The following is a 115,343-nucleotide window of genomic DNA, read 5'->3' on the forward strand; positions in this document are numbered from 1 at the left end:
GATTCTTCACATTCCGTTGAACTATATAATTTTATATCATAACCGATTTTTGATTTTATTACAGTATGGTATTGAGAAGCAATTACTTCATATATATTTTCTTTCCTATACTTTTGACTACATATATAATCCATTATTATTTTTATATCTTCGCTTTTATCAAAAACAAAATACTGACGTTTATTATACGACTCAACCTCAATACATTTTATCTCGCTATAATCTATTTTCAGTTTATAATATTTAGGAAACAGTATATTTACACCTACAGGTATTACAATTATCAGTATTACTGCTAATACTATTAATATTGTCTTCCTTTTATTCTTGCTTATCTTCATACTAACTATTCCCTTCCATCCCAGCAATAAGTACATAACTTACTCTTGTCTATTCCTACTGACTCTATCATATCATCTAATCTATGATATCTAAGAGATGTGAATTTAAGTTCTTTTCTTATCTCTTCTATCATATTCTGATATCTTTCAGTTTCAGGATTAGTATACTCGTTAAGTACATTTTCAGCATTATCACCCTCTAAATTCTTAATAACTCGTCTTGTTATTAAGTCCATTTCTGAAGATGAACGTGAGAAATTAATGAATTTACAGCCATATACAAGTGGTGGGCAGGCAGGTCTTATATGTACCTCTTTAGCTCCGCTTGAATATAGGAATTCAGTAGTTTCTCTAAGCTGTGTTCCTCTTACGATAGAGTCATCTATAAGTAATAATCTCTTATCTTTAATTAAATCATGAACAGGTATAAGTTTCATTTTTGCAATCAGATTACGCTTACTCTGGATAGTAGGCATAAATGAACGTGGCCATGTAGGTGTATATTTAATAAATGGTCTTGAAAATGGAATTCCTGACTCGTTAGCATATCCTACCGCATGAGCTGTTCCTGAATCCGGTACACCTGCAACAATATCAGGCTCTACCTTATTCTTGTCATTCATATCACGTCTTGCAAGCATTGCTCCACAGTTATAACGCATTTTCTCAACACTTACGCCCTCATAGCTTGACGATGGATAGCCATAATATATCCATAAGAATGTGCAAATCTTCATATCTGTACCCGGTGCGCATACCGTTCGTACTTCTTCCGGTGTCATAATTACTATTTCGCCCGGACCTAATTCCTTATAATCCGTATATCCAAGATTCAGATAGGCAAATGATTCAAATGTAGCACAATATCCGTCCTCTTTCTTACCGATAACCGCCGGAGTTCTTCCTAATCTGTCTCTCGCTACAAATATGCCCTTAGGAGTCATAACTAACATAGTCATTGAACCATCTATTATCTCCTGTGCATACCTTATACCATCAATCATATTATCTTTCTGGTTAATAATAGCCGCCACGAGTTCAGTAGCATTAATATCTCCACCACTCATTTCTAAGAAATGCGAATTACCATTACTGAAAATCTTTTTAACAATTTCATCTGTATTATTAATTTTACCAACTGTTGTTATAGCATAGGTTCCATGATGCGAACGAACAATTAATGGCTGTGGTTCATAATCTGATATACAGCCAATTCCTAAATTACCTTTCATTTCATTTATCTCTTTATCGAATTTAGTTCTGAAAGGAGAATTCTCTATATTATGGATTGAACGATCAAATCCATTCTTGCCATATACAGCCATTCCACCTCTTCTTGTTCCAAGATGTGAATGATAATCAGTTCCAAAAAATAAATCAAATACGCAATCATTTTTCGATGCAACTCCAAAAAATCCGCCCATTACTTTTCCTCATTTCTGCGTTGTCTTTTATCACTAAAGGTTTCCGATAGCAACGCTTACCGGAAACCTGATTACTATAGAGTATATTATTATAAGAATAAATTATAAAAATATATTGTTACGCAAATAAATTATAAAATATATTATATATTCTTATATTTATAATTACACGTTGATTGTAGCTGTCATTCCAAGTATTTCCTTATTCTCTTCAAGAATTGGATTAATAACTTCACTTAAGAACTCATCAACCTGCTCTTTTGAACGTCCAACATACTTTGTTGGGTCCATTGATTTCTTCAAATCTTCAAGACTCATTCCGAATTTATCATCTGCTGCAATAAGCTCTAATAAATTGTTATCAAGTCCCTCTTCTTTAACATTCTTTCCTGCAATCATAGAAAGCTTACGAATCTCTTCGTGTAATTCCTGTCTGTCGCCACCTGCTTTAACTGCATCCATCATAATATTCTCAGTAGCCATAAATGGTAATTCAGCCATAAGTCTCTTCTCAATAACCTTAGGATATACAACTAAACCATCTACTACATTGAGATATAAGTCAAGTATTCCGTCGATTGCAAGAAATGCTTCAGGAACACTTATTCTCTTATTAGCAGAGTCATCAAGTGTTCTTTCAAACCACTGCGTTGCTGATGTAATTGCAGGATTAAGTGCATCTACCATTACATAATTAGCAAGTGATGCAATTCTCTCACTTCTCATAGGGTTTCTCTTATAAGCCATTGCAGATGAACCAATCTGATTCTTTTCAAATGGTTCTTCAACCTCTTTAAGATGCTGTAATAATCTTATATCATTTGAGAATTTATGAGCACTTGCTGCAATTCCTGCTAATACATTTAATACTCTTGTATCAACTTTTCTTGTATATGTCTGTCCTGAAACAGGCTGACATTTCTCAAATCCCATCTTCTTAGCTATCATAGGATCAATTTTTCTGATTTTATCCTGGTCACCCTCGAATAATTCAAGGAAACTTGCCTGTGTACCTGTTGTTCCCTTTGAACCTAATAACTTCATACTTCCGATAATATAATCAAGGTCTTCTAAGTCAACAACTAATTCATTCATCCATAATGTCGCACGTTTTCCAACTGTAGTTGGCTGTGCAGGCTGAAAATGTGTAAATGCAAGTGTTGGCTGTGCTTTATATGAATCAGCAAATTTAGCTAATTCAGCAATAACATTTATTAATTTCTTTCTGACCAATTTAAGTGCTTCAGTCATTACGATAATATCAGTATTGTCACCAACATAACATGAAGTTGCACCAAGATGGATAATTCCCTTAGCTTTTGGACACTGTACACCATATGCATAAACATGTGACATAACATCATGTCTTACTAATCTTTCTCTTTCCTTAGCAACATCATAATTAATGTCCTCTGCATATTCTTTTAACTCTGCAATCTGCTCATCAGTGATATTAAGTCCTAATTCTTTCTCTGTCTCTGCTAATGCAATCCATAATTTTCTCCATGTTCTGAATTTCATATCAGGTGAGAAAATATACTGCATTTCCTTACTTGCATATCGCTCTGACAATGGGCTTTGATACTTATCGTACATATTAGTTCTCCTTTTTCTTATACATATTAGTTAATCTATCTAAGGTATCTTTTCCTTAGTATTATATCAGCTAATGCCAATATTTTAAACACTTTTATGCTTCATATTCACCACGAATATCTTCCTTAGGTGGTTCTATAGGATACTTTCCATTAAAACATCCTGTACAAATAGGAAGTCCTTCCACCATCTGTGATAATCTGTCTATTTCTAGATAACCTAACGAATCCGCACCGATAATCTGTCTGATTTCTTCAATCGTTCTGTTATGCGCAATTAACTGTTCTTTACTTGGAATATCCGTTCCAAAATAACACTCATTTAAAAATGGTGGTGAACTTATTCTTACATGCACCTCTGTAGCACCTGCTTCCTTAAGCATTCCTACTATACGGTCACTCGTAGTACCTCTTACAATAGAGTCATCTATCATAATTACTCTTTTACCCTTAACTGCTTCTTTCAAAACGTTAAGTTTAACTCTTACACTTGATTCCCTGCTGCTCTGCTTAGGCTTTATAAATGTACGTCCGACATATCCGTTCTTAACAAATGCAGTACCATAAGGAATTCCTGATTCTAAAGAATATCCTAATGCTGCCGCATTTCCTGATTCCGGCACACCTACTACTAAATCAGCCTCTACAGGATGATCCATGGCAAGATATCTTCCTGCCATAATTCTTGAATGATATACTGAAATTCCATCAATTATACTGTCCGGTCTTGCGAAATAAATATATTCAAATATACATCTTGCTTCTTTCTCTTTAGGCAGACATAATGATGTATCAGATATTATCTTACCATCAGTAATAGTTACTATCTCACCAGGTAAGACATCTCTTACATGCTCTGCACCGATAGTATCAAGTGCACATGTCTCTGAAGCTAAAATATATGTATTATCTCTTTTACCAATGCATAATGGCTTAAAACCATATGGGTCTCTTGCACCTATTAATTTTCTCGGACTCATTACAATTAATGAATAAGCACCTTTTATCTTCTTAATAGTCTCTTTGACAGCTTCCTCAACCGAACCACATTTAATTCTGGCTCTTGCGATAAGATATGCTATAACTTCTGAATCTATTGTAGTCTGGAAAATAGCTCCGGTATACTCTAGTTCCTTGCGAAGTTCTAACGCATTAATAAGATTTCCATTATGTGCAAGTCCAAGAATACCTTTCACATAATTAAGTACCAATGGCTGTGCATTCTCTCTCGTACTGCTTCCTGCTGTAGAATATCTTGTATGTCCGACACCGATATTACCTTTTAATTTTTCAAGATTATCCGGCTGGAACACTTCATTTACAAGGCCCATATCCTTATAGACACTTACCTTGCCCTTTGGTCCCTCTGTATCACTTACAGCTATTCCGCAGCTTTCCTGACCTCTGTGCTGTAATGCAAATAAACCATAATAAATCGATGATGCCACATCATTGCCATCGAAATCATACATTCCGAATACACCACATTCCTCATGTAATGTATCGTCTGCATCCGGTGACATACAACAGTTACTAATTTCATGTATATTCTTCATACGGTCTGTACTCCTTTAAGTTTATTCTGTGAGCTTTTCTGAAATAAAATATATCTTATAGCCAAATATCGCATTAAATATGACATTATTCTATTGTCTTTTACAAAATAAATATATCTTAAAACCTTATGCTCTTAACTTATAAACCTAAATGCCTAATCATATTTCACTCTTACTAAACAAGGTAAATTATAATACAATACATACTTAAAATCAAATCAATTTTCCACATTGAATATTATTTGTATAACTTTGCAAAATTCTTGAATAATCAGATAATTACTTGTATAATATATCCAAGATATATTTGCAGCTGCGTCTGCAAAATGGAGCCAGTGTGAAAGAATTGTGCTGATGCACCAATTCTTTCGCCCCAAACTAATTGTTTCCGGGCGAAAACAATTAGTTTTATGGCAGATTAGAAATCGCATACGCGAATTTCTAATCGCCTCCTCGCGAACAAGTCGCTCAGAATGGAGAATAGTATGCCTGAAAAAGAAAAACGTCGTTATAAAAGAATGAATGTTGATTTAAAACTTAATATCTCAAAGTTATTTCATCAAGATAATGGAGTGATTGCCAATATTGATGCTCCAATTGAAGTTACTGATATCTCAAAAGGGGGTATCGGTTTCACATCTTCTGCAACACTTCCTACCGGATATTACTTCAATGCCAAAATCAAATTAGGTGGTGATGACTCTATATTATATACGGTTGTAAGAATCGTAAGAAGCCGCCTATGTGATAATGGACTTAAGAATTATGGTGCTGAATTTATAGGTCTTGCTCCTATACTTAATTATATCTTTGATGATTATGAAGCAACTTTGGATAATTCTAACAATTAATTAGACATCTTGTTTTACTCTGTATTTACTATTTATTATTAAAATCAAAAGTCAGAAAACTTTCCTTTTATTCAGGAAATTTTCTGATTTTTGATTCTATAACCATATTATTTACCATAAGCGGATTTACAATAATTCCTTTAAAATTTTATTTATCATTCCCGGATTAGCTTTTCCCTTAGTAGCTTTCATAGCCTGACCTACTAAGAATCCAATCGCCTTGTCCTTACCATTATGATAATCCTCAACAGACTGTGGATTATTAGCCACTATTTCTTCAAGCATTTTTCTTAATCCTTCTTCATCATTGTCCATTTTTAAACCATGTTCTTCGATGTATACGTCAGGATCAATATCTTCAGTAAATACCTTCTCAAATACTTCTTTTGCTACTGAACTGTTAATTGTTCCGGCATCTATAAGTTTAATAAGTTTTGCAAGATTTACTGGTGAAAATGAAATTTCTTCAGCATCCATCTCATGCTCTTTAAGAAGTCTCATTGTCTCGCCCATAAGATAATTACTTACTTTCTTGGCATTCGCACCCTCACTTACTGTTTCTTCGAAAATATCTGCCAATTTCTTAGTTGCTGTAATAATTCCGGCATCATATTCAGGAATACCATATTCCTTAATATATCTTGCCATCTTCTCTTCCCTGAATTCTGGCTGACTGTCTTTAATACGTTTAAGCCATTCATCACTAATTACAATAGGTACAAGGTCTGGTTCAGGGAAATATCTGTAATCCTTAGCATCCTCCTTAGAACGCATTGGATAGGAATACTCTTTGTTATCGTCCCATCTTCTAGTCTCCTGTATTACTTTTTCACCTGATTCGATTAAATCAATCTGTCTTGCTCTCTCATTTTCAATTGCCCTTGAAATTGCCTTAAATGAGTTGAGGTTCTTCATCTCTGTTCGTGTGCCAAATTCTTTGGCTCCCATTTCCCTTACGGAAATGTTTACATCGGCACGCATTGAACCCTCGTTAAGTTTACAGTCAGATGCTCCAAGATACTGGATTATCATTCTAAGCTTCTCAAGATAAGAAATAACTTCATCTGAGGAACGCATATCAGGTTCTGATACTATTTCAATAAGCGGAACTCCTGACCTGTTATAGTCAACTAATGAGCAGTCCTCCCAATCATCATGTATTAACTTACCTGCATCTTCCTCCATATGAATCTCATGAATACCTACTTTTTTTCTTCCATTTTCACCATCTATTTCCACATAACCATTTCGGCAGATAGGAAGATATAACTGTGAAATCTGGTAGTTCTGTGGATTATCAGGATAGAAATAATTCTTTCTGTCAAATTTACAATATCTTGTGATGTCACAGTTAGTAGCAACGCCTACTGACATCGCATATTCCACTACCTGTTTATTAAGTACCGGAAGACTTCCCGGCATACCTGTACAAACCGGACATGTATGTGCATTAGGTTCGGCACCAAATGCAGTTGAACAGCCACAGAATATCTTCGTCTTTGTAGCTAACTCAACATGTACTTCAAGTCCAATAACTGTTTCATATACTTTACTCATATTAATCTCCATTTCTTCTTGCCTGTTCATAAGTATAAGCTGTTCTTATAAGGTTCTTCTCCTTAAAACAGTCACCTATTAACTGTAATCCGATTGGCAATCCCTTTGAATCTTTTCCACATGGAATGCTTATTCCCGGAAGTCCTGCAAGATTGACTGATATTGTATATATATCACCTAAATACATTTTAAGTGGATCTGAAAGGCTTTCTCCTAATTTAGGTGCTGTAGTCGGTGCAACTGGTCCTAATATAACATCATATTTAGCAAATGCATCATCAAATGCTTTCTTAATAAGAGCCTTAACTCTTAATGCCTTAAGATAATATGCATCATAGTAACCTGAACTTAACACGAATGAACCGAGCATAATTCTTCTCTTGACTTCTGTTCCAAAGCCCTCTGAACGGGTTTTCTTATACATATTATGCAAATCTGTAAATTCTTCTGTTCTGTATCCGTATTTAATTCCATCGAATCTCTCAAGGTTCGAGCTGGCTTCTGCTGCTGCAATTGTATAGTAAGCAGGTACTGCATATTCTACCAGACTTAAATCAAATTCTTCTACGATTGCACCTTTTCTCTTAAGAACCTCTGCTGCCTCTAATACAGCTTTCTTAACTTCATCATCTAAACCATCGCCGAAATAATCTCTTGGAATACCGATTCTCATACCTTTTACATCATTAACTAATGCTGATGTAAAATCTGTATCATCCCGTTGTATAGATGTTGAATCTTTAGTGTCATGTCCTGATATAACCTCAAGTATTGTTGCACAGTCTGTTACATCTTTACATAAAGGTCCAATCTGGTCTAGAGATGAACCATATGCAATCAGGCCATAGCGTGATACCGTCGAATAAGTAGGCTTCATTCCTACTACACCACAATATCCAGCCGGCTGTCTTATTGAACCACCTGTATCTGAACCTAATGCATAGAAGCACTCTTTCGCAGCTACTGCGGCCGCTGAACCACCTGATGAACCTCCCGGTACATATTCAGGATTACATGGATTCTTAGTAACTCCATATGCTGATGTCTCTGTCGTTGAACCCATTGCGAATTCATCCATATTTGTTTTACCGATTATTACAGCTCCGGCTTTCTCTAATTTTTCCACCGCCTCTGCCGAAAATGTTGGAACAAAATTATTAAGAATCTTTGATGCACATGTTGTAAGCATATCCTTTGTACACATATTATCCTTTATGGCTACAGGTACTCCGGCAAGCGGACCGTCTAATTCACCTGAATCAATCTTAGCCTGTACATCTTCTGCCTGTTTTAATACTTTTTCTTTATCAATGGTAATATAGCAATGATAAATATCTTCTTTCTTATCAATTTGTTCTAATACAGCTTTAGCGGCTTCTAAAACAGTTACTTCTTTATTCTTAATTTTCTCTGCAAGCTCTGTTGCAGTATAATCTAAAATACTCATCTCTACACTAAGCCTCACTTCCGATTAATTTACTCAAATGTTTTTGGTACATTAAACATTCCATCTTTTTCTTCAGGAGCATTCTTAAGTATATTATCTCTGTCATCTCCATTCGTAACCACATCTTCACGAAATACGTTATTAACTGGAAATACATGGCTCATAGGTTCTACACCCTCTGTATCTAACTCATTTAATTTATCAATATAATTAAGCATATTAGCCATATCTTTCTTGGCCTGCTCTTTTTCCTCTCCACTAAGTTCTAACTTAGCAAGAATACCAACATAATCAATCGTTTCATCTGAAATTACGTTTGCCATATTAACCTCCATTTCACAGACGTTTACGTCGAAGGAATCGCGAGCAAAATTTCAGATTTTGCTCTGCGATAATATTACTTTGCGACACCTGCTGCACAAAGTAGCCTCCACTTCTAATCTCTTACTTTAATATGAACTTCTCTTAACTGCTGTTCTGTTACCTCATTTGGTGCGCCACACATCAGATCCTGTGCAGTTCCACTCATTGGGAATGGAATAATCTCTCTAATATTCTCTTCATTTCTAAGAAGCATAATCATTCGGTCAACACCAGGTGCCATTCCTGCATGTGGTGGTGCTCCGAACTGGAATGCATTATATAAAGCTCCGAATTTGCTCTTTAGAACTTCTTCATTATATCCTGCTATTTCAAATGCCTTAACCATTATCTGCATATCATGATTTCTAACTGCACCAGATGACAATTCCACTCCATTACATACAATATCATACTGATATGCTAAAATGTCAAGTGGGTCTTTAGTATTTAATGCCTCAAGTCCTCCCTGTGGCATTGAAAATGGGTTATGTGTAAAACCGATTTTCTTCTCTTCTTCATCATATTCAAACATAGGAAAATCATTTATATAGCAGAAACGATATGAATTTTTCTCTATTAAATCAAGTTTTTCGCCTAATTCTGTTCTAATCTGTCCTGCATACAGATTAGCTCTTGCTTCTCTGTCTGCTATAAAGAAAATTGTGTCTCCTGCTTCTAATCCGGCATAATCTAATAATTCTTTTTTCATCTCATCAGGAATGAATTTATCAATAGGACCTTTATAAGATAAATCTTCTTCTACTTCAAGATATCCAAGTCCGCCCATTCCTATTGATGTTGCAAATTTGAGTAATTTTTCATGAAAACCTTTAGACATATCTGCGTGAACCTTAATTGCTCTTACTGTCTTTTTATGAAATGGCTTGAATGTACATCTCTGGAAGAATTCTGATACATCTATTATTCTTAATGGGTTACGAAGATCCGGTTTATCAGTACCAAATTCTAACATAGCCTGTTTATAGCTGATTATAGGATATGGTGCTTTAGTAACCGCGTAGCCTTCTGGTGCAAATTTCTCAAATGTAGCTGTTAAAACTTCTTCACCTACTTTGAATACATCTTCCTGAGTAGCAAAACTCATCTCGAAATCTAGCTGGTAGAATTCTCCCGGCGAACGGTCTGCTCTTGCATCTTCATCTCTAAAACATGGTGCAATCTGGAAATATTTATCAAAACCTGACACCATCAAAAGTTGTTTATACTGCTGTGGTGCTTGTGGTAATGCATAAAATTTACCTTTATATTTTCTGGATGGAACAATATAATCTCTTGCACCCTCTGGAGATGAAGCACATAAAATAGGTGTCTGTATCTCTAAAAAGCCCATTTCTGTCATCTTATCTCTTAAGAATCTTATAACATTCGAACGGAAAATCATATTGTCTTTGACTTTCTGATTTCTCAAATCAAGATATCTGTATTTTAATCTTAAATCCTCCCTTGTCTCTTTAGAAGTCTGTATCTCAAATGGAAGCTGTGCATATACTTTACCAAGTATATCAATTGAATGTGCCTCTACCTCAATTGTACCTGATGGAATCTTTGGGTTGTATGTCTCTTCATCTCTTTTTTCCACAAGTCCCTCAATAGATACACAATCTTCTTTCACAATACCATGTAATAAATCTGTATTTCTAAGTACTACCTGTACCACACCATACATATCCCTCAAATCTATAAACGATACTCCACCATGATCTCGGATATTCTCTACCCAGCCTGCAATTCTTATCTCTTTACCAATGTCTTCTTCTTTCACATTGTTCAATGTCACATCTCTGTAAATGCCTTTTTCTTTCATACTGACCACTTTCCTTTCTTTCACTTAATTCACCAAATTTTCTTATACATATAATTCCGGGTTAAATATAGAAATATTTTTAATATTTTGTAAATCTTTATATATCCTGACATCTTCTAATCATTTATCAGAACATAGAAAAACCCCGGAATATAATTAAATATTCCGGGGACGAATTATCACAATCCGCGGTACCACCCACGTTCAAGAAAGTTATCTTTCTTACTCTCATAACACTTAACGCGTGTAAACGTATCTACCTACTGCATTGTTCAGTAAATCTACTCCAGAGTGTTCCAGTTCAACGTTCCATTGAATAATGCTCTCAGTCGATGGCATCATATTCCTGTCAAGTCCCATTTGTTCCAGTCTCTTTCACAGTATTTATATATTTATTATAGAGCATTCACATTGTTTTATATGAAAAATACAGAGAATTTTTCGATATAAAATAATAAAGAATGTCGCTTGCGACATTCTCCGCCTGTGGCGGGTTGCGATAGCAACATTTTCTGCTCCGCCGCAGTGCGATCCTCGCGTAGCGTTTTTTGCTTACCAGGACAATTTCAACGAAATTTCCTGGTAAGCAAAAAGGGCATTCTGAATAAATCAGAACGCCTTTGCTCTTTCTCAAATATAAAACAAAAAGTATTGATTGTCAAGCACTATTTTTATCACTTTTAATTATACATAAAACTTATTTATAAAGTTGCCAGAATCCATAAATGCGAAAGTTCCATATATAGCACTAACTTTCATCATTTTTAATATCGGCTGAATCTTCTCATAGCATCTTTTTCCCACATTTCGCTGCTGCTCTCGAAATCATCTTCATCATCATCTAATGCAAGCTCATCTAATCCACTAAACAAATCATCTATATCATTTTTCTTAGACTTAGTTTTATTCTTATCGGATGTATTGCCTGTCTTATTCTTAGTACCTGTTTCTTTCATAACATTATCTGAAATGTTATGTTTAACTTCGCTTACATCATAGTCAGCAATTTCATTAGGGATATTGCTTTTTGTATCAGGCTTTGGCATCTCTAATACAATTCGCTTAACAACTCTGTTTTTTTCTTTCTTACCTGCTGTCATCTTAATGTCAGTAATCTTTTCTTCTGTATCAAATGATTCTCCACTTTCATAGAGTTCATTTTCTAATTTATCAATCTCCACATCAAGCATTGTGATTGTATCATTCATTCTCTTAAGCTCTGCTGCCACCGGGTTTTTAATCTTGAGTTTATCCGCAAGTGGTTTAGAATACTTAGTGTCTGAATTGACAAACAAGTCAAATCCCTTAACCAGAAACAGAACAAAGCTTCCTATAAATACTATCATTACAAAAGGACTTAGAAATCTTCCCATTCCTGCTATAGTTACATGTTTCGTATTATGCATCATTGATACGAGAACTACATAATGAAACAGAAATGATATAGCTGCAACCATTCCACTCTTTTTAACTATCTCGATCTGTTTCTCATAATCTGTTGCTAACACTTTTCTCTCGTGCTTTTTGTCTTCACTTTCTTTTTGTAAGGTCTTCAATCTCTTCTTAATATCACTACTATTCATAACTAAACCTCCATTTAGTATACATACCAGATTATTATTTTAGCACATATATCTAAAATTATCCATATTTTATGAAAACTATTACAAATTTTATAGTTATTTCTTAGATTCTGTCTTGAATTTCTCGCTGATTTTCTCTGCTATTTCATAAAGTAGTCTGAATACAGATTCAGATGCAAATGAAAATACTACGAATAAAAGTATACATATCTTAGACATTCCATTTAATGCAAATATATCACCAAGAAAGATGCTGCATAATAACAATCCTGCAATATTACCGGCTATTACTGCTATTCTATATCTGTTTAGTGGAACACTTATCTTACTTAGAATCATAAATCCAACAATTGCTAATAACATTGTTGCTGCTGTTGCAATATCAGCAGATGGAAGCTTGAATACTTTACCACAGACAACAAGTGCTGCTACAGCAAAGAAGTCTGTAAGTCCTGCCGGCAATGCTTTTATAAACACATTCCTTAAGAATTTACCCTCTATACGCTTCTTATTAGCCTCCATTGCAAGCAAGAATGCAGGAATACCAATATTAAACATACTTATAAGTGAAATCTGCGATGGCTCTAATGGATAAGTAATCATAAATACTGCTGAGAATATTGACATCAGAAATGAGAATATATTCTTAACAAGGAACAAGCTTGCCGAACGTTGCACATTGTTTACGACTCTTCTTCCCTCTAATACTACTGATGGCATCTTAGAGAAATCTGACTCTAATAATACAACCTGTGCTGACTGTGCCGTTGCTTCACTTCCCGATGCCATTGCAATACTACAATCTGCATCTTTCATTGCTAAGATATCATTTACACCATCACCAGTCATTGCAACCGTATGACCTTTATTCTGCAATGCATGTACAAGCTGCTGTTTCTGTTTTGGTGTTACACGACCAAATACATTATATTCATTAACCGCATTTACAAAGTCCATATCGTCCTTTAACTCTCTTGCATCGATATATTTCTCTGCACCATCAATTCCTGCTTCTTTGGCAATCTCTGATACTGTTCCCGGATTATCTCCTGAGATAACCTTTATCTGTACATTTTGCTGTTTGAAATATTCAAATGTTTCCTTAGCCTGTTCTCTTATCTTATTAGATAGAAATACAAGTGCATATGGAACTACTTCTTCTGTTAATGCTTTACCATCAATTTCTCCATAGTATTTGCCAAATACTAATGTTCTTAATCCTTTTTTAGAATATCTCTCTATAAGTTCTCTATAAGTTTCATATTCATCACGAAGTACCATTTCAGGTGCACCAAGAACAAACACTTCATCAGCATATGTAACACTTGAATACTTGAATTCTGATGAAAATGATGTGTAGCTTAATGCTTTACGATTAGTTGTATTCTTAAAATATTCTTTCATTGCTGCCATTGTAATGTTATCAGCAGTCATATTTTCTACGAAATCTGATATTATCTCGATAGTTGTCTCTTCCCTGCCAAACATCTCGTTTATAGCTTCGATGCCATGGACTTCCATCTTATTTTCCGTAATTGTACCTGTTTTATCCACGCATAAAACATCTACTCTTGCTAAAGTCTCAATACTCTTCATATTGTGAAGTAATACTTTCTCCTTAGCAAGTCTTACTGTACTCATGGCAAGCGCAATTGTAGTAAGTAAATATAAACCCTCAGGAATCATACCAATGACTGCTGCCACCATTGATACTATACTTTCTGAAAAGCTTTCACCATTCACAAAATATGCCTGGTAATATAGCACTATACCTATTGGAATAATCGCAATACCAACCCACATAATCAATTTATTAATTGATTTAATCATTTCTGACTGTTCGTTCTTCTTGCCTTTTTTAGCTTCTAAAGTAAGCTTTGAAATATATGATTCTTCTCCGACTTTTTCAAGTTCAGCATAACATTCACCAGATATAACAAAGCTTCCTGACATTAATTTGTCGCCTTTATTCTTCTCTATCTCGTCTGATTCACCTGTAAGCAATGACTCATTTGCCTGCACACAACCCTCAATAACTACTGCATCAGCAGGAATCTGGTCTCCTGCCCGAAATATTACTAAATCGCCCTGTACTAACTCTTCTGAAGCTACCTTTACTTCTTTACCGTCTCTTATCGCTGTCGTATGCGAAGCATTTAACAGATTCATCTTTTCTAATACATTTCTTGCCCTGATCTCCTGAATAATACCGATGAGCGTATTACCCACTACAACCGGAAGAAATGTAAGACTTCTAAATGAGCCTGCCACACATACTAACACAGATAAAATCATAAATATAACATTAAAATATGTAAAAAGGTTATCCATTATAATCTGCTTATTTGTTTTCGCGCCCGAATCTACAGCACGATTTACAAGGCCCTGTTCAATCTTTTCTTCTACCTGCTCTCTAGTCAATCCATTCATAACTTGTTTTTGCCTTTCATATATTTATTTTCATATACTTATTACATTGTTTTGTAAAATATATAATTCTTTTGCATTTGTTTCAAATATTAACATTCATTATAGCTAATGTCAACGTACTGCCCCTTTTACCAAAATATGAAAAAAGAGCCGATTTACTGTAAAATCAGCTCTTTTTTAGGAGTTTATCGCAAATACTAAATTATTGTAAATTTTTCATTAAATAAATTTTATATTTACATTTTTTTAATTCTGTCTAATGCTTCTAATGTATTCTCATAACTTCCAAATGCTGTAAGTCTGAAGTAACCCTCACCACTTGGTCCGAAACCTGAACCCGGTGTACCTACAACATTAGCTTTCTCTAATAACATATCAAAGAATTCCCATGAAGTCATATTGCCCGGTGTCTTTAACCATATATATGGTGCATTAACACCACCTGAAACTGAATATCCTGCCTCTGCAAGTCCCTTGCGTATAATCTTTGCATTATTCATATAGTAAGCAACCTGTTCGCCTGTCTGTTTCTTTCCCTCAGGACTATACACAGCCTCTCCTGCCCTCTGGATAATATATGGTGCTCCGTTGAATTTTGTTCCATGTCGTCTTGCCCAGAGACTATGTAATGTAACTCCATTACTCTTAAGTTCCTTAGGAATAACTGTAAATCCAAGTCTTGTTCCTGTGAAACCTGCATTCTTAGAAAAGCTTCTAAGTTCGATTGCACATGCTTTAGCACCATCACATTCGTAAATTGTATGTGGAACATTTTCCTCGGAAATATATGCTTCATATGCAGCATCATAGATAATAACTGCACCAATCTTTAATGCGTAATCAACCCATTCCTGAAGTTTATCCTTAGTGATTGTTGCACCTGTAGGATTATTAGGAAAACAAAGGTAGATAATGTCAGGTTCTTCACTTGGTAATTCAGGAGCAAAACCTGTCTCTGCTGTGCAAGGCATATAGATTACATTACTCCATTTCTGTTCTGCTTCAATGTAATCACCTGTTCTTCCTGCCATCGCATTTGTATCTACATATACAGGATATACAGGATCACAAACTGCTATTTTATTATCAACTGAAAATATATCTCCAATATTTCCTGAATCACTCTTTGCGCCATCACTTACAAATATTTCATCTACAGCGATGTCCACGCCTCTTGCCTTATAGTCATTATCGGCTATAGCCTGTCTTAAGAATTCATATCCAAGGTCAGGTGCATATCCTTTAAAAGTTTCTGCCTTACCCATCTCATCTACTGCACTATGTAATGCATCAATTACCGCAGGAGCAAGTGGAAGTGTAACATCACCGATACCAAGACTTATAACTTTCTTATCTGGATGTGCTGCTTTGAACTCTCTTGATTTTCTGCCTACTGTTGAAAATAAATAGCTTCCCGGTAATTTCAAATAGTTATCATTAATTTTAAACATTTTAATCCTCCATTCCAATTCTTTATGTTAATGCATAATCTGCAATACCATTTGTGCTGTTTCTACCATATTTGTACCACTATCCATACTATTCTTCTGTATGTACCTGTGTGCTTCTTCCTCAGTCATATTTCTATTCATCATTAATACTTTCTTGGCTTCTTCTATAATGGCTTTCTGCGCCACATTTCTCTCTTTAGGCTTTTGCTTTCCTTTTTTCTTAATTCGCTCTAATGCCTGTGCCATCATTTCTAAAGTATTAAGTAAATCATATGATTTAAGAGGCATTTCCACACTTACGACACCGTCAGGAATTCCCTCTTCTAATTTGGCTCTTGAAGCAACTAATAGCATTTGGAAAGTAGATCCTAATTCCTGATATAATTCTGTATAAACCATATCATTAAATTTGTAACCGCATACTATAATCCCATAGTCTATATTATCCATAAAAGACATCGCTTGCGAACCAGAAGTACATACAATCGAAACCTTATAACCATTTCTGACTAACAGATTTCTTATGCCCTGACCATCAGTGAGTTTCGGAAAAACCACCAATATATCTATCATGCTTTCACCTCCAGTTTCAGTTTGGTATTCGCTTTAGAAATATTGCACTTTAGAACTTATGCAGATATTCTTCGATTTCCCATTCTGTAACCTGGGTTCTGTACGCCTGCCACTCTTTCTTCTTCGCATTTATATAATTTGTGGAAATATGTTTGCCTAACACATTCTGTACAAATTCATCATTTTCAAATTTCTCAATGGCATCACAAAGGTTTTCAGGAAGATGCTCTATTCCGTCCTCTTCTTTCTCAGCTAATGACATCTCAAATATATTCTTATCAACACTTGCAGGTGGTGTTAAATTATTCTTAATTCCATCAAGTCCTGCTGCTAAACATACAGCTAATACCATATATGGGTTAGCTGTTGGATCAGGACATCTGAGTTCTATTCTTGTTCCCTCACCTCTTGGTGCAGGAATTCTTATCAAAGGACTTCTGTTAGTAGTTGACCATGCAATATAAACTGGTGCTTCATATCCTGGAACAAGTCTCTTGTATGAATTAACAAGTGGATTAGTAATAACTGTCATTCCCTTTATATGCTTCATAATTCCTGCCATAAAGCTATATGCCTCTTTACTTAATCCCTTCTCATCATTTGAATCATTAAATATATTCTTACCATCTTTATTAAGTGACATATTTATATGCATTCCTGAACCATTTATTCCTGACTTAGGCTTTGGCATAAATGTTGCATGTAAACCATGTCTTTTAGCGATTGACTTAATTGTAAGCTTAAATGTCATAATATTATCAGCGGTAACTAATGCGTTATCGTATTTGAAATCTATCTCATGTTGTGCAGGTGCAACTTCATGATGAGATGATTCTACTTCAAATCCCATTGATTCAAGGTTAAGAACCATATCACGTCTTGCATTCTCCCCTAAATCAATTGGTCCTAAATCAAAATATCCTGCCTTCTCATGTGACAATGTTGTAGGATTACCATTGTCATCTGTATGGAATAAGAAGAATTCACATTCAGGTCCTGCCTCAAATGTATAACCCATATTTTCTGCTTCTTTTAAGACTTTCTTAAGAACATATCTTGGGTCCCCTTCAAATGGTGTTCCATCAGGTCTGTATATATCACAAATGAATCTTGCCACCTTGCCCTGCTGAGGTCTCCATGGAAATATTGTAAATGTATCAAGATCAGGATATAAGTACATATCTGATTCCTCAATTCTTGAAAATCCCTCGATAGATGAACCATCAAACATACATTGATTATTCAATGCTTTTTCTAACTGGCTCACTGTAATGGCAACATTCTTCATTGTTCCAAACATATCTGTGAACTGAAGTCGGATAAATTCCACATCTTCCTCTTCAATCATATTCATTATTTCCTGTTTAGTATACTTCATCGCACTTTCCTCCATTTACACATATTATACATAAAATTAAAATATTTTCGCTATGTACTTCATATTCATCAGGATTGTGTATATTCTTCGCACAAAACAACTACAAACAATCCGTTTAAACCTAATTCCGGTATTTAATATCTTAATATTCTAATGTATTAATATACCTGGATTCTATTATATTTATTTATAGAAAAGGCGCTCTCCTCCCTTGAAGAGAACGCCATTGTTCATTAACAGAATATCAATATTCTTCTAATTTGTCAAGGCTGTATGTTTCAGAATTTTTACTATTGAATACATATTATCATTTATCTGATTAAAAATTATACTTCATTAAATATGTAACAAATCATAGCTTATATATTTTCATTTACTTTAGAAATATTCTTTGCTATAATGATTATGATGTTTTATAAAAATATTATAAATATATGGAGGTCTTTAAAATGAAACAAAACAAAAGTACATTGATTTCATTAATTCTTGGAATCATATCAGTGTTATTTGCATTTCTCACAATTATTATGTATATAGTTGTTAAGCGTGAAGCATGGGATTATGTTATAGAACTATTCTCATTAATCGCATTGGGCGGTCTGCTTGCATTAATAATTCTTAATATGTTAAATATTAAATTTAACCATCTATTATTCTTTATTCCTCTTGGGGTAGTTGCCATTGCATACTTATTATCAGGAATTAGATCTTTAATAAATATCGGAGATGCTTATGAAACTTTAAGATATTCATATTTCACAAGTTTCATTAACTCAATTTTATCTATCGGATTATTAATTTCAATGGTATACGGCTTATATAAAATGGGTAATAAAAAAGTATTTTTCATTATCCCTATTTCTTACATAATAATAAGCAATGTATTCAGTTTCTTATATTCCTTTAACCAGGTTATATTCTCATTCTTCACAGTTACTAAAACCAAATATGCTCTTGTATCATTCTTCGATTTAATTTCGGTTATTTCATTCTATGTAATTTATATAATTTTCTTTGTAAAGAATAATTCAGAGAATAAATAACTTAAGCATACACTTAGGCGAGATGTCCGTCTATGACACACACTTTCATAATTACTTTATCTAGTGCAAGTAAATGTCATAGACGGACATCTCGTTTTAAGTGTATGGCATTGAATGAACTCAAATAATCAAAAGAGCCGAAAAAGATATCTACAGATTAGCAATTCTTGCAAAAGTTTCTATATTTATATATGCAAATTTACTTAATACAGACGGATATTTCTATCTACTTATATTATCGTATTGTGACTTTTATATCCCTCTCCTATAATCTCGTTTGCAGAAGTAATTATCATAAATGCATCACTATCTGTCTCATCTACAATCTCCTTTGCTTTCGGTAATTGCGGTTTTCTTATTGCACACATTATCACACGTTTCTCCTTGTTCTTATACGCACCATATCCTTTCAGATATGTTACACCTACCTCTAATTCACCTAATAGCCTTTCCACCAGTTCATTTTCACTTTTCTCAGACTTAGAGATAATATATAAAAGCTTTGCTTCATCTTTACCATATAGTACAAAGTCTAAAACTGTTGAAGTTATAATTACTGTAAGTGCCGAATAAAGTCCTGCGTTAACATTTCCAAATATCAGCACATACGCAATTACAACGATTCCATCTACTGTCAGAAATATCCTTCCTGTCTTAATATGTGGGTGCCTTATTTTCACTAATCTGACTACAATATCTGCGCCACCTGTCGTAGCACCCTCTTTAAATATTATTCCAATGCTTAGTGCTACAAGTCCGCCGCCTGCAAGTGCCGCCATTAAAAGATCGTCTGTCATTCCACCATATAACGAAAAAATATTCATAAATATTGAAGATACAACTATCACATATATTGTCGTAAGCAGAAATCTTATTCCGAATTTCCAGATACTTATAAGTAATAATGGAATATTTATCATAAATACCAATGTACCTATTTCTACACCTGTAAGTCTGTTTAGAATTATGGCCGTTCCCGAAACTCCTCCCGGAACAAGGTTATTAGCATCAAGAAACAAACTTACTCCTACTGCATACATTATAGCTGCTACCGTAATCTTAATATATTTTATCATACTCACCACATTTCAAAGAAATTAGATAATACATATTGTGTACGTCATTAATATTTTTATACAGCATATAATTATAAAAAGCTGCGGAATGGAGATTAGTGTGGAAAAACGTAATATTTATTTAAGTTTAATACTTCTTCTAACTTTATTATCTGCAATATTTATATATCAGATTTCCATAAGCAACACTATACAGACGAATATTTCAAAGATTAAAAGTAATTCAAGTAACAAGCATGCAAATAGTTCCCTTTCAGATAGTTCTTCATCTGATACTTCACAAACGAATAACACAGATAAAGTTAAAAAAATCGCCATTACTTTTGATGACGGACCGCACCCAGAATATACCCTTAAATTACTTGATGGATTAAAGGAAAGAAATGTTAAAGCAACATTTTTCGTAATTGGAGAAAATGTTTTGAATAATCCCAATATGATTAAAAGAATGGCTGAGGACGGTCATCTGATTGGAAATCATACATACTCACATGTACAATTGACCTGTATCTCAGAAGAAAAAGCCATTACAGAAATAAATAAGACATCTGAACTCATAACTACCTATGCAGGTGTCTCTCCTAAATATATCAGACCACCTTATGGTATGTATTCAGATGCCTTAAAACGTGAAACTAATCTCACTCCCGTATTATGGACAGTTGACCCAAGGGACTGGAGTGTTCTTAATACTGATTCTGTTGTTAAACATGTATTAAAACGTGCCAAAAGTGGTGACATTATTCTATTACATGATATATTTGATACCTCTGTTGAAGCCGCATTTCAAATCATCGATGCACTTAAAGCAGAGGGATATGAATTCGTTACTGTCGATGAATTCATTAAAGTTAATTAATCTATTGCTGTTTACTGATTCTGCTAACCATAGCAGTTAATAATTTAACTGAATTCTCAATTGCCATTGCTTCAAATGTCGGATAATCCATATGTGCACTGTCATCTGCTTTATCCGATATTGCTCTTATAATAAGAAATGGAATGTTGTTAAGATATGCAGCCTGTGCAATTGCAGCACCCTCCATCTCTGTACAATATCCGTCAAAATTATCGACAAGCCAATCTTTCTTCTCTTTACCTGATATGAACTGGTCTCCGCTTAATACTCTTCCTGTGAATACATTTATTCCATCAAGAACTTCCTTACATGATTCCTCTGCTATCTTAATGAGGTCTTTATCTGCCTTAAATGTTGAACAATCCATTCTTGGAATTACGCCGATAGGATCACCAAATGCCGATGTATCCATATCGTGTTGCAATGCATCTTCTGATAATACTATATCTCCAATGTTAATCTCTGCATTTAAAGAGCCTGCAATTCCTGTATTAATTATTGCTGAAACCTTATAAATGTCTGCTAAAATCTGCGCACATATTCCAGCATTAACTTTACCGATTCCTGAACGTACAACTACAACATCTAAATCTTGTAATTTACCCTCATAGAAGTCCATTGAAGCAATTCTTTTAATCGTAACGTCTGATAGTTTCTCCTTAATCTTACTAACTTCCTCATCCATTGCTCCGATAATTCCGATAACTTTATATTTACTCATAAATTCCTCCATATTGTTTATTCAGGATATACTAAATGTTTCTCATCAATATTTCTAAGTGTATTATCTAAGAATCTCTTAGCTACATATTTAGCCATAGGTAAATTCATATCGAGATAATTTCCACAATCTCTTGCTGATGCACCCGGTACATCTCCCTCAAATCCACTCATAAACTCATACATTTCTGTTACAAGGTCTACGATATCCTTTGATTCTAAATTACCTGCAAGAATAAGATAAAAACCTGTTCTGCAGCCCATTGGTCCAAAATAAATTACTTTATCACTATATTTCTCGTGATTTCTTAAAAATGTAGCGCCTAAATGCTCTAATGTATGAACTTCTGCTGTATTCATAACCGGCTCATAATTAGGTCTTGTCATTCTTATGTCAAATGTTGTAGCAACTTCACTTCCTATGTAATCTCTTCTTGATACATATATTCCCGGTTCTAATTTTAAATGATTAATGGTAAAACTTGCTATTTTCTTCATAATTTCTCCATTCTTCGCATATATTTAATTTTTAATGACTCTATCATCATATTATATAGTATACCTTGAAATCAGCTGTTTAACAAGATGCTCTATAAATTTAACAGATTGGTAATATAATTTTGACAAGTTATATTTATATTTATTGACTAATATTAATATAATAGGTTATACTTATTTATTAGAAAATATTTCCTTTGGAAATTAGAAATGGAGATTCAAAATGCAGATTAATAATTTACCTAAAGACCCTGTTATGCTTTTAAGTTATGTTAACACACAGCTAAGAGATAATTATTCAGACCTTACAGAGTTTTGCGTTGCAAACAACATAGACATTAATGACGTTGTCGGAAGATTAAGAGCCATTAATTATTCTTATGACCCAGCAACTAACCAGTTTAAGTAGTTATTTAAAACAAGGCTATATCTTAGGAGATACTAAGATGTAGCCTTGTTTTTATTCTATATATTTTCAAGTCAGCTTTCTATTCAACCCAGTATACTCTGCCATCTTTTCTTGCAGCAGCCTCAGGTATCTCACCATCAATATAACCAACGGCACAATGTCCAATTCCTGTCCATTCTCCCTCGATTCCAAGTTCTTTTAATAATTCCTTGTATTCAGGAAGTTCAAATTCTTCTTTTGCTCTGTGAATCCAGATACTTCCAAGATTAAGCGAATGAGCCGCAAGCATCATATTTCCCATTACAAGACTTCCATCATAAATGCCTGTTGGCCAGTTCTTATCTGCTAAAACAATCAATATAACAGGTGCACCATAAAATGGGTCAAAATCTTCCTGCCAGCCGCCAATTTTAGAATTTACTGCTGATATTTTATCTCTTAATTCTTTATTAGTTACTGCAATAGTAATAGTTGACTGTTTTCCTTTACCATTTGCGGCATACAAACCAGCTTCAATAATCTGGTTTATATCTTCCTTAGATGGCATATCAGGTTTAAATTTACGGATACTACGACGTTCTTCCATTGCTTTAATTACTTCGTTCATATATTTTAATCCTCCATTTTGTATTTATTTCTAATCAACACTATAATACCACTATTTTACTTTTTTCACACTAATTTCATATATAAAAGTAGATAAGGATTACACTCCTCATCTAACTTTTTTCTGAATGATAACATTTTACGTTTTCTTTGTAAATATATTTACGTTGATTATATCACCTTATCCAAATTTTCTTAAAATTTATTATTCTATTTTTATTTTTTAAACTATCACTTTAAATTTTACTTGACAAAGTTTAAATCTTTGCATATAATTTCACTATCAAGTTAAATTTTTAAAGTAACACTTTAAATTTTATAAATCAGGAGGATTATTATATGAATAACACAAACATCAAAGAACTTGACAACAGCTTGTCAATAGAACGAATATTTACAATAGTAATATTTATAGCTGTATTAGTTACTGCTTTCATATGCCTTTTCGAGTTCTTTCTATACAAAGATATTACTGATTTAAAACATGGTTTATATTCGATATTTGCAGCAATTATTTCAGGTCTCTTAACTTTAATTTTTCAAGATATCCACAAGAAACAGACACCATTTACCAAGTCGGTAATTATTAAACTTCAATGTATGGCCGTTATCACTATGCTTGCAGGTGTTATGCCAAGTGTTATTTCTAAATGTGTTTCAATGATGCTCGAACATACTAACTCGATAACTTTTAATTTATCTTTAGGAAGTGAAACAACATTTATTTTACTAATCGGTACAATTATTGGAATTGTCTCTGAAATTTTTAAATATGGTGCAAAACTTCAGGAAGATATCGATAGTATTGCATAACAGGAGGTAGAAAATGGCAATAATTGTTCGATTAGACAGAATGATGGCAGATAGAAAAATGTCTTTAAACGAATTAGCTGACAAAATAAATATGACTAATGTCAATCTTTCGAATCTTAAAACAGGTAAAATGAAAGGTATTCGCTTTGAAACTATGAATTCCATTTGTAAAGCACTTGATTGTCAACCTGGTGACCTTTTTGAATACATTGATGAAGAATAAGTAAAAAATAAGAGTGCATTTCTGCACTCTTATTTTTTATAAGTTATAGGACAAAACGTGTTGATACGAAGAGTCGATGAGAAATTCGCGTAGGCGATTTCTCATCTGCCATAAAAACTATTTGCTTTCGCTTAGAAACAAATAGCTAGTATTTTACTGCCTATAGTATTTAAGGAAATCTTCAAGGTTTTCCATTGCATCTTTTAATATTTCGATTCTTGGAAGATATACAACTCTGAAATGGTCTGGCTCTTTCCAGTTAAAGCCGCCGCCATGAATAATAAGAATCTTCTTTTCTTTTAATAAATCTAAAGCAAACTTCTCATCATTTACAATGTTAAACTTCTTAGCATCTATTTTAGGGAAAATATAGAATGCTGCTTTTGGTTTTACTGCGCTGATACCAGGTATATCATTCAATGCCTTGTAAATATATTCTCTCTGTTCATAGATTCGTCCACCAGGCACAATGTATTCTTTAACGCTCTGATGTCCCCATAAAGCTGTCTGTACAACAGACTGGGCAGGAACATTTGAACAAAGTCTCATATTAGAAAGCATATTTATTCCCTCTATATAATCCTTTGCAATTGCCTTATTTCCACTAAGAACCATCCAGCCGATTCTAAAGCCTGCAATCATATGAGATTTTGAAAGTCCGCTAAATGTAACGCAGAATAAATCTGGTGCAAGACTTGCAATTGATACGTGTTCTTCATCGTCCATTACTAAACGGTCATATATTTCATCAGAGAAAATAATAAGCTGATTCTGTCTTGCAACTTCTACGATCTCTTCAAGAACTTCCTTAGAATAAAGTGCTCCTGTCGGATTGTTTGGATTAATTATTACAATAGCCTTTGTGTTAGAATTAACTTTGCTCTTAATATCATTAATATCAGGATACCATTCTGACTGTTCATCGCAGATATAATGTACAGCCTTTCCTCCTGCTAAAGTTACACAGGCAGTCCAAAGTGGATAATCCGGTGATGGAACTAACACTTCATCACCTTCATTTAAAAGTGCTGACATACTAAGATTAATTAACTCACTAACACCATTTCCCGTATAAATGTCATCAATAGATACATTAGGAATATTCTTAATCTGAGAATACTGCATAATGGCCTTTCTTGCTGAAAATAAACCTTTAGACATTGAATATCCCTCACACTCGGTTAATTGTGATGACATATCATATATAATTTCGTCCGGAGTTCTGAAATCAAATGGAGCCGGATTACCGATATTTAACTTCAACACTCTGGTTCCCATTGCCTCCATCTTATTAGCCTCTTCTACAACCGGGCCTCTTACATCATATAAAACATTATCTAATTTTGATGATTTATTAAAAGTTCTCATATTAACATCTCCTGATTCATTTTTCTTAATATTATTATTGGTTTTATCTGTTCCATTTTTGTTCTTCATTGGCTTTGTCGTATTATCTGTTCCATATAGCCAATCTATATCTACATCAAGTGCATTTGCAATAAATTCACCTATATTTTTCCTTGGAACTGCATCGCCACTTACATATTGACTAACCTGACTCTTTCCAAGTTTAATACCCGCCGCTTCCGCTCGTTTAAGCAGGTCTACCTGTTTATAGCCCTTATTATCCATAGCACTTTTCATTCTCTGTGAAAAAATTGAACTATCCATATACACTAATCTCCATTTCTGAGCACCTTGTTGCGAAGAGGCAGTCAGAAATTCGCAGATGCGATTTCTGACTTGCCATAAAGGCTATTTGCTTTCGCTCTAAAGCAAATAGCTGTGAGAAAAATAATCGCATCGGCATTATTTTTTTCACTATCTCCATTTCTGTTAAACTGTTATTTGTTCATTTGCTATATAATATCATAATATTCATAAAAGTTCAATTTTAATTTTGCGTTTTTGCAAATAAAATGAACTTTTTTCTGTATTTAAGTTCATTTTTATGCATGAGTTCATTTTGAATTGATTTGTTTTTTATTTTCTATTCAAACTCTATAATATAAAAAGAACAGATGGTAACGATTACAGTTACTTCTCCATCTGCTCTTTTAAATTCATTTATAAAATTATATATTATTCTCTATGATTTATTTAGGCATCTTCAATGCTCTTAATGCATTTAGAATTGCAATAACTGCGACTCCGACATCCGCAAATACTGCTGCCCACATATTAGCTATACCAAGTGCTGCAAGGACTAAAACTAATATTTTAATACCAATCGCAAACACGATATTTTCTGTAACAAGCCGCATTGTCTTTCTTGCGATTTTGACTGCTTTAACGATTCCAAGCGGATTATCATCCATAAGAACTACATCTGCTGCTTCAATTGCGGCATCTGAACCTAAAGCACCCATTGCTATTCCGACATCAGCTCTTGCAAGTACAGGTGCATCATTTATTCCATCTCCGACATATGCTAATACACCCTGACCTTTGTTTTCTTCTAACAATGATTCTAACTTATCAACTTTATCACCTGGAAGTAATTCTGCACATACCTTCTTAATTCCAAGTTCTTTTCCGACAAGTACACCGATTGCATTACGGTCACCTGTTAACATTACAGTTTTATCTATTCCTAATTTACCAAGCTTAGCAATGGCCTCTTTGGAATTTTCTTTTATCTCATCGGAAATGATTATATTACCAATATATTTTCCATCAACCGCAACATATACTACTGTACCGATTCCTTCATATTCTGTATAAGTAATGTTATTTTTCTTCATTAATTTACCATTACCTACACAAATATTTTTGCCATTTACATTAATCTCTGTACCATGACCTGCGACTTCAGTAACTTTTGCTTCTTTTGTCTTATCTGTAAGACTCTTTTCATCTGTACCGAATTTATTATAATAATCTCTCTTTATAGATAATGCTATTGGGTGATTTGAATAGCTCTCACCAAATGCAGCATATTCTAATAATTCATTATCATTCACACCATTAGCAGCATTTATCTCAGTTACATTAAATGAACCCTTAGTAAGTGTTCCTGTCTTATCAAATACAACAGAATTACATTTAGAAAGTGCTTCAATATAGTTACTTCCTTTAATTAACACACCATTTGCCGATGCTCCACCAAGTCCACCAAAGAAACTAAGTGGAACTGATATTACTAATGCACATGGACATGAAATAACTAAAAATGTAAGTGCTCTGTATATCCAGCTTGAAAATGCCTGATTCAAAATTAATGGCGGAAAAATTGCAATTATTAATGCACAGGCACATACAATTGGTGTATACCATTTAGCAAATTTAGTAATGAAATTCTCTGTTTCTGCCTTTTTATCACTTGCATTTTCAACAAGATCAAGTATCTTAGATACTGTAGATTCTGAGAATTCCTTAGTAACTTTAATCTCAATAAGTCCGTTCTTATTAATTGAACCACTAATTACTTCATCATTCACATCAACATCTCTTAAAATGCTTTCGCCTGTAAGGGTTGATACATCAAGGCTTGCGCTTCCGTTTACAACTATACCGTCAAGTGCTACTTTTTCACCTGGTTTAACGATAATTATGTCATCAATTTTTACGTCATATGGATCTTTTTTTGCAAGATTTCCGTCATTTTCCTTAACCACGGCATAATCTGGTCGTATATCCATAAGTTCTGCAATTGATTTTCTTGATTTATTAACTGCATAAGACTGGAATAATTCACCTACCTGATAGAATAACATAACAGCAACAGCTTCAGGATATTCAGATACTAAAAATGCTCCTACAGTTGCTACCGTCATAAGAAAATTCTCATCAAATACCTGACCATGCAATATATTTTCTGCTGCTTCCTTTACAACATCGCCACCAACTATAAAATATGCTATTAAATATATAATAAGCTGAATGTTGTCTATCATAACATCACTTACCGAAAATATGCTGTTAAGAGGTAAAAATCTTGCCAAAAGAAATACTATAAGTCCGGCGATAATTCTATATAATCTCTTCTTTAATTTCTTCATAGGCTGCCTCCTATATATTTTACTTTCTGACTATCTTACGATACTTACGTCTTTCTCTACAGACTGCATTACTTTCTCAACTTTGTCTAAAACTTCCATAAATATGTCATCATTGGCTTCCAATGTGATTTTCTGTGCCATAAAATTAATTGCTACAGAATCTACACCCTCAACCTTAGCTGCTGCTCTCTCCATTTTTGCTGCACAGTTTGCACAATCTAATTCGTCTACTTTATAAGCTCTTTTCATAATAATACCAACCTTTCTTTCTAGATAATATGCTATCGGGTTCAAAAGTCCCCGAATTTGATGTCTACGAATTGTTCCGTTCTACGGCATATAAATATTTATTCAGTTATATGCTCAAATCCCTGACTTAATATGTTCTGAATGTGGTCGTCTGACAGTGAATACACAATTGCTTTACCCTCACGTCTGAATTTAACTAATTTCATCTGCTTTAACATTCTAAGCTGATGAGAAACTGCTGACTGACTCGCTCCAAGCACTTCTGCCAAATCACATACACATAATTCCGATTGAAGCAATGCGTATAGTATTTTAATTCTTGTCGAATCTGCAAATACCTTATAGAAATCTGCTAAATCATACAACATTTCTTCGTCCGGCATAATGCTTGATACACGTTTTACAACATTGTCATGATGATGTTCAACTTCACAGCTTTCTTCGATATTATCAATCTCTTCTCTTTCTGACATTCAAACCCTCCTTTCACACCTGACAATTCATTTTGAAAAAGTTAAATTAAATCTATTGTTATATTTATCATATTTACATATGAATATCTGTTCATATGTTATGTTATTACTAATCTTTGAATTTGTCAACACTATTTTATATTTTTAAATAAAATTTTAAATAAAATCATTTCAAATAAAACTATTTCAAATAAAATGTGAATTAATTTACTATTCTATATTTACTATACACAAAAGAATAAAGAATGTCGCTTGCTACATTCTCCGTCTGTGGCGGGCTGCTATAGCAACATTTTCTGCTCCGACGCAGTGCGATCCTCACGGAGCGTTTTTGCTTACCAGGACAATTTCAACGAAATTTCCTGGTAAGTAAAAAAGACGAAACCACTTTAGTGATAACGTCTTTCTATTGTTTCTTTACGATTTATGATACATATGATATAAGAATGTAATTTGCACATTTCTCAAATTATATTTTGATTTTAATAAATTATACCTATTTCACGAATTCTGTTAATGTTTCGATAAGCTTATCCATTTCCTCATCAGTACCGATTGTGATTCGTAAATAGTTATCTATTCTTGGTGAATTGAAATATCTTACGAATATGTCTTTACTCTTTAAGTATTCAAATATATCTTTAGCATTGTATTTCTTATGTGTTGCAAAAATGTAGTTAGCTTTTGAATCTGTGAATTCAAAGCCCAATTCTGCTAATCTCTTCTTAGTATTTTCTCTTGTTCTTATAATCTTTTCAATTGTTTCTTCGAAATATTTCTTATCTTTTACAGCTTCTATTCCGACCTTTAATGAATTCTGATTCATTGTATATGAATTGATTGAGAATTTGACATCATTCATTGCCTTAATTAATTCAGGATTACCTATTGCAAAACCTATTCTCATACCTGCCATTGAGCGTGACTTTGAAAATGTCTGGACTACTAAAAGATTCTCATATTTATCAAGCAGACTAAGTGCTGATTCTCCACCGAAATCAATATAAGCCTCATCAACAATGACTATTACGTCCTGATTATGCTTTACAATATCTTCTATAAAATCTACTGACTCACATATTGCAGTTGGTGCATTCGGATTAGCAAATATAACACCACCATTTTCCTTATAATAATCCTCTTTAATAATGTGGAATGTATCATCAACAGGAACTTTCTCATATGGAATATTGTATACATCTGCCCACACACTATAAAATGAATATGTAATATCCGGAAAAAGTATCTTCTTATCGGAATTGAAAAATGTCATAAATGCAACTGATAATACATCATCTGAACCGACACCTACAAAGATATTATCTGTATTTACTCCGTAATATGATGCTAATTCCGTACGAAGTGACATACATTCAGGATCAGGATATAATCTAAGACAATCTGTGTCTAACTTCTCTGATGCTTCCTTAACACCTTCTGCCGGTGGATATGGATTCTCATTTGTATTTAATTTTATTACTTTTCGTTGTGGCTGTTCACCCGGAACATATGGCACAACTTTTCTAATATTGTTCTTCCAAGCCTGCATTTCTTCCTCGTTTCTGCAAATAAATCTGCCATTTATATTTTCATAACGCTAACTATTTTATAACAAGCCAAACTCTTTTGCAAGTTTCTTGAAACCATCTAGCGAATTTACAATTGTCTCATATGATACACAATAAGCAATTCTTACATACCCTGGACACGCAAATGCACTACCGGGAACTAATAAAATATTATATTTCTTAGCTGCGTCAACAAATGTCTTTTCATCTCCGGGTGTCTTAACGAATAAATAAAATGCTCCCTGTGGCTTTATACACTCAAAGCCATATTCTTTAAGACTTCCATATAATAATTCACGATTTTTATTATATGGTGCAATATTTACTTCTGTATCCACACATCTTGCAACTGCTCTCTGCATAAGTGATGGTGCATTGACAAAGCCAAGAATTCTTGTAGCTACACTTGCTGCTGCCTTGATATTTTCACTGTCTGATAATTCATCAGGCAATACAAGATATCCGATTCTCTCTCCTGGTAATGATAAAGATTTACTATATGAATATCCAACTATCGTATTATCATAATATTTAGTAAGATATACAACTTCTGCATCATCATATACAAGTTCACGATATGGCTCATCCGAAATAAGATAGATATCTGTACCTAATTCTTTCTGTTTTCTCTTTAAAATATCTGTAAGTTTAATAATTGTCTCTTCTGAATAAACAACACCTGTTGGATTATTAGGATTATTTACGATTACTGCCTTTGTCTTTTCGTTAATAAGACTTTCGAATTCTGTAAGATTTAACTGGAAATGTTCTGTATCCGGTGAAACCACAACAAGTTTACCATCATAATTAGTTACATAAGATTTGTATTCGCCGAAAAATGGAGCAAATACTATTACTTCATCATCTTTATTCAAAAGTGTTTTACAGATTACATTTAATCCGCCTGCTGCACCAACTGTCATTAATATATTGGTCTCATTGAATTTTGTTCCAAATCTCTTATTAATGCTTCCTGCAATTGCTTCTCTTACATCTTCGTAACCTGAATTGCTCATATATCCATGCACCATTGTCGATTCTTCTTCGTCAAGTATATCCTTTATCGCCTGATTTACTTCTGAAGGTGCAGGAACATTTGGATTACCAAGGCTGAAATCATATACATTTTCAGCACCATATTTATCTGCTAACTTCTTTCCCTCTTCAAACATTGCTCTGATTACCGAACTACCCTGCACATATTCTTTCATTCTTTCTGATATCATAATAATCTCCATTCCGCAGGCGTATCACATCTCTGAAAATGCTGATAAAATTCCTAAGGTTTAAGATTTATCCTACGATAACAAGAAAACGCCGTAAGAAATATTTCCCATGAAGGAACTAACTGTGATGTCTGCTGCACACTATCTTCTATATTTAAATTTTTCTGTATTCTGTTATACCATTCTGTAATTACTCTGTAAAGTCAATTAATCTTTTCCAAATATAATCGAATTAATTTTTCTGCACATAATCGAATTAATTTTTTCCGCACATAATTGAAATTCTTTCTCTTACCAATTCCTCTGCCAATTCATACATTGTCCAGTTGACATTATGAATGGTAACTACAGCCTTTAAGCCAATCGGTGAAATTCCTATTTTCTTATATTCTGCAAGAAATTCATCTAATTTATTATCTTTTAGTCCTGAAAATACAATTAATTCAGGAAGTGAGTAACCCATCGGAACATTCTGATTTGCAGTATTCAACATCTGGTTGTCTGGTGATGCATTTATTTTACTATTTCCTGTAAGTGTACCAACTGTAATCTTTGCATCAGAATCTTTTAATTTTCTTGTCTTAAGACCTAATTTTCTACACAGATTAACTACCTGTTTTTCTTTTGACGTCTCATTTATTTTATACATTATCAAATCAGTCATTTATAATATTTCCCTTTCTGACATTCTCATCAATAAAGTTCTCTTTTGCATAATTCCAGATAACCTCTGAACCCTTAGCCGTATTCTTATTTCTATTAAGTATCTGGCTCAAATGAACTCCATGCTCAACCCACGATTTACCATCGCTGGCATCATTGAGTACGACTGGCTGAATGTTATCCATAGTCCTTGCAAATTTAGCCTCTTTCGTCTCCTGTGCCTCAAATTCTTCCCAGAGATTTCTAAATTTCACTGCCTGGTCTTTTGGAAGCATTCCGAATAATCTCTCTGCCGCCTTTACTTCACGCTCTCTCTGGCTCTTTTTACCATTTTCATCATATGCATATGTATCACCTGCATCTATCTCTACAACATCATGAATTAATATCATCGAAATAGTCCTTAACACATCAATCTCTTCATTGGCATACTCGCTTAAGATTAACGCCATTATAGCCATATGCCATGCATGCTCAGCATCATTTTCTTTTCTCTCACCATTAGCTAAATATGTCTGCCTGCCTATTAATTTTTCTTTATCTAATTCCCTTGCAAATGCAAACTGCTTGTCTAGTCTTTCTTTATCTGATTTATTTGTATCCAACTCTATTACCTGTCCTTTCTGTATTTATATATATTATTTTTCTCTATCTATTTCCGTTAATTCATCAAGTTTTGAAATATCTATCTTATCACAGGTATAGACTCTTTCGCCTATTCTTATCATTGTATCACTAATAACTGTAACAGATGTAATTGCCTTACCATTATTATCAAATGCATCTATTCTATATATCCAACCTTTTCTGTCATCTGATTTCTTATCTCTTCTTGCCTTACCATCTAATAATTCTGTCATTTCTTTGACTGTATCACTATCCGTTATTTTCACATTGTCATTTTTATACTGTACCTCAAAAGACTTAATTTCTTTAATATCTTTCAGAACTGTGATATCTGATTCAGATTTATTATTCTTAATTACTAAGCCAGTAACTCCAACTACTATGAGTGCGAATACTATAATAATTGCTGCCATAATTTTTCTCATATTATATACGTTCCTTTCCCAATACATTTTTAAATATAAACCTACTAAATTATTAATATATTCTACCACAATTCTAATTAAAAAGCACCCTAAACCAAATATATGATACCTCTAAAGTAACAGATTTTATATTTAATCTTTCTGCCTAAAGGTATCATATCAAATTTGCTTTAACGTATGCATATAAATACATATCTATGCTCAAAATCTTAATTATTCACTAAAAATAATGTATATATTTTTTCTTCTGAATCATCATATCCCTTTATCGTTACAACCACTCTATCTGCCTTCCATTCAACTTTCCAATTCGACTTATCAATTGTTGTTCCATCATTATTAACTTCTATTTTTTGTCTGCATATTACTTTATTATCTTTATTTTTCAATACCAGACGGCCTTTACAACTTCCAAACGGCCATTTAATATTATCAATTGCAACTAATTCAATTGTATATCCATCATTACTTTGCTTATCTACAACCTTTTCATTTAATCTCTTATATAGAATTTTTCCACCAATAAATAAAACAATGATTAATAATAAAATAATTAATAATTGTATCAGGCAGCCACTATTTTTCTTTTTTATAACTTCTGAATCTTCATCCATATTTTATATAATTACCTTTCGTCAATGTTAATATCCTACATTTGCATTTAATATCACGCACTCAAACTTCATAAGCTAAGAGGTTCTTCAACCATAAGCTAAAAGGACCTCTATTTATATATCTGATATTAACATAGACAAATATATATTACAATGAATTTAAAAATAATTATAACCATTTACTTACACTCCTGAATTACATTTCCACCATCTACAATCAATTCCTGTCCTGTAACATATGAAGCTTCTTTTGATGCAAAGAACACTACTGCACTTGCCACTTCTTCGGCTCTCGCAGGTCTGCCTATCGGTGTATGTTCTCCATATTTAAGTGATGCTTCATCTAGAATTCCTGTGTTAATCCAGCCTGGCAAAACTGCATTACTTGTAATATTATTTATGCCCTCTTCTAGGGCTATCGTCTTGCTCATTCCAAGTATTGCTGACTTCGCGGTTGCATAAGCAGCCAGTCCGCGCTGTGTAACGATAGGACCTATAACCGAGGAAATGTGGACTATTCTTCCATATTTATTCTTCTTCATAATCTTTAGAACATTTTTACTCACGTTATAGTTAGTTTTCATATTAATGTCTAGGACTCTGTACCATTCATCATCTTCAAGTTCTGCAAAGTTAGGCTGGCTCTTCTTATCATATACGGTGTGGTTAGAGGTCGAATTAATTCCTGCATTATTTACTAATACATCGATTTTTCCACTTTCTTTTTCAATTTCTGCAATCGTCTTAGTGACCTGACTTGCATCGCGTAAATCACATATCACACCTTTCGCATCAATTCCAAGTTCTTTTAATTCATTTGCACGTTCAAATATTCTGTCGCTTGTTGCAATCATATATATTTTTCCGCCAAGAAGTCCCAAATCTTTGGCTGTTGCAAAACCGATTCCTGTAGGACTTCCCGCACCTGTAATCAGGCACACCTGATTTTCAAAACTAAACATAAGCATTTCACCTCATATATCTATCTGTTTAACTATTTTTAGAATCCAAAGCTATAATCTAACGAAAATTAACGAAAACCAACGTTTTTATACTGTTTTTCACTCCATAAACCAACGTTTTTATACTATTTTTCACTCCATAAACCAACGTTTTCATCCTTTAGATTACTTCTGCCTCTGCTCAGGCTTTTGCTCTTTCGGCAGCTAACATAATACCTTTTTCCATCTTGGTAAATAATTCATCAATGTATGAATCATCTGCTAATAAACCTAACTTAAACTGTAATACATATGGACGGAGTCTTGAATTATGCGCCCATACACCACAATCAAATAATGCTTTGGTTACTGTCTTACTTGCATCCTCCACATCGAATTCCATTCCCATAATTACGCCTCTCTGGCTGTAGCCTTTAAGGAAACCATCAGTCTTTTTAATCATATCATTTGCAAATTCTGTCATTAATCCTGTATTCTTATGTACCAAATCGATTGTTGACTGTCTTGTAATTATCTCAAGCATTTTAAGTGCAACCATACAGCCGACTTCTGAACCACCTGTTGTCGAGCCATGCATTCTTCCTGCTTCGAATAACCAGGCTGCTGCCTTACGGTTAAGTACGGTACAAGCAATCGGATACATTCCTCCTGAGAAGCCTTTGGCTGTTACAAGCATATCAGGTATGAAGCCCTCATAGTCGATACTCCACATCTTACCAGTACGCATAAGTCCTGTCTGAACCTCATCAGCAATATACAATGTTCCGTACTTCTCACATAATTCCTTAACCGCTTTAAGATAGCCTGGTGCCGGAATCTTGAAACCATATGTTGCAAGAATTGATTCAATTATTACTGCTGCCACATCGCCTTTCTTTAATTCATTTTCCATAGCTTCTAAGTCATCTAATGGAACCTGTACGAAACAACCCGGTTCACCCTGTGCCAAAAACGGATCTTTGAAAATAGGATCGCCTGTAGATACTGCGAAACCTGTATGTCCATGATAACAACCTTTAATAGATACTATTTTCTTTCTCTTTGTAGCAAATCTGGCGCTCTTAATAGCTACATCAACTGCCTCGCCGCCACCTGATGAGAATACGCAATACTGCAAGCCCTCTGGTGTGACTTCGTTCATTTTCTTGCCAAGTAATGCCCTGCCAATTGCTGCAAAATGATGATTACCTATGTCAAAATATTTGCACGCATTTACCATAGCTTCGATGATTTCAGGGTTTCTGTGTCCTAGGTTATATGTACCGCCATTCAGATGAATGTCTAAATATTTTTTTCCATCCATATCCCAGAAAGTATAACCCTCTCTTTTGCCGATAACTATGTTTATTCCTCTGTCAATCCATTCCTGTGTCTTGCCGGGATTAACATATTTCATACTGTAATCAATTATTTCCTCTTTTGTAATATCCTGTAATGTCTCTAACATAGCGTATCCTCCTTAACTTTACTGTGATTTGTTAATTATTCTCTAAATACATAATAACCATTTCTTTAGTTACCTCGTAGTATTCTCTGCCCTCTCTTTCAATGATTCCATTATCACTATGAGAAGTCAGCCATCCAAGTCTTACTAATCTTCTTAATAGAATAAATGTTTCTATTTCTGCTTTATCTTCAGGGCTGAGACTACGAATTGTTTCATAACCTTTTAAATATGCTGCTGTCATTTCTTTGAGATTCTTTGACTGCTGGCTTATCGCGCCTGCTAAATCATACAGATACCAGCTAAAGCCACAATCATCAAAATCTATCAGGCTGATTTTATCATCATCTGCTAACAGATTTTCCGAATGTAAGTCAGCATGGATAAGTCCATATCTGTCGATGCCTCTTCCATATTTCTTAAGCCTTGCTTCTATCTTATCCGCTGCCTTTTTAAATATTATCCTGTCATCGGATGTCATATCAGGAAATTTAAGATAACAGCCCCATCTTGCATTTTCACTAAGAGTATCTTCAATATCCCACGCAAATCTCTTAAATGTCTCTTTATTATGAGGATTATTTTCTTCCATCTTATGAAGTTTCGCTGCGATTTTACCGACGTTTTCTAACTGGCTGTAAAGATTTTCGTTTTTTAATTCTTTAATGGAAATGCCTTTTACAAATGACTGAACACTATATGTATAAGTAATTCCTGCCTTTGACTTAAACTGCTGTATTACTTTATCGTTTATACCTTTGTAAATTGTGGCAGTATTAATATCTGTCTGTTTCTTAATCTCTGTAATCCATATGAGTTCATTTTCTAACTCTTCCATTGTGTGGTAGCCTGACCTGTTAATTCTAAGCACCAGCTTCAGTTCATTTTCAGTTACCTGGCAGATAATATTTTCGGAGAACTTAAGTAATGAAATCTCTGGATTATCCATCAGGTCGTAGTCCCTGATAAATGCTTTGACGATATCATCTTTAAGTTCTTCATAATGCTCTTTAAACTCTGACGTACTACCTAATTGCTGTTTTGATTCTTCTGCATTTTGTAATAATATTTCATTACATTCTCTGTTGATATTTACTTTCTCTTCCATAATCTTATCACCTTCATTTCATACATATCATAAAGTGCCTTATCCTGATGTAATTTATTACTTCCTTATGGCACATATAATAATTCATTATATATGCATTTTCAAATATATTTATATGCATATATTCATAACCATTTAGCTATGAATAATTAAAATATTGTGATATAATGAATGAAAGATAGACACTAAGAACTTGTATACTCTTAACGAACGGTGAACTTATTACATAGCAAAATATATAATATAGTTTTTAAACTATAGACACTTTAAGCATTTATCAGGAGGAACTTATGAATCTACTTCATCTTAAATATTTTAAAACGGCAGCAGAATTAGAACATATAACTAAAGCGGCAGATAAGCTTTTTATATCACAGCCATCTCTTTCTAAATCTCTTCATCAATTCGAAGAGGAAGTCGGAGTACCTTTATTCGATAGGGAAGGCAAAGGAATCAGATTAAACCAGAATGGAAAAATTCTATTAGAACATATAACTAAAGCACTTGACGAGATAGACTATGGGCTTGCAGAAATCAAGGATAAGAACCACCAATATCGTGAAGTGTCGCTTTCTGTTACTGCCGCCACACAATTTCTGCCTGAAATTATTCTTGGCTTTCAGAGTGCCTACCCAGATACGGAAATGTATATTAATCAGGACAAACCTAATACGAAAGAACCGAAAAGTGACCTGTATCTATACTCGTCTAATATGCCTGTTGAGGGCGAAAATATAACACCCCTCCTTGTGGAAGAGTGTTATATAGGTATGTCTGTTAATAATCCCCTTACTTCTTATGATGTAATATCCCCTTCAATGCTTAAAGATGAGCATTTCCTTACTATGCAGAATCATCTGCCATTATATAAATTAACCTACGAATTATGTGAAAATGCCGGCTTTACACCTATCTCACATTTGCAGTTTGATAACAGGGAAACTATATTTGCACTGATTTCGACGGGTATGGGTGTCGCACTGATTCCATCTAAAACCTGGGCTCCATATATTAATGATGAAAATATATGTCTCAAGCCTCTTTCTGTTTCGTGCGAACGATACATAATTCTTCAGGCAAATTCTAAGCACTATTTCTCTGAAAGTATGAGGCAGATGAGTAATTATCTAATAAATTTCTTTAAAAATCTATGAAAATCTAATTAAATGCTATACCCAATTTTCATATTGCAAACCCTCTACCCGTTTAAATTCTCCTACATTATTAGTTACAATGGTATAACCAAGTGACTTTGCATGTCCTGCAATCATCATATCTAATGGACCTATTGGCGTACCCTTTTTCTCTAAATCCGCTCTGATTCTTCCGTATTCTTCTGCCACTTTCATATCGAAATCAAGTATTTCTATATTAGACAGAAGAATGGTAAGTGCCAGTCTGTTTCTCTCAACTGCCTTACTTTTTTCAACACCATGAACTAATTCCGCGTATGTAACCGCCGATATACATATCTCGTCCGGATTGTGTTCCTGTAATTTTTCAAAAACCTGAGGTGGTTTATGCTTAATTAAATAAATACAAATATTTGTATCTAACATATATCTCATATTTCTTCTCTCTCCTGTATTAATTGATTTTCTCTCCCATTCTCCATAAAATCTTCCGTAAACATATCTATTGCCTGAATAAAATTATCCCATTTATTATCCATCGGTATAAGCATTACAATATCTCCTACCCTGTTTACAGCTACTTCCTCTGTATTAAAACGGCATTCTTTCGGCAATCTGACTGCCTGACTTCTACCATTTTTAAATATTTTTGCAGTCATCATAATATAACACCTCCTTTTAGGTTAGTATATACCATAATATATACCAATGTCAAAGAAAATATACTCCATTCAGAATATTTCAACGAAAATATTTTATACATAAATTCTGATTAAGCACTATTTCTCTGAAAGTATGAGGCAGATGAGTAATTATCTAATAAAGTTTTTTGCGGCAATATGATTTCTCTGATCTTATCAGTTATGGCCTTAGCTAACTTCTTATGTCCCTCTTCGTCTAAATGTTCTCTGTCAACATCACTTGGATTAGCATAAGCGGAAGCTTTCAGATAATCTATTTCGTATTTATCAGCAATATTTTGATACACTCCCGGAAGTCCTTTTGACACCTCTATTGAATAGTCATTAAATTCTTTATCAAAACGTCCTATATTATCGCCTAATTCAATTGGAGATATGAGCAGAATTTTACAATCCTTTGAGTAATTTCTAATCTGTTTGAGCAAGACTTCTATTCCATCACCTATTGATTCTGCTGTTGGATTATAAGCATATTTGCAATCATTTGTTCCTAACATAAGCACTACTAAATCAAGTGGAGAATGTGACTCTAGAAGCACCGGAAGCAGCTTTAAACCTGCTCTTCCTATGCGATATGTATCTTCCGTAACAGTTGTTCTTCCACACAAGCCCTCTTCTATTATCTGCACTTCTTCCCTGTTAAATGCTTTCTGTAAACGTCCTGTCCAGCGTTCACTATATTCATATCGTCTATTAGTACCGGCTATCAGACCCCAGGTATTTGAATCACCAAAACATAAAATTCTCTTCATTTGCACGTCTCCTTTCCTGAATCGTCATTCTTCTAATCATTATGTATTCAGCCACTATACTGTCAAACATTGCTAATCGTAAAATAATAATCTATAGCAACATTTTCTGCTCCGCCGCAGTGCGATTCTCGCGGAGCTTTTTTTACTTACCAGGACAATTTCAACAAAATTTTCTGGTAAGTAAAAAAATGACATAGTGTAAATAAGATGATGACATCATATCACCTTATTCATACTATGTCAATAGGAATTGTATGTTTTGTTGTTTTTTCTTCCTACATAACATTGCAGTCGCAATTAACGAAATAAACGGAACTGTAAGTATTATTCCCATCGTTCCCGCAATACCTTTCATTATATCAATACCAACCGAATACATATTAAGAACCTGGTGCATCTGATAAGCATACGCATAAATAATCATTTACTGATATCTGATTCTTAGCTGTATAAATATTTCCCTGCCAGTTTTCGGCTGTTATATCTTTAGCTTCGCCTGTAACAATTACTGCATTTGATTTGTTACCGTCTTTCCATACTCTTACTGCAGGTGTTCCTTTATCCTTAGAATACCACGAGAAATTCAAATCCTTCTCTGTCTTTCCAGGTGTCAAAGCAATTTTTGCTGAATTATCATAATTACCTTCTGTATGCCAGATATTGTCTCTCCAACTCTGAAATTCTGAACTGCCATCTGTCTGTGCTGCTGTACTTGCTGACTGATATTCGCCATATGCAAATGCATTAATCTGTGTGTAACTTAATGTCATTGTTGCAAGCATCGCTAAACACGTTGCTTTTCTTGCGAAATTTTTCTTCATATGTTTTTTTATATAGAATTTATATTTTCTACACTTTTGAATATAATTATATATATGATATTTTATGTGATAATTTTTTACTTACCTGGAAATTTCGTTGAAATTGTCCTGGTAAGTAAAAAAAGCTCCGCGAGGATCACACTGCGGCGTAGCAGAAAATGTTGCTATAGCAACCCGCCGCAGGCGGAGAATGTCGCAAGCGACATTCTTTATTCTAAATATTTACGAGGTTCTTATGTCTTTTAAAACTAATTTTCTCCGTTTTATCTTTATCTCTATCCTTGGTGTTCTGCTTCATTTCACCTATGAATGGTCGGGCAATAATCCAATTGTCGGACTTTTCTCCGCAACAAATGAGTCCACCTGGGAGCATTTAAAATTATTATTCTTCCCTATGCTTATTCTTACTATGTTAGAAATATTCTTTAATTCTTCTAAGCTTCCCTCTAACTTTCTGTCTGCAAGGGTTATCGGGATAATTTCAGGTATGATTTTCATTGTAGCCGCATTTTATACTATTCTCGGTGTAATTGGCACAAACTATGATTTTATAAATATAGCCATTTATTTTGTCGGAGTAATCCTTGCGCTCGTCATAGAAAATAAGCAATATAACAAACCTGCCATTCCATCTGAATGTACCTCGTTTATCATATTGCTTATATTAACAATTGCATTTTTCATATTTACTTTTTATCCTCCTAAGATAGGACTGTTTGCTGAACCTGACTTCACAGCAATCATTTCTTACTTTCATTTATCTTATTAATCAGATTTGCATATGCACTTCATGGTTTAAAATCCTCCTTTACAATCCAAACTAATAATACTAGAATATAAAAAATAAATATGTTGGATTTCCAACATACAGAAACGAGGATTAATGTGAAAAATAATGTTGATACACTTATTTTTCACATCGCTATTTGTTTCGGAGCGAAAGCAAATAGCTTTTATGGCAGATGAGAAATCGCCTATGCGAATTTCTCATCGCCTCTTCGCAACAAGTCGCTCAGAAACGAGGATTAGTATGGACAATTATATCGATTTGCTTGCTGAATTACCATTATTTTCAAATATAAATAAAGCTGATATACAAGATGTACTTAAGCAATTAAATGCCTATACAAAGAATTTTTCTAAAAATGAATATGTTCGAGTCTCCGGGGACCCGGTAGATTTTATCGGAATTGTTTTATCTGGTGAAATACAAATTCTTAAAGATGATTATTACGGAAACCGCAGCATTACGGCTTCATTTTCTATGGGTTCAATGTTCGCTGAAGCATTTGTATGCAGTAAAATCAAGACTCTTCCTATCGATATTATGTCATCTACGGACAGCACGATTATGTTTCTTGATAGCAATATCCTTTTGAATTCTTATACAAGCGAGTATAAATTTCACAATACACTTGTAAGAAATCTGCTTTACATTGTTTCTAACAAAAATATTCTTTTAACTCAGAAACTCAGCTATCATTCCCACAAAACGACTTCTGAAAAAATAATGGCTTATCTGACGGACCAAGCCAAAGCCCGCCACTCATCAGAATTCACGATACCCTTTAACCGCCAACAGCTTGCCGATTATCTGGGTGTTGAACGAAGTGCTATGTCTTATGAAATCAGCAAACTTCAGAAACAGGGTTATATTGAAACGAATAGAAGTTATTTTAAATTACTATAATCATAGAGAGGTATTGTTAATTGCAGATATTGATTGTCAAATTTATTACTATAGTTAATTACCGAATTTGTCATCTAAGAATTCCCATTGCCACACATACTATGTGACATAATCTTCCATGGCATATTCTTAAAGCCTCATCAATATGTACACTTATTTTACAGAATAAATATGCAATGGCACCCCACATCATCGAAAACTTCGGTCATATGATGCCTTTATAATTCAAAAATTTATGGCTATAATCCCACGCTTTCATTCCAAGCACATATCTAAGCAACAATCCGCAAATCAATTTCAATACAGTTGCACTCAGCATCAATGCAATAACTTTATAAATTGTTGATTTATCGCTTAACAGCTTCACACCCACGTAGAATAAAAGCACTCCGCAGCCTTATAGCAGATTGAATGCACCGTAAATCGTTACAACGTGGCTCTCCCAGTGTCATTTAGCAATAAAACAAAATGTTCCCTCTAAAAGAACACCCAGTATATTTCCAATCATAAATATTATAAAAAGCCTATCATACGTTAAATCCTTTTTATCCTAAAGTATTATTTATTCCGATTTAGATTATATTATAGGCTTTAAATATCCACAGCTTAAAGTTTTATAAACGTTTTATAAACAATTGTTTAGCTTTAAATTTATTTAATAGCATCTATATAATATATACTGATCATTTTTGTAAATTGCAGTAAATTCATCTGGTATCTGATTATTCTGTATAGAACCTGTATATATAACAACATAATCAATATCAAACTCATTTATCTGATTTTTCAACTTATCCGAATCCCATATCTGATCTTTATATAGTGCATTGTATATTTCTTTCTGCAACACATCATATTCTTCTTTTAAGCCACTATCTCTAAATGACTCATATGAATATCGATTAACAATAGTACATATATCTCCACAATATTCGCGTATACCATATGCCATATCCTTAGGCATTAATAAAATTTTAGTATGTTCTTTTGAATCCTTATGAATAGCATCTGCAATCTGTATAACACTTGAATCTAACTTATATATATTAGACCGTACATTCCAACCGCCATTTTCAAAAACAGAGGTTCCGCATGCTAATATAATTGCTAATGACACTAATAAACCTATAACCGCTTCTCTTTCATTTTTACATTTTTCCATTATTAATATTGTCCCTATAATAAATGTCATAGATATATTAAATAACCAGAAAATTCTCCAATATACATCAACACCTGTAACCCATTGTGCTACATATTTAATAAATACAGGGTTTGCAAATGTAATAAAAAGTACTATAGCAGGATAAACAATCACACTTCGTATCTTTTTATCAGCAATAATCCCTATTATAACCAACGCAATTATATATCCTACAATAATTATACTATGCCCATTTAAAAATCTGGAAAATAATTGTTGTGAGTATGATAGATTATCCACTCCACCAGTTACAGACTGTTGTACTGAAGCACCACTATTTCCAGCTGTATACATAATTTTCAATTTAATTATTACCCATGGTATAATACCGACTATCGGTATACAAAGTCCAATTAATGATTTTATATTTTTCTTTGCAATGCCCTCTCCAAGCCACAAGCAGAAATATAAAATAGGAAATAAATATATAGCAACAGTTGTAGTACTTATTCCTGCTAATAATATCATCCATAAATATATAATTTCACGAAAATTGATTTTCTCATATATATCAATAAATTCCAAAATCATAATTGGTATAAATATTGCTACAAATACTGTTTTACCTTGCCATATCCTGTTCAATAAAAATGCACCATCTGTATATGCGGTAAATCCACTAAATAAATTAATAACGCTATAAAGTATGCAAAATTCCCATTTCATTGCTTCTTTAATTCTTTTTGCCAGAGCATATACCACAACATAATGACATATAATAGCAAATACAGGCCATATAGTATGGGCTAAATATGCTGTATTGACACCGAATATTCTATTTATAACAGCATATATAATTTCAAAACTCACAAGTGCATATTGTTTTGATGCTGTTAAAAATGTTAATCCTGATGAAGGCTCCACCTTTCCAATATAATCCGTAAATGAATATGTATTTGTCTGTGCCAAATAATAACTATCATCAATATCTGCATGCTGAAAAAAAACAACATAACCTATTTGATAGGCTACCATAGTTATAAAGGCTATAAAAAGTATAAATTGATATTTATTCATATAAAATACTTTACATTTTTCTTTTATGTTTACCTTGTTCTTTTTCAAATATTTACAAGCTAATACCAATCCTACACCTATAATAATTCCATAAAAAATTTCCAAAATATAAATCATATATGACAATTTTATTTCAAATAACATAAAAGGCGTTGATATTAGGAAAAATGATGCAAAAAATGCAACAAATCCAACTATCAGGACATTTTTTTCTTTTCTAAAGTGAAATATACGTTTTGTTGATATACCTAATAAAATACATAATAGAAAAAGCATTATAGGGATTGTAATACAATTTAACATTCTTCTCTCCATTTCTTAGACATATTTTATATCTATTATTTATCTAAATATTCTTTAACCTCTAAAAGATCTGTAAGAATTACTTCTGCTAATTTCTCCATTTCTTCATCTGCCGGTAACAAATCAGGTATCATAATCGGACGTAGCCCACCTGTATGTGCTGCCCTTATTCCGTTATAAGAATCTTCAATAGCATAAGTATTCTCCGGTAATTCATTGATTTCTTCACAGGCTTTTAGAAATATATCAGGTGCTGGTTTGCTCTTTCCAACCATATCTCCGCAAATTACAGCATCAAAATATTTCAATATATCAGCATCTCTCAACTGATTCATAACAGTCTGTCTGCGTGTTGATGATGCGAGGGCAATTTTCTTTCCATCATTTTTCAAATACTCAAGTAATTCAACTACTCCCTTTTTCATCGGAAGTTTTCCACCATCATATTTCTTATGATACATTATTGATGCCTCTTTCGCATACTCATCATATGGAAATGAACTTCCATATTCGGCTAACATTATCTCTTTGGTTCCTGCAACTGTGGTTCCGATGGATGCCATATATGGTTTAATAATATCTTTAATTCCGTATTGGACAGCAAGTTCAAGCCAGCAATTCATTACCGCTACTTCTGAATCGAAGATTACTCCGTCCATATCGAATACTATGGCAGTGTAATTAGATGGTTGTGTTGTGTCTTTAATCATATTTAAGTCCTTTTCTGTATTTTTTAATTACATCTGCTGTACCTTATTAAGATATCTGTCCCATTTAACTATTACATCTCCACAATGCACATTAATCTGATAAGTGTCAGATGGCAAAGTATCATATGGATCTTCATTTGCCTTTTCAACAAGAAGCACATAGTCATCCGCATCTTTTATGCGCTCAATTCCCTGAAGATACATTCCCGAAAGATTATTACACAATTGATTAAGAGTTGTATCATCTAAGTCAATATCCTTAATTTCTTCAATAAGATTATCATCTGCATCATATCTTCTCATTCCATCTTTAATACCTTTAACAATCGTTGCATCTTTGAAAATAATTTGTGTCACATCTGCATAACTTTCAGTATAATTAGTATTCTGTGAGTTATTCCCTTTAACAATAAGGGCTTCGACCTCTAATACCAAATCCGCTTCAGTATCTTTTCTTTTAACTATACAACAATCATCATATCTAAATTTTTCAACTTCATTTACTGATTTAAAGCTCATATTATACCTCATTTCTTCAAAACAATTTTATTTTGCATCCATATATTCTGCAGTCTTTTTCATTATTTCTTCCATAATTACAATATCCTTTTCAACATTTCCTGTCTCCATTGAATGATTAGCATTCTCTGTAATATATAATGGAAGATTTCTTTTTTCACATTCATTTCTGACTATCTCTGTATCTACCCATGGGTCGGATGTCCCATGAAATACAATTCCATTTTCACCGATTACCTCAAATGATTCTGCAACCGGTGTGTAATATATCTGACGTGCATTTATCTTATTATTTTTCGCATAGGCTGCTGCAACAGCAGTTCCCACACTCTTTGATATAAACAGCACTTCATCATATACATTAAAATCAATCTTATCTAATTGCTCTTTTGAATACTGCAATGCCTTATTAAATGCTTCTAACATCTTCTTAGCATTTCCTTTCACATTAACTGGCAATTCTCCATATTTTACCTCGGCAATTTCATATCCACGCTCCATTGCCAATTTTCTACTATAATAAAGCAAAGGCTTGTCTGTATGATATCCGATTCCCGGAAATAATACTGCAATCTTCTTTTTCATCTACTTTAATCCTCATTTCTGACCGGTTTATTCCAATGTTATTCTAATGGCTGGTTTATATATTTTGATTCAAATTCCCAATAGTGTTCCAGCCTGCTGCCGGTTATATTATATACAAATATAGCAAATTATTCAAATTAATTACACCCCACCATATTCTCTTATAAAATATTTTTCTGTTGTGTAGTTAGTTTATAAATATTCATTTTTCCTCCGTAATAACTTTTTACAAATTTTATTTTGCAATCTATGTGTTGCAATTATGCCTTTAATTCAAACTAAAATCAATGCAAATGCAATTTATTCATTGCAAATTTTATGATTGGAGTTACATTAATGACCCAAAAAATCAAACACGATATCTCATTAGGTAATAATATTCGTAAATTACGCAAACAATCACATCTTACTCAGGAACAAACTGTTGCACGTATGCAATTAAAAGGACTTGATATTTCAAGAAGCAGCTATTCACAAATCTAATGCGGATCATATAACATTCGCGTTTCAGAACTTATTGCACTTGCTGAAATATTTCATGTTGACTACAATGCTTTCTTTATTAACTTGTACAACAAAAACACCCAATCTTAACATCTCCATAACTGTATTGGATTTTGAAAATTGGGGATAAAATCAGACGATACATTTAAATATAATTTAATATCTATCAGGAGTTTACTACGATAAACTAATCATCCACTTGCGTTTCTTAAAAATAATCAGCGATACAACAAGCCTGAATATTTCTTCCGTAGTTAGCAGTGTATACACACCAACTATGCCCCACTTAAATACATGTGCTGCAAGCAGACACAGTGGAATTCCGATGCACCATGTGCCAACAATATCAATCACCATGATAATTTTGGTATTGCCGCCGCTTCTGATAATCCCACCGCCAAGAATCATATTTTCAACCTTGACCGGTGCATATAGTGCAAATACAATAAGCAGTATCTTTCCAAGTGCTTTTACGTTATCATCCACATGGTACAGTTTAGTATAGACTCCTGCCATTGTAATAAGTAATGTAGACACCACAACTGCACCAGCCAGACCTGCATACATAATCTTTTTTGACTCTGTGTAAGCCTCATCATACTCTTTCCTGCCAAGTCGCTTGCCAACCATTACCCCAGCAGCAGCTGACAATCCGCTAAGTGCTCCTACGATAAGCTCCTGTATAGGGCAGGTAAGTGTATAAGCCGCCAGGTTAGAAGTTCCTAGATGTCCATATACTGCTGATTCAACATTCTGTCCAAGGCTCCATAAAAATTCACTGATGAGAATCGGCATAATCATAATAAAATAGTCCTTAATAGTAATTTTACTGAAATGCACTGACCATACCGGTTTATCTCCATCTTTCCTGATACATATGGCAAATCCGGCAGCAATAACTCCAAGATTAAACAACTGTGAAATAAGTGTTGCAATCGCAGCGCCCTTTATTCCCATACATGGAAATCCGAATGTTCCAAATATCAGCAGATAATTAAGTCCTGTATTTACACCAACCGCTCCAAAGCTTGCTAGAAATGGTATAACAGCGTGTTCTCTGCATCGCAGCCATGATGATAAAATATTGCTTATTGCCATTGGTATATATGAAAAAGCTATAATTCTGAAATATACTGTACCTGTGTTTATAATACTTGCATCTGTAGTATAAAGTCCGAGAATCTGAGTTGAAAAGCATCCGGCAGTCAGCATGAATATTCCCGATATTAATATCCCACAAATAAGACTTACGTCAAAGCCGCACTATGCCTCTTCTGTATCTTCAGCACCAATAAACTGTGCGATTAATATCCCCGCAACCGTGCTTACCGCACCGATTACCACCGAAAAAATAAAAGAAAAATTACCACATAATCCAACTGCCGATATGTTAGTCTCACCTAATTGTCCAATCATAATCTGGTGGAGTACTGTATTTGCTAGAATTATCTCAATCGTATATAAAACTCCAATTTATAAATTTTATCAAATTAGAATTTCTATTTCTGCTGCCATACCATTAAATAATCTTTTTCCCCGGTAGTTTCATCCAGTCCACTATATTGAATCTCAAATCCTTCTCTCTGATAAAAAGATATGGCCGGTATATTTTTTTGATATACATTTAAAAGAAGTTTGCTACTTGTATCCTTTACATAATTCAGCAGAATTTTACCAATGCCCTGCGACTGCATTGCCTCAGAAACAAAAATACCTTCTATATATTCACCATTCATTCCGATAAAGCCCTGTATCTCATAATTATCTTCATAGACATAGACAGTTGCCTGCAGCAACAGTTCTTTCACAAGTTCCAAATTTTTTTTCCAATATTGAGCCGGGATAAAATAATGGGCCTTTATATTGGTATCCAACCATATGTCTGCAACTATATTGATATCTGCTTTTCGTAATTCTCTAATCATAGCAAAAAACTCTCCTTCTACTTCCGATTTATCAAACTTATTTTATTTCTGTTGAATCATCTTAAAATGCTTCAATGCCTCCACAATTGCACTCTTCTTATCTTCTAGACACTGCGGCTGCCTACTTTCTTCATTTTTAGATAAATTAGGACTTGGAACAAGTTCCAAGTCTGTCGCGACAGTCGTCGAATTGCCCTGCATACCCCTTCTACAGACAGGGCATTTAATAATTCCGGATAAATTATGCTCATGTAGGGTGCTATGCGTTTTTACCTGTAAAACACCTGTTTTCTGACACTTTCTGTATGCCTGATTCCACATTTTTTCTGATATGATTGCCTCATGGATTCCATCATTTAACATGTATTCCTTTTGTTTTACAATATGATATTCATTCCTTGTCCCCGGAATCTTCTCATTTTTTCTTCTACCAATTGCGTGTTAACTAGTTAAGTAACTCTTTTCAGTAATTTCCTCCACCATTTTCTTTCAAACGCTCGTCATCTATCGTATGCTTTATATGTTCACTTATATTTAATTTACTGCATTGATACAAATAGAGTAAAATTTTTGTCAGTTGAATAAATAAAAAAGTGAGAGTAATCGTTAAACCTTTGATATAATAGTTTCAACCAAAAAAACAATAACAAAGGATACTACTCTCATAAACATTATATCATTATTAGAAACATTAGTTAATACCCTTTTTGAAGCAGAAGGTAAATTTTTTAAAAATCCTAAAGATTTCTATTCTTTAGAAAAGGCTGAAGTTATGTTGCTTACAGAGGCTCTTAAAACCAGCTACAACGAAGCAACAAGAGTGTTGTCATCAAAACAAAGAATAACTAAAACTACAGTGATGAATAAGGTTTATAGTCTCGCAGATGAGGTACCATATGAAGCACCAAAAGAAGTTAAAACAGTGGATTACTTATTTATTGAGGCTGACGAAGATCATATAGCAGAACAGCATGGTAATGCAAATAATTCAAAAGATAATAAAAGCTTTATTTCAAAACTGATATATATTTATGAATGCAAGAAAGAATCGGAAGGATGCTCCGTTAGAAAAGAGCTTATTAATTCGTATTATTATAGTGTTTTCATGAAAAGAAAGTAATGTATCAAGTGAAATATCAAGCAGTCTCGCAATTGGTGCCAGCAGTTCAATATCCTGCTTGGAATTACTATTCTCCCATTTGTTTACAGCCGGTGTCGTCACGCCTAATCTGTTTGCCATCTCCTCCTGCGTCATACCAGCTTCTTTTATATATTTTTTTATAACAACGCCTATATCCATTTGCTTCATCTCCTAAATAATTCAAAAGCTTTTGTATACTCAGCATATCAGATTCATATAGATTGCACAATTGAGCAATGTTTAATCTTTATTCAAATTAATTAACCAGCAGGAAATGTTACATAATTTATCTGCTGGCTTGGTGGCTTTGATACTTCTTAGGTTGACGGCTAGATACGCATTAGAGATGTCTCCATCCAAATGCTGTTCTAGCAAGGGATTTTTCCCTTGAACCCTTTGTTTATTATATGTGGTGGCGCTTTTTGCCCCCATTTTATCATTTTGGTGGTGCTTTCCGTGCGATAACGAGTGTCTGAAGTACGCCTACTGCTGAGTTGAAAAATGCCATAATAAAATCCTCCTGTTTTCTTAAAAATTTGTTTTTGGTTTCTTTGTATTTAGCTGTCCTTTCAAAGCCCCGTCGACTGAACTTTGAAAATGCGCGCATTAAAAAAAGCCCCTAATGCAACTGCACTAGAAGCTCTTTCTCAAAATTAAAAACTACAACAAAAAAGCATCAACTATAATCGATTGATGCTCTCTTACTTTCATGATTAGTCAAAATCATATGGATTGCTGTAACACATCCAATCAAGCGGATACATGACACCATATTCCGCCTCGAATTCAGCCTGGCGTTTTGCACGCTTCTTAGCTTGATTTGCCGATGCTTTCTTGGACTGTTTCTTAGTCGCCTGATCATTAGCAACTCTTGCCTTGTAGGCCTTGTTGTTTGGATTATGCTGATTAGCGTAATTATCCAATTCTTTTTGACTGTGTGTCTTAGATGATACACCTTTTGCCATGACTATTATCTCCTTTCTACCTGAATTCCATAGCAGCAACCACGCACCAGATAGCGGACAATACTGTCACCTTCTTAGCTGAATCTGAAAAATCAGATTATCCGTGCATTTATTGTTTCTCAGGTTTGGAGACTAATTTTTACCGAAATAAAAATTATCAATAACATTTTAGCCAAGACATCTCTAATAACAGCAAGGTCTTCTATGGTAAAATATAAATCATAGGAGGCCTTTTATTATGGCAAGAAGAGAAAAGAAACCTGTACACAAAGTAGTAATGGCAGAAGGAAAGCGAAACATCATTCAGCAACTTCTTCAGGAGTATGATATTGAAACCGCTGAAGATATCCAGGATGCTCTTAAGGATCTGCTTGGCGGCACCATCAAAGAGATGATGGAAGCAGAAATGGATGATCATCTTGGCTACCAGAAATCTGAACAATCTGATAGCGATGATTACCACAATGGATATAAATCAAAGCGTGTAAACAGCAGCTATGGCAGCATGTATATCGATGTTCCACAGGACCGCAAATCGACATTTGAGCCACAGATTGTAAAGAAACGTCAGAAGGATATTTCTGATATCGATCAGAAGATTATTTCCATGTATGCGAAAGGGATGACGACCCGGCAAATATCCGAAACCATCGAAGATATCTACGGTTTTGAAACATCAGAAGGCTTTATTTCAGACGTTACAGATAAAATTCTGCCTCAGATCGAAGACTGGCAAAATCGACCGCCGAATGAGGTATATCCAATCCTCTATATAGATGCCATCCATTATTCCGTACGCGATAATGGAGTGATCAGAAAGCTGGCTACCTACGTCATTCTTGACATCAATACAGAAGGGAAAAAAGAGGTTCTTTCAAGCACTGTCGGTGATAATGAAAGTTCAAAATACTGGCTGTCTGTCCTGAATGAGCTGAAGAATCGTGGTGTAAAAGATATCCTGATTATCTGTGCTGACGGTCTTAGTGGTATTAAAGAGGCAATTGCCGCTGCATTCCCCAAAACGGAGTATCTGAGATGTATTGTACATCAGGTAAGAAACACTCTAAAATATGTTCCAGATAAGGACAGAAAAGCGTTCGCTTCCGACCTAAAAACGATTTACCATGCTTCCGATGAAGAAAAGGCTAGACTGGCTCTGGATCGCGTTACTGAAAAATGGACCACAAAATACCCGAATTCTATGAAACGCTGGTATGATAACTGGGATGCAATAACGCCGATTTTCAAGTTCTCACCGGATGTCAGAAAGGTTATTTACACGGTCAATGCAATCGAAAGTCTGAATTCTACCTACCGTAAGCTCAACCGCCAGAGAAGCGTATTTCCTAGTGATACAGTGCTCCTGAAAGCCCTGTACCTGACAACTTTCGAGGCCACTAAAAAATGGACTATGAGCATTCGGAACTGGGGACAGATCTACGGTGAACTCAGCATTATGTACGAGGGAAGACTCCCAGAATAGCAGAATCTGTATGCATGATGAGAAGGACGTCTTTGACGTCCGCTCTTGACATGCCTGAAATCATGTCGTATATATAAAACAAGAGCTGGAAGCTCCAATTTAGTGCTTCCAGTTCAATCATTATCATAGAAGATTATTATTTACAGACTTTTCTTCATAGTCTCGAATATTTTATTATCTAGCAGCTTCATTATGTTCACTCATATATTTTAATCTTTTTTCATGCAAAGTCTCTGTTTGACCCACAATAGCAACATTGTCATATATTCGTATTGATTTCCACCCCGTCACTTTACATCCCCAATTGTTTATTGTCATTTTTTCCCCTTTATACATCACATATTTATCATCTAACAACTCTGCTTCTGAATCTTTTGCATCACACGAGTTAACTGTAATATAAAGTTTATCGCCTGGCTTTACTAAATTGAACTCAATTAACTTGTCCATTTTAGGGAATGCCGCTTCTGTTCTTTTCTTACTGCTCTTCTGTATAGCACCCAAATCAATTTTGGGTTGGGGCATACAATAATCCAATATAATCTCAACCATTTCTTTGCCTCTCTCTTTAATATTTGAGTACATAGTAAAAGAATTGTATTCCTTTAACTCTATTGCGGTATTTTGTCTTCCAGAATTTTTGTCTCTATAATAAATTCTTAGATTTCCTATTTTATTTAATATTTGACTTATGAAAGTATCATAATCCATTCCCTCAACAACAATATCTTTTGGAAAATCATGTCCTGGTTTAAGAACTAAAGTATTGGTATTCTCATCTTTATAATATTTGTATTTTGCATCCTCGATTTTCGGTGTCTGCACTAGCAAATGGTCCAAACTGAATGCATCACTAAATGAGTCAAATAAGGTATAAGCTTGATCATACGAAATAACTGGAATACCCTTTGAAACAGTTGTTGATTCATATAACGCCAATAATGCACATGTAAGTTTCTTGTTTTGATTATATGCATCTATTCCCATTAACTCTGCTTTTAATTTCTCTGATGTAATTCCTTTATTCAAATACTCAAAAGCTAGAGAAGTTATAACATTATCTTTTATGACCGCTTTGTTATCGTATATTTCATTCATAATACTTGAAAACATAGTAATTGCATCTTTGCTATCTCTATCACTAATAGTAAGGAACTTCACCATAAATCCCACCGTTTCAGTTACAATTTCTACCACGTCATCCTTAGCAATTTTGCCTTCACTATAATCAACAAGCATTCTCAAAAACAATGCTTTAGGGTGCTTATATGAAACTTCTGTAAATATTTTATAATAAAATCTAAACTTATTATTCTTTATAAGGTTATTTGCCTTATCTGTATCTGACAACATAATATAGTAATCAACCTTATTATACATATCATCTAATAACTTCTTAAAAGCTTCTTTTTTTGTTGAAACCTTGTAATAAGGCATCATATCACGAGTAGCAATTGTTTTAAAATTCTCCACCGAAATATTCTGTCTATAAAAACACAAATAAGCTTTTATAAAATTATAGAGATAATCGTATAAATTATCATTTGTTTTTATTATTAACTGTCCCCATTTATCTAAATATGTAGCGTAATCACTTTCATCAAGTTTTGAAAATATATATGTTTTTATCAAGTCAATATCGTCAAGTTTTTTTCCTTTACTATTAATTGATTCAAACATAGAAAACACCTTTCCCTTTTTACAATTGGCCTCAACAACAATGAATTGTACATATTGCAACAAATATTCTGCATAATCCAAGATTATAGAGCAATCCGTTTTCATTAACATACTCTTGAGTTTCTCCGTTATAAATAAGTAATTATGTATCACTCGCTCCTCAAACTTTGATGATGTTTTATATTCCTTGCAATATTGTTCAAGGTCTTTTGCATTATCAAAACCTTTATTAAACAAATCAGAAAAACACTTTTTTTCAATACTGTTCAATGTAACTACCGGCAAATTCTTCTTATATTCTCGATTTACTACTTTCCACAGTGCTCCCTTAACTCTATTTAATGTTAAATCCTTTTCAGGAACACCACTGATTAGTGCTAACGAATATACCACAAGCAAAATCAAAGAAAAAGTCGTAATACGTTGTTGTCCATCTATAATATCATATCTCGATATTCTGCCATTTACTTTATTGTTTATATCATACACAATGATGTTTCCTGTATAATATCCATCTTCCCTATCTTCTGCATTAAATGCCTCGCTTATATCAGTAAGAAGTACTTCTATCTGCTCCTTATCCCATGAATAAGGTCGTTGATAAACCGGAACTTCATATATTAATTCAAAAAGTGTTTCCAAATTCCACATATGTGGATCAAGTATTTTTTGTGCCATTTTCATCCTCTCCTACTTTTTCATTGTCTACTTGCTAACTATTTGTCCCTTTTTTACTTTCTTTATTATTTTCTGTTTCTATTATACCATATACTATTGCATCTTGCCTTCATTTTCTCGATGCAAATTATTTTCCATATTTTTTTATTTGTGATTGTTTTTTTTCATTCCACTCATTATAATAGAGCACGGAGGAATATATCATGGAGAACTTCACTGTTTTAAACTATCAAGGAAGTAAAAACAACCTTAGTAGTTTTATAAAAAAAAATATAGAACCTTATATACAAGATGGCAAAGCTATATTGGATATTTTTTCCGGTTCCGCAGCTGTCAGTAACATGTTCAGAGATAATTACCAAGTATATGCTAATGATACTGAAAGTTATGCAAGTATAATTGCTGATGCAATATTAAATCAACCAGACATTAACTCTGCAACCGAACTTATCAGTTCATTAGATATTGAATACACTACTACAATAAAAAAACACGCAAAACCTGTTATAGACTTTGTCAAAAAAGAACAACTTGCTCTTGATAAAGAAAACTATGAACAATTAATTGCTTTATATAACCTATATCCAACTGTCTGGAATAATCAATATTCTGGTATAACCAAAAATAAATTAACTGTAGACAGCGTAAAGCAGACACACGACTTCTATTTGTTTACAACGTACTATGCAACTAACTATTATGGAATAAATCAAGCCCTTGATATTGATTGTCTCATAAAAATAATTAATTTACGTTTCCCACAATATAGAAACGCCCTTCTTTCATGCTTGTTTTATGCTATGAAAGAAACTGTTTTTTCTAAAGATGGGCATATGGCACAACCACTCAGTCTTGAAAAAAACAAAGCTCGCCTGTTTATTCAACGCAAAAAAAATGTTTATGAGTTATTTGTAAAAAAGTTCAAAGAATATATAACAATTCCTCTTTCCAAGTTTTCGGGAAAGAATATGGTTTTTAATTCAAATTTTGAAGATTTATTAGACCAAAGGATTTTTTCAAATGTGGGCTTAGTATATGCGGATCCTCCATATACAGATATGCAATATTCAAGATATTATCATTTATTGAACGTTGCTGCCAAATATGAATACCCAAAATTGACTATTACAAAAAATGGATATACAAAGGGTTTGTATACAGAAGGGCGTTACCAATCCAAACTAAGTCAGCGTAGTTCTGCAAAGCAATCCTTGGAAAACTTAATTAGTTTTTGTGCACATAACAACACTAATTTAGCCATTAGCTATGCTTACCCTCAAGACAGAGAAAACCAAGCTACAGATAGATACACTATTTCTATTGATGAATTAATCGAACTTGCCAAAAAACACTATACCAATGCTCGTGTTAATGTTGTAACGCAAGATTATAACCATGCTAATCATCGTAACAGCAAGCAAAAAAAGGTTTTGGAATACCTAATATTGTGTGGAGAGAAGAACATTAATCAAGTTAACATTGATTCTTTAAAAAATCAATTATGTAAATTAACGCCTACAAAAAACAACCCAATGTATAACTCACATATGTATTGGTCTCAGAAATCCTTCAATATATGTGACGTTTTAATAGATGCCTTGTCAAATAAAGGTGACGTTGTTTTTGATCCTTTTCTCGGCTCCGGAGTAACAACACTTGAAGCAATCAAAAGCGACTTATCTCGTTGCGCTATAGGCTGTGACATTAATGATATGCCATTGTTTATTTCCAAACTTTTACTATCTATTAATGCCACTCCTGATATAAAAAATACTCTTGAAAAGTTTATTCAAGAACTTAATTCTTTAGGTCATTATTACGAAACAACTTGTCCTAAGTGCAATGCTGTTGGAACCATATCAAAGGTGATTTTTGATAAACCCGAACGTACCAGTTCTAATGTAATAATAAAAACTATAAATTATAGTTGCAGCTGTACTAAAAAGGGGGTTAAGTCGCCTGATAAAATGGATTATATTAAATTTAACACAATACGAAAACTTGAAAATGTTACAAGCACTAGTTTGCTATATAATTCAAAAATAGCCGTAGCTAAAAATGATGATATAAAAAATATTTTTTCAGGGCGTAATATATCTGTTTTAGACGAGATACTGAACATCATTAATAAGTACGAACCTGCATATCAAAATATTTTGAAGTATATCCTTATGTCTATACTTCATTTATGCAAAATAACTGACAAGCATTCAAATTCACAATGGCCACTATGGATACCTAAAACAGATTGTGTTGAAAAAAATATTATTGAAATATACACAAAAAAGATCAAGAAATTTTATGATGTCATTCCGTTTATGAAAGAAAATTATGCGAATTCGCAAATAGTTGAATCCTACAATATGCTTTCACCCGGAAAATGTTTGCTTATGCAGAAAGGTAGCCAGTTGATTACAGAACAGGATATACCTGACAATGGTGTTGACTTAATCATTACGGATCCGCCCTACCTCGAACAAGTTTTATATTCGGAATATATGCAATTATACAAACCATTTTTAAATCTAGATTATAATCTAAATGATGAAATAATTGTATCTTCCGCACCATCTCGAAGCAAAAACAGAGATGATTATTTTCATTTATTAGATTTAGTTTTTAATATGTGTTTACACAAGTTAAAAACCAATCATTATTTATGTTTATATTTCCACGATTGCAATTTAAATGTTTGGAACGAGCTAATATCAATTTTGGAAAAAAACTGTTTTAGATTTATTACCCAAATACATGTTGATAAAACTGTCACATTAAAGAACATTATTAGTCCTAAGAAATCATTAAATGGTGATTCTATACTGATTTTTTCCAAAAGTGACGCTCCTATATATCATAATGCAGAGGAAGATGTATCCGAAATTGAACACAATATAATTCGTCAAGCTAAATATATGGTAAAATCGAATGGTTCGTTATTTACTCCTGAATTATACGATAACGGACTTATGGAAATTCTGATTCAAAATGGCTGGTTGGAAAAGCTATCCAGCAAATATTCTTCCCTTGTTGATATTTTCGAAAAACATTTAACTTGGGATTCTTCTATAGCCAAATGGAGATAACAAAAATGCGAGGAAATCCTCGCATTTTTGTTTATACATCTTGAATTCCATTATAATACTCGTCTGGGAAATATCTATTAAGTCGTTGCATCAATTGCTTTCCATCAACAATTTCGACTTCTAAATCCATTGCAACTTTTTTCCCATCCTTTGTATAACCAGAAGTTGTTACACACACTGCATAATCCAATCCTCTTCTTATTCTCTCTGCATATAGACGCTGTATAGGATCTGAACCCACATTAGATGCCCAACGCTTACATTGGAAAATATAATGTAACAATCTATCCTGCTGTCGTTTAGATGCAATTATATCAACACCTAAATCACCCGCACCACCCATTTTTATAACATTTTCATAACCTTCTGCTTTTAACAAATTCTGAACTAATATTTCAAAATCCGTACCGCTTAATGTTGAAATATCAATAGCATCTTCATTAGGTTTACTAATATCTTTTCTCTCAACATAATATTGCCCGTCTTTTTGACAGTAATTAGATATCAATTTTTCTATATCTCTCTGGTGACTTTTATCTTCTAATATTTGGGCAATCGTTTTGGGGTTACCATCACATAATGAATTCACTAATTCAAAATAAACATCTTCCAACACAAACTTGCCTTTGCTATTTAATAGTTGTCTTATAAAAATAGGCATCAAATCATACAATTTGGTATATAAGTCTGTTGTATCCTCAATATCCAAGTACAATTGATTGTTATCTATTTGTATGCAACCAGCATCTACTTTAAAGTATTGTTCTAACAAAGCTTTTATTCTGAATATATCTTGCTCACTTGCTATATATGAATATTTTGACTTTAAATCATTACAAACCAGCGTTACAGCGCTTGTCAAAGTTACATAATCTTTGGTTCTTATTAAATACGAATATACCTTTTTAACAAGTAGAAACTCATAATTCTCATTTCCAATATACCAATATCTATCACTCTCTGGTAACTTATAGAAAACAACTATCATCTCATTCATAAATGTATTGGTAAATGCTGATTGTTTTCGCATTGTTGGATCTTTTTTCTCAATACCTATTTGATATGCATATTCAAATCCATTTTTTCGTGCCAAATTCACAATTTCGATATACGTTTTAAAATACTTCGCTTTTCCCAGTTTCATAGTAAAGAAAACAAGCCCATCATTATTTAAAACTTTAGAGAAATGCGCAAACATATTATCGATATCTTTATAATAATTTTCGATATCTCTTTTTGCAGTTCTGCTTTCCGCATTTGTTTGAACAATTTCCTGCTCTAGCATTTCTTCTGTCAAAACATATTTCGAATCATAAAACTTTTCTAGCCATACACGGTACAGTTGATTTCTCTCCAAGTATGGAACTTGATCTGTGTATGGGAAATCCGTATAAATAACATCCACCTTCAAATCAGGATTTTCATCTATATAAGATGCATAGTCCTTATTAATAATTGTTACCTCTGAATCCGTCGTTCCAATTTGTTTATTACTATATGCTGTCTTAAACTTGCAAAAGCTTTTATATTTATCTTCAAAAAGTAACCAAACATTCATATCTTGTGCGCCATGCCCTACCACATGATATAAAATATCTGTGCTTGATCCATACATCGCAATCCTTGCAAGAGAAATAGACGCAACTAAAACTTGTTCTAATACATCTCTTTCTTCTGATGATTCAAGCTTGTTTATCGCATCCTGCAACATCAATAATGCTATCTTATTTCTTTGTGTAAAAATTCTATCATATTTATCTGCCCCTGTTGATGAAGTAATATTAATTCTACTATTTACAATGTATTGCTTTTGAGGAAATCTATCTACATTTACCTTATCCAAGCTAATAAGTTTTTTATAATCATCTTCATCAAATTTTTTCGCTTTTTCACCGCAAATAGGACATTTGTCTACAAGCTTTATATTTTTTCTATCTACAATCTCTCTATTGCTAGACGGATTAAAGTATCCTTCTTTACCTTCCTCCGGATCAAATAAAACTTTGTGTATGTAATTTTTACAGCCACAACAGGATGTTTCATATAATGCCATTATTTCTTCATATACATCACTTTTTACAATATCAAAGAGTTCTTGCAATTTGAGCATATCCACTCTATTCATCAATACTGCAACTGCATTAAAAGTGTAATTATCCAGCTCTGTTGCATAAATCCTCTTCACCTTACCCATTGCTGCATATACAAACGAACCAGCTCCCATAAAAGGATCATATATAATATCATCACTATCGCACACTGCTTCTATAACTTTTTCAGCTATATCCGGCGATTTACGTCCTTTAAAATTAAAAGTTGTTCGCATTTCATTTGGGACAGTATTAGGAACAGCTTCTATTGCTGTCTTGATTCCATTTAATCTAATTTTTACACTCTCAGGTATTTGTTTTTTCATCTGACTCACCCTCCTTAATTAACTCATATGTGGGTTTTCCCAATGCTTCCGCCATTTCATCTAATTTGCTTAATGGTGGTGTTTTAAAATTTTCTTCTCTAAAATATGATTTCAAAACATCTTCGCTGACAAAGCCATAAAACAAGGCCGCTTTATCATTCCACGAAAACCTACCTGCTTGCATAAAATATTCTTGTAAGTTATGTAATAATATTTCTCGTGAATTATTTCGTAAAAATTCAATTTCCGCAAAAATTTCCCCATTTTTTTGTATCAACGCATATGATCGACATCCAATTCTATCCCCCATTTGATCAATCTTCTTTAAAGAGGGACACCGAGCTTTACTTTGCCAACGCTTTATTGAATCTTCTGAAACATTTAAAAGCTGTGCTATATCCGCATATGTATCTAAATGATGATAGGCAGCCAACCGGTTAATGTTTTCTACAAGTATGTCTAAAGAACCCATTCTGCATCTCCTTCATCAAGCATACGTCTCACATCCACCATTCCTATATACGAACTTATTCTCCTGATAGTTTTTTTACCATTCGTCCGGTCTTGCAATTTACATTGCAATATAGAAACAATCGCACTAGGATTGCAGAAGTAGACTCTTTCTACTGAAAATCTTTTTTTATTAACTATTGCCAAAACAATTTTTTCATCATCCAAATATCCATCCAATACATTTTGTGTAATATCTTGAAATGTCCATCTAGGAGCACTACTTACTTTATATTCGTATGTGCGCCCACATTCGTCATATGCATCATGTTTTCTTTGCTCCGAATTCACATTATGGTTAAGCTCATATGCCACCAATAATTCCCACAACTTATTACTTGTCAAAATCCCATCAACACCTGTTATTTCTTCAATCTTTGATGCTGTAAAAAAAATCTCTTTTAATTTGCTTGAACAAGTTGTTGTTTCCATTTCAATTATATCATATGACATATTACTCACAATCTGCATTGGACTAATATTAATCATTCTTCTTAAATTAAAAATATGTTGCGTCTTTTCTTTCATATATCTTGCAACTTCTTCTCCTGGAACAACATATATTTTTTCAATATGCGGAATTGTATACTCATCATTGATTACCGTAAAATAAACTTCTTTTACATAATACAATTTTTCAATCGTTCTATCAGTAAAATCATTAAAAGTCCATGTATGATTAGAACTGGAAACCTTATAATGTTTATACTCGTAAAATTCACCATTTCCGTCTCTTGCATCAGGTGTATTTGCATGCCCATTAATAATCTGATGCCCAAATTGCTCTGCAATAAGAACTTCATATATCTTACTATTAGTATATATGTCGTCTATCCCATTAGTAAAAAAATGATCTGCCAATACCTTTAGCCTATTTATTAATTGTCTTAATTCCATTTTTATCACCTCATTGTATATGATATATCTCTAACAAACATTTTTCGTGACTATTTGTCACTTTTATATTTGTGCTTTATGACTTTCTGTCGAATAGCAAAATGAAAAGCGGTTTATGTGCTAATTTATACACATAAACCGCTTCATTTAACGTCGTAAAACCTTCTCAACCACCTGTCCGATACTTTCCATCCATCACAAACTGTTTCATAAAATCATATGCCTTATTCAGTGTTTCCCGAAGTATAGAGTTTTCAGCTTTTAATTGTGTTGTGGTCAAGCTTTTTTGTAACACTTTGTTCGATAAATACCTACCTGTAACGAGCCTCCATTGGTGTTAAATAATTATTGTATGAATGAGGGCAAACATAGTTATACCAATTTATGTATTTCATAGTTAGTTCATCCATCATCTCTACATTTGAAAATGAAATTATGTTATAAAAGTTGCTTTTGAAAGTGTTATAAAATATTTCCATGGGAGCATTATCATAAGGATAGCCAGCCTCACTCATACTTTGTGTTATATTATTCTCTTTGCAAAAATTTACAAATTCCCATGAAGTAAACTGTACCCCCTGGTCTGAATGCAAAATCACTTTAGGGTAGTTTTCCTTTTCAAGGGCTGTCTTCAGAGTGCTTATTGCCAAATCAGTGTTGATATAATCACTGTTTAACGAAGCAACAGCTGACCTGTCATACAAATCAATAATTGAACAGTTGTATCTGAATTTTCCATTTGGCTGGCGCATATATGTGAAGTCTGTGCACCATACTTTGTTCTTGCAGTTGACAGTAAAATTCTGATTTAAGAGATTGTCAAAGATTTTATTCTTTTTGCCAGTCTTGTAACCTGGCTTAGAATGCATAATTACTGCACAAAGATTCAATTCCTTGTTCATATATTTATGCATTGTGGTATTTCTTAACTCATAGCCATATCGTTTGATAAAAATGCGCATAGCCCTATAGCCTATAACACGATTGTTGTTGTAATAAACATACTTTATAAGCTCAAAGATATGTGCTAAGCGTTCACGATATTTTCGCTTTGCATCCTTTTTGTAGTTGTAATAACAATTATGACTAATGCCAAACTTCTGGCATAGCCATCTTAAACCAAATATATTTTTATTGTCATCGATGAATCGATATACCACTAATCGATTTTCTTCGCGAAGAATGCCGCCGCTTTTTTTAAGAAAGCAATCTCTTTATCTTTTTCATTAAGAAGCTGATTTAATCTTCTGATTTCCTTTGCTTCATTAGATTCTGCGGTTGTTCTGGTGGTATAGAGGCATTCTTCCTTGTATTCGTTAACCCATTTGCTAATGGAGCTTTTGGCAACATTAAATTCAACAGCAATTTGCGGTATTGATTTGTCGCCTGCCATATAGGCTTTAACTACTTCTTTTTTGAAGTCTTCGGTGTTAATGTACTGACATAGTAACGTCCTCCTTGTTTGAGTAATATTATAATATATTATTCGAACAAGGTTTTACAAATTTATTATATCACAACACTTCTGATGTCTCAAAACCGTAGATATCTTCGATGGTTTCGGATATTTGCCGGGTTGTCATTCCTTTTGCATACATGGAAATAATCTTCTGAGCGATATCAGAAATATCCTTCTGACGTTTCTTTACAATCTGTGGCTCAAATGTTGATTTACGATCCTGCGGAACATCGATATCCATGCTTCCATCATCTCTTTGATGGTGCCGCCAAGCAGATCCTTAAGCGCATCCTGGATATCTTCAGCGGTTTCAATATCATACTCCTGAAGAAGTTGCTGAATGATGTTTCGCTTTCCTTCTGTCATTACTACTTTGTGTACAGGTTTCTTTTCTCTTCTTGCCATAATAAAAGGCCTCCTATGATTTATATTTTACCATAAAAGACCTTGCTGTTATTAGCTATTTACAGAAAAAGTTTCACACACTCCTAAATCGTGGGACAAGCCTCATTAATATCATCCTTTATTTTACTTTTTTACCAAAAACTTGATTTTATTTTTACGTTTTCCTGCTCTGTAACTCTCAATTTTGTCTAAAAACCAGATAATTTATTTTTATATTCATCAATATTTCTGTGAAGCAATTGTATCTGTTCCCTTAACTGTTTATTAGTATCAATAGCTTGACCATATAATTGCTTAACCTAATTCAATTCAGCTATCACTCTTTCCTTTTCTCTCTTTTCATCTTCATAGAATTTTGTGCCAAAATACTTCCTAGATATTGGATCTACTAATAGTTCACCCCAAATATATCCACCATTTTTCCCATCCAAGTTTTCTGTAATTTCAACAATTTGCTTCTCTTCATCCTCTGCATTGTTAAAATTATCTTTGACATTCCATTTACTGACTGTAAATTCTAAACATGCAAGTCCTTTTTGTTTCATTTGGCTTATCTTTTTACTATCTACCAGATGAGTATCTTTTATTTCAATTGCAAACTGACCTTCCCATTTTTCAACATAAATTGCTGGATCCGCTTTCGTGAAACTCACAAGCAAATCAACAATTCGTCTACTTCCATCTTCCATAAAAATAGTTTATTCTTGCAATATTTCATCAGGATATATCGTCAGAGCCTCGCCCTTCCACCTTATTTCTAGACGCTCAATCCTAGAGATACATTCTTTGAAAAATTCATGTCTATATGATTCCTCACTGCCTTCTCCTTTGTTTTCGAATTCGGCATTATAATATCTAAAATAACTATTCTTAAGTATACCATTTTTCCCAGTTTAAAAACCATTCTTACTTTATTTTCCGTTTTTTTACAAATGCTATAAATGTTATTTTTATACTTTTCCCAAAGATCTGGCCGATTCTGTTTCCAATCTAATGCATCCCATATAGTAATTCTTCTATATTTTCCATCTATTAATAAATCTGCCCTTCTTTTCAATAACATCATCTCCTTCTGTGTCTTTGTTAATAAATTCTATACTCGTCCAACATTTTCTTTAGTACAATTGCATTCTCATATTCCTCTTTAAACGCATCCTCTCGATATGCACTTGGCAATTCCATATGTGGTAATCGTACATCCTCCAAATAATTCTGTCGTTCTGCCCATTTCGTAGCTGCATACTCTTTAAAATTTTCTTTCTCCTCATTTGATGAAAATATCAATATACATTCTTCAAATTGTTCTCTTGCATACATAGCTTCATGACTATCATAATCACAAAAGAAATCATGTAAAATCATTTTCTTTGTTCCTTTTACATAGTATTTAAAGCAAACATTTCCTTCATAACGCCAATCATCAAACAAAAAATCTGTACATGGAACATTTGTAAAATATCTACCACCATCTAATCCTGCACCAATAATAGAAAATAGTGTTGTCTGATGATACTTAACATTAATATTATACCAACGTGGTCTACTATCCGACTGGCTGAACAAATAATACTCATACCCATCTCTATCATCACACCTAAAATGCTCAATAATATATTCTGGAGAATATTTATAATATTGGCGTGTTATAGCACCATCCTGGCACATCTTCCCATTCTTCCTTATTCAACAAATAATAAAATACCTGTTCAAGTGGCGCCATCAATAATCGAAATCTCTTTTTCCACAGATATTCAATATGTGAAATTTCAGCAGTTTTGTTTTTAGGTGTGTTACTGTCCATTACTCTAGTATATATGTTGTTATCATTCACCCCTCGATACGACTCTTCCAGAACATAAGGAGTAGAATATCCATTTTTTATTATAATTATATCTATTGTGCCTGTTTCCAGTTGCATTGTTTCAACCACTACACGAGGTCTAATCCCACCTGCAAACTTCTTATTTCTCACAAAATCCACTAGCATTTGCGTCGATTTTCGATTCTCTGCATTGGTCATATCATTAACACAATAATCATTTTCTTCATCAATTCCTATGATGATATACGCATCTCGATTCTCTAGATTATTGGCCATACAAATAATATCATGTAACAAATCCGACTGTTTTCCATCTTCATACCATTCTTTTTTAAAGTCCCAATATGCTCCTTCTTGTTTGAGGGATATTAGCTCCAATATTTCTTCTTTTTGCAATTCTGAAAGCATACTCTTCTCCATTCGTTTAAATGTATTTTTATATAGTTTCTATATATACTCATAATTCCATTTATCTACTGGAAAACGCTTATATTCCTTCAATTTTTTATTTTCTGGCATCGCAATCATTAATAGTCGTCTTGGTCTTGTCATCGCAACATAAGCTATCCTCATCAATTCGTCTTCCAAATCACCCTCCATTAAAAACTTGGGTGTAAGTGTTTTTCCAGTCTTACTTTTTACATAAATCAAAACCGCATCATAAGTTTCACCCTTTACTCCATGAATTGACGATCTTGTATAATCTCCACTGGTTTTCTTTTCAAAATAATTTTTTAATGGTATATCCTTAAACTCTGGATTACTCTTATCTCTCATTTTTATCTTGAAAATATCTTTTATATTAGTCCCCTCTGCAATTTGGAAATTATATTTTTGTAAAACATCAATATACAGATTTGTAAGCTGGCTTATCCATTCTGCTATACCTAAATCTATATTGGGCAAACCACAAAAAACATCAATTATAAAATCTTTCCAATTTTCCTCATCTGTATATTCCCTTATCTTTTTACTCATTAAATACTCATCTGTTTCCTCACCAACAAGAATTCTAAACGATGCTTTAGACATATCACTGAATGCCTTCTTGCGAGAACCACATTTCCATTCATATGCAGCTTTTGCAATCAGCTCTATTTCTTTACTTTTCCACAAGTCCTTAATATCTGTATCTGAATGAATTCTTCCTCTTGTAAGAACAGCCACCTTATCCGATTTAATTTCTATATCCATACTACGACATTTTTCAAGAAAATAATCTATCACCTCAGACTCTGTATTTTCGTTCGTTAAAAGCAGTACGGGTTTTTGGCTCTCATCTTTATAATCTCCCACCGCATCGTTTGATCTTTGTCCTTGCAATGTTGCCGAAAAACAAGACGTTGCATTACAAATATGCTGTGAACTGCGAAAATTTCCCGTCAGTTCAATGCACTCCCATGACTCTGCATCTATTTTCTTTTTAAAACACTCTGGATTTGCATTTCTCCATTCATATATAGCTTGATCCGGATCTCCCACTAAAAATATTGATTTTATACCTGCTTCCGTTAGCAAATCAAATACAGCCATCTGTTCCTCTGATGTATCTTGAACCTCATCAATAATAATGACTGGAAAACGTTCAACTATTGCTGTTGCAATCATTGGATATTCTTTTAGCAACCTATATGCAAAAGATGCAACCTCATTTTGGAATATAATGTTTTTCTTCATAAGCATCACTTTATATTGCTGGCAAGGAAGAAGTTGACTCTTTCCACGTAATTCACAACTAACAATTTCTTTATCTTTATAAAATTTATTGTCAATTCCCCATTGAAATTTTTCTATGTTGTCTACACATCCATTGCGATAACATTCTGTTCTCCAATACCTATAAGGTATTTTCCAATTATCACTCAAAGCAATCAATGGTCTTACTTTTTCATGTGTCTTTAAATAGCCATATCTCAAGACAATAAATTCATTAATAAAACTATCAACCGTCCCAATGTAATGAGGATAATCCAATTTACCAATCCCCTTATTCAACAAATATGCTTTTTTATAGATTTCTTCACTAGCAACATTTGTGAATGACAAAACTGCAACTCCTTGATGATATCTATCCCAGTTATCCAAATAAGACAATAACTTAGTCGCTACAGAGTATGTTTTCCCACTACCTGGACAGGCTCTTACAATAACTCTACCTTCAGCTTCCAAAAACGATAATTGCTCACGTGTTAACTCTTCCATATCTACCTTTCCGTCACACAATACACTGCTTCTTTCAAATAATCAGGGATAACAAATTCTTTCTCGATATTTTCACCCTTTTTTCTCATTTCATACTGTTTCTTGATTATCTGACTTATATACTGTGCAATCGCTCCTTTGCATTTGTCTCTTGCTCGTATGAATAGCCATACACAAGCTGCTTTTTCATTCATATCATGCAATCTGTTTACCTTTTGTTCCAACGCAGGTCCCAACTGTGAATACTCACTTTTTATAGCTTCTATAAAATATTCAATATTATTTTCATCACAACACAAGGCATATTCTAATGTTTTTGTTGCCTTAAATACATTGATACCCACAGTTCTACACGATGTTTCAAGTTCATTGCATCGCTCCGATGGTGTCCCGCTCAATAATTTGTTCGATATATCACTATTCACATCATCATAATCAAAGTCCTTATTGATATAATTAGCTTCACTCTTCTTGGTACATCTATCATCATCTGTTACAATTGCAACCTTTGAAAAACAGGTTTGTACACTCTGCGAAGAAAATAAATTAACAAAAGGACCAAACGCAACGCTGTCTACATTCACAAGCTCAACTGCATATTTTTCTAATGGTCTGTCCAGTGTTTTTGCAATCTCCGGCAATAAAATTGCTTCACTAATGCCTTCTACAAATATAATACCTTTAGCAAAAAACATTTGAGATTTTGTTACATCCAAGTATTTCTGCAAATATTCTTTATTATCATCTGTTAAATTTGCTTCTGAAAATGGTAGACAATATTTTTTGTGTGCATTTTCATAAACCAAATTAATATTACCTATATCCACCTTTGATGCCAATGTTGGTGAATGCGAAGTGAAAATAATTTGTATATTTGCATCTCCTTGATTTGTATCAGTCAAAAAAGTATGTACTAATTCCTGTAATTGCGGATGCAAATGTGCTTCTGGCTCTTCAATTAAAAGCAAATGTTGATACACTCCACCTCGTTCAATTGCCATATCACCAAGCACCGCCGACATGAATAAAAGATTATTGTATCCTAATCCATTCTGATATAATTCAAATGAACTGCTTGCAATCTCATTTATTCTTGTTACTAATTCCGGAGCCATATCTTCAACATTTTCTAAAATAGACGTTTCAAAATATATCCCATTTTCGTTTTGTTGTATTTTTCTATTATCTTCATGTTCTCTTGCATATTGCTGGGCTCTCGAATACTCACCATCACTTATTGAAACTAATATCCATTTAGGTTTTACCCAAGCTCTTAACGATGAGGCAATTGAATCGAATCTTGGCTCTATTAACCCTATATCAACATGCTGGCTCAAAAAATCTTGTTCTATACGAGCTAAATTATCATTAATTGTTTTTCTGGTCTTTTTTAGTTCTTCTTTTTCCAATAGGGTATTATTTGCACTATTTAGTATGTCCACTAATTCTGCTCGTGTGCCTTCATCTGGCACCAAACTTCTTAATAATTGAGCTAATTTACTGTTTCTAGCTGGTTTCATTTCACTCTCAGAATCTCTTAATGCACCCAAAAACATTACATCCATTGCATCGAAAGTGTCTGATGACAGTGGATTTCCCTCTGTTCCGATTCCCCAATGTATTGCTCTCACTTTTTCTATACCATTAGCAACAATCACTCTTTCAAAACGAATATGAAATTCTCCACCTTGTCCACCCGCACTTTCAGGATTCCATATTTCTACTAATCTTGTTGGTACTTCTTCCAAATAAATATCAAACAATGCAAACTCAGCTGCATTTCCATCTTCACTAACGTGAAAATCAGCTCTGGTAAAAAAAATGTCTTTCTTATATGTTACGGTAGAAAATGCAATTCTGATAGCATCCATGACAGTGGATTTTCCGGAATTATTTTCACCGATAATTGCATTTACACCCTTATTAAATTGTAAGGTAATTCCATCCTCATCAAAGGCTCTGAAGTTTTTTATAGTCAGTTTTTCTATATACATTTTGTCACCTCGTTATCTGAAAATATCACTGATAAAATCTACTCTTTTTTATAATGTTATATATCCTGATAAAACTGGAATTTGCTTATCTCCTGATTAAGAATTCTATTTATATCACCTTTTTCATCTATATCGACCTCAAACTTGGTCAATAAATTATCCAATCCACCCAAACTCAACCCTGTTAATCGTGATATAAGATAAGGATTTACACCATTTATTGCCAAATCAACTATCGCCGTATTTCTAATACATTCTACGGAAAACGTATCTTTATCTTTTGGTACATCATACCCTATTTCCTTTAAAGCATAATAAAAAGGCGTATTAAATACATTTTCTGAATATTTGCATCCACAAAACAATTCGAAAAATAAGTCTTCTTTTTGAATATTTTTATTTATTTGTTCTAATTCATTTTTAATATCCAAACTCAATGCTCTAGGTAATTTTATCTCAAATCCATTAATGGTTACATAATCAAACCCCTCTGAAAAATCACCAACCTTTAAACTAGCTATTACTTTTCTCTTTGTCGGTGTCAAAAGAGTAATCTTAAAGAAAAACCCCATCATAGTCATGTTACTATATTTTTTAGATTTGCTATTAAAGTAATCCAATAATTCTTTTATCTGATCCGATTCAAAGTGTCCTCTTTCACTTGCCAGCTTCAAATTACACTCTTCAATTATATTCTGCTTAAATAAATCATAATCTGGAATTTGATTAAAGACATTTGTTGCTATTCCTTCTTTTAAAAAAAATCCAAAAAACCTTTTTATTGCATTTAAATGATTGTTCATGGTACTAACGGTTTGAATTGCATCTTTTTCGTTATAATACTGAACAGAGTCTTTTAAATGCTCACTTTTTATTTCTATCGTTTTGTCTCCCATTCCAATATGCTCTATATAATCAACAAACATTAGCGTATGATGTATAATATAAATATTCCAGTTCCGTAGATTCTATAAATTTTTCTCTACACATTCTAATGTGACTCATAATACCCTCCAACATTTTGCTTTTAAAATATTATATCACGAATAATTCTACAATTCTATCGGGAAATCAAAAAAATCACCCAATTTACATCATCGTAAAATGAGTGACTTTTCACAATTTATACTTTTTTCTTTCGGATAATTCCGAGTAAATACCTCTCACTATTTCATTGTCTATGACTCTCTTCCCATCTTGCTATTTGAAGAAATAAGTCTCCCCCTTCCCTCAACCTTAACAAGTATCTCTAACTCTTTTAATGCATCCTTGGCAATCCACATCTTATTCTTATTGCCACTTTCTTTCAATTCATAAGCTAAAAGTATTGCCTTTTCATTGTAAGTAAAATCTTTCTTACCTATCTCCCGCAATGCCCAAGAAATCGCCTTTCTAACATGTTCATGTTCACTATCAGAATACTCTTGTATAATGCCCAAATAATCATCAAGCGTATCATTGATAATCGTTTTGTTATGTACTACAGAAGAAGCTATTAACGTAAATGCTGCTCTCTTCTTGTAAATATGTGTACTTGTCATCCAATTAGAAATAAACTCATCATAGTTCTTCAGCTTAATAATTAGATTTTTACACAAGTGATTGCACAAATCCCACGACTGTACATCACATATAAGTTTATCTATTTCATCATGGGATATAGTCTTCTTGTCAAAAACCAATACCGCCAATAATTTTGCTTCGTGATAACCAGAATTCCACAGCTCTCTTGCCAGTTCATTTGACTTTCCTGTTTTCTTTGCTATTGCACGAACAACGGCTGTCGAAACACCTATACTATATTCTTCCGGAATACCCATTTTCACGACATTCGCTTTGTATTTTTCAGAAGCATTTGCTTTTAGCTCTTCAATAATTTCATCACAAGTCATCTTTTTGCCTCCAATGATTCTCTTAAATCCTGAATGTATTTAGCCTACTGTTTCTTTAAATACATTCCCACAAAAGGCTTCATAATCAGCTTTTTAGCGGTTACATCTTCTGTAAATTCAATAAATGTAACACCATCGTTATAAGAAAATTTTCTCGTCCAATGCCCCTGCATATTACCGTTTTCCATATCGAATTCATATTTCTTACATTCATCAAAAGCAGTAATTTTAAACTTTGTAACATAACCATCCTTCGTATGTTCCTCGAACTCTTTTTCAGGCACAGTCACCACAATTTTATCTATGTCACTTCTCCTAGAATAGTTATCCAATGCTTTAACTAATTCCCATACTTTTTCTATTTCACACTTAAATTCCACTTTAATTGTTGCTACTGACACTATTATCCTCCTTCTTCACAACCGGTAGCCAGTATTCATATATTGCATCCTTAGGATCTGCTTTTATATATACCTCAACATCAGGTATCTCCGCATACTCATACCCGGATGTGGGCAACCATTCTGTTATGACACGGCGTTCCAATTCTTGCAGAGAAACATTGGTTCCACGTCCTGAAAACACAGCCCAAGTTGCAACAGGAATATGGTACTGTTCAAAGTTATCACTATCTTCTGTAGAACTTACAACAATAAAATATTTCCATTCCTTTTCATTATGTACGCTTACACCCAACAATCCTTCCGGCTTATCATTCATTATTCCATAAAGTTTGACAAGGGTTCCATTTTCCAGTGCTATATTCCATTTGTGTGGTATTCTTGCAAAATTTTCCTCAAGCACCTTACTTAATGGACAACTTTTTCCAACAATGCGAAAGGCTTCTTTTGTTTCAATTCTGAAATTCATTTTCTCCATACCTTGTACCGAAATAGAAAACTTTATTGCCGGATAAGATTTCAAAGTTGCATTTTTCTTCTTTGCTACAGATGGTGTGCTATACCGTGTATGCTCTGAAATGCGCGATTAAAAGCTGTCGGTGAATCATATCCATATTTCAGAGCAATATCAATAACCTTTGCTCCTGCATCTTGTAAATCAACTGCTGCCAATGACATTTTTCTCCTTCTGATGTACTCAGAAACCGAAATATTTGTCATGTAAAAGAACATTCTTTGAAAATGATACGCGGGAAAATTTGCAATCTCAGCAACCTTTTCATAGTCTATTTTCTCAAGCAAATGATCTTCCATGTATTCAACAGCACTGTTTAATCGCTCAATCCATTCCATAAAATGATACCACCTTTATAATACAAATTCCTCTCTTTTTCCTACAAATAAAAGAAAGATTAAACATTTTCTTGTTTTTTAATCGGATGTCTAATTACTGTCTTCCACTTCTCCGGCGCAACCTTTCTTGCATCAGACATATATATTTCATGATGTAACCGATTTTCATTTATGTCATTTTCATATCCATTCTCTTCTAAGAACGTATCCATAATCGCTACAGATTCCGGTTCATTATCAAAAGGCCCTATATGCATGATTTGAACACATAGACCTTCTTCAATGGTCAGAAATTCTGCTTTGCTACAATCAAGCTTTTTCTTTCTTGTTGCAGTTTCTACCGCCCACTCGAAATCCTTCTTTGTAATAAAATCAGGTAATCTAATAACAGAAATCCAATTAAATGAATCCTTATTCCTGTAGTCTGCGCCTCTTACATTTTCTTGCCACCAGAAACCTTCCACGGGTGGAACTACATATTTGAAAAATCCTTCTATCTTGTAATCGGTTTTGTAACTCATCTTCAAAGTATATGCAACAAAATACAATACACTTATTGCCTGTTGGTACTCGCCATCCGGAGTATTCGGATTCCCTTTTCCTCTGACAGCAATATAATTAGCCGTCGGAACATTGACTATTTCAGGTTTATTCTTAGGCATATAAAATTCTTTATATTCCTTTTTTAAATCAAAAGCCATTCCCTACACCTCCCGAACATAATAGGAATCGTACTTTGTTCCATTATGCCCTATTAACGATTCTTCTGATAAAGAAAATCCCATATGTTCTAAAGCCTGTATACGCTCTTGGGCAATTGAAACTACCTTAGTAGCAATCATTTCACAAGCAAACATATCTCTCGTTTCAGGAATAATAATACCAAGAATATCCTCTATTGTATCCTGCTTCTCATAATCACCTCTTAAGTCAAGTCGGAGCAATCCGCAATTATTAAAATAATCCTTTGCCTTTCGATTAAACAGCTCTATCGTACCAATTGCGCAGTTGGCACTTTTATCAATAATTGTCCAGCGTACATAATATCTGCTTTGGTATTCTCTTTTCCAAAACGCAATGGTATCCTTCATTTCTTCAATTGAAGTATAGTAAAAACCATTCACACAATTATCACTGTTAAAAATCGGTACTGCATCCTTATCGGAATATACCTTAAGCAAATCCTCTGCGTCACCATCCTCAATTTCTCTCAGCAGAAACACTTCACTTTCCATAACAGGAATTTGTTCATATACATCAATACCCATCTTCTCATCAACCTCCATATCGTAATTTGTTAAACATTAAATAACTTCATATACATTATCTCACACAAATTACGACACCTATATGTCATAGTTTATCGTATAAAAAAAGAATATCTTTTGCACTATTAATAATCCGCTCTTTTATGTGCTCCGGTTCTATAATCTCGACTTCTTTTCCCTGTGACAAAACAACACCTATCCACCATTGTTCCTTCTCTACAATATGAATCTCCATAATAGAACTACCGTCATCACAGTTTTTTATTTGTTGTCCGTTTAAATATTCCTTTATTCCGTGTATCGCATTTCCACGGCATCGCATCCGAACTCTTGTGGATATGTCCTTTCCCTGATAGGAATTGTCACAATCATTTAAAATATCCTGTGCCGACTTGTGCTCCTTGGAAAATTCATCTTCCGTTATCCAAACATCTTCCATCCTAACCAACTTATATGTTCTATAATCCTGTTTTGCCGTATTATAAGCCAACATATACCAAGCATACCATTTATAAATAACTGCTATCGGTTCTACACAATGTTCTCTTGTTTCTCCTCCATTATTTGTATATGTAAATCTAACCACTTGCTTATTCTTAACTGCAGACTGTAAAGTTTGAAGCAATGTCTCATCGCCTTCTCTTAATACAGAAAAATCCAAAATCATACCTGTATTATTGTTCTTAGATATAGCTGTTATTTTCTCGTAAATATCATCAGCCATCGGATTATTCGTAACCGTTTTTAATCCATTTATGGCAGTTGCAATATAGGCATATTCATCTTCCGATGCAAATTGGTTATTCATTTGGAAATCACTTAAAATTTCATATCCACCATTTGTACCGGTAAGAGCACAAATCGGAATGCCTGCCTGACACAAAGCATCTATATCCCTCTGAATCGTCCGCACAGATACTTCAAAATGCTTTGCCAGCTCTGATGCAGAAGATTTTCCGTGATTAAGCAGATATAAAGTTAATGCGTATAATCTGTCTGTTTTCATCATTAAATCCTTTCTATCTAGTAGAAAACTTACTGCATATTATACTACTCCAAAGTAAGCCCTTCTCCTATACATTCCATCAACACTTCCATAATATATTTTAAATTTATCTTGTCATATGGATTTCTTAATCTCTTTTCGATCACCAACGCCATTCCCCATATCTCTGCAGCTGGACCATCAAAATTATCATAATGACAAATAAATCCATCCGCAAGAATTTTAATGGCTTTTCTAACCGTCATATCACTTCCAGCTATGAATGGTTGATCTAACATTGTATCTATTCTATCAGCTAATTCGTGTTCTCCAATTTTCCTTAATAGAATCTGTGCCGTATAATTATTTTTCAACTTAGGACTTTCAATACACATAGCACGCAATTGAACAATAATCATATCAAAATATGTAGAAATATCTATATCATTATTCAGTGGCTCATCTATTTCTACAAAACGTTGATACCTTCTTAGCAATATGTTGTAATGCACATTAAAATGGTGTATATATTCTCCTAATGCAGCCACCTCTTCAATTTTACTATTTTCTATATTCAATTAATTTTCCTCCATATTTATCCACTGAATAAATGCCGTTTTATCCGAACTATTATACCCTGCCTTTCGATAAAAATTCAATGTAGACTCTTCTTTAGAACCAGTAAGCAACATCATCTTATAACAATTATTCTCCCTAGCAATCTGCTTAGCCAAATCCAAACAGCTCGTAGCATAACCCATTTTACGATAATCTGCGTGTGTCACCACATTCTCTACAAATGCATATGGAAGAACACCCCTTGTAAGATTCGGAATAATCACACATACGCAGGATGCCACAAGTTTCCCTTCCACTTCACACACAATAAGATGATGATTCCTGTCACTAACGATACTATCCCATGTATTTCGTAAATGCTCCGAAGATTCAGGAACCCTGTCTTCGTGAAGATATAGGTATAACTGTAATATTTCATCTAAATCATCTTTATTTGCTTCTCTAACACTCATTTTACCAATCCTTTTATTATAAAAATCTAATACAAATCAAAAAGAAGTGTTACTTCCCTTGAACTTCTACTTTTCTTTTTCACAATACGAGATAAGGTCATATCTATTCAATATTTGATATAATATTGAATACTCTTGATTTATCAAATTTAATTCACCTATGTAATTATTTTCTTTTCCCTTTTCTCGATCATAAACCAAGCACCCCACCACTCCATTTATATGAATTTTTTGAATATAGCATGCATTATAATCACCTATACACAAATCCAATTGTCCTACCTGCCTTATATCGGTCTCTAATTTTTCTTTTTGTTTTTTTAGTTTTTTCTTTTGTCTAATACGAATAAGTTCATTTATTACAATCTGCTTCGTTTCTAAAATTTGTTCATCATCACCAGTAATCGTTAATTCCTTCTCTAAGTCCGTTATTTTTTGTAACAACAAGTCTCTTTCATATTCACCAATATAATATCTATATGATCCAGCCTGTCCCTTTTCAGCATATCTTGACAAAATAATTCCAAAGAAAGAAAGCAATATTGTTACCATCCATACAAACGTAAGCAATACACTTTCACACTCCATCATTTGACATACAAATGATGCAATGACGGATATAACTAACGAGTAGAAGCATGTTATCAAATTATCAAACAAAGAATTTTGAATCAAAAGAAAGTCTGCACGTGCATACAATCTTTCTATTTCTTTGTTTTTCACAAGCTCATCAACTTTTCCGCCCTCTTCATAGTAAAGGTTTATTATTTGAATTTGTTTTATATAATAATGTTTATCTTCACCCCAACATTTTTTATATTGATCAATTTTCTTAAAAATTTCATCATCACACTTCTTAATATTACGGATACCTCGTTTCATAGTAAGAATTCCGCAGATAACAAAATATACTATCATAGCCACTGCTATCAATAAAAAAATTGAACTTAGTATTGTTCTTATAACTCCAACTATTACTAAAGAAAGCTGGTTAATATTATACGCAAAAAGAACGGTTGCGACACATGTTATAGCAAATATGATGGCAGTAATAACAATATAACGTTTCTTCCACTTTTCCATATACTCATCCTTTCTTAGTTGCTAATTTTAGTAACTCTCTTATATTATGTTAGAAAATATATCTACCTTATTCGACAAATTCTTTTATAATATTATACCACATTTTTACGTATAATCATCTATAAATATGGGTAAGTATTTTTTAGTCACCCATATTTATATTATCGGCTCTTGTTCGTGCTAACCCGAACTACATCTTCATAATACTGTCTATTCTTCGTCGCTTCAATCTCCGCCTTAATGTAAATGATACTATAAGAATGTGCATTTGGGAATGCGGACATATTCTTGGACTCGATGTTAATTATATCAGGAGGATATTATGTTTACTTACGAAGAAAAGATTAAAGCTGTAGAATTATATTTGAAATCTGAAAGTTGGACTTTTACTATTAGAACATTAGGTTATCCATCAATTGGGGCATTACGACAATGGGTTAAGGAATATTTATCTTTTGGAGATATTAAAAAAATTCATAAAAGAAAACCTAAATATTGCGAAGAACAAATTCAGTATGCTGTAGATTATTATATTAATCATGGACGCAACATTTCAAAAACAGTTAGAGATTTAGGATATCCTAATAGGGATTATTTAAAGCAATGGTTAATTGACAGAGTACCTGATTTTAAATATACTTGTCGTTCTGGGAAAACAATGGTAAACTTATCAGAAAAAGATAAGTTTAATGCGGTGACTGAATTATGCTTAAAAGAAGAAACCGCCTAAACATTTGCTGAAAAGTATGGGGTTGAGCGAATGACTTTATATAACTGGAAACATCAACTGCTTGGAGATAAGGAAGGGGAACCATTGTCTAAACCAAAGAAGATTACAACTATTGAATTACAGAATGAAATAAAGGATTTGAACATACAAGCAGAAGAACTACGACGTCAAGTATATCAATTACAGTTAGAAAAGGATGTTTTAGAAAAGGCTGCTGAAATAATAAAAAAGACCAGGGTATCAATCTAAAGACACTGACAAATAAAGAAAAAGCTATTGTGATTGGTACCCTTAGAGAAAAATACTTACTAAAAGAATTATTGTCAGTGTTTAATATGTCTAAAAACAGTTACTTTTATCAAGTGAATGCGATTAATAAACCAGATAAATATATAAAACATAGAGAATTAATAAGACTTAGCTTTTCTGAATCAAATGGAACTTATGGTTATCGTAGAATACATTTAGATATGAAAGAATCTAATATGTGCATATCTGAAAAAGTTATACGCCGATTGATGAAGGAAGAAAATTTAATTGTTAAAACTATTAAGAAAAAGAAATATAATTCATATATGGGCGAAATTAGCCCAGCTGTAGACAATCTTATCAAAAGAGATTTTCATTCTGATAAGCCAAATGCAAAATGGCTTACAGACATAACAGAGTTTCATATTCCTGCAGGTAAGATATATTTATCTCCAATTATAGATTGTTTTGATGGTTTACCAGTTTCATGGACTATTGGTATTCATCCAGATGCTGAGCTTGTTAATACTATGCTAGATAATGCAATTGCATCTTTAAAAGAATCAAAAAAGCCTATAATACACTCAGATTGAGGTGCACACTATCGCTGGCCAGGTTGGATAGAACGAATGAAAGAAGCTGGTCTTACTCGATCAATGTCAAAAAAAGGTTGTTCTCCAGATAATTCTGCTTGTGAGGGATTCTTTGGACGATTGAAAAATGAAATGTTTTATTGTCGTGATTGGAAAGATGTTTCCATCGACAAATTCATAGATATACTAGACGCATATATACATTGGTACGCTGAAAAACGTAGAAAACTTTCTTTGAATGGAATGAGTCCAATTCAGTTCAGAAAAAGTTTAGGGCTAATTGCGTAGAAAAAAAGTCCAAAAAAACATCCGCACCCCCTTTCCTACATTCTTATATTAGCATTTGCACTTATCAATCATCCGTACCAGAAAATCAATGCACCGCTCAAATTCAATATTCTGTTGCATAAGCTCCTCCCGTCATTGTTTATACCCCCGCTGCGTTTGGTTCTTCTCATAGCCGCCCTCCGTCACCTTCTTAACCCGCACCCAAGACCTTCCACTCGTTTGCGTCAGTATAGAATGTATAAACCTGATCATCCGACACGGCGTAGAGCTGCTCTCGGACAAATTGATCGTCGTGCTCCGTGCCGATTGCAAAGAGCAGGCATTGTTGCCCGTTGACGACCTGCGTATCGCCGGTGTAGAGCAGTTTCATTCCGCGTTCCAGCGCATCCTTTACTTCGTCAGTTGCGGTAAGAAGCTCACTTGCATTTTTAGCGCGTTCCTCCTCGGTCATTTCATAATTGGTAAAATCATAGCAACCAGACTCCGTCGCCACATGGCCGTCCTTCATAGAGAGCATAGGGTGGAATTCCAGCATATTTGCACCATCCTTAACCGAGATGAGCATATTGGAATGTATTTCGCTGAGGTTGCAGCGCACTACAATTGCTTCGCCTGCATCGCCGATGAAGAGAGGCACATCCTTGTGATCGATATAGTTTCCGTCCTCAGATATCTCCGCATAGTAAATGGTGATAACGGCATCTTTGCCGGTAGGGACAAAGGCGTACAGTTCGGAACCGTCCAAAACCACCTCGTTAAGCTCCTTCAAGAACGGATATTCGCTTGCAAGCGCACTGTCATTCACGAATTGCTGCACTGCTTTTTCGTCGCACTCGCTGTCCACATAGCCGAGAAAGCCGACGCCGAGCATACATTTCTTTTCAGCGATACTGCTTCTTAGGGAAGCAAGCTCGGTGTTTTCCGACTGCGTGCTGCTTGTGGGCGGCTCCGTACCACCCGGCGGCTTCTGCGGCTGTTTTCCGCATCCCACCAGCAGCAGAATGCAGAGTGTCAGTGTAGCAAATAAGGTAAATTTCTTCATAAAAACTCCTTTCTTCAATGTATCCGTTCAAGGGTGTACTCCTGACCGGGATTTGCCGTTCCTTTTCCTCCGATGAGGGTCAAATTATTGTTTTCAAGCTTGAAATCGTATTCGCAGTCGGTCACATAATCGAGTGCATAGTCTATCTTGAGGGTATCACCGTCTATGGTGTAGGTGAACTCATAGTGATTGGTTTCCTCAATACACATACAGCCACTGCCTCTACCGTCAAACTCATACTCTGTGTACTGATTGTAATGCCAAACTCCCTGCAATACAGCGAGATTCTCCTTGCCATCTGAGCAGCTTTTACATATCACAACAATAATAGTGATAATCAATATTGATGCCAAAACAGAGCTACTCACAATTATCCGCTGTCGTTGCTTGCGTTTTCTTGCTGTCTGCCGCTTCGGGGAATGCCCTAGCTTTTGCAGTATTCGGTTTCGCTGCACTGATTTGTTCAACGGCGGCACAGCCCTACCAGAATGCGGTGTTTTTTGAGGCACCAACCGCTCCACAGAATACCGTTTTTGTCCTCACTCTTGTGCAGATGTATCCGCCCTGGACGGATTTCTGCTGTTTTTTCATCAGATGTTATCTCCTTTTTACTTCCTTGGAAACCTCTTTAATGCTTTCAAGATATGCTTTTTCGACTGGTGTCAAAGTAATCTCCTGATATTTTCTATATTCCGCTTTCGCTTTCTCCAATGCCTGTTTATGACTTACAGAACCAGCTCCAGTTAAAAGTTTTCTATTTCCTGATGACAACACACTATCCAGCTGCCCTTCTTCGAATATATGCTTTATATGTTCACTTATATTTGATTTACTGCATTGATATAATTCAGTAAGCTGCTGTTGCGTCAGCCACACTGTATCATCTTCTATTTTAACTTCTATATTTGTCTGCCCATCATCAGTCTGATATATAAGTATTTCCCCATATTCATCAGTTCCAATTTTATCTGCCATAAGCACCTCTCCAATCCATTACTTCTTAGTTATGAAATGTGAACACATGTGTTCACTATTGTCCCAACTAAATCTTATCATCATTCCAACCTCTGTTCAACCAAAACTTTTTCCAAGATGAAAGAATAAAACAAAAAGACTCCACTCTTATGAATGAATTCCCGTAATATATGTATACATCCCGTAACATATTATCTACAGGATGCCAGCTGCCTATGCTGCCTTTTTGTCCAGAAACTGTTTTACCCCACCTAAGTAATAACAGAACCGGTCAAATTGTTTCTGCCTGCTTACTTTCTCGTCATCAATTGAATCCTTGATCATCATACACACCTCTACTTCTTCTTTTATCTCTGGTGCATATTTAATAATCATGTCTGCAAGAAAGCTACAGCAGCGTTCAAAATCCTTGTTCATTGCCAAGCCTCCTCAAAATATTATCTTGTGAATAATTCACAGAACATATTTTATCTCAAGACTTACTAAATATGGAATAGATTTTACTGAATGGTAGTTTTCAAATATTTCTATCTATCGCAAATCAATTCTTTTAAGGCACATATCCTGCGATATAACCAGAGTCTTCTATGTATAAAACAATCTTCAAAAGCATCCTTGGCGATAAAGAATTTATTCTATCATAAGTAGAATATAAATCAGTCAAATCCATCTTCTCCACAAACTGACTGATTAACCGCACAGAATCATTCTTAGGAATAATTGTTTCTAATTCGAGTGGAAGTTTTAGTTGATATCCACTCTGATTTAAAGTATAATCTTTTTGTAATTTATTATGTAATAGCATACTAATATTTTACCATAAATCCCAGATTTTTCGAATCCTGGGATTTATTTTTTTTAGATTATATACCAACTTAACATAGAAAAAGGGGCATCGCACTAATTTCTTAGTGCGACAGCCCCTTGATTGCCTATCTGCAAAGGCAGACGGAGCTGTCAACAGCGGTGCAAAGCAACGTTCATTTTACTGTTGACTGGCTCAGCTGGCTTTGTGCTATTGCCTTGTAGTAAACACAAATAGAAATGATTGCTGTAATCGCTTCCGTGATCCAAAACGCATTCCAGACACCAACGGCTCCGAAAAGCCTGCTGAGTAAAAACGCAGTTGGGATGATAACCACAACATACCGGCAAAGTGAAATCAGTAATGAAGGAGTGCCTTTTCCAAGTCCCTCCAGTGCGCCGGATGATGTAACGGAAACCGCCGAGACGATAAAACCGGCGCCGATGATACGCAGGGCTGTTTCCCCGGTCTGGATTGTCGCTTCTGTGTGTGTAAACAGCCCCATAAGCTGGCCGGGGATTAGCAGACATATCACTGTCCCAAGCACCATAATGATACCGCTCATGCACAAGACGATTTTATAAATCTGGCTGACTCTTTTGTTCTCCCCCGCACCATAGTTATAGCCGATCAATGGGCGCATCCCCTGAACAATGCCATTAGCCGGAAGATAAATGAATGTCTGCAATTTGTAATAGATTCCCAAAACCAGAATATACACTTCGGAATATGCCGCCAAAATAGCATTGAGCACCGAAATCAAAAGAGATGGGAGTGCAAGATTCAAGGTTGCGGGAATACCGATGGAGTACAGCTTTATTACCATCTTTTTGCTGAGCAAAATGTACTGCCTGCGGATATGCACGCGAATTGGACGCACAAAATAAACGACCAGATAAATTGCAAGCGTCAAGGCCTGCCCGATGCCGGTTGCCAGCGTGGCGCCTTCGATTCCCATTTCAGGGAATGGACCATAGCCAAAAATCAGAATGGGGTCTAAGACAATGTTTGTTATACACCCGCACATCAAACTGATCATGGTTGTTTTCATGTTTCCTACAGCTTGGAATAGTTTCTCGAATGTAATACCAACAATGATAATCAATGTAAAAGCGAACGCAATAACAGAATAGCGGACGCCAAGTTCAATCACTGTCTTGGATGAAGTGAACATTTCTAAAAAAGCCGGCATCATTGTAATACAGCAGACTGTCATAACAACGCCGTGAATCATGGCAAGCACAAGTCCCTGCGTGGCAGTTTGATCTGCTTTTTTGTTATCTCCAGCGCCTAGATAGAAGGCAATCACTGCGTTGATTCCAACACCAAATCCAATTCCAACAGCATTGATAAAATTTTGAACCGGGTAAACCAGTGATAATGCCGTCATAGCTTCCTCGCTGATCTGCGCGACGAAAAAGCTGTCGATAATGTTGTATAGAGAATTAACCAGCATGGATAAAACCATAGGCAGGGTCATGGATAAAATCAGTGGCAATACCGGTTTTTCTTTCATAAAAGTATCGTTCATCATTTCTTCTCCTTGGAACATGTTATAAGATATTTTTGTGTCGATGCCATGCCATTATTACAAGAGCAATGAGCATAGTGGCGGTTTCCGCAACAGGAAATGCAAGCCAGATTCCGTTCAGTTGGAATAATTTGTCCAGACACCATAAGGCAGGAACAAGGAAAAGCAGTTGTCTGCATAATTGAATCGCTATGCTGGAACCTACTTTTTCTGTCGCCTGAAAATAGGTGGAAATCATGGTAGAGAGACCGCAAAACAGATAGCTTGCCGCCATAATTCGCATAGCGGATATTCCAAAGGAGCGCATGGTTTCCGACGCTGTAAATAATTCCAAAAGCTGCGCTGGAAAGAAGTTGACGGTCAATGTTCCCAGTATCATCATACCGGAGACCAAAGCGGTTCCGTATCGGAAAGCGGAGTGCAGCCTATCTCTGTTTCCCGCACTGTAGTTAAACCGCATAATAGGCAAACAGCCCTGAATCAAGCCGTTTACTGTCATAACGATCAGCTGCTGCACCTTAAAATACGCACCGAAGAATGCAATCGCCGTATCGGAATACGCCACCAGAAACAGATTGACGAATGTCACCATAAACGAACTGAGGGCATTCATAATGAAAGATGGTAAGCCAAGGGCGAATATACGGGCAATCATCCACTTTTGTATATGAAATTCTTTGATCTTTATCCGCACTTTTTGCTTTTTGCCCAGCAGCAAGGCAAATGCCAAAATCATGGATAACAAATAGCCTGCAACAGTAGCCACCGCAGCGCCACGGATTCCCATAGCTGGAAAAACACCAATACCAAAAATTAGGAGTGGGTCAAATACAAAATTAACGACCACGCCTGCAATCTGGAACCACATAGGAGCAACCATGTTCCCGGTAGCCTGTATCATCTTCTGGATTGCGATATGCACCATGTTGGGAATTTGCATGAACGAACATACGCTCATATAGGCAAGACTCAGCTGATAAATTTCTTCGTTATTGGTGAATGCCCCAAAGTAGGGTTTCATAATCAGTAATGACAGAAGATTGAGCAAAGCACCAATTACAACGGCCAGTAACAATCCATGTGTGACGGTAGTATTTGCCTCATTCTGCTTTCTCTGTCCAAGATACCCTGCAATCAGTACATTCACGCCAACGCCGATCCAGATAGATGTCGCATTCATCAAAGTTGTAATGGGAAACGACAGGGAAACCGCCGTCAAAGCATTTTCACTCAGCTGCGCTACAAACGTGCTGTCTATCAGATTATAGGAATATTGCAGAAACATGGAAATCAGCGGCGGTATCGACATTTGCCAGATGAGTTTTCCAACGGGCTCGACCGCCATTTTGTTATTGGTCTGCATGCTTTCCCTCTTTTCCACAAATTATCCGAACAATATAGTTTTGTTTGTGTGCTGTGGGCTGACCGACTTCCTGGACCGGATAGCCCAATGCAATCGCTCCGACACCACGCAAGGTTTCCGTTAGCTTCCACTCCCGCAGGAGATTCTTGCCGCTTTCGCTGTCAAAAATCTCCCGCCTATATTTGGGGTCTGTAATTGCAATGATGGTTGGAGATTGATGTCCTCCGCCGGTAGGAGCGTAAGTCCCTGCTTCCAGTACAGCGTCCAAAGCCTTGGAAGGGACCGGTTCCGATTTATAAGCCCATACACTACGGCGCGTCTTGATAAGAGACAAAAAATTTTTTTCCATACAGATATAGTCCTCCATTCTGCTAATACTTCCGAGATACAGGCAACAAAAAAGCCACACAACTATCACAAGATAGCTGTGTGGCAAAAAGATGACCGAATCCGGAAAAGTCCACTAAAATTTTGCATTTATTATTGTAGCAAACTTAAAGGAGACTGTCAAGCATCAATCATTACGGAATTGTGGCAGCTGTCTGTTGTTTTTTATGTTACTTTATGGCACATGAGAATTCTGTCTGTTTTTGTACTCATAGTGAGTGGGCATGTTCTCCCATTGGGATATATAATCAAAATAGTCTTTTGCTTCCAGCCTTCATGCAAGCACTCAGTTTTTACACATCCTGTCTTAAAATCATAGATGCTATTGATATTTCTTCTCGTATCATCGCTGATACCAAGGCAATAGCAAAGTGCCTTGTGGTACACATCCCGATAGCGCACCTCTTTTAATTTTTCATAGTAGAATTTTTCATGTGCTTCGCTGATAAAATTAATTGTCTGTTCCTTTTGGTTTTCTGCTCCTAACGCTGTGTTGTTCATAATGAACCTCTTTTTAAATTGAATTGAAAAAGGCACTCCTAATGGAATGCCCTAATATAAAAAATAGGGACACTCTTTCAAGTATCCCTACGTTCTATCAACATATCTGATAGTTCTCTATTTACTTTCATATTCAGAATTATTTGTGTTCCCACAACCGAGGTCTAATGCCACAACAACCGTTACCTTCCTCACAAGCTCTTTTTCCTTGTGATTTTCAGCAATCCTGTTGAAGCTGAAAAACTCTACAAAGTGCATAAAATTCAAGGATTTCTATAAATCCTTTCTGTGTAGTCCTACCACAGTTTCGACATGGCTCGGTTGTTCAACGAAAAACATACTCACCCCCTATTGTACAAGGAAATGGTGGAACGCACCTTTTCCCTTAAAATCTAGTGGTTCGAGCCTGTGAGAACCTTGAATTGTCCTATAATTTGTATAGGCAAACAAGGTAAAGTTCTGTTCCTTAAACTTCATTTTTAATGTCATCCCTACAAACTAGAAGTTAGCGATTTCTTTTTCCGGTATTCTCTGTCCCACGGATTTCCTCATGATAGAAATAATCTACGATCACCGGATGCCCCTGCGGGACTCTGCCATAAGGCATTTCATTATCCACAAAGGCACAATCATACTTCTTAGCCATTTTCTCAGCTTTTACTTCAAGTGCTTCAAAGTAGCTGCGGTTATGCTTGTTATAGATCTCGTCGTAAAGTGGTACAAGATCAGGATATTTTCCGGCGATATAATCCATAATTGTCTTTTTGAAACCGCCTCGAAGATTGAGATTTTCGAGCCAGAACAGATCGCACTGATCCTTTACCCGCTCAAAGATTGCTTCAAAATCCGTGATACCGGGGAATACCGGGGATACGAAACAGACTGTACGGATACCTGCTTCATATACCTGCTTCATAGCAGAGATACGGTGCTCAATGCTCGAAGCAGAGTCCATATCGTTCTTGAAATTTTCATCTAGTGTGTTGATCGACCATGAAACGGTTACACGTCCAAGCTTCTTCAACAGATCAATATCCCGTACCACAAGATCCGACTTTGTGCAGATCAGAATATCTGCGTCACTGCCGATCAGCTGCTCCAGAAGTTTTCTGGTATTCCCGAATTGCTCCTCCTGTGGATTGTAGCCATCTGTCACAGAACCGATGACCACCCGCTGTCCGGCATATTTCTTCGGATTTTTAATTTCCGGCCAATGCTTCACATCAAGGAAAGTGCCCCATTCCTCCTTGTGCCCGGTAAAGCGCTTCATAAAAGAAGCATAGCAATACTTGCAGGCATGTGTACAGCCCACATAAGGATTGACCGAGTAACCGCCTACCGGCAGACTAGACTTAGTCATGATGTTCTTCGTTTCCACCTCACGAATGAGGATTCCATTTATTACTTCTTCCATGATTTCTGTACCTCTAACACTTTATTAAAATCTTCCGGCATTTCCTGAATCATATTTTCATCCCCTATGATAGGGACAAGGTCTTCCTTCATAAACACCGGAATGCCGAGCTTATGTGCCTGGTCCGCCAGAGACCATGCCCATTCCGGCTCCGTATGAATCTTCCTGCTCTGAGCTCCGGTCATGGTGCCGACAACGATCCAATTGATTCCGGAAAGGTCAACTGTGCCGGGATCGTCGAATAACGGCTCAAAGGTAACATGGTAATGTTTTGCTCTGACGTTTTTCCGAAGGGCGTCGATACGCCACAGTTCTGCTTTCCTCGTCACCGTAACGCCAAACCATGCGTTTTCCAGATCGGTATCAAAATCCAGCAAATCAGGTCGCTTGGTAAGGAACAGGAACTGATGCTGTGGATTTTCACGGATCTTTGCAAATACCTCGTCTCTCCATTCCGGCTTCCATCCGGAGAGATCGCTCATGCCGGTAAGAAGAAAGTTCTGCGGACGTTTCTTTTCCATCATCTTGAGCTTACCCGGAAAGAATTCAGTGGCAGCGAAGTCATCAATCATATGCCAGCGTTTCACGTTGTTGCGGGCATAGCAATATGCACACCCTACTGTGCAGCCAATGACAATATTCATGTTCTGAATCTGATCTTTGATACAAATACTCATGACTTCTGCCACTCCTCAAGATTCTTTCTGATGCGATCGAGGCATTCCTCAAACCGGGTAATTTCTTCCTCTGAAAAACCTTTGTAGTAAATACTGCCCATCTCATCAGATACAGAATCATACTCGCCCTTTAAGGCATGTGCTTTCTCAGTCAGAAACAGGAGTGTTTTCCTTTTGTCCGTTTCAGACTGAACACGGCTTATCAGCCCTTGATTTTCCATTCTTTCCAGCATCGTAGTAAGAGATGTTATCGCTAATCCGCATTTAGTCGAGAGTGACCTGATTGAGATACCATCCTCCTGCCACAGCACATAAAGAATACGCCCCTGGGCTCCATTAAACGCATCAATATTCTTTTCGCTGAGAATCTTCTCGAAAATCCGGTCTCCAAGCTGTTTTATTTTGGTGACAAGAAATCCTCCATTCATTTGCATACAAAAGCTCCTATATAGTAATTTATTAAAAACATACTATATAGGAGCTTTATTGTCAAGAGTTTATATGTCTTAATAGGTAAATTCCGTTTTTTCAATTCTCCAAACTGGAATTGTTCGAGCTTTTCAAATACTAACGTCCTTAATTCTGTTCAATAATTGATTTATAGTAGTTACCAAAGTCAGCAAGTGAATTAACAATTGGAAGCATTTTTGTTCCGAGTTCCGTTAAGCCGTATTCAACTCTCGGTGGCTACTCATGGTAATCGTGGCGATATGCCAGCCCATGCATGACTCATTCCCATACATCCAAATCCGATTTCTGATACTTCTAAGTCTCTTCCTAAAATTCTTATCTCCATCTTTATCTTCCTTTTCTATATTTCAAACTTTACTGTAAGTATAATAAAAAGAGACCCCGAACAGAAGTCTCTCTTTGTTACGATTCTTCCAAATATTTTTATATTCTTTTATAATCCAAGACTGTCTATCCATGAACTGATATCTGATTCAGATGCTCCACCATGGAATCGTTCCCCTTCTTTCCAGTCACCTGTTCCTGTCATCTCTTCCAGAAGATTACCGCTGTCACCGATTCCCGAGGTCGCTGCTGTACAGAATGGGATGACTGTTTTTCCTGTAAAGTCATTCTCTTTTACAAAGTTATCTACTGGCCATGCTGCGATTCCCCACCAGATAGGATAGCCTGCATCTGTCAAGACTGGGACAAAAAAATTTTTATTTTTTTCTGTACATATTCTATCAAATCCTTACTGATTTTTAAAGTACAGAATAGTTTATTACTATTAACCTTTTCGTTACTACCCATAGAAGAAGCCAGCAGCTTTTTCACTACTGGCTTTCTGTATTACTCATTTTGTTTACTACACTGCATTTCGGATAAAGTTCTCACCCTTAAACACAACCTCTATATCTTTGTCGTTGTAAATGAGCACCTTATCAATTATGTTGGAAAGTACATCTCCGTCATACTGTTCCAGCATACTATACTGGGTTAGCTGTTCTATCTTCTCCTCTGTGTCAGGCTCCTGATTTGCAGCTTTCTCCTGCAAATCTGATATCTGATTCTCCAGATCAGCTAACAGCTCTTGGTTTGTTTTTCTTAGCTGCACATATTCTTCTTTTGTGTACTTTCCCTCTCTGTATGACTGATAACAAGAAACTGTGCTGTTTGATATTCTGTCATACTCCGCTTTAAGCTCACTAATCAAATACTCATCGCTTGTCACCTTCCTTTTATCCTTTGATGCCCTTTTAAGTTCTTCTTCCTGTATAAGTGTTCTACAGATTTCCTTTGTGATTTCCAGCACCTTGTCCTGTGCTTCTGACTTCAGCATAAAAATCTGCTGACATTCGCCAGTCCTTACCATCCTGCGTTTTGGACAGAGGAGCTTCGGTGTACATACTGCACTGGAATTCATCAGCTTTCTTCCACAATAGGGACAGATAAAAAGATTTTTCTTACGTTTCTTTGTACTCTTTTCAATCCCTCTGGCTTCAACCCGTAGCATTTTATTGACTTCATCAAACATTTCATCGCTTACTATTCTTGGTATTGCACCTTCTACAACAGACCAGTCCTCTTTATTTCGTTTGCGAACCTTCTTATTATCTCCAAAACCAACAGTTTCACATTTATTCTGGATCATTATTCCTTTGTACTGCTCATTCTGGACAATCGCTATAACTTCTGAATTATCCCACATATAATCCCCTTTATTATGAACCGGAACATAATTGATTCCATTCTTCCACTGGTTTTGAACTCTTGTCGGGATTTTTCTCTCATTTAATATGCGGGCAACCTCACTTGCATTATATCCTGCAATGATCAGTGAAAATATCTCCACAACAACCTTTGCAGCTTCTTCATCTATTATCAGCTTATGCTTATCGTCCGGATCTTTCTTGTATCCATAGCAGACAAATGATGCCGTGTATTCGCCACTCAGATTTCTTGTCCTTCTGGCACTCTTTACCTTTCTTGATAAATCCATACTGTAAAGCTGGTAAATCAGATTCTTATAAGCTACATCCATTCCTCCGGTAACACCAAAGTTTCTGTCACTGTCATAATTATCGTTGACAGAAATAAACCTCATTCCCATTGCAGGGAATACAAACTCCAGATAGTTGCCTACTTCAAGGTAATCCCTTCCAAATCGTGAAAAGTCTTTTACTATGATACATTCAAATCTTCCAAGCTCTGCGTCCTGTATGAGCCTTTGGAATTCTGCTCTGTTATTGAACATTGTTCCCGAATATCCGTCATCAAAGTATTCCAGTACCTCAAAACCTGCAAATTCCTCTGTTTTCTTGATATACGCATACAAGAGTTTTCTCTGTCCTGTAATACTGTTACTTTCGTCTTTTGTTCCTGCTTTTACCTCCTCATCCGCATCAGAGAGACGGATATAAAAGGCTAATTTTCTTTTCTCAGCCATTATCCTGCCTCTCTTTCCATATTCAGTTCTGCGAATTTTTTCAGTTCATCTTCATAGTTCAGAACGATCTCAAGATTCTTGTTTTCGTATATGCGTACCTGTGCAACAAACAAATCGACCATTTCCTGCGTCAACTTGCGTTTTCCTTTAAAACGGAGCATTTCAGCTTTTAACTGGGCAACGGTCTTTTCAGCACTTTCATACTGACTTGCCGCCTGCCTGTATTCATCAGCCTGTATCTTCAATTTCTCAATACGCTGCGAATACTCCCTGTTCAGTTGCAGGTATTCCTTTTCATCAAGCAGTTCTTCTGTGTAATCTGCATACAAGCCGCTCTTTAATTCCATAAGCCTGTCCATTTCCTTGACACACTTATTCACGGCTTCCGTATATACCTGTTCCTGTCTGATTACCCTGCTGTCATTGTGGTGTTCCTTTAATATCATTTCCCTGTCAACAAAGACCTGTATCTGCTCTTTTATAACGGCAAGCACCGCTGCATATACATCGTCTACCTTTACAGGCAGGCAGTTACAACTATCCTTTCCATATCTTTTTCTATGCGTACACAGATAAACCTTTGCGTGTTTCTCTGGGTGAATATGGATACTGCTTCCACAACAGCCGCAAATGATTTTGCCTTTCAGCATATTCACTGTCTGCTTTTTTGTTGGCTTTATTACCTTTCTTTTATTCTTCTGTACCGCATAGAACTGTTCCTTTGCAATAAGTGCAATATGATGATTTTCAAAAACATACCACTCATCTTTATTGGTAGTATGCCTCTTTTCGTGTCTGTACAGGCATACCCTGTCTTTACCAGTCACATATCTTCCAATATAGACTTCATTCTTTAAAATCTGTGACAATGTATCAACAGTCCACTTAACTCCACTCAGCTTTTCAAGTTTCTCTATATTATGCCTTACTCTGTACTGGGCAGGTGTAAGGATATGCTTCGCATTCAGTTCTGCCGCTATCACAGAATGCAGTGTACCTTTTTCTGCCTCATTAAAAATCCACCTTACAACATCTGCGGCTTCCTTATCCTCAACCATTACCTTGACTTTATTTTCATTAAAGACTACCTTATAGCCATAAGCCACATTTCCAGTCGGAATACCTTTTTCCATCGCTTCCTGCTTACTGGCAGATATTTTCTTTGAAATATCCTTAGCATACAGATCATTGGCTATATTCGTGACCGCAACCATAAGGTCTGCGTCTTTCTTTGAGGAATCATAATTATCCGTAATCGCTACAAAGCGGATATTCATCATCGGGAATACACGCTCTACCAGATTGCCCGTTTCAATGTAATCTCTACCCAAGCGGGACAAATCCTTTACGACAATGCAGTTGATCCTTCCTGCCCTCATATCCGACATCATACGCTCAAATTCCGGTCTGTCGAATGTTGTACCGGAAATTTCATCGTCCATATAGATGTCATAAACTTCCATGTCCATCTGCTGATCCACAAAGTTCTTAATGAGATTTCTCTGATTGATCAGGGTTTTTCTGTCTCTCGTTTCATCTTTTTCCGCAGATAACCTCACATATATGGCAGTCTTATACACTTTGGATAAAGCCTTCAGCGTATCCGTGGACTGTTTCGGCTGTGTTCTTGACTTCCTTGCCATTTAAACCACCAGCCTTTCCGCATCATGCTGTCTTTCCAGCTCCCCGGCTCTTGCAACGATTTTTCTGTATTCATCGTCACAGTCCAGTACGATTTCTATATCACCGCCCTCATATACCTTTACAGACTGTATAAGGCTCACTACCACATTACGGGTAAGAGAAGGCATTGTTTTCCATTTCCTGTGTTCTTCCAGCCACTCGGTATCTCTTTCAATCCCGGCAGCAATGTTTTCCGCTTCCTTCTGCAACCTGTCGATTGCCTTTTCCGCCTCTGCTCTTTTTACCTCAAAACTCTCCTTGATAATCGCAAAATCTGATTTATCAACAATTCCATCTCGGTAATCCTCATAAAGCGAAACAAGCATCTGGTTGTATTTGGTTATCTCTTTCTCTTTTGCACTGATCCTCTCTTTTGTCTTTTTCTGGTCTATTCTGAAATTGGCACTATTGCCAGCTTCCTTTATTACCTCATCTGCATCCAGAAGTATTGCTGTCATATCCCTCAAGGTATCAAATACACGGCTTTCCAAGTCTGCCTCTTTTATCCTATGGGAGCTGCACTTCTTATTCTTCTTGTTATTGGAACACATATAGTAAACATACTTTTTTCCATTTACCGTAGACACCTTTCGTGTCATAAGTGCCCCACAGTCGGCACATACTGCTATTCCGGATAAAAGATAGATAGAATCTTTTCCCGGTGCCATTCTCATATCCACTGACAACAGACGCTGTACAATCTGGAAAGTCCTTAAAGATACCAGTGCCTCGTGATTGTTGTGGCATACTGCCCATTTCTCCTGTGGCTTTAATATCTTTGTTTTAACCTTATGGTTTGGTGTTGTAAATTTTCCCTGTACAAGTGTTCCTGTATAAATAATATTCGTTGCGATACGCCTTACCGCAACAGGAGTCCACAGCAGCTCGTCTTTCTTCTGAAATGCTGTCTTATAATTTTCGCCATTGCTGAGTTTGTATGCCATAGGTGACAGGATACCAAGAACATTCAGCTTATCGCTTATGGCATCAAGGCTCATTCCGTTCTTTATCCAGCGGAAAATGTCCTGTACCACATGACCTGCATATTCGTCCGGGACAATCACATTATGGTCAATCTCAGATTTCTTGTAGCCATAGACACAGTAATTTCCTACAAATTCTCCGTTCTGTCTCTTTGTTTCAAGGTGGCTTCGGATTTTTATGGAAATATCCCTGCAATAAGCGTCATTGATAAGATTCTTAAACGGAATGATTATCTCGTTTCCCTGTGCCTGTGTATCTGCACTGTCATAGGCATCATTGATCGCTATAAATCGTATCCCCATTGCAGGAAACATCCGCTCAATGTATCGCCCTGCGTCGATATACTCTCTTGCAAACCTCGAAAGATCTTTTACAACGATACAGTCTATAATACCGTCTTTCACATCCTGCAACATAAGTTTAAATGCCGGACGGTCAAAAGTTGCCCCTGAATAGCCGTCATCCTCACGGATTGATACTATTTCAATATCTTCTTTGTCTTTTAAATAATTAAGTATCAGGGATTTCTGATTTGAGATACTGTTACTTTCAGCTTTTCTCACATCATCAAGATCGCCATCTTCCTTAGATAATCTAACATAGATGGCTGCTCTGTAAATTCTTTTAGAATTGTTCATGTCCACCACTCCTTCGATTTTCTAAGTTAGAAGTCCCAAATCAAGAGGAATGGAAACATAAATATGAAATTGATACCCTTTCGGGTTAGATGTCCTTATTTGTCTGTAATGATATCACAAATCCATCTGAATTTCCACCCCTAATTTTGGCTGACTGCTCTATACATTGGCAAGCATAGCAATATAATTGTCTTTCAGGCTTTCCCCATTATCGGAAAATGAAATCTTAATCTTGCTCTTTCCTGACCTGCGGAAATACGGATTACCTGTCTTTGCAATCATTCCCGCAACCTTCTTTTCCACAGGCATTCCGTCAGCGTACTTTATGCTGTTTACTTCCACCAATGTATCAATATCCACATCTTCTAATCTCTGTGCCGATATTTTGTCCAACTGTTCAACTGTCATCCTATCCCTCCAATCAAATTAAGCCGCCAGATATGCTGACGGCTATGTAACACCGGAGCTTTCGCCCCGGCTGGAATTTATGCAATTGGATTATTATGTTTTGTACTCATACCCAACTGGATCTGCATACCTTTTGTTATCTGTCTTAACTGGTTTTTGCTTACTTTCCCGATTTTTTCTATCAGGTCCGTATCTTTCACATCACATAACTGCTCACACTGAGCGATACTGTTCGTTCTTAATCCAACAGCCTTAAACGAACTGATAAAAATATGTGTTGGCAGATATGTCTTTTTATGAATCTTACTTGTAAGCGGTACTGCATGGAATACCGTGCTGTGTCTGTTTGCACTGTCATTGCTCACAATCACTACTGGTCTGATACCGTGCAGCTTGTGGTCATTCTCATCTTCCGGTACTCCAAAATCAACCATCCAGATATCGCCCCGTCTTATTTCACTCATAATATTCACTTCCTTGTCTGTCAACTGGTATTTCCTGCCCACGGATATATTCGACAGCTTCCTGTTCCGTAGGACAGGCAACAACTCTGTCTCCTTTCCCATCAAACACCACGGTTTCTGATGAAAATGTCACTATGCTTAATTCCTTTTTATCCGGCATTGTCCTCCTCAAATGAGATGAGAGCAGGTTCATAGCCCCTGCTCTCGTCGTTAATGCTGATCCCGTGCTCTGCTGCAAGTTCCATGATACCTTTCACCACATCTTTATCCGATGAGACATCATAGATACTGCTTACCAGAATACTGATAATGGAATCTCTTTCGATATAAAATTTAAGTCTTTCCACAGACTTCGTATCTTTAAAGATTGTTTCTACAATCTCAAAATCCGCTTTCTTAGCATATGCTTCTATCCTGTCTGCGGCTCTGTCGGCATTCCTGCCTACACAGATAACACAACACTTACTCATAAAACCTCCTATCTGTCGGCTCTGAGACGTCTGAAAAATACTGCCATAAAATCAGCAAGTGAAACAATACCGTTATCTTCCTTTTTCCCTGCCTGCTCCATCTTCTGATAATATCCAGCCATATCATCGTTTGCTGTCTCAACCGTAATGCCGTGCTCTCCGAGCATAATGATGTTATCCATAATTGTTTCTTCACAATCACCGACCATATCACTCATAAGAGTAACAACCACATCAACATCTTCCACCTCTGCCATACCGACAAAGGCAAACTTCATAGGAAATGTCATTCCCTCCGGTCTTGAGTTCTCTGAAATGACTGCAACCACCTCATATCCATTCACAGTGCAATACTCCTCAAGAACCTGCATTACCATCTGATCCGCTGCCTCATTTCCTGTTGCTCCAAAATATATAACTGCTTTATTCATTTTAAAATCTCCATTCCTGTTTTTATTTTGATTTGATATCCTGTGCACACTTTATCTCCTCACATAAACTGACCTGCCAATGCTCTCTGCACTTATAAGCCCCGTTGTTGTCTGCTGGTTACTGCAAATCAGTTTGTGTGGGAAGATAAAATACTATCTTCCCGGTTTCTTAACCATCCCCGTATCGGGTAACATATCCTTTGCCAGCCACAAACACTTCGTAGTTTCCTGCCCATCTGGACTTACGAAAGTAGCCACTCTCTGAAAATGCGTTTTGCTGAAATTCAGGTGCACTTATTATCTCATTACCTCCGGCTGCTAACCCGGTAGGCACAACCCTCTGCTCTTATCCTTAAAGGCTCCTGCTGTTACGTTTCTCATAATCGGCTACAGCTCTGAGGATAGTCATCGCACGAAATGGGATTCTGCCACCCTGTCATAGACAAGGCGATATAAGCTCGTGGGATATGCGTGTCCTATTCTGTTTTCAATATTCAACGGTTCTTTTCTCAGAACCTGAACAAAGTATAACTGACACCACGCATCTTCTACAGTAACCGACACTCTTTTGAACTAAGAGTAACACTCCCACCTGTTCCAAATCCTTATAAAAAAAGCCGGACTGCATTATCAAAAATGCAATCCGACTTTTTTATTCTGTCAGAAGTTTCATATTGTCAACGGCATTTAATACCATATTCCGGATAAACTGTACTTCCTTCTCCTTCAGACCAACCAGCAGATCATCGACTTCTGCCTTTCTTTCACACCCACACACAAGATAATCCAACGTTATATGAAACAATTCAGCAATACTAATCAGCGTATCTATTTTTGCTCCATTTACACCAGCTTCAATTTTCCGCAGAGCATCCACTGACAATCCAATCTGCTCGGCAAGCTGCTGTCTTGTCATTCTTCTTGCCGCACGCAACTCTTTTATTCTTTCTCCACTATTAACAATATCGTAGTACACCTTCCACTCTTTTCCGGCACCTTATATATTTGCTTAAGCTGTATTCATTGTACCGTAAGCGAATCTTTTGTAAGAGTGACTAAACCAGCTATTTCAGGTGGAATATTGTACACCTTAATACCAAGAATATAAATATTTGCGGATTAAAAAAGAGATATTTCCAAACTCTCATTACATTTTGGAAATATCTCTTTACTTAATATCCTCATCCGGCACAAACTCCATGATGTCCTCTATCTTACAATCAAGTATGGAACATAATCTGTTAAGGATTACCGTTTTTACGACCATATTCTTTCGCAATCGCTGTAACTGTGCTTTATCTATTCCATAATCTTTAATTAGTGCATACTGGCTAATATTTTTCTTCTTGAGTGTGATCCATAACCTGTCATATACTATCATTACAAAGACCTCCTCCTTGTATTCTACGCAAGAGTGTCCTATAATGATATGGTGCGTGTATGCACCATACTGTATGTATATGATAGAATAGAAAATAGCCATAATCTGCATAGAAAACAGCTCTCAAGGTTATTATGTAATATAGAACGGATTATCTGTTTTACTTTTATGGTATTCAACCGGGACAATTCAAGCACCTGACAATTTGACCGCAAATACCCTTCTCAGAAAGGATTCACAACAACACTATGAATGATAAAAACACATACTCTGTTGATAAATATTTGGAAATCATTGCCGAAAAAGAAGGAATCACAAAAGAAGAAGTCCAACAGGAAATTGGGCGGGCAGTTTCCATTGCTTTAAAAAGCCCTGATCCAAAAATGCAACGCTTCTGGACAGACTTTCCATGTGAAAATGATACTCCCACCATTGAAGAAATCATATACCATCTCGCTGAAAAATTTGCAAAAGAGTCATAGACAAAGGACAGGATAACTACCCGTCTATTCACTCAGATAATCTTCCTGTCCTCTTAATATTTGTTCAATCATATGTAATGCAAATTCTATTTCTCTTTCGTCACATCGATTCATCATAAATGCAAAACGCTCAATGTGTTTTTCTGGGTGCTGCTGGCTCATCAAAACCATAGGCGATGACTCCAATGCATGAACAATATTCAAATATGTATCAAGACTCATTGCCCTTCTGCCATTTTCAACACTTTTGATAGTATCCAATGATACATCTGCCCGTTCTGCAAGCTCTGCCTGTGTAATTCCAAGCCTTCTGCGTTCTTTTCTGATATTCTCTGCAATAATTTCGTATATGTGCTCTCTTTTCCCCATAGCCCCATCATCCTTTCTGACTTATCGCATTATATCAGAAATTATTATGGGTTTTAGGAAACTGTAATCCTTTGACATTTTCGTGTAATACTTTGCATATTCCTTCTAAACACCAATCTACTTTTACACTGAAATTTAAAATTTCAGCAAAATGTATATAACAACATGAGAAAAGCCCGTGGCAGATCCACGAGCTTTATCTCCAGTTTGAAGCATGGATATAGATAGTTCCCTGCTTTTATTTAGTGTAACATACACCTTTACTTAGCTACATGTGTAAAATCCCAGTGCGAAAATACGTCTACATAGCAGGTTTTTGTTTCAACCACATATCTCTCCATGCCGCCTAATGCTTCATTATATCTTTCTTTATATTTTGTCTCAACGACCTTATATGTATAATACATAGGACGATATTTGATTAAATAATGAGATCCTTTTGGAACAGTTACGGAGTATCCGCTACCTAAAGAATATGATTTTGATGCACCTAGTGTAACACCCAACTCACTTCCTATAGTTCCACCATTTGTATATCCACCGGAAACTGAAGCTTTAAAGGAAATATTATAAGAAGTATCTTGAGTGTAATTCAATGATAATTTTGCGCTAGATGTAGAACTACCACCACTCGTGCCATTTCTCCATGCACCACTTTTTAAACTACCTTTGGTATATTGATAACCATATACGGTAACAAAATCAGAAATGCGTTCTTCATTTTCCTCATCAGCTTTAATTTCCGTTTCAAAATAATCAGCTCCATCATGAGGCAAATTTTCAGTGTCATAGTTATGAGTCTCCGCAGCAAACGCTGTTGTCGAGCACCCCAAAATCAATATAAAACTTAAAACCATACTAATTATTTTTTTCATTAGAAGTCACCCCCGCTTTGCTTTAAAAAAACTATAAACCAGATAAATAATTGCCAAAATGATACTAAAAACAAAAAAGCCACCAATATAAATAAGAGGACTTTTAAAAAGATAATCCATGTTATTGGTAAGATATCCATTTCCTGAACTAAATCCAGTTATTGAGTCAATATATTGGACAATAATGGAAAGAAACGGAAGCGTACTTAAACCAAATATGCCAAAAATTATCATTATTATAGCTAAAATCTTCAAATGAAAATCTTTCATCAAAATCACCCCCTATTTTAATATCATTTTGTCGTTATATGCAGATCATTCTATAAGCATATTCATAATTATATTTACTTCTCCTTTCCTCAGTATTCAATGTGCCATATAGAGCAATCTGTTGTATATTCTAAGAATAGCAGGAATCAAAGCAAAAGAAAATATCCTATGCAGAAAGTGACCTGTTTTTGCAGAAAATGACCAACAGAACAAAAATTACTCAGAAATCAAGTAAAAAACACAGCATTGATACTATTTCAAAGCTACAGTTCTGCTCTAAAGAATATATTGAGAGTACGCTTTCAACAATATTTCCTAGTCTAAAAACGGTATTAGAAGAATTTTGGTAAAAATTTAGCAGGCAATAATTTGAATATTATTGCCTGCCAAATTAATGATGAAATCATATGATTCTTCTGTCAATCAGAACCAATCTGCTTTCTCCTATCGGAGTCCAAGCATACACACTCTTGCAATATAACGTATCATCAGCTCCGAGCCTGTGCTTTCTGTATATTGTCTGACCAATACTTATTGCTGAAAAAATTCCCATTTCTAGGCAAATTTCTGAACATATCCATAACAATATCATATGATAAGCCTGATGTGTCCACAAACATCTCTTTCGCATCTTTAGATTTAACTGCAATTCCGTTATCACCCACATACGCTACTGTATTGTCATCTAATTTCTGTATTAATCCCGTCATTTCCGCAAATTTCTTTAGCGCAAACTCCCCGGATTCTTCACAAAGTTTTCGGAACTTTTCTGCATCCTCACCTACCATATACGGATATTTTCCATCTCTAATATACCATGAAATTCCCGTTTCTGAATCCGTGTATTTAGGATCAGTTAATGCCCACTCTTCCAAAGGAACACCCTGATACCATACTGTCATTTTTTCACTGGAATCATTGCTTATTTCTGGTTCATCATTTTGAATTTCTTTCTCAGCAATTTCATCCTGCCCCTGTTCATATCCTCTACATGACACGTTACACTTTAGTGCCTCATAAATTTCTTGAACATTTGCATATTTGTTAACTGCTGCAACATCCGGTGTCTCTAACACTTCCTTTTGTTGAAAAGCCTTTGATTGGTTATATTTTGAACCTGATTTTCTTCCTGCGTAAATATTGTTATTTACAGCGGTATTTACCATATTTACCATATTTATAATCCCTCCAGCAGCAATATAATCTAATTTTCTTATTATAGTATGTTGCACTTTATGCCAGATTGCTATAAAATGCAACATACAATGAAAATATTCTGTTGCGCTTGCTTAATATCCCATATTCAAGCAGCTATTATTGTGCATAAGCAGCAGAAGCAATATAGCCTACCTGCGAAGACCCAACAGAATACAACTCATAATGGAAATGGTATCTAACGCCTACCTTAACACCTGTAAATGTCAGTGTCCATGAATCTCCTGAATAGTTAGCAATTTGTACCGGTGCACTTGTTCCGTCATTTCCTACAAGAGTAATTGTTCCCTGAAGATAATCTGTTCCACTTTCATTAGGCATATAAACATTTAAGCACAACTTTGTAACGCTTGAGTTATTAATGGTGTAATAATAATTTCCGTTGAATACACCGCTTCTGGAATTGCTTCTTGTAATGGTTCTATTTGCATCATACTGAATCGTATCTGCAAGAGCAACGGCGTCATCATAAGCAGGTACTACGTCCAAATCGCCACAATCGCTTACTTCTACTGCCTTATTTGCATTAGGGGCAGCCTGTCCCTGAGTGGATACTTCACTTGCAAACGCAGTTGTTCCCATTGCCAAACATAACATCAAACTCAACACCAACGCCTTTAAACTTTTTACTTTCTTCATTTTAAAATCTCCTTTCAAATTAACATCGTATAAATTTTCATTCCAACAGGAATCTATAAACAACTTTATGCTTTTTTCTGTCTTTCCAGATTTAGATAAGTATTCATATTTCGCATATAAAACATCTGCAAATCATACTTTCCTAATTTGTTCATATCCTGAATAACCTTTTCAAAGCTGGATATAAGGTCACATCTTTCATTTAATCCCATGTGACCAGTTTCTTGTGGAAAAGAGCTGAGACTATTACCCCTATCAACATCATAATATGCCTCCAAAGCACTCATTTCGACATAAGAAGCATTTCTCAAATCAATATCGTTAATATTAATCTTTTCTTCAAATTCTTTTCCATTTTCATCAATCCCTTTGGCTATCACTACAGGATTATCATCTGTTGACTCTTCTGCATACTTAATATAAAACGAAAGACCGGTTCCATTTCCGCCTGAAAACAACATATCATCCGTCTTTAAATACACTTTCATTGATGTCTGAGGAAATGCCTCATTTCCGTTAACAGATGTTTTGCTATTGTTTTGTCGCTTTCCAAATAATTCAGATACACTCTGCACTCCCGAACCAATACGCATTTAACCACCTCCATTCGCATTATAATATGTTATTTATATGAATTAACATATATTAGTTTGCACTAAACGTGAATACCGTTGAAAAGGAACGTGTAGTATTAGGGAAGTTTGTTGACCTGAAAGTTGTATTAAATCTATAACTTCCCGCTTGCGTAATCGGACCACAATCATATGTATAATAGAAGCCATCTGCGCCTGTACCAGATATAATAAATGGCTCCTGATGTATCCACGAAATACTTCTTCCATCAAATGTTGTAGTATCGCTGCCATATCCATATACCTTGATCGTAACGCCAAAATTTCCATTTGTAAGCCAGCCATATTTATAAAGTGAAATGCTTGTCACCTGCGGAGCCGGTCCATCTCCAGGCCACCATAGCGGATTAATCCCTTCCTCATTACCACTGCCTTCAACTATTGTTCCTTCCTGATCTCCTGCAATATTCACCGTCATTCCACCATCATTGGTTTCAGAATATTCAGGAATACTACTCTCCTTTTCTGCTGCTGACACCATTGTTCCCATACCCATTAACATAGTCAATGCTAATGCAAATGCAATAACTTTCTTAATTTTTTTTAACATATCAGTACCTCCTTTTTATACTTGTCATCTTGGAATAAACAATTAAGTTCCTATAGCATCTATGGCTACAGATATAATAGTAAAACACGCCAGTTAACTATCTTTCACTTTTCTTCTGGATAATCGGACGTTTCGGCTGATGAAATATTCCCATGCATGCAGGTGGGAATCTATCTATTCCATATACAGCTTCATTTCTCATGACATGTTCTACAACCTTCAACACTTTCTTATTAACCTTCTTCATTCTTTCACCTCCTGTTTAAAAATTTTTGCTATACACAGCAAAGCTGCACATAATATAACAGCTATTGCCATATAACTAACGTAAACCATATCTGCATCTAACAGAACACAGCCAAGTATTATGCACCCCTCAAGTAAAACAATAGTCCTCGCAGATTTTTTCGATTCCATCAATTCATCTGATGTCATGTGCATATTAGGATGATTCGCTGTACCAATCAATCCTATCCCTGTTATAGCAAGTAGTACTATTGCAAATAACCATTGTGGATGTTCTGACAATTTTTCACTTATAATCACGATAACTAAATAAGAAACAATGGATGCTAAATAACATCTATAAAACTTGTCCAGATGATATCCGCCAGTTCTCTTTCTTAATTCTAAAAAAAACACAAGAAAAAATATAGTTGGGAGCAGCTTGTGAAACATCAAACTGATTACGATAATACTGCCAACAGTAATAAATTTCTCTATCCAACAGATAAAAACATAAACATATCTTGCTTCCATCTCTTTGTCAATTAACCTTGCTTCAGTCATCTGACCAATTAAATCATCAGCTATTTTTTCAATCATAGTTATGCCTCCTGCCAAATTAAGTATAACTTTATCTGTTTACAAAACAATATCCATTGCAGAAAGTGACCTTTTTTTGCAGAAAATGACAAAAAAAAGTGATTTGCTTGCAGCAAATCACTTTTTTAAGGTTCATCTTAGTTTGGCAATATAACTGAGAAGTAGAACTCATTATTATCATTTCGTATAGCATAAGAGCCTTGATATTTTGTTATAACCTCAATTATATTTTTTATTCCAACCCCATGCTCATCCATTTCATATTTCTTTGAGGTCTGTATTTCTCCATCTTTAATATTAAGTTTACCATCATATGTATTCTTTACAGATATAATAATGTTGTCTTTCTCTTTAACCAGTTTCATTTTCATAAATTTTTTGCCTGAGCACTTTTCACAAGCCTCTATTGCATTATTCAAAAGATTCGATAATATAACAACAATATCCTCATCACACATTTTAATTCCTGATAGATCATTGATTTGAAAGATAAATACAATGCCTTTATCCAATGTTTCCTTATATTTGCTATTTAATATAGCATCAATAATCACATTATTTGTTTTAATATAATCTAACTCTGTACTCAAATTTCCGCTTATACTTTTCACATAATCCTTTAGTTCATCATAATTTTCCATCTCTATCAAAGACTCAATGCTCATAATCTGGTTCTTATATTCATGTGTTTTTTTCCGTTGTTTAACAAAATTTTCTGAAATAGAACGGTACATGTCTGTCTGATTTCGTGCTTTCAGTTGAAACACTTCATTTTCACGAATCTTAATTTCACGTTTTAATATATCATTTATCATATAGAACACAACTATATTCATCCCTGCTAAACACAATGCTATAACCAAGAATACATTTTCCTGCTTTTGATTCTCAATGTTTCCAGATGTCATGATCAATGCAATAACTGTGAAGATTGTAAAAACTGGGAAAAAAATAAATCGAAGCCAATCTGTACTTCTTAAAACATCCGAGGACTCCCCTCCTACTTTCTTCCTGATAAGCAAAACAACTAGGAAAAGAATTATTTTTCCCAAAACCGTTATTAAACTTCCACCTACAAAATGCAACCTGCTAATTTCTGCTATACTATCAAAAAGAGAAACATTTAACCATAGTGTAAAATAGTCTACAGAAAGCAGCAATGCCTGAAATAATAATGATAAGATTATTGCTTTTCCGAAATGAATTTTAAAATAAAAGCACATAAACACCGCAACAGCAACTATAGCCAATATTTGTTTCAAGATAAACTTATCATAAAATAATGAAGCTATTACATATTCACATACCACAATTCCTAAAATAATACTATAATTTCTATAATTATTTTTTGATCTCTTTTCAGCAAAACTTTCAAAAAATATTTTGCAGCATATTACCTCCAATATTATCATCATAATACTTTGAATGTAACTAATCAGCATCTACAATTCTCCTTTATACGAAACAAATGTTTCTTCAACAAATTTATATCGTGCTTTTGGAATTTCCAACTTAATACCATTGTTCAATAACGCCTCATACCGGCTGACTTTCTCAATATGCTTCATATTAACCAGATAACTTTGATGTATCCGGATAAAATCATTACCTTGCAACTCTTTTTCCAGCTCATCTAGTTTGCCATATATTGAATATTTTTTTAACTTGTCCTCCATAATGTAAAACTCAAGTTTATGCAATCTGCTCTCTATGTATAACAAACGCTCTAATGCTACAATCTTTGTACCCTCATTAAAGTTAAATTTCTTCTTTTGGGCTACATAATTCATATTCAAGCTGATTGCATCCATACACTCAAATATTAGTTCCGGAAAATTTACATTATTTTTCAGAATATATCTTATAGCTCCTACGCTGTATCCTTGAGGGGCACATGTAATAAATGCTGTAACAAAAACTATAAAAACATCATTGCTGACTTTTCTTATTTTCTGCGCAGTTTCCATTCCATCCAGTTCATCCATATTTACATCCAGAAAAACAATATCATACTTTGCTAGATTGATACCTAAACTTATAAAATCCTTTCCTGATTCAAATTCATCAATTTCGTATAATATATCATTTTCATTCATATATTCTATTAAAATATCATGAATGCGTTTTCTAAATTGTCTTTCATCATCACATATAGCAATTCTGAACATATGCTCATCCCCTTCCACACACAAATTTGACATACTTCTTTCATTTGGTTGGATTATTTTTTGTATATTTTCCTATTTTTTATTATATTTCGGCATTTTCATCCAAAATTTTAACCATTACTCTATATTTGTAATATTCCATGTTCGTCTACAAAATTATATATCAATACCTATTTTTAATACATTTTGCTATTGCACATATCGTTTCACTGCAATCTTTCCCATAACCATAAATACTGCTATCAGGACTATACTCACATACCCAGCATAAAAATAATCTTGTAGATCCAAACAAAATAAAATGATAAGAACACATACCTGCAATGCTGTTATGCAATGTGTTACCCTTGCATAATACTTTCTTTCTTCCTCATCAAGAGGTTTATTGATACTTTCCACTGGGGCAAGGACAATAATAATTACCACTGCAAGAACTCCGATCAATAAAATCACGGCATTAGGAACATTTTTCATTACAGGCTCATATGTATAAACCGGAATAAATAAAATTGCCATTGATATCAAAAAACAGCCGATTCTACTCTTACAGTGGCTGCCCCCACTATAGCTTCTCAACGAGGCATAAAATAACAGGAAGACCAGAACAAGTCCCGGTCTCCCCGTCACAATGCCAAATATTCCAGAAGCCAAAAGGTTTCCTGCAACAACAATGCCATTTTCTATCCCATATTGGTACAGTTCTGCATCCTCTTTTTGCACAATCCCCTTTTGTATCAATATTTCATTTATCTTCTTTGCAAATTTAGCAATCATACCCTGTTACCACCTTAAAATTTTCTAAGTTTTTTCGCATTATCCGGTAACTTGTCCTGTCCGAAAATAAACCAGCAGCAACGGTTCATATTGGTTGCAGTTACCGTAAGGGCAAGTGCTGCCACGCTGGTTAATGCTCCATGACTGAGTCGGTTCATCAATCTTCTTAATTTTGACATATATGTATGTCCTCCTTTGCATTTGATGAATGCACTATATCATACTTTACAGGAAAATGCGGCAAAGTGTAACAGATTGACATTTAAGTGTAACGCTTTGCATTTATTCCTTCACTTCAATTCCATAGAGCATTGCTGAAACCTCAAATATATCCCCTTTATCTGTAAAACTTACCGTTCCATTGTATTTTTCTACCACTTTGCGGACACTCTGAACACCATGCCCATGTCGGATATTATCTTTCTTGGTTGTTTTCAGGCTTTTATTTTTCTTTCCTGTTTTGCTGTTTGTTATTACAAGAAGCAAAATCCCCGACTGGTACTTATTTTCAATCTTTACAAAACGCTGTCCCTCCGGCACCTTGCTACAGGCTTCTACCGCATTATCCACAAGATTTCCATACAATACACCTATATCCCCATGATCAAGCTGCATCTTCTTTGGAATACGAATAGATGTTTCTACTTTTATCCCCCTTGCCTTTGCCCTGCCAAATTTAATGCGGAGCACAGAATCTACGATTGGATTATCAGAATACTGCTTTTCATCTATCTGCTCAAATTCTATGCACATCGCACCGATTTTCTCTGAAAGTTCATGCCCATCACTATTTTCCAACAGATGATACAGTTCATGCAATTTATGTTTCATATCGTGCTTTAACTTCTGCACTTCCTTATTCTGTTTTTCTGCTTCTTCATAATAGATGTCTTTATAGTGCATTTCTTCCCTGTACATTGCATCCTCATACTGTTTTTGCACAAGATAATTAAAACGTTCCATCATATACAGCATAAAATAATCTGTCAGGACAATGGAAATTACAATACTGGCACACATAAGCAGGCTTTTTTCACTGCCAGCTTCCAATGACAAAAGAATAACAAAGCAGCAGTTCAACACCGTAAAGGCAAATACCATAACAAGCACACCCAAAATTTCTTTCGGAAAATCAGCAATCTGCATCCCTTTCTTTGAAATCAATTTTGACAGAATATACATCACATTTCCACGAACAAAGCTGCATATTACCATTACCAAATAATATTTATAACTTTCTCCCATATGAAAATTCATAGCATGGAGTAACAGCAAGGCTACAGGTTCAAACAGCATTCCAATACCCATGAATGTCACAATATTTATAATTCTCGTCCACATTCCTGATTCATAATAAAATGATAACAGTATAAGCACAATCAAAAGAGTCGCAAGATTCAGATACGGATTTTTTATGCTACTGACAAATGTCCATATAATTGCAGCAATGGTAAATCCAGCCCATATCCATACCTTTGATACTGGTTTCATTTTCTTATTGGAATGAAAATAATACATAAACACTGCCAGATCAAACAGGCTGATGGCAAAGCGTATCACATATTCCATCCTTAAACCATCCTCCTTACAAACTCCATATGTTTTTCTTTTAAATTCTGCTTATGGGAGCGGGCAATCAGAAGTCTTTCTTCATTGTCCATCACTACTTCATCTCCATCAATCGCCCTGATATGCCCAAGATTGATGATATATGATACATGAATATGGGCAAAGACCTTATCATCAAGCTGTTTCCATATTTCTTCAGTTGTCATATTTGCCTTGAAATTTTCTGAAATCGTATGTATCACTGCCTGACGACCTTTCTTCTCAAAATACACAATATCATCGCAGCTAATACGAAACTGATTTTTTCGGAACTGAAAGACAAAGTCACGCTTTATCATATGAAGATACTGCATGGCTTTTAAAAGAACGGACTCCAGCTTTTCCACTGTAATCGGTTTAGAAATATAGTCAAAGGTAATAACCTCAAAAACATCCATAACATACTGAGTATATCCAGTCAGGAATACAAACAATGCTTTGGCATCTATTTTCCGGATTTCTTTTGCAAGCTGCAAACCATTCATCTCCGGCATTTCAATGTCAAATATATACAGATGATACATTTCCCCATCATCTATAACATGCTTCAGCAACTCCTTCGCTGTAAAATACACTTCATAAGAAAACTGGTACTGTGCTAACTTATCAAAAGCACTTTCCAGCATTTCTACATCTGTTCTGCTGTCATCACAGACCGCAATATTAAGCATAACACTTCCTCCTTTTCGAGCTTGGAAGCAGGAAGCACTTCAATTTATCTAATCAACTTAGATAAATACGCCAGCACACGGTCAAAAAAATCATTTCTCTGCTCTTTTGTGCTGTTCGCAACATAGTAATCCAAATTAAAATCTTTTATGTTGCTGCTCTCGCCTGTTATAAGATATGTAGGATCAATTCCATATTTATGATAGAGTGTCAATACTTTATCTACAGATATTCCAGTTACACCTGCTTCAAGTTTTCGATAATGTTCTACTGTAACACCCAATACATCCGCAATTTCTGACTTTTCAAGGTTCATATTCAGTCTTGCCTCTCTTAGTCTCTTTCCTATCTGTATATTGGCATCTTTTCTTCCTGTGTCCAAGATTTTGCACCTCTTTTCCATGTTAATCATATCAATGGGACTTTGATTCTCATAGTCCAGAAAACAACCCAATGCACATCATTTTATGCTCGTGAGTAGGTTAATTTGTGCTTTTATTAAAAAAACGAATGGCACACCTGATGCCATTCGTCTTTATCTGCTTTATATTCTGTTGTAAATTCTATTAGCGGACAGCTTTTGGCTATTTATCATATCCATCACTGCATTTCTTTTACTCTGACATCCACTGTATTTTTAAAATTTTCAATCTGATGTGAATACTGTTCATTCATAAGTGTGGAATGAATCATAAAATCCGCTGTCGCAATATTATTTGCAATCGGTATATCATACACCTGTGCAATTCTAAGAAGTGCCTTAACATCTGGATCATGTGGCTGTGCTGCCAGTGGATCGGAGAAGAAAATAACCATGTCGATATTTCCCTCTACAATTTTTGCCCCTATCTGCTGATCTCCACCTAATGGACCACTGTTATATCCTTTTATCTTTAATCCTACATGATCTGCTATCATTCTCGCAGTCGTTCCGGTTCCTGACAGATTATGTTGCTGTAAAATTTCTTTATTGTCCATACACCATTTCAACATATCCTGTTTTTTCCCATCATGAGCAATCAAAGCTATGTTTTTTTGTTTTTCAATCGTCATTGTAAGATATTTAATCATCTGCGTACCCCCAAGCTGCCGTTTCTATTATTGTGTTCCATCCTTTTTCTGTACTCTCTTGGTGTAATCTTGTATCTATCCTTAAAAACACGGTTAAAAGTTCTTTGACTTTCAAACCCACAATCAAGACATATATTTGTAATGGAATCCATTGTGTTTTCCAGTGCCGCAACTGCATAATTTAACCGGACTCCATTCACATATTTACTAAAATTACAGTGAAATGTTTTTGCAAACATTCTTGATAACACATATTTGCTTACACACAAATCGTATGCCATTTTTTCAAGACTGATTTTCTCTCTAAAATTTTTAGCTACATATTCTACCGCATTATAAATCAGGTCATCACTCCCTACTGTGCTTTTATCAACCATTGGCATTTCTGCGAAAACATGGGCAAGAATCATCTGTACATAAGCCTGTATCAGCATGGGATTCCCCTCTGTTATTCCTGCCAGATATTTTATGGCATTTACTACATCAGGATGCACTTGCTCTTTTTTTACAACCGGGTTCTTCGGGCTGTATATCTGCAACTCTTTATAATAGGAAGGAAACAGTGTCGGATCAAGATACAGGTATATTACCTTGTTTTCTTTTTTCCCAAATACTTGATAATGATGTATTACGTTTGGAAACACGATTGCAAAATCACCCTCATCCATGTGATACAATTCTTGTCCAACTCCAAGTTCAATATCCCCATCCGTTACATACACTACCTCTATTGCTTCATGTAAATGTGGTGGAAAATGCACTGTTTTCTTCCACTCTACCACTATTCCATCAGTTCTGTTCTCATATACCAATAACACTTGCAAGCAACTCCTCAAACAAACTTAGCGGATAATGAAGGAATAGTGAATGTCTTTTTCTGCACTAATCCGATAATCATCTTCCACATCACTTCCCCAGCTATCAATTCCACCGACTCCTCTTACTGCACCATAGACACAAAGGACTGTTCTTCTTGCTGGTGGCAGTTCCTCATGGTGTGTTGCGTTTTCAATCTCTGATGCTGTATAAGGCAGGCACGAAAAAGCAAATGCCTTGTCGTTTTCTTCTATTCTTAATGTCTGTGGTGAACTATCCGTTCTGCTATTATCAAGACTTGTATGTCTTGTAATCTCCAGCCACTCTGTATCCATTCTCATACCACATTCCTGTGGAACCAGATATGGTGTCAGGCTCAAATCTGATACCTCATAAATTCCTTTTTCTGCCCCTGCCTTTCTGTCCGGATAGGTTTCCCCCGATAATCCCTTGTACATATATTTATCTGCAAGTGTCGGCATAATAAACCTCATTCCGAATACCGGAAGTTCCGGCAGTCCCTTTACTCCTGTGTAATCCACATCCACCTTGATATTTCCAGTTACATCAATGGTATAAGATACAATGACTGTTGTTACTGGATTGCTGACAGTCTCATAAGTATATTTCACAATTATTTCCCCGGCAGCCACATCACCGCCATAGCTGTTATTGTCCGGAGCATACTGCTTTTGCAATTCACCATCCATAATAACTTCAGTTTTTTTACAGTCAATGAACATATCCGATGCGAGCCAGCTTCCACTTTTAATGTGAAACCTGCTGCCTCTGTCATTATCTGTTAATGCTCTCCAAAAAGTAGGCTTTGGACAACGATACAGCCATTCATAACCGTTTTTTACTATAGACTCCAAACCGCCCTGTGAATAAGAGAATATATAGTCAAACCCATCTCCATGTACACCAAGTGTATAATCTCCATATACAACTCTCAATTTATTCTTATCTGTATAAGCCATAGTAATACCTCACTTCCTGCATAGCTGGTTTTTCCTTACGGTCTGCAAATACAATTCCATTTCCTGAAAACTCATAATCAGAAGGCTTATCATCAAAGTCCCCGCCATAACGCAAAACTTCTTTTCCTGTCACTTCATCTTTCACGAGAAGTGCCTGATCAATGAAATCCCAGATAAATCCACCGTGGTACATCTCATACTTATCTATTAACTTCATATAAGTACCAAGTCCTCCCATCGAATTACCCATATCATGCATATACTCACACAAAAGATACGGTTTCTTTGGATTATTATTTAAATATTCCTCCACTTCATAAGGCTTTGCATACATCCTGCTCTCTACATCTGATATGGTTTCCTCATAATTACGGTCATAGAAAGAGCTTTCATAATGAACAAATCTGCCATCCTGCTTTTCCTTGAAGTAAGTATTCATTGCTTCTATGTCATCACCCGCATAAGATTCATTTCCTAAAGACCAGAAAAGAATTGCTGTATGGTTTTTAAAAGTTTCAAAATTACTCCTAGCCCTGTCAACAACAGCCTCCCGCCATTGCGGAATAGAACAAGGTACGCTGCACGATGGTTCAATCGCACCAAGTTTCTGGAATGTTCCATGACTTTCCATATTCGTTTCTGCCATTACATAAATACCAGCTTTATCACACAGGTAATACCACGGTATCTGATCCGGATAATGGCATGTGCGTACTGCATTGATATTATTTCTAATCATACAATCAATGTCTGCTGTCATTTCATCCATACTGATGCTTCTTCCTGTCTTTGCACTCCACTCATGACGGTTTACTCCGGTAATGACAAGACGTTTACCATTTAAATAGATTACCTTGTCAATCATTTCCAGTCTTCTGAAACCTATGTCATATGGAATTATCTCTAATATTTCTCCATCTTCGCCTCTAAGCTCTACATATGCGTGATACAGATATGGGCAGTAATTATCCCATGCCTTAACACTTCCAACCTCAGTATCTATCACTCCTACAAGACTTCCAGCTTTTTCCTCTAAGGTGATATTGTCCTCTGCCACCTGATTATTCTCTCTGTCTTTTAAAACCAAATGGGCAGATACTTTCTTTCCTTCTGGAGCAGATACTTTCATCTTTACCGATACCCTGCCGCTTATATTGTCCTTGTTTAGTGTTGGCTGAAACCATACATCTTCCAAATGCACCTCTGGCACTGCTTTTAAAGTTACATTTCTAAAAATTCCAAAAAATCGGAAAAAGTCCTGATCCTCCAAAAATGCTGCCGTACTCATTTTGTGAACCTGAACTGCCAGCACATTTCCTTTTTCTCTGATAAATGGTGTCAGATCAAATTCTGACGGTGTAAAACTATCCTCCGCATATCCTACAAACTGACCATTCAGCCACAGATACATCGCTTCTTCCACACCTTCAAAACAGATACGGATTTTCTTTTCACGCATTTGCTCACTCAAATCAAATCGTTTGATATAAGATCCGACAGGATTATACTCTGCCTCGGAAAACATTCCTGCCTCGTCCCCGGTACTCTCCATACTATACGCACCCCTGTGATATTCTTTTCCCTCCCACGGATACATCGTATTGATATAGCGTATTTTGTCATAGCCTGCCAGTTCGATATGCCCCGGAACCATAATCTTATCAAATGAAGATGCATCAAAATTTTCCTCATAGAAATTTTCCGGTCTGTCCATTACATTTTTGCTAAAAGCAAACTCCCATTGTCCATTTAATGACTGCATCAAAGGATTTTCTGATTTTTCCATATCTGCATAATCCATATAGTAACAATGGTCGCTGTGTGCGTCCAACTGGTTTACACGGAACACTTCCGGATTGTCTAACCATTTCATATCAGCGTTCATAATAATTCTCCTTTTTTTCTTATTTTCTATATAGCCCCTAAAGTCAAACTCCAGGGGCTATTTTCATTACTGATTCTGCATATTTTCTTTTAATTTCATATTTGCACTCTCTACATTAAGGAATGAAAGAATGACTGTAATAATAATGTCAAATATAAACGGAAGCCACAGATACATAAAATACATCATATTGATACAGCTATCCGGCTGAACCGCATTATCAAGGTTAATATATCCACTTATGTCAAGCAGCCAGCCTGAAAGTGCAACACCAATACCTCCACCGAGCTTTACACCTAATGAAGTACAGGAGAACATGGAACCGTCAATCCGCTTTCCACTCTTTAAATAAGTATGTTCTGAACACTGTGCAATTACTGCACTCATGTCTCCCTGCCACGGTCCTTCTCCGAGGGATGTAAGAACTGTAAATAACAGCATCAGCGGAACACTTCCCAGATAACCTGCCACTGCAACCATCAAACGGCATACTGTAGCAAGCATATAACTATACTTGTTTAACTTATACATTCCTTTCATTTTTGAAACCAGTGCAGGTGTAACGGCAAGTGCAATGATCAAAGGAATATTATTCGCCCATGAAAATACACCGAACAAATTCTTATTCAGCAATACATATGTCATAAAAAAGATTCCTACATTCACCATAGAAGCACGAAGCTGCTGAAGAATATAGATCACACAAATCATTGAAAAATATTTATTACTAAAGAGAAGTTTTATTGTCTGCTTAAAAGAAAGTTTGTCATCTTCCTCTCCTGCCACACTGTCATCTTTTAATTCTTCATCTGACAGCTCTTTTACCGAAAATACAGCAAGTGTATTGGTAATAATACCTATAATACAGTAAATAAATGCGATAGTTCTCCATGCGGCTGCACCGCCACCAAACATTTCTACTGCACCAACAGTAACAGACTGGATGACCAGATTCAATACTTTCCTCGATTCGCCCATCCGTCAAATCATAACTCATATCAAGAAAATCTAATATCTTTGCCTCTTGGACTGTCCCATCCAGAAGAATTATTTTTACTTTTCTGCTTATGTGCAAAATACTACATACAAAATCCAAATAATCTTTAGGAGTTATTCCTGTTTTTATAAATTCTTTGTGAACCGATTCTCTCCATTCGCTCGCTCCTTCACCTGAAAACGTGCTCCATACGCTTCGAACGACTGTAAGCACCTTAACTGCCCAATCAACATACTCTTTCCTATTCACATAATATATATGGGCATCATCAATCCCATCCTAGTTAGTAATTAGAATAGTATATACATTAGCGTCTTTTTCTGTTCACGTTTTTGGGGTATTACCAAATGGAAATAATTTAGTCAAAAAGATTGTGGTTAGATATTTGGTATCAAAAAACGTGATACAAAACAGGTGTTTAAAGCGATTGCACATCAACAAGGTGTTTCCGCATCAGAAGTAAAAGAACGTATTCAATCAACCATCTGCATTTACCACAAGCACGACTGCCGC

121 protein-coding genes and 7 pseudogenes (1 of these 128 cut by a window edge) are annotated in these 115,343 nt (G+C 35.0%); 15 read left to right on the top strand and 113 right to left on the bottom strand.

What is annotated here, in order from left to right:
- From OCV48_RS03840 to purF, 4 genes are all read right to left on the bottom strand, one after another.
- On the bottom strand, positions 1 to 341 hold a 341-nt coding region (locus tag OCV48_RS03840; protein WP_262558885.1), incomplete at its 3' end, for a hypothetical protein.
- 5 nt (positions 342 to 346) lie between these two features.
- A complete protein-coding gene (locus OCV48_RS03845) occupies positions 347 to 1,765 on the bottom strand; it encodes an amidophosphoribosyltransferase (RefSeq protein ID WP_021983542.1) in 1,419 nt (472 codons plus the stop codon).
- Between the two features lie 165 nt (positions 1,766 to 1,930).
- Positions 1,931 to 3,361, bottom strand: a complete 1,431-nt coding sequence (gene purB, locus OCV48_RS03850) for an adenylosuccinate lyase (RefSeq protein WP_147591209.1) — start codon at positions 3,359 to 3,361, stop codon at positions 1,931 to 1,933.
- Between the two features lie 94 nt (positions 3,362 to 3,455).
- Positions 3,456 to 4,916, bottom strand: coding sequence for an amidophosphoribosyltransferase (purF, locus tag OCV48_RS03855; protein WP_021983540.1), 1,461 nt, complete (start codon positions 4,914 to 4,916; stop codon positions 3,456 to 3,458).
- A gap of 485 nt (positions 4,917 to 5,401) precedes the next feature.
- On the opposite strand from purF, the gene OCV48_RS03860 reads away from it, so the two are divergent.
- Positions 5,402 to 5,767 (top strand): PilZ domain-containing protein, encoded by a 366-nt coding sequence (locus tag OCV48_RS03860; RefSeq protein WP_021983539.1) that lies wholly within the window; start codon positions 5,402 to 5,404, stop codon positions 5,765 to 5,767.
- Between the two features lie 126 nt (positions 5,768 to 5,893).
- Here OCV48_RS03860 and gatB read toward each other — a convergent pair whose 3' ends face one another.
- The 9 genes from gatB to glnA form a co-directional block, all read right to left on the bottom strand.
- Positions 5,894 to 7,324, bottom strand: coding sequence for an Asp-tRNA(Asn)/Glu-tRNA(Gln) amidotransferase subunit GatB (gene gatB, locus OCV48_RS03865; RefSeq protein WP_021983538.1), 1,431 nt, complete (start codon positions 7,322 to 7,324; stop codon positions 5,894 to 5,896).
- A 1-nt stretch (position 7,325) separates the two neighbouring features.
- Entirely contained in the window at positions 7,326 to 8,771 is a 1,446-nt protein-coding gene (gene gatA / locus OCV48_RS03870) for an Asp-tRNA(Asn)/Glu-tRNA(Gln) amidotransferase subunit GatA (RefSeq protein ID WP_021983537.1), read from the bottom strand.
- Between the two features lie 29 nt (positions 8,772 to 8,800).
- On the bottom strand, positions 8,801 to 9,094 hold the full coding sequence (gene gatC, locus OCV48_RS03875) for an Asp-tRNA(Asn)/Glu-tRNA(Gln) amidotransferase subunit GatC (RefSeq protein WP_021983536.1): 294 nt from the start codon (positions 9,092 to 9,094) through the stop codon (positions 8,801 to 8,803).
- 113 nt (positions 9,095 to 9,207) lie between these two features.
- Positions 9,208 to 10,959, bottom strand: a complete 1,752-nt coding sequence (gene aspS / locus OCV48_RS03880; RefSeq protein ID WP_021983535.1) for an aspartate--tRNA ligase — start codon at positions 10,957 to 10,959, stop codon at positions 9,208 to 9,210.
- Between the two features lie 764 nt (positions 10,960 to 11,723).
- On the bottom strand, positions 11,724 to 12,542 hold the full coding sequence (locus tag OCV48_RS03885) for a hypothetical protein (protein ID WP_147591210.1): 819 nt from the start codon (positions 12,540 to 12,542) through the stop codon (positions 11,724 to 11,726).
- 96 nt (positions 12,543 to 12,638) lie between these two features.
- Positions 12,639 to 14,972, bottom strand: coding sequence for a cation-translocating P-type ATPase (locus tag OCV48_RS03890; RefSeq protein ID WP_147591211.1), 2,334 nt, complete (start codon positions 14,970 to 14,972; stop codon positions 12,639 to 12,641).
- 236 nt (positions 14,973 to 15,208) lie between these two features.
- Positions 15,209 to 16,423 (bottom strand): LL-diaminopimelate aminotransferase, encoded by a 1,215-nt coding sequence (locus OCV48_RS03895; protein ID WP_021983531.1) that lies wholly within the window; start codon positions 16,421 to 16,423, stop codon positions 15,209 to 15,211.
- 27 nt (positions 16,424 to 16,450) lie between these two features.
- On the bottom strand, positions 16,451 to 16,996 hold the full coding sequence (locus tag OCV48_RS03900; RefSeq protein ID WP_021983530.1) for an ANTAR domain-containing response regulator: 546 nt from the start codon (positions 16,994 to 16,996) through the stop codon (positions 16,451 to 16,453).
- 49 nt (positions 16,997 to 17,045) lie between these two features.
- Positions 17,046 to 18,374, bottom strand: a complete 1,329-nt coding sequence (glnA, locus tag OCV48_RS03905) for a type I glutamate--ammonia ligase (RefSeq protein WP_021983529.1) — start codon at positions 18,372 to 18,374, stop codon at positions 17,046 to 17,048.
- Positions 18,375 to 18,823: 449 nt separating this feature from the next.
- On the opposite strand from glnA, the gene OCV48_RS03910 reads away from it, so the two are divergent.
- Complete coding sequence (locus OCV48_RS03910) at positions 18,824 to 19,417, top strand: hypothetical protein (protein WP_021983528.1); 594 nt, start codon at positions 18,824 to 18,826, stop codon at positions 19,415 to 19,417.
- Between the two features lie 230 nt (positions 19,418 to 19,647).
- Here OCV48_RS03910 and OCV48_RS03915 read toward each other — a convergent pair whose 3' ends face one another.
- Positions 19,648 to 20,493, bottom strand: a complete 846-nt coding sequence (locus tag OCV48_RS03915; RefSeq protein WP_147591212.1) for a YitT family protein — start codon at positions 20,491 to 20,493, stop codon at positions 19,648 to 19,650.
- Positions 20,494 to 20,593: 100 nt separating this feature from the next.
- Between OCV48_RS03915 and OCV48_RS03920 the strand changes: the two genes are divergently transcribed.
- On the top strand, positions 20,594 to 21,352 hold the full coding sequence (locus OCV48_RS03920; RefSeq protein WP_021983526.1) for a polysaccharide deacetylase family protein: 759 nt from the start codon (positions 20,594 to 20,596) through the stop codon (positions 21,350 to 21,352).
- A gap of 1 nt (position 21,353) precedes the next feature.
- On the opposite strand, the gene OCV48_RS03925 is transcribed toward OCV48_RS03920, so the two are convergent.
- Both OCV48_RS03925 and OCV48_RS03930 read right to left on the bottom strand, forming a co-directional pair.
- Complete coding sequence (locus tag OCV48_RS03925) at positions 21,354 to 22,073, bottom strand: 5'-methylthioadenosine/adenosylhomocysteine nucleosidase (protein ID WP_021983525.1); 720 nt, start codon at positions 22,071 to 22,073, stop codon at positions 21,354 to 21,356.
- 17 nt (positions 22,074 to 22,090) lie between these two features.
- Positions 22,091 to 22,570 carry an S-ribosylhomocysteine lyase gene (locus OCV48_RS03930; RefSeq protein WP_021983524.1) on the bottom strand — a complete coding sequence of 160 codons (480 nt, stop codon included), beginning with the start codon at positions 22,568 to 22,570 and terminating at the stop codon, positions 22,091 to 22,093.
- 223 nt (positions 22,571 to 22,793) lie between these two features.
- Between OCV48_RS03930 and OCV48_RS03935 the strand changes: the two genes are divergently transcribed.
- Entirely contained in the window at positions 22,794 to 22,979 is a 186-nt protein-coding gene (locus OCV48_RS03935; protein WP_021983523.1) for a DUF4250 domain-containing protein, read from the top strand.
- Positions 22,980 to 23,058: 79 nt separating this feature from the next.
- On the opposite strand, the gene OCV48_RS03940 is transcribed toward OCV48_RS03935, so the two are convergent.
- A complete protein-coding gene (locus tag OCV48_RS03940) occupies positions 23,059 to 23,586 on the bottom strand; it encodes a nitroreductase (RefSeq protein WP_021983522.1) in 528 nt (175 codons plus the stop codon).
- Positions 23,587 to 23,924: 338 nt separating this feature from the next.
- Here OCV48_RS03940 and OCV48_RS03945 point away from each other — a divergent pair, with 338 nt between their 5' ends.
- Positions 23,925 to 24,398, top strand: coding sequence for a hypothetical protein (locus tag OCV48_RS03945; RefSeq protein ID WP_021983521.1), 474 nt, complete (start codon positions 23,925 to 23,927; stop codon positions 24,396 to 24,398).
- A gap of 13 nt (positions 24,399 to 24,411) precedes the next feature.
- Positions 24,412 to 24,621, top strand: coding sequence for a helix-turn-helix domain-containing protein (locus OCV48_RS03950; protein ID WP_021983520.1), 210 nt, complete (start codon positions 24,412 to 24,414; stop codon positions 24,619 to 24,621).
- A gap of 153 nt (positions 24,622 to 24,774) precedes the next feature.
- On the opposite strand, the gene OCV48_RS03955 is transcribed toward OCV48_RS03950, so the two are convergent.
- The 13 genes from OCV48_RS03955 to OCV48_RS04015 form a co-directional block, all read right to left on the bottom strand.
- The gene (locus OCV48_RS03955; RefSeq protein ID WP_262559171.1) at positions 24,775 to 25,989 is read right to left on the bottom strand and encodes an aminotransferase class I/II-fold pyridoxal phosphate-dependent enzyme; all 1,215 of its coding nucleotides are present in this window, start codon (positions 25,987 to 25,989) and stop codon (positions 24,775 to 24,777) included.
- A 728-nt stretch (positions 25,990 to 26,717) separates the two neighbouring features.
- Positions 26,718 to 28,622 carry a heavy metal translocating P-type ATPase gene (locus OCV48_RS03960; RefSeq protein WP_021983518.1) on the bottom strand — a complete coding sequence of 635 codons (1,905 nt, stop codon included), beginning with the start codon at positions 28,620 to 28,622 and terminating at the stop codon, positions 26,718 to 26,720.
- 30 nt (positions 28,623 to 28,652) lie between these two features.
- Complete coding sequence (locus tag OCV48_RS03965) at positions 28,653 to 28,871, bottom strand: cation transporter (RefSeq protein ID WP_021983517.1); 219 nt, start codon at positions 28,869 to 28,871, stop codon at positions 28,653 to 28,655.
- A 98-nt stretch (positions 28,872 to 28,969) separates the two neighbouring features.
- A complete protein-coding gene (locus OCV48_RS03970; protein WP_021983516.1) occupies positions 28,970 to 29,344 on the bottom strand; it encodes an ArsR/SmtB family transcription factor in 375 nt (124 codons plus the stop codon).
- 496 nt (positions 29,345 to 29,840) lie between these two features.
- The gene (gene hisC / locus OCV48_RS03975; RefSeq protein ID WP_021983515.1) at positions 29,841 to 30,893 is read right to left on the bottom strand and encodes a histidinol-phosphate transaminase; all 1,053 of its coding nucleotides are present in this window, start codon (positions 30,891 to 30,893) and stop codon (positions 29,841 to 29,843) included.
- Positions 30,894 to 30,950: 57 nt separating this feature from the next.
- On the bottom strand, positions 30,951 to 32,138 hold the full coding sequence (locus tag OCV48_RS03980; protein ID WP_021983514.1) for a pyridoxal phosphate-dependent aminotransferase: 1,188 nt from the start codon (positions 32,136 to 32,138) through the stop codon (positions 30,951 to 30,953).
- 256 nt (positions 32,139 to 32,394) lie between these two features.
- Positions 32,395 to 32,802, bottom strand: a complete 408-nt coding sequence (locus OCV48_RS03985; RefSeq protein WP_147591215.1) for a DUF3783 domain-containing protein — start codon at positions 32,800 to 32,802, stop codon at positions 32,395 to 32,397.
- A complete protein-coding gene (locus tag OCV48_RS03990) occupies positions 32,795 to 33,406 on the bottom strand; it encodes an HD domain-containing protein (RefSeq protein WP_021983512.1) in 612 nt (203 codons plus the stop codon). The genes OCV48_RS03985 and OCV48_RS03990 overlap by 8 nt, the downstream gene beginning before the upstream one ends.
- A gap of 33 nt (positions 33,407 to 33,439) precedes the next feature.
- On the bottom strand, positions 33,440 to 33,841 hold the full coding sequence (locus OCV48_RS03995; protein ID WP_147591216.1) for a hypothetical protein: 402 nt from the start codon (positions 33,839 to 33,841) through the stop codon (positions 33,440 to 33,442).
- 221 nt (positions 33,842 to 34,062) lie between these two features.
- Complete coding sequence (locus OCV48_RS04000) at positions 34,063 to 34,467, bottom strand: hypothetical protein (RefSeq protein WP_147591217.1); 405 nt, start codon at positions 34,465 to 34,467, stop codon at positions 34,063 to 34,065.
- 179 nt (positions 34,468 to 34,646) lie between these two features.
- Positions 34,647 to 35,429 carry an SDR family NAD(P)-dependent oxidoreductase gene (locus tag OCV48_RS04005; protein ID WP_262558905.1) on the bottom strand — a complete coding sequence of 261 codons (783 nt, stop codon included), beginning with the start codon at positions 35,427 to 35,429 and terminating at the stop codon, positions 34,647 to 34,649.
- Positions 35,430 to 35,610: 181 nt separating this feature from the next.
- Positions 35,611 to 36,876, bottom strand: coding sequence for a class-III pyridoxal-phosphate-dependent aminotransferase (locus OCV48_RS04010; protein WP_147591219.1), 1,266 nt, complete (start codon positions 36,874 to 36,876; stop codon positions 35,611 to 35,613).
- 31 nt (positions 36,877 to 36,907) lie between these two features.
- Entirely contained in the window at positions 36,908 to 37,981 is a 1,074-nt protein-coding gene (locus OCV48_RS04015) for a phosphotransferase enzyme family protein (RefSeq protein WP_147591220.1), read from the bottom strand.
- Positions 37,982 to 38,271: 290 nt separating this feature from the next.
- Between OCV48_RS04015 and OCV48_RS04020 the strand changes: the two genes are divergently transcribed.
- Positions 38,272 to 39,135, top strand: a complete 864-nt coding sequence (locus tag OCV48_RS04020; protein WP_147591221.1) for a LysR family transcriptional regulator — start codon at positions 38,272 to 38,274, stop codon at positions 39,133 to 39,135.
- 15 nt (positions 39,136 to 39,150) lie between these two features.
- Here OCV48_RS04020 and vapC read toward each other — a convergent pair whose 3' ends face one another.
- The 5 genes from vapC to OCV48_RS04045 form a co-directional block, all read right to left on the bottom strand.
- The gene (gene vapC / locus OCV48_RS04025; RefSeq protein ID WP_147591222.1) at positions 39,151 to 39,549 is read right to left on the bottom strand and encodes a type II toxin-antitoxin system tRNA(fMet)-specific endonuclease VapC; all 399 of its coding nucleotides are present in this window, start codon (positions 39,547 to 39,549) and stop codon (positions 39,151 to 39,153) included.
- A complete protein-coding gene (gene vapB / locus OCV48_RS04030; protein ID WP_021983504.1) occupies positions 39,546 to 39,776 on the bottom strand; it encodes a type II toxin-antitoxin system antitoxin VapB in 231 nt (76 codons plus the stop codon). The genes vapC and vapB overlap by 4 nt, the downstream gene beginning before the upstream one ends.
- A gap of 110 nt (positions 39,777 to 39,886) precedes the next feature.
- The gene (locus tag OCV48_RS04035) at positions 39,887 to 40,567 is read right to left on the bottom strand and encodes an SGNH/GDSL hydrolase family protein (protein ID WP_147591223.1); all 681 of its coding nucleotides are present in this window, start codon (positions 40,565 to 40,567) and stop codon (positions 39,887 to 39,889) included.
- A 235-nt stretch (positions 40,568 to 40,802) separates the two neighbouring features.
- Positions 40,803 to 40,991, bottom strand: coding sequence for a YibE/F family protein (locus OCV48_RS04040; protein WP_147591224.1), 189 nt, complete (start codon positions 40,989 to 40,991; stop codon positions 40,803 to 40,805).
- Entirely contained in the window at positions 40,948 to 41,388 is a 441-nt protein-coding gene (locus tag OCV48_RS04045) for a hypothetical protein (RefSeq protein WP_021983502.1), read from the bottom strand. Before OCV48_RS04045 ends, OCV48_RS04040 begins: the two co-directional genes overlap by 44 nt.
- Positions 41,389 to 41,623: 235 nt before the next feature.
- Between OCV48_RS04045 and OCV48_RS14025 the strand changes: the two genes are divergently transcribed.
- Both OCV48_RS14025 and OCV48_RS04055 read left to right on the top strand, forming a co-directional pair.
- Entirely contained in the window at positions 41,624 to 42,157 is a 534-nt protein-coding gene (locus OCV48_RS14025; protein WP_394803230.1) for a DUF6512 family protein, read from the top strand.
- 261 nt (positions 42,158 to 42,418) lie between these two features.
- A complete protein-coding gene (locus OCV48_RS04055) occupies positions 42,419 to 43,078 on the top strand; it encodes a Crp/Fnr family transcriptional regulator (protein WP_147591226.1) in 660 nt (219 codons plus the stop codon).
- A gap of 205 nt (positions 43,079 to 43,283) precedes the next feature.
- On the opposite strand, the gene OCV48_RS14030 is transcribed toward OCV48_RS04055, so the two are convergent.
- From OCV48_RS14030 to OCV48_RS14035, 8 genes and pseudogenes are all read right to left on the bottom strand, one after another.
- Positions 43,284 to 43,466 carry a putative ABC transporter permease gene (locus OCV48_RS14030; protein WP_147591227.1) on the bottom strand — a complete coding sequence of 61 codons (183 nt, stop codon included), beginning with the start codon at positions 43,464 to 43,466 and terminating at the stop codon, positions 43,284 to 43,286.
- A 267-nt stretch (positions 43,467 to 43,733) separates the two neighbouring features.
- Positions 43,734 to 45,614, bottom strand: coding sequence for a DUF6077 domain-containing protein (locus tag OCV48_RS04060; RefSeq protein ID WP_317246810.1), 1,881 nt, complete (start codon positions 45,612 to 45,614; stop codon positions 43,734 to 43,736).
- A 23-nt stretch (positions 45,615 to 45,637) separates the two neighbouring features.
- Positions 45,638 to 46,312 (bottom strand): HAD family hydrolase, encoded by a 675-nt coding sequence (locus tag OCV48_RS04065; RefSeq protein WP_147591229.1) that lies wholly within the window; start codon positions 46,310 to 46,312, stop codon positions 45,638 to 45,640.
- Between the two features lie 27 nt (positions 46,313 to 46,339).
- Complete coding sequence (locus OCV48_RS04070) at positions 46,340 to 46,831, bottom strand: hypothetical protein (RefSeq protein ID WP_147591230.1); 492 nt, start codon at positions 46,829 to 46,831, stop codon at positions 46,340 to 46,342.
- Between the two features lie 27 nt (positions 46,832 to 46,858).
- Complete coding sequence (locus OCV48_RS04075) at positions 46,859 to 47,416, bottom strand: alpha/beta hydrolase (RefSeq protein WP_147591231.1); 558 nt, start codon at positions 47,414 to 47,416, stop codon at positions 46,859 to 46,861.
- A 681-nt stretch (positions 47,417 to 48,097) separates the two neighbouring features.
- Positions 48,098 to 49,336, bottom strand: a pseudogene (locus OCV48_RS04085) (MATE family efflux transporter).
- 83 nt (positions 49,337 to 49,419) lie between these two features.
- Complete coding sequence (locus OCV48_RS04090; RefSeq protein ID WP_147591232.1) at positions 49,420 to 49,845, bottom strand: GNAT family N-acetyltransferase; 426 nt, start codon at positions 49,843 to 49,845, stop codon at positions 49,420 to 49,422.
- A 42-nt stretch (positions 49,846 to 49,887) separates the two neighbouring features.
- A complete protein-coding gene (locus OCV48_RS14035; protein ID WP_394803231.1) occupies positions 49,888 to 50,208 on the bottom strand; it encodes a hypothetical protein in 321 nt (106 codons plus the stop codon).
- A gap of 409 nt (positions 50,209 to 50,617) precedes the next feature.
- Between OCV48_RS14035 and OCV48_RS04100 the strand changes: the two genes are divergently transcribed.
- Positions 50,618 to 50,965, top strand: a complete 348-nt coding sequence (locus OCV48_RS04100) for a UPF0236 family transposase-like protein (RefSeq protein WP_147591233.1) — start codon at positions 50,618 to 50,620, stop codon at positions 50,963 to 50,965.
- Here OCV48_RS04100 and OCV48_RS04105 read toward each other — a convergent pair.
- A complete protein-coding gene (locus tag OCV48_RS04105; protein WP_394803232.1) occupies positions 50,858 to 51,145 on the bottom strand; it encodes a helix-turn-helix domain-containing protein in 288 nt (95 codons plus the stop codon). The two genes, OCV48_RS04100 and OCV48_RS04105, sit on opposite strands and share 108 nt — an antisense overlap.
- 554 nt (positions 51,146 to 51,699) lie before the next feature.
- Positions 51,700 to 51,990 carry a hypothetical protein gene (locus OCV48_RS04110; RefSeq protein WP_262558919.1) on the bottom strand — a complete coding sequence of 97 codons (291 nt, stop codon included), beginning with the start codon at positions 51,988 to 51,990 and terminating at the stop codon, positions 51,700 to 51,702.
- A gap of 199 nt (positions 51,991 to 52,189) precedes the next feature.
- Here OCV48_RS04110 and OCV48_RS04115 point away from each other — a divergent pair, with 199 nt between their 5' ends.
- Complete coding sequence (locus OCV48_RS04115; RefSeq protein ID WP_147591234.1) at positions 52,190 to 53,434, top strand: IS256 family transposase; 1,245 nt, start codon at positions 52,190 to 52,192, stop codon at positions 53,432 to 53,434.
- A 174-nt stretch (positions 53,435 to 53,608) separates the two neighbouring features.
- On the opposite strand, the gene OCV48_RS04120 is transcribed toward OCV48_RS04115, so the two are convergent.
- Positions 53,609 to 55,792: a DUF262 domain-containing protein gene (locus tag OCV48_RS04120; RefSeq protein WP_262558923.1), complete on the bottom strand. Its 2,184-nt coding sequence runs from the start codon at positions 55,790 to 55,792 to the stop codon at positions 53,609 to 53,611.
- Between the two features lie 203 nt (positions 55,793 to 55,995).
- Here OCV48_RS04120 and OCV48_RS04125 point away from each other — a divergent pair, with 203 nt between their 5' ends.
- Positions 55,996 to 58,875: a DNA methyltransferase gene (locus tag OCV48_RS04125; RefSeq protein ID WP_147591236.1), complete on the top strand. Its 2,880-nt coding sequence runs from the start codon at positions 55,996 to 55,998 to the stop codon at positions 58,873 to 58,875.
- A gap of 31 nt (positions 58,876 to 58,906) precedes the next feature.
- On the opposite strand, the gene OCV48_RS04130 is transcribed toward OCV48_RS04125, so the two are convergent.
- The 22 genes and pseudogenes from OCV48_RS04130 to OCV48_RS04235 all read right to left on the bottom strand — a co-directional run bounded on the left by OCV48_RS04130 (position 58,907) and on the right by OCV48_RS04235 (position 78,092).
- Positions 58,907 to 61,291: a restriction endonuclease gene (locus OCV48_RS04130; protein WP_147591237.1), complete on the bottom strand. Its 2,385-nt coding sequence runs from the start codon at positions 61,289 to 61,291 to the stop codon at positions 58,907 to 58,909.
- The gene (locus tag OCV48_RS04135; protein ID WP_147591238.1) at positions 61,272 to 61,763 is read right to left on the bottom strand and encodes a hypothetical protein; all 492 of its coding nucleotides are present in this window, start codon (positions 61,761 to 61,763) and stop codon (positions 61,272 to 61,274) included. The genes OCV48_RS04130 and OCV48_RS04135 overlap by 20 nt, the downstream gene beginning before the upstream one ends.
- Positions 61,751 to 62,698, bottom strand: coding sequence for a hypothetical protein (locus tag OCV48_RS04140; RefSeq protein WP_147591239.1), 948 nt, complete (start codon positions 62,696 to 62,698; stop codon positions 61,751 to 61,753). Before OCV48_RS04140 ends, OCV48_RS04135 begins: the two co-directional genes overlap by 13 nt.
- A gap of 311 nt (positions 62,699 to 63,009) precedes the next feature.
- On the bottom strand, positions 63,010 to 63,858 hold the full coding sequence (locus tag OCV48_RS04145; RefSeq protein WP_262558927.1) for an IS3 family transposase: 849 nt from the start codon (positions 63,856 to 63,858) through the stop codon (positions 63,010 to 63,012).
- Positions 63,858 to 64,184: a helix-turn-helix domain-containing protein gene (locus OCV48_RS04150; protein ID WP_317246813.1), complete on the bottom strand. Its 327-nt coding sequence runs from the start codon at positions 64,182 to 64,184 to the stop codon at positions 63,858 to 63,860. Before OCV48_RS04150 ends, OCV48_RS04145 begins: the two co-directional genes overlap by 1 nt.
- Before the next feature lie 37 nt (positions 64,185 to 64,221).
- Positions 64,222 to 64,523, bottom strand: a pseudogene (locus OCV48_RS04155) (transposase); the annotation flags it as partial.
- A 338-nt stretch (positions 64,524 to 64,861) separates the two neighbouring features.
- A complete protein-coding gene (locus OCV48_RS04160; protein ID WP_147591242.1) occupies positions 64,862 to 65,251 on the bottom strand; it encodes a hypothetical protein in 390 nt (129 codons plus the stop codon).
- Positions 65,252 to 65,319: 68 nt separating this feature from the next.
- Positions 65,320 to 65,619: a hypothetical protein gene (locus OCV48_RS04165; RefSeq protein ID WP_147591243.1), complete on the bottom strand. Its 300-nt coding sequence runs from the start codon at positions 65,617 to 65,619 to the stop codon at positions 65,320 to 65,322.
- 26 nt (positions 65,620 to 65,645) lie between these two features.
- Complete coding sequence (locus tag OCV48_RS04170) at positions 65,646 to 66,227, bottom strand: hypothetical protein (protein ID WP_147591244.1); 582 nt, start codon at positions 66,225 to 66,227, stop codon at positions 65,646 to 65,648.
- Entirely contained in the window at positions 66,190 to 66,792 is a 603-nt protein-coding gene (locus OCV48_RS04175) for an AlbA family DNA-binding domain-containing protein (RefSeq protein WP_262558932.1), read from the bottom strand. Before OCV48_RS04175 ends, OCV48_RS04170 begins: the two co-directional genes overlap by 38 nt.
- A gap of 39 nt (positions 66,793 to 66,831) precedes the next feature.
- Positions 66,832 to 68,586: an ATP-dependent helicase gene (locus OCV48_RS04180; RefSeq protein WP_147591246.1), complete on the bottom strand. Its 1,755-nt coding sequence runs from the start codon at positions 68,584 to 68,586 to the stop codon at positions 66,832 to 66,834.
- Positions 68,587 to 68,588: 2 nt separating this feature from the next.
- Positions 68,589 to 70,580: an ATP-dependent nuclease gene (locus OCV48_RS04185; protein ID WP_147591247.1), complete on the bottom strand. Its 1,992-nt coding sequence runs from the start codon at positions 70,578 to 70,580 to the stop codon at positions 68,589 to 68,591.
- Positions 70,581 to 70,636: 56 nt separating this feature from the next.
- Complete coding sequence (locus tag OCV48_RS04190) at positions 70,637 to 71,476, bottom strand: site-specific integrase (protein ID WP_147591248.1); 840 nt, start codon at positions 71,474 to 71,476, stop codon at positions 70,637 to 70,639.
- Between the two features lie 282 nt (positions 71,477 to 71,758).
- Positions 71,759 to 72,472 carry a DNA alkylation repair protein gene (locus tag OCV48_RS04195; protein WP_147591249.1) on the bottom strand — a complete coding sequence of 238 codons (714 nt, stop codon included), beginning with the start codon at positions 72,470 to 72,472 and terminating at the stop codon, positions 71,759 to 71,761.
- 44 nt (positions 72,473 to 72,516) lie between these two features.
- Complete coding sequence (locus OCV48_RS04200) at positions 72,517 to 72,873, bottom strand: polyketide cyclase (protein ID WP_147591250.1); 357 nt, start codon at positions 72,871 to 72,873, stop codon at positions 72,517 to 72,519.
- Positions 72,854 to 73,725 (bottom strand): annotated as a pseudogene (locus OCV48_RS04205) (AraC family transcriptional regulator). Before OCV48_RS04205 ends, OCV48_RS04200 begins: the two are co-directional and overlap by 20 nt.
- A 59-nt stretch (positions 73,726 to 73,784) precedes the next feature.
- The gene (locus OCV48_RS04210; RefSeq protein ID WP_147591251.1) at positions 73,785 to 74,426 is read right to left on the bottom strand and encodes a GyrI-like domain-containing protein; all 642 of its coding nucleotides are present in this window, start codon (positions 74,424 to 74,426) and stop codon (positions 73,785 to 73,787) included.
- Positions 74,427 to 74,429: 3 nt separating this feature from the next.
- The gene (locus OCV48_RS04215) at positions 74,430 to 74,993 is read right to left on the bottom strand and encodes a GNAT family N-acetyltransferase (RefSeq protein ID WP_147591252.1); all 564 of its coding nucleotides are present in this window, start codon (positions 74,991 to 74,993) and stop codon (positions 74,430 to 74,432) included.
- 85 nt (positions 74,994 to 75,078) lie between these two features.
- Positions 75,079 to 75,999: a helix-turn-helix transcriptional regulator gene (locus tag OCV48_RS04220; protein ID WP_147591374.1), complete on the bottom strand. Its 921-nt coding sequence runs from the start codon at positions 75,997 to 75,999 to the stop codon at positions 75,079 to 75,081.
- A gap of 44 nt (positions 76,000 to 76,043) precedes the next feature.
- Positions 76,044 to 76,556 carry a hypothetical protein gene (locus tag OCV48_RS04225; RefSeq protein ID WP_147591253.1) on the bottom strand — a complete coding sequence of 171 codons (513 nt, stop codon included), beginning with the start codon at positions 76,554 to 76,556 and terminating at the stop codon, positions 76,044 to 76,046.
- The gene (locus OCV48_RS04230; protein WP_147591254.1) at positions 76,557 to 77,009 is read right to left on the bottom strand and encodes a GNAT family N-acetyltransferase; all 453 of its coding nucleotides are present in this window, start codon (positions 77,007 to 77,009) and stop codon (positions 76,557 to 76,559) included.
- A gap of 66 nt (positions 77,010 to 77,075) precedes the next feature.
- Positions 77,076 to 78,092: a hypothetical protein gene (locus tag OCV48_RS04235; protein WP_147591255.1), complete on the bottom strand. Its 1,017-nt coding sequence runs from the start codon at positions 78,090 to 78,092 to the stop codon at positions 77,076 to 77,078.
- A gap of 322 nt (positions 78,093 to 78,414) precedes the next feature.
- Between OCV48_RS04235 and OCV48_RS04240 the strand changes: the two are divergent.
- A pseudogene (locus tag OCV48_RS04240) lies at positions 78,415 to 79,952 on the top strand (IS3 family transposase).
- 190 nt (positions 79,953 to 80,142) lie between these two features.
- Here the strand turns inward: OCV48_RS04240 and OCV48_RS04245 are convergent.
- The 25 genes and pseudogenes from OCV48_RS04245 to OCV48_RS04365 all read right to left on the bottom strand — a co-directional run bounded on the left by OCV48_RS04245 (position 80,143) and on the right by OCV48_RS04365 (position 98,005).
- Complete coding sequence (locus OCV48_RS04245) at positions 80,143 to 80,994, bottom strand: LptM family lipoprotein (protein ID WP_147591256.1); 852 nt, start codon at positions 80,992 to 80,994, stop codon at positions 80,143 to 80,145.
- Positions 80,995 to 81,008: 14 nt separating this feature from the next.
- On the bottom strand, positions 81,009 to 81,347 hold the full coding sequence (locus tag OCV48_RS04250; protein WP_147591257.1) for a DUF5640 domain-containing protein: 339 nt from the start codon (positions 81,345 to 81,347) through the stop codon (positions 81,009 to 81,011).
- Between the two features lie 244 nt (positions 81,348 to 81,591).
- On the bottom strand, positions 81,592 to 81,969 hold the full coding sequence (locus tag OCV48_RS04255) for a virulence RhuM family protein (protein ID WP_147591258.1): 378 nt from the start codon (positions 81,967 to 81,969) through the stop codon (positions 81,592 to 81,594).
- Between the two features lie 213 nt (positions 81,970 to 82,182).
- The gene (locus tag OCV48_RS04260) at positions 82,183 to 82,386 is read right to left on the bottom strand and encodes a hypothetical protein (protein ID WP_117920402.1); all 204 of its coding nucleotides are present in this window, start codon (positions 82,384 to 82,386) and stop codon (positions 82,183 to 82,185) included.
- 133 nt (positions 82,387 to 82,519) lie between these two features.
- A complete protein-coding gene (locus OCV48_RS04265) occupies positions 82,520 to 82,774 on the bottom strand; it encodes a hypothetical protein (protein ID WP_394803233.1) in 255 nt (84 codons plus the stop codon).
- A 175-nt stretch (positions 82,775 to 82,949) separates the two neighbouring features.
- Positions 82,950 to 84,305 (bottom strand): MATE family efflux transporter, encoded by a 1,356-nt coding sequence (locus OCV48_RS04270; RefSeq protein ID WP_147591375.1) that lies wholly within the window; start codon positions 84,303 to 84,305, stop codon positions 82,950 to 82,952.
- A gap of 22 nt (positions 84,306 to 84,327) precedes the next feature.
- Positions 84,328 to 85,668 carry an MATE family efflux transporter gene (locus OCV48_RS04275; protein ID WP_147591259.1) on the bottom strand — a complete coding sequence of 447 codons (1,341 nt, stop codon included), beginning with the start codon at positions 85,666 to 85,668 and terminating at the stop codon, positions 84,328 to 84,330.
- Complete coding sequence (locus OCV48_RS04280) at positions 85,655 to 86,017, bottom strand: nitroreductase family protein (protein ID WP_147591260.1); 363 nt, start codon at positions 86,015 to 86,017, stop codon at positions 85,655 to 85,657. The genes OCV48_RS04275 and OCV48_RS04280 overlap by 14 nt, the downstream gene beginning before the upstream one ends.
- Before the next feature lie 203 nt (positions 86,018 to 86,220).
- Positions 86,221 to 86,556: a DUF6075 family protein gene (locus OCV48_RS04285; RefSeq protein WP_449495038.1), complete on the bottom strand. Its 336-nt coding sequence runs from the start codon at positions 86,554 to 86,556 to the stop codon at positions 86,221 to 86,223.
- Positions 86,557 to 87,061: 505 nt separating this feature from the next.
- A complete protein-coding gene (locus OCV48_RS04290; RefSeq protein WP_055054236.1) occupies positions 87,062 to 87,970 on the bottom strand; it encodes a radical SAM mobile pair protein B in 909 nt (302 codons plus the stop codon).
- A complete protein-coding gene (locus tag OCV48_RS04295) occupies positions 87,958 to 88,647 on the bottom strand; it encodes a radical SAM mobile pair protein A (protein WP_147591261.1) in 690 nt (229 codons plus the stop codon). Before OCV48_RS04295 ends, OCV48_RS04290 begins: the two co-directional genes overlap by 13 nt.
- Complete coding sequence (locus OCV48_RS04300) at positions 88,644 to 89,081, bottom strand: radical SAM mobile pair system MarR family transcriptional regulator (RefSeq protein WP_147591262.1); 438 nt, start codon at positions 89,079 to 89,081, stop codon at positions 88,644 to 88,646. Before OCV48_RS04300 ends, OCV48_RS04295 begins: the two co-directional genes overlap by 4 nt.
- A 142-nt stretch (positions 89,082 to 89,223) precedes the next feature.
- A pseudogene (locus OCV48_RS04305) lies at positions 89,224 to 89,322 on the bottom strand (winged helix-turn-helix transcriptional regulator); the annotation flags it as partial.
- Between the two features lie 229 nt (positions 89,323 to 89,551).
- Positions 89,552 to 89,788: pseudogene (locus tag OCV48_RS04310) on the bottom strand (flavodoxin); the annotation flags it as partial.
- 177 nt (positions 89,789 to 89,965) lie between these two features.
- On the bottom strand, positions 89,966 to 91,546 hold the full coding sequence (locus tag OCV48_RS04315) for a recombinase family protein (RefSeq protein ID WP_005602794.1): 1,581 nt from the start codon (positions 91,544 to 91,546) through the stop codon (positions 89,966 to 89,968).
- Positions 91,546 to 93,189 (bottom strand): recombinase family protein, encoded by a 1,644-nt coding sequence (locus OCV48_RS04320; RefSeq protein WP_005602796.1) that lies wholly within the window; start codon positions 93,187 to 93,189, stop codon positions 91,546 to 91,548. Before OCV48_RS04320 ends, OCV48_RS04315 begins: the two co-directional genes overlap by 1 nt.
- A complete protein-coding gene (locus OCV48_RS04325) occupies positions 93,190 to 94,851 on the bottom strand; it encodes a recombinase family protein (RefSeq protein ID WP_005602798.1) in 1,662 nt (553 codons plus the stop codon).
- A gap of 159 nt (positions 94,852 to 95,010) precedes the next feature.
- Positions 95,011 to 95,259, bottom strand: coding sequence for a DUF6870 family protein (locus tag OCV48_RS04330; protein ID WP_005602804.1), 249 nt, complete (start codon positions 95,257 to 95,259; stop codon positions 95,011 to 95,013).
- Positions 95,260 to 95,336: 77 nt separating this feature from the next.
- Complete coding sequence (locus tag OCV48_RS04335; RefSeq protein ID WP_005602806.1) at positions 95,337 to 95,723, bottom strand: type II toxin-antitoxin system PemK/MazF family toxin; 387 nt, start codon at positions 95,721 to 95,723, stop codon at positions 95,337 to 95,339.
- The gene (locus tag OCV48_RS04340; protein ID WP_005602807.1) at positions 95,716 to 95,883 is read right to left on the bottom strand and encodes a hypothetical protein; all 168 of its coding nucleotides are present in this window, start codon (positions 95,881 to 95,883) and stop codon (positions 95,716 to 95,718) included. The genes OCV48_RS04335 and OCV48_RS04340 overlap by 8 nt, the downstream gene beginning before the upstream one ends.
- Positions 95,873 to 96,193 carry a hypothetical protein gene (locus OCV48_RS04345; protein WP_005602809.1) on the bottom strand — a complete coding sequence of 107 codons (321 nt, stop codon included), beginning with the start codon at positions 96,191 to 96,193 and terminating at the stop codon, positions 95,873 to 95,875. Before OCV48_RS04345 ends, OCV48_RS04340 begins: the two co-directional genes overlap by 11 nt.
- A gap of 8 nt (positions 96,194 to 96,201) precedes the next feature.
- Positions 96,202 to 96,624, bottom strand: coding sequence for a hypothetical protein (locus OCV48_RS04350; RefSeq protein ID WP_262558969.1), 423 nt, complete (start codon positions 96,622 to 96,624; stop codon positions 96,202 to 96,204).
- A gap of 169 nt (positions 96,625 to 96,793) precedes the next feature.
- Positions 96,794 to 96,958 carry a hypothetical protein gene (locus OCV48_RS04355; RefSeq protein ID WP_007889569.1) on the bottom strand — a complete coding sequence of 55 codons (165 nt, stop codon included), beginning with the start codon at positions 96,956 to 96,958 and terminating at the stop codon, positions 96,794 to 96,796.
- Positions 96,959 to 97,276: 318 nt separating this feature from the next.
- Positions 97,277 to 97,600, bottom strand: coding sequence for a helix-turn-helix domain-containing protein (locus OCV48_RS04360; protein ID WP_005602820.1), 324 nt, complete (start codon positions 97,598 to 97,600; stop codon positions 97,277 to 97,279).
- Positions 97,601 to 97,792: 192 nt separating this feature from the next.
- Positions 97,793 to 98,005 carry a helix-turn-helix domain-containing protein gene (locus OCV48_RS04365; protein ID WP_014081251.1) on the bottom strand — a complete coding sequence of 71 codons (213 nt, stop codon included), beginning with the start codon at positions 98,003 to 98,005 and terminating at the stop codon, positions 97,793 to 97,795.
- Positions 98,006 to 98,253: 248 nt separating this feature from the next.
- Here OCV48_RS04365 and OCV48_RS04370 point away from each other — a divergent pair, with 248 nt between their 5' ends.
- Positions 98,254 to 98,487 (top strand): hypothetical protein, encoded by a 234-nt coding sequence (locus OCV48_RS04370; protein ID WP_005602824.1) that lies wholly within the window; start codon positions 98,254 to 98,256, stop codon positions 98,485 to 98,487.
- Between the two features lie 24 nt (positions 98,488 to 98,511).
- Here OCV48_RS04370 and OCV48_RS04375 read toward each other — a convergent pair whose 3' ends face one another.
- The 20 genes and pseudogenes from OCV48_RS04375 to OCV48_RS04470 form a co-directional block, all read right to left on the bottom strand.
- The gene (locus OCV48_RS04375; protein ID WP_005602826.1) at positions 98,512 to 98,856 is read right to left on the bottom strand and encodes a helix-turn-helix domain-containing protein; all 345 of its coding nucleotides are present in this window, start codon (positions 98,854 to 98,856) and stop codon (positions 98,512 to 98,514) included.
- A 260-nt stretch (positions 98,857 to 99,116) separates the two neighbouring features.
- Positions 99,117 to 99,731: a hypothetical protein gene (locus OCV48_RS04380; RefSeq protein WP_005602828.1), complete on the bottom strand. Its 615-nt coding sequence runs from the start codon at positions 99,729 to 99,731 to the stop codon at positions 99,117 to 99,119.
- 758 nt (positions 99,732 to 100,489) lie between these two features.
- Positions 100,490 to 101,176: an H-NS histone family protein gene (locus OCV48_RS04385; protein WP_262558987.1), complete on the bottom strand. Its 687-nt coding sequence runs from the start codon at positions 101,174 to 101,176 to the stop codon at positions 100,490 to 100,492.
- Between the two features lie 139 nt (positions 101,177 to 101,315).
- Positions 101,316 to 101,855, bottom strand: a complete 540-nt coding sequence (locus tag OCV48_RS04390) for a hypothetical protein (RefSeq protein WP_015521442.1) — start codon at positions 101,853 to 101,855, stop codon at positions 101,316 to 101,318.
- 65 nt (positions 101,856 to 101,920) lie between these two features.
- Entirely contained in the window at positions 101,921 to 102,448 is a 528-nt protein-coding gene (locus OCV48_RS04395; protein ID WP_005602838.1) for a hypothetical protein, read from the bottom strand.
- A 52-nt stretch (positions 102,449 to 102,500) separates the two neighbouring features.
- A complete protein-coding gene (locus OCV48_RS04400; protein WP_005602840.1) occupies positions 102,501 to 103,037 on the bottom strand; it encodes a hypothetical protein in 537 nt (178 codons plus the stop codon).
- A 97-nt stretch (positions 103,038 to 103,134) separates the two neighbouring features.
- Complete coding sequence (locus OCV48_RS04405) at positions 103,135 to 103,284, bottom strand: AgrD family cyclic lactone autoinducer peptide (protein ID WP_005602841.1); 150 nt, start codon at positions 103,282 to 103,284, stop codon at positions 103,135 to 103,137.
- The gene (locus tag OCV48_RS04410) at positions 103,281 to 103,862 is read right to left on the bottom strand and encodes an accessory gene regulator B family protein (protein WP_005602844.1); all 582 of its coding nucleotides are present in this window, start codon (positions 103,860 to 103,862) and stop codon (positions 103,281 to 103,283) included. Before OCV48_RS04410 ends, OCV48_RS04405 begins: the two co-directional genes overlap by 4 nt.
- A 137-nt stretch (positions 103,863 to 103,999) precedes the next feature.
- On the bottom strand, positions 104,000 to 104,725 hold the full coding sequence (locus tag OCV48_RS04415; protein ID WP_262558995.1) for a sensor histidine kinase: 726 nt from the start codon (positions 104,723 to 104,725) through the stop codon (positions 104,000 to 104,002).
- Between the two features lie 579 nt (positions 104,726 to 105,304).
- A complete protein-coding gene (locus OCV48_RS04420; protein WP_005602850.1) occupies positions 105,305 to 106,063 on the bottom strand; it encodes a LytR/AlgR family response regulator transcription factor in 759 nt (252 codons plus the stop codon).
- 156 nt (positions 106,064 to 106,219) lie between these two features.
- Positions 106,220 to 106,804: an accessory gene regulator B family protein gene (locus tag OCV48_RS04425; protein WP_015561010.1), complete on the bottom strand. Its 585-nt coding sequence runs from the start codon at positions 106,802 to 106,804 to the stop codon at positions 106,220 to 106,222.
- A gap of 14 nt (positions 106,805 to 106,818) precedes the next feature.
- Complete coding sequence (locus tag OCV48_RS04430; RefSeq protein WP_005602854.1) at positions 106,819 to 106,983, bottom strand: cyclic lactone autoinducer peptide; 165 nt, start codon at positions 106,981 to 106,983, stop codon at positions 106,819 to 106,821.
- A gap of 103 nt (positions 106,984 to 107,086) precedes the next feature.
- On the bottom strand, positions 107,087 to 108,373 hold the full coding sequence (locus OCV48_RS04435) for a GHKL domain-containing protein (RefSeq protein WP_147591266.1): 1,287 nt from the start codon (positions 108,371 to 108,373) through the stop codon (positions 107,087 to 107,089).
- A 2-nt stretch (positions 108,374 to 108,375) separates the two neighbouring features.
- Entirely contained in the window at positions 108,376 to 109,083 is a 708-nt protein-coding gene (locus OCV48_RS04440) for a LytR/AlgR family response regulator transcription factor (protein ID WP_055196100.1), read from the bottom strand.
- Positions 109,084 to 109,127: 44 nt separating this feature from the next.
- Positions 109,128 to 109,463 (bottom strand): helix-turn-helix domain-containing protein, encoded by a 336-nt coding sequence (locus OCV48_RS04445; RefSeq protein ID WP_242655659.1) that lies wholly within the window; start codon positions 109,461 to 109,463, stop codon positions 109,128 to 109,130.
- A gap of 218 nt (positions 109,464 to 109,681) precedes the next feature.
- Positions 109,682 to 110,152, bottom strand: coding sequence for a methylglyoxal synthase (locus tag OCV48_RS04450; protein WP_005602859.1), 471 nt, complete (start codon positions 110,150 to 110,152; stop codon positions 109,682 to 109,684).
- Positions 110,149 to 110,970 carry an AraC family transcriptional regulator gene (locus OCV48_RS04455; RefSeq protein ID WP_006859543.1) on the bottom strand — a complete coding sequence of 274 codons (822 nt, stop codon included), beginning with the start codon at positions 110,968 to 110,970 and terminating at the stop codon, positions 110,149 to 110,151. The genes OCV48_RS04450 and OCV48_RS04455 overlap by 4 nt, the downstream gene beginning before the upstream one ends.
- A gap of 24 nt (positions 110,971 to 110,994) precedes the next feature.
- Entirely contained in the window at positions 110,995 to 111,948 is a 954-nt protein-coding gene (locus OCV48_RS04460; RefSeq protein ID WP_005602861.1) for a beta-galactosidase small subunit, read from the bottom strand.
- Positions 111,932 to 113,833 carry a glycoside hydrolase family 2 TIM barrel-domain containing protein gene (locus OCV48_RS04465; RefSeq protein WP_006859544.1) on the bottom strand — a complete coding sequence of 634 codons (1,902 nt, stop codon included), beginning with the start codon at positions 113,831 to 113,833 and terminating at the stop codon, positions 111,932 to 111,934. Before OCV48_RS04465 ends, OCV48_RS04460 begins: the two co-directional genes overlap by 17 nt.
- A 66-nt stretch (positions 113,834 to 113,899) precedes the next feature.
- Positions 113,900 to 114,787, bottom strand: a pseudogene (locus OCV48_RS04470) (MFS transporter); the annotation flags it as partial.
- Between the two features lie 457 nt (positions 114,788 to 115,244).
- On the opposite strand from OCV48_RS04470, the gene OCV48_RS04480 reads away from it, so the two are divergent.
- On the top strand, positions 115,245 to 115,343 hold the 5' portion of the coding sequence (locus OCV48_RS04480; RefSeq protein WP_005602875.1) for a transposon-transfer assisting family protein. It continues 150 nt past the right edge of the window; 99 of the gene's 249 nt are visible here — the first part of the coding sequence; the start codon lies at positions 115,245 to 115,247; its stop codon lies beyond the right edge, outside the window.

It is taken from the genome of Bovifimicola ammoniilytica (assembly GCF_025567085.1).
Lineage (GTDB): Bacteria > Bacillota > Clostridia > Lachnospirales > Lachnospiraceae > Bovifimicola > Bovifimicola ammoniilytica.

Excerpts from the sequence above, each read along its gene's own strand:
- OCV48_RS03845 (WP_021983542.1), bottom strand. The coding sequence starts at position 1,765 with ATGGGCGGATTTTTTGGAGTTGCATCGAAAAATGATTGCGTATTTGAT.
- purB (WP_147591209.1), bottom strand. The coding sequence starts at position 3,361 with ATGTACGATAAGTATCAAAGCCCATTGTCAGAGCGATATGCAAGTAAG.
- purF (WP_021983540.1), bottom strand. The coding sequence starts at position 4,916 with ATGAAGAATATACATGAAATTAGTAACTGTTGTATGTCACCGGATGCA.
- OCV48_RS03860 (WP_021983539.1), top strand. The coding sequence starts at position 5,402 with ATGCCTGAAAAAGAAAAACGTCGTTATAAAAGAATGAATGTTGATTTA.
- gatB (WP_021983538.1), bottom strand. The coding sequence starts at position 7,324 with ATGAGTAAAGTATATGAAACAGTTATTGGACTTGAAGTACATGTTGAG.
- gatA (WP_021983537.1), bottom strand. The coding sequence starts at position 8,771 with ATGAGTATTTTAGATTATACTGCAACAGAGCTTGCAGAGAAAATTAAG.
- gatC (WP_021983536.1), bottom strand. The coding sequence starts at position 9,094 with ATGGCAAACGTAATTTCAGATGAAACGATTGATTATGTTGGTATTCTT.
- aspS (WP_021983535.1), bottom strand. The coding sequence starts at position 10,959 with ATGAAAGAAAAAGGCATTTACAGAGATGTGACATTGAACAATGTGAAA.
- OCV48_RS03885 (WP_147591210.1), bottom strand. The coding sequence starts at position 12,542 with ATGAATAGTAGTGATATTAAGAAGAGATTGAAGACCTTACAAAAAGAA.
- OCV48_RS03890 (WP_147591211.1), bottom strand. The coding sequence starts at position 14,972 with ATGAATGGATTGACTAGAGAGCAGGTAGAAGAAAAGATTGAACAGGGC.
- OCV48_RS03895 (WP_021983531.1), bottom strand. The coding sequence starts at position 16,423 with ATGTTTAAAATTAATGATAACTATTTGAAATTACCGGGAAGCTATTTA.
- OCV48_RS03900 (WP_021983530.1), bottom strand. The coding sequence starts at position 16,996 with ATGATAGATATATTGGTGGTTTTTCCGAAACTCACTGATGGTCAGGGC.
- glnA (WP_021983529.1), bottom strand. The coding sequence starts at position 18,374 with ATGAAGTATACTAAACAGGAAATAATGAATATGATTGAAGAGGAAGAT.
- OCV48_RS03910 (WP_021983528.1), top strand. The coding sequence starts at position 18,824 with ATGAAACAAAACAAAAGTACATTGATTTCATTAATTCTTGGAATCATA.
- OCV48_RS03915 (WP_147591212.1), bottom strand. The coding sequence starts at position 20,493 with ATGATAAAATATATTAAGATTACGGTAGCAGCTATAATGTATGCAGTA.
- OCV48_RS03925 (WP_021983525.1), bottom strand. The coding sequence starts at position 22,073 with ATGAGTAAATATAAAGTTATCGGAATTATCGGAGCAATGGATGAGGAA.
- OCV48_RS03930 (WP_021983524.1), bottom strand. The coding sequence starts at position 22,570 with ATGAAGAAAATAGCAAGTTTTACCATTAATCATTTAAAATTAGAACCG.
- OCV48_RS03935 (WP_021983523.1), top strand. The coding sequence starts at position 22,794 with ATGCAGATTAATAATTTACCTAAAGACCCTGTTATGCTTTTAAGTTAT.
- OCV48_RS03940 (WP_021983522.1), bottom strand. The coding sequence starts at position 23,586 with ATGAACGAAGTAATTAAAGCAATGGAAGAACGTCGTAGTATCCGTAAA.
- OCV48_RS03945 (WP_021983521.1), top strand. The coding sequence starts at position 23,925 with ATGAATAACACAAACATCAAAGAACTTGACAACAGCTTGTCAATAGAA.
- OCV48_RS03950 (WP_021983520.1), top strand. The coding sequence starts at position 24,412 with ATGGCAATAATTGTTCGATTAGACAGAATGATGGCAGATAGAAAAATG.
- OCV48_RS03955 (WP_262559171.1), bottom strand. The coding sequence starts at position 25,989 with ATGAGAACTTTTAATAAATCATCAAAATTAGATAATGTTTTATATGAT.
- OCV48_RS03960 (WP_021983518.1), bottom strand. The coding sequence starts at position 28,622 with ATGAAGAAATTAAAGAAGAGATTATATAGAATTATCGCCGGACTTATA.
- OCV48_RS03965 (WP_021983517.1), bottom strand. The coding sequence starts at position 28,871 with ATGAAAAGAGCTTATAAAGTAGACGAATTAGATTGTGCAAACTGTGCA.
- OCV48_RS03970 (WP_021983516.1), bottom strand. The coding sequence starts at position 29,344 with ATGTCAGAAAGAGAAGAGATTGATAATATCGAAGAAAGCTGTGAAGTT.
- hisC (WP_021983515.1), bottom strand. The coding sequence starts at position 30,893 with ATGCAGGCTTGGAAGAACAATATTAGAAAAGTTGTGCCATATGTTCCG.
- OCV48_RS03980 (WP_021983514.1), bottom strand. The coding sequence starts at position 32,138 with ATGATATCAGAAAGAATGAAAGAATATGTGCAGGGTAGTTCGGTAATC.
- OCV48_RS03985 (WP_147591215.1), bottom strand. The coding sequence starts at position 32,802 with ATGACTGATTTGATAATGTATAAAATAAATGAGACGTCAAAAGAAAAA.
- OCV48_RS03995 (WP_147591216.1), bottom strand. The coding sequence starts at position 33,841 with ATGGCAGCAATTATTATAGTATTCGCACTCATAGTAGTTGGAGTTACT.
- OCV48_RS04000 (WP_147591217.1), bottom strand. The coding sequence starts at position 34,467 with ATGGATGAAGATTCAGAAGTTATAAAAAAGAAAAATAGTGGCTGCCTG.
- OCV48_RS04005 (WP_262558905.1), bottom strand. The coding sequence starts at position 35,429 with ATGTTTAGTTTTGAAAATCAGGTGTGCCTGATTACAGGTGCGGGAAGT.
- OCV48_RS04010 (WP_147591219.1), bottom strand. The coding sequence starts at position 36,876 with ATGTTAGAGACATTACAGGATATTACAAAAGAGGAAATAATTGATTAC.
- OCV48_RS04015 (WP_147591220.1), bottom strand. The coding sequence starts at position 37,981 with ATGGAAGAGAAAGTAAATATCAACAGAGAATGTAATGAAATATTATTA.
- OCV48_RS04020 (WP_147591221.1), top strand. The coding sequence starts at position 38,272 with ATGAATCTACTTCATCTTAAATATTTTAAAACGGCAGCAGAATTAGAA.
- vapC (WP_147591222.1), bottom strand. The coding sequence starts at position 39,549 with ATGAGATATATGTTAGATACAAATATTTGTATTTATTTAATTAAGCAT.
- vapB (WP_021983504.1), bottom strand. The coding sequence starts at position 39,776 with ATGATGACTGCAAAAATATTTAAAAATGGTAGAAGTCAGGCAGTCAGA.
- OCV48_RS04035 (WP_147591223.1), bottom strand. The coding sequence starts at position 40,567 with ATGAAGAGAATTTTATGTTTTGGTGATTCAAATACCTGGGGTCTGATA.
- OCV48_RS04040 (WP_147591224.1), bottom strand. The coding sequence starts at position 40,991 with ATGATTATTTATGCGTATGCTTATCAGATGCACCAGGTTCTTAATATG.
- OCV48_RS04045 (WP_021983502.1), bottom strand. The coding sequence starts at position 41,388 with ATGAAGAAAAATTTCGCAAGAAAAGCAACGTGTTTAGCGATGCTTGCA.
- OCV48_RS14025 (WP_394803230.1), top strand. The coding sequence starts at position 41,624 with ATGTCTTTTAAAACTAATTTTCTCCGTTTTATCTTTATCTCTATCCTT.
- OCV48_RS04055 (WP_147591226.1), top strand. The coding sequence starts at position 42,419 with ATGGACAATTATATCGATTTGCTTGCTGAATTACCATTATTTTCAAAT.
- OCV48_RS04060 (WP_317246810.1), bottom strand. The coding sequence starts at position 45,614 with ATGGAGAGAAGAATGTTAAATTGTATTACAATCCCTATAATGCTTTTT.
- OCV48_RS04065 (WP_147591229.1), bottom strand. The coding sequence starts at position 46,312 with ATGATTAAAGACACAACACAACCATCTAATTACACTGCCATAGTATTC.
- OCV48_RS04070 (WP_147591230.1), bottom strand. The coding sequence starts at position 46,831 with ATGAGCTTTAAATCAGTAAATGAAGTTGAAAAATTTAGATATGATGAT.
- OCV48_RS04075 (WP_147591231.1), bottom strand. The coding sequence starts at position 47,416 with ATGAAAAAGAAGATTGCAGTATTATTTCCGGGAATCGGATATCATACA.
- OCV48_RS04090 (WP_147591232.1), bottom strand. The coding sequence starts at position 49,845 with ATGATTAGAGAATTACGAAAAGCAGATATCAATATAGTTGCAGACATA.
- OCV48_RS14035 (WP_394803231.1), bottom strand. The coding sequence starts at position 50,208 with ATGTTAAATGATGGAATCCATGAGGCAATCATATCAGAAAAAATGTGG.
- OCV48_RS04100 (WP_147591233.1), top strand. The coding sequence starts at position 50,618 with ATGTTGCTTACAGAGGCTCTTAAAACCAGCTACAACGAAGCAACAAGA.
- OCV48_RS04105 (WP_394803232.1), bottom strand. The coding sequence starts at position 51,145 with ATGGATATAGGCGTTGTTATAAAAAAATATATAAAAGAAGCTGGTATG.
- OCV48_RS04115 (WP_147591234.1), top strand. The coding sequence starts at position 52,190 with ATGGCAAGAAGAGAAAAGAAACCTGTACACAAAGTAGTAATGGCAGAA.
- OCV48_RS04120 (WP_262558923.1), bottom strand. The coding sequence starts at position 55,792 with ATGGCACAAAAAATACTTGATCCACATATGTGGAATTTGGAAACACTT.
- OCV48_RS04125 (WP_147591236.1), top strand. The coding sequence starts at position 55,996 with ATGGAGAACTTCACTGTTTTAAACTATCAAGGAAGTAAAAACAACCTT.
- OCV48_RS04130 (WP_147591237.1), bottom strand. The coding sequence starts at position 61,291 with ATGAAAAAACAAATACCTGAGAGTGTAAAAATTAGATTAAATGGAATC.
- OCV48_RS04135 (WP_147591238.1), bottom strand. The coding sequence starts at position 61,763 with ATGGGTTCTTTAGACATACTTGTAGAAAACATTAACCGGTTGGCTGCC.
- OCV48_RS04140 (WP_147591239.1), bottom strand. The coding sequence starts at position 62,698 with ATGGAATTAAGACAATTAATAAATAGGCTAAAGGTATTGGCAGATCAT.
- OCV48_RS04160 (WP_147591242.1), bottom strand. The coding sequence starts at position 65,251 with ATGGAAGATGGAAGTAGACGAATTGTTGATTTGCTTGTGAGTTTCACG.
- OCV48_RS04170 (WP_147591244.1), bottom strand. The coding sequence starts at position 66,227 with ATGTGCCAGGATGGTGCTATAACACGCCAATATTATAAATATTCTCCA.
- OCV48_RS04175 (WP_262558932.1), bottom strand. The coding sequence starts at position 66,792 with ATGCTTTCAGAATTGCAAAAAGAAGAAATATTGGAGCTAATATCCCTC.
- OCV48_RS04180 (WP_147591246.1), bottom strand. The coding sequence starts at position 68,586 with ATGGAAGAGTTAACACGTGAGCAATTATCGTTTTTGGAAGCTGAAGGT.
- OCV48_RS04185 (WP_147591247.1), bottom strand. The coding sequence starts at position 70,580 with ATGTATATAGAAAAACTGACTATAAAAAACTTCAGAGCCTTTGATGAG.
- OCV48_RS04190 (WP_147591248.1), bottom strand. The coding sequence starts at position 71,476 with ATGGGAGACAAAACGATAGAAATAAAAAGTGAGCATTTAAAAGACTCT.
- OCV48_RS04195 (WP_147591249.1), bottom strand. The coding sequence starts at position 72,472 with ATGACTTGTGATGAAATTATTGAAGAGCTAAAAGCAAATGCTTCTGAA.
- OCV48_RS04210 (WP_147591251.1), bottom strand. The coding sequence starts at position 74,426 with ATGGCTTTTGATTTAAAAAAGGAATATAAAGAATTTTATATGCCTAAG.
- OCV48_RS04215 (WP_147591252.1), bottom strand. The coding sequence starts at position 74,993 with ATGGGTATTGATGTATATGAACAAATTCCTGTTATGGAAAGTGAAGTG.
- OCV48_RS04220 (WP_147591374.1), bottom strand. The coding sequence starts at position 75,999 with ATGAAAACAGACAGATTATACGCATTAACTTTATATCTGCTTAATCAC.
- OCV48_RS04230 (WP_147591254.1), bottom strand. The coding sequence starts at position 77,009 with ATGAGTGTTAGAGAAGCAAATAAAGATGATTTAGATGAAATATTACAG.
- OCV48_RS04235 (WP_147591255.1), bottom strand. The coding sequence starts at position 78,092 with ATGGAAAAGTGGAAGAAACGTTATATTGTTATTACTGCCATCATATTT.
- OCV48_RS04245 (WP_147591256.1), bottom strand. The coding sequence starts at position 80,994 with ATGAAGAAATTTACCTTATTTGCTACACTGACACTCTGCATTCTGCTG.
- OCV48_RS04255 (WP_147591258.1), bottom strand. The coding sequence starts at position 81,969 with ATGGCAGATAAAATTGGAACTGATGAATATGGGGAAATACTTATATAT.
- OCV48_RS04260 (WP_117920402.1), bottom strand. The coding sequence starts at position 82,386 with ATGAACAAGGATTTTGAACGCTGCTGTAGCTTTCTTGCAGACATGATT.
- OCV48_RS04265 (WP_394803233.1), bottom strand. The coding sequence starts at position 82,774 with ATGCTATTACATAATAAATTACAAAAAGATTATACTTTAAATCAGAGT.
- OCV48_RS04270 (WP_147591375.1), bottom strand. The coding sequence starts at position 84,305 with ATGAACGATACTTTTATGAAAGAAAAACCGGTATTGCCACTGATTTTA.
- OCV48_RS04275 (WP_147591259.1), bottom strand. The coding sequence starts at position 85,668 with ATGCAGACCAATAACAAAATGGCGGTCGAGCCCGTTGGAAAACTCATC.
- OCV48_RS04280 (WP_147591260.1), bottom strand. The coding sequence starts at position 86,017 with ATGGAAAAAAATTTTTTGTCTCTTATCAAGACGCGCCGTAGTGTATGG.
- OCV48_RS04285 (WP_449495038.1), bottom strand. The coding sequence starts at position 86,556 with ATGAACAACACAGCGTTAGGAGCAGAAAACCAAAAGGAACAGACAATT.
- OCV48_RS04290 (WP_055054236.1), bottom strand. The coding sequence starts at position 87,970 with ATGGAAGAAGTAATAAATGGAATCCTCATTCGTGAGGTGGAAACGAAG.
- OCV48_RS04295 (WP_147591261.1), bottom strand. The coding sequence starts at position 88,647 with ATGAGTATTTGTATCAAAGATCAGATTCAGAACATGAATATTGTCATT.
- OCV48_RS04300 (WP_147591262.1), bottom strand. The coding sequence starts at position 89,081 with ATGCAAATGAATGGAGGATTTCTTGTCACCAAAATAAAACAGCTTGGA.
- OCV48_RS04315 (WP_005602794.1), bottom strand. The coding sequence starts at position 91,546 with ATGGCTGAGAAAAGAAAATTAGCCTTTTATATCCGTCTCTCTGATGCG.
- OCV48_RS04320 (WP_005602796.1), bottom strand. The coding sequence starts at position 93,189 with ATGGCAAGGAAGTCAAGAACACAGCCGAAACAGTCCACGGATACGCTG.
- OCV48_RS04325 (WP_005602798.1), bottom strand. The coding sequence starts at position 94,851 with ATGAACAATTCTAAAAGAATTTACAGAGCAGCCATCTATGTTAGATTA.
- OCV48_RS04330 (WP_005602804.1), bottom strand. The coding sequence starts at position 95,259 with ATGACAGTTGAACAGTTGGACAAAATATCGGCACAGAGATTAGAAGAT.
- OCV48_RS04335 (WP_005602806.1), bottom strand. The coding sequence starts at position 95,723 with ATGAGTGAAATAAGACGGGGCGATATCTGGATGGTTGATTTTGGAGTA.
- OCV48_RS04340 (WP_005602807.1), bottom strand. The coding sequence starts at position 95,883 with ATGCCGGATAAAAAGGAATTAAGCATAGTGACATTTTCATCAGAAACC.
- OCV48_RS04345 (WP_005602809.1), bottom strand. The coding sequence starts at position 96,193 with ATGAGTAAGTGTTGTGTTATCTGTGTAGGCAGGAATGCCGACAGAGCC.
- OCV48_RS04350 (WP_262558969.1), bottom strand. The coding sequence starts at position 96,624 with ATGAATAAAGCAGTTATATATTTTGGAGCAACAGGAAATGAGGCAGCG.
- OCV48_RS04365 (WP_014081251.1), bottom strand. The coding sequence starts at position 98,005 with ATGATAGTATATGACAGGTTATGGATCACACTCAAGAAGAAAAATATT.
- OCV48_RS04370 (WP_005602824.1), top strand. The coding sequence starts at position 98,254 with ATGAATGATAAAAACACATACTCTGTTGATAAATATTTGGAAATCATT.
- OCV48_RS04375 (WP_005602826.1), bottom strand. The coding sequence starts at position 98,856 with ATGGGGAAAAGAGAGCACATATACGAAATTATTGCAGAGAATATCAGA.
- OCV48_RS04380 (WP_005602828.1), bottom strand. The coding sequence starts at position 99,731 with ATGAAAAAAATAATTAGTATGGTTTTAAGTTTTATATTGATTTTGGGG.
- OCV48_RS04385 (WP_262558987.1), bottom strand. The coding sequence starts at position 101,176 with ATGGTAAATATGGTAAATACCGCTGTAAATAACAATATTTACGCAGGA.
- OCV48_RS04390 (WP_015521442.1), bottom strand. The coding sequence starts at position 101,855 with ATGAAGAAAGTAAAAAGTTTAAAGGCGTTGGTGTTGAGTTTGATGTTA.
- OCV48_RS04395 (WP_005602838.1), bottom strand. The coding sequence starts at position 102,448 with ATGCGTATTGGTTCGGGAGTGCAGAGTGTATCTGAATTATTTGGAAAG.
- OCV48_RS04400 (WP_005602840.1), bottom strand. The coding sequence starts at position 103,037 with ATGTTAAAAAAAATTAAGAAAGTTATTGCATTTGCATTAGCATTGACT.
- OCV48_RS04405 (WP_005602841.1), bottom strand. The coding sequence starts at position 103,284 with ATGAAGAAGGTTAATAAGAAAGTGTTGAAGGTTGTAGAACATGTCATG.
- OCV48_RS04410 (WP_005602844.1), bottom strand. The coding sequence starts at position 103,862 with ATGATTGAAAAAATAGCTGATGATTTAATTGGTCAGATGACTGAAGCA.
- OCV48_RS04420 (WP_005602850.1), bottom strand. The coding sequence starts at position 106,063 with ATGTCAAATTTGTGTGTGGAAGGGGATGAGCATATGTTCAGAATTGCT.
- OCV48_RS04425 (WP_015561010.1), bottom strand. The coding sequence starts at position 106,804 with ATGATTGCTAAATTTGCAAAGAAGATAAATGAAATATTGATACAAAAG.
- OCV48_RS04430 (WP_005602854.1), bottom strand. The coding sequence starts at position 106,983 with ATGTCAAAATTAAGAAGATTGATGAACCGACTCAGTCATGGAGCATTA.
- OCV48_RS04435 (WP_147591266.1), bottom strand. The coding sequence starts at position 108,373 with ATGGAATATGTGATACGCTTTGCCATCAGCCTGTTTGATCTGGCAGTG.
- OCV48_RS04440 (WP_055196100.1), bottom strand. The coding sequence starts at position 109,083 with ATGCTTAATATTGCGGTCTGTGATGACAGCAGAACAGATGTAGAAATG.
- OCV48_RS04450 (WP_005602859.1), bottom strand. The coding sequence starts at position 110,152 with ATGATTAAATATCTTACAATGACGATTGAAAAACAAAAAAACATAGCT.
- OCV48_RS04460 (WP_005602861.1), bottom strand. The coding sequence starts at position 111,948 with ATGGCTTATACAGATAAGAATAAATTGAGAGTTGTATATGGAGATTAT.
- OCV48_RS04465 (WP_006859544.1), bottom strand. The coding sequence starts at position 113,833 with ATGAACGCTGATATGAAATGGTTAGACAATCCGGAAGTGTTCCGTGTA.